The following is a 112,943-nucleotide window of genomic DNA, read 5'->3' as shown; positions in this document are numbered from 1 at the left end:
ACTCCTCAAACGCGGCTATGACAAGAAGATGGTCACGGGGGTGATCCAGGCCGGATCCAGCCTGGGGATCCTGGTGCCGCCGTCGGTGGTGCTGGTGCTATACGCGATGATCGCCCGCCAGCCGGTGGGCCAGCTGTGGCTGGCGGGCGTGTTGCCGGGCCTGATGATGGCCGCCATGTTCATCCTCTACATCGCCATCCGCTGCAAGCTGAACCCGGCCCTTGGCCCGGCGCTGTCGGCTGAAGAGCGTGACGTGCCGATGGGTGAGAAACTGCGCCTGTTGCGCGCGGGCCTGCTGCCGCTGGGCATTTTTGCCGCGATGATGGTGCCCTTTGTGAACGGCTGGACCTCGCTGGTGGAAAGCTCGGCCATCGGGGCGCTGACGGCCTTTCTGGCCGCCGTGCTCAAGGGCCGGATGAACCGTCAGGTGTTCGAGACCTCGGTCCGCTCCACCTTGGGTATCTCGTGCATGTTCATGTGGATCATCCTGGCCGCACTGGCCTTTGGCGCGGTCTTCGATGGGCTGGGCGCGGTCAAGGCGATCGAGGATCTGTTCACCGAACGGCTGGGGCTGAACCCCTGGGTCATCCTGATCCTGATGCAGCTCAGCTTTATCATCATGGGCACCTTTCTGGACGATACCGCGATGCTGGTGATCGTGGCGCCGCTTTACGTGCCGCTGGTGGGCGCGCTGGGCTTTGACCTGATCTGGTACGGGGTGCTTTATACGATCACCACGCAAATCGCCTATATGACGCCGCCGTTTGGCTATAACCTGTTCCTTATGCGGGCCATGGCCCCGCCCGAGATCACCCTGCGCGACATCTATGGCTCGATCCTGCCTTTCGTGCTGGTGATGACCTTGGCGCTGGCGACCATCATGACCTTTCCGCAGATCGCACTGTGGCTGCCTGAATATGTCTACAACAAGTGATCCCGGAGCGAACCGGGACATCCAACCCACCCTTTTTTCAACTGGGAGAGAACCGATGACCACAAGACGCAAGTTTATCACCACCGCCGCCGTTGGCGCGGCGGCCGCGCCGCTGGCCACCCCGGCGCTGGCGCAATCGACGATCAAATGGCGCATGCAGACCTATGCCGGCCCGGCGCTGGCCGCCCATGTGATCGACCCCGCCATTGCCATGTTCAACAAGATCGCCGGCGACCGCATGCAGATCGAGCTGTTCTATGCCGACCAGCTGGTCCCGACGGGCGAGCTGTTCCGCGCCATGCAGCGCGGCACCATCGACGCGGTGCAGTCGGATGACGACTCGATGGCCTCGCCCACCGAGGTCACCGTGTTCGGCGGCTATTTCCCCTTTGCCTCGCGCTACTCGCTGGACGTGCCGGTGCTGTTCAACCAGTACGGGCTGAACGAGATCTGGGACGCGGAATATTCCAAGGTCGGCGTCAAGCATATCAGCGCGGGCGCCTGGGACCCCTGCCATTTCGCCACCAAGGACCCGATCAACAGCCTGGCCGACCTGAACGGCAAGCGCGTCTTCACCTTCCCCACCGCGGGCCGCTTCCTGTCGCAGTTCGGCGTGGTCCCGGTCACCCTGCCGTGGGAGGATATCGAGGTCGCGGTACAGACCGGCGAGCTCGATGGCATCGCCTGGTCGGGTATCACCGAGGATTACACCGTCGGATGGGCCGATGTGACCAACTACTTCCTGACCAACAACATCTCGGGCGCCTGGGCGGGCTCCTTCTTTGCCAATATGGACCGCTGGAACGAGCTGCCCGAAGACCTGCAAACCCTGTTCCGGGTCTGCTGTGACCAGTCGCATTACTATCGTCAGTGGTGGTATTGGGGCGGCGAAGCCAGCCTGCGTGTCAATGGCACCAAGATGCAGCTGACCTCGATCCCGGATGCGGAATGGGCCCAGGTCGAAGAGGCGGCGGTCAAGTTCTGGGACGAGATCGCGGCGGAATCCGAGACCAAGGCCAAGGTGGTCGAGATCTTCAAGAAGTACAACGCCGACATGGCCAAGGCCGGACGGCCCTATCGCTACGGCTAAATCACAGACCCGGCCCGCCGCCCCTTGCGGCGGGCCGGTCCCCGCGACAGAATTTTCGACGAAAATTCTTGACCCCACCCAATCCAAAGGTCGTGACATGCTCACATTCGAAACGCTGAAAGCCCAGGTTGCCGCAGGCACCGTCGACACGGTTCTGGTCTGCCTGGTCGACATGCAGGGCCGCCTGATGGGCAAGCGGTTCCATGCACAGAACTTCCTCGACAGCGCCTATGAGGAAACCCATTGCTGCAACTACCTGCTGGCCACCGATCTGGAGATGGCAACGCCGGACGGCTATCGCGCCACCTCGTGGCAGGCCGGCTATGGCGATTACGTGATGAAGCCCGACCTGAGCACGCTGCGCCCCCTGCCCTGGCTCGACGGCACGGTGATGGTGCTGTGCGATGTGCTGGATCACCACACCCATGAACCGGTGCCGCATTCACCCCGTCAGGTCCTGAAGGCGCAAATCGCCCGCGCCGAGGCGCTGGGGCTGACACCGATGATGGCGACCGAGCTGGAATTCTTTCTGTTCGAGGGCACGTTCGACGAGATCCGCAAGACCGGCTATCGCAACCTGACTCCGATCTCGGGCTATAACGAGGATTACCATATCCTGCAGACCAGCAAGGAAGAGCATGTCATGCGCCCGCTGCGCAACCATCTCTTTGCCGCAGGCATCCCGGTCGAGAACACCAAGGGCGAGGCCGAGGCGGGTCAGGAAGAACTGAACATCCGCTATGCCGACGCGCTGGCCTGTGCCGATCACCACACGATCGCCAAACATGCCACCAAGGAGATCGCCCATCAGCACGGCCACGCCGCCAGCTTTCTGCCGAAATGGCATCACGACCGGGTCGGCAGCGCCAGCCATGTGCACCTGTCGCTGTGGCGCGGGTCGGAACCCGCCTTCTACGACAAGGATGCAGCCCACGGGCTGAGCGAATTGGGCCGCCAGTTCTGCGCCGGGATGATCCGCTATGCGCCCGATTACACCTTCTTCCTGGCGCCTTACGTGAACAGCTACAAACGCTTCATGAAGGGCACCTTTGCGCCCACCAAGACCGTTTGGTCGGTCGACAACCGCACCGCCGGGTTCCGCATGTGCGGCGAAGGCACCAAGGGTGTGCGGATGGAATGCCGCATCGGCGGCTCGGACCTGAACCCCTATCTGGCGCAGGCGGCGCTGCTGGCGGCAGGCCTCCAGGGGATCGAGGAGAAGCTGGATCTGGCGCCCCCCACCAGCGGCGATGTCTATGACAACGCCGAGGCGGGCGAGATCCCGCGCAGCCTGCGCGACGCGATCGGGACCCTGGACGGCTCGGCCATGCTGCGGGCGGCGATGGGAGATTGGGTGATCGATCACTACACCCGCTGCGCCCAGTGGGAGCAGGAGGAATTCGACCGCGTGGTGACCGATTGGGAAATCGCACGCGGTTTCGAAAAGGCTTAAGGCCGGGCAAGGAGGGGGCCAGCCCCCTCTGCCGCTGGCGCGGCATTCACCCCCGGGATATTTCGGGCAAGAGGAAGGGCGCGAGGGCGCCAAGAGGATCGTGATGGCTCAGACAGTCAAATGCATCTCGCCGATCGACGGATCGGTATATCTGGAACGGCCCACGGCCACGCGCGAGGCGGCCATGGGTGCTGCCGACCGCGCCCGTGCCGCGCAAGCCGCCTGGGCCGCGCGCCCCCTGGCCGAGCGCGTGGCGCTGGTGCTGGCGGCGGTGGCCGAGGTGGGCAAGACCACCGACCGCATGGCGGTGGAACTGGCCCATCAGATGGGCCGCCCGGTCCGCTATGGCGGCGAGTTCGGCGGTTTCAACGAGCGCGCCACCTATATGGCCGGGATCGCCGAAAGCGCGCTGGCACCGCTGGTGATCGAGGACAGCGACGCCTTTCTGCGCAAGATCGAGCGCGAGCCCTTTGGCGTGGTGCTGGTGGTGGCGCCCTGGAACTATCCCTATATGACCGCGATCAACACGGTGGCGCCCGCGCTGATGGCGGGCAATACGGTGATCCTGAAACATGCCGCCCAGACCTTGCAGGTGGGCGAGCGGCTGGCCGAGGCGTTCCATGCCGCGGGCGTCCCCGAGGACGTGTTCCAGAACATCGTGCTGGACCACGACACCACCGCCGAGCTGATCTCGCGGCGCAAGGTGAACTTCGTCAACTTCACCGGCTCGGTCCGGGGCGGTCAGGCGATGGAACGCGCCGCCGCCGGCACCTTCATCCCCGTCTCGACCGAGTTGGGCGGCAAGGATCCAGGCTATGTCCGCGCCGATGCCGATCTGGACGCCGCCGTCGAGACGCTGATCGACGGGGCCATGTTCAACTCGGGCCAGTGCTGTTGCGGGATCGAGCGTATCTATGTGCATGCCAGCCTGTTCAACGCCTTTGTCGACAAGGCGGTGGCGCTGGTGAAGGGTTACAAGCTGGGCAATCCGCTGGACCCCGAGACCACCATCGGGCCGATGGCCAATGTGCGCTTTGCCCAGGTCGCCCGCGACCAGATCGAGGATGCCATTGCCAAGGGTGCGACCGCCCATATCGAGCGGTTCCCGCAGGATGACGGCGGCGCCTATCTGACACCGCAGATCCTGACCAATGTCACCCATGACATGGAGATCATGCGCGAAGAGACCTTCGGGCCCGTCGTCGGCATCATGCCGGTCGCCGATGACGAAGAGGCGATTGCGCTGATGAACGATTGCCAGTTCGGGCTGACCGCCTCGATCTGGACCCGCGACACCGCCCGTGCCGACGAGATCGGCAGGCGGCTGGAAACCGGCACCGTGTTCATGAACCGCTGCGATTACCTTGACCCCGCGCTCTGCTGGACCGGCTGCAAGGATACCGGCCGCGGCGCGGGCCTTTCCGTGCTGGGCTTTCACGCCCTGACCCGTCCCAAATCCTATCATCTGAAAAAGGCTTGAGGCCCATGAAACTTGTTGGAAACTGGTCCTATCCCACCGCCATCCGCTTTGGCGCGGGGCGGATCGCCGAGATCGCCGAGGCCTGCAAGGCCGCCGGCATCACCAAGCCGCTGCTGGTCACCGACAAAGGGCTGGCGGCGATGGAGATCACCACCCGCACGCTGGACCTGATGGAGGCCGCGGGCCTGGGCCGGGCGATGTTTTCCGAGGTGGACCCCAACCCGACCGAGCGCAATGTCGAGGCCGGGCTGAAAGTCTATCGCGAGGGCGGTTATGACGGGGTGATCGCCTTTGGCGGCGGTTCGGGGCTGGACCTTGGCAAGACGCTGGCCTTCATGGCAGGCCAGAGCCGCCCGCTCTGGGATTTCGAGGATATCGGCGACTGGTGGACGCGCGCCGATCCGGCGGGCATTCACCCCATTGTGGCGGTGCCGACGACTGCCGGCACCGGCTCCGAGGTCGGTCGTGCGGGCGTGATCACCAATTCGGAAACCCACGAGAAGAAGATCATCTTCCACCCGCTGATGCTGCCCAAGGTGGTGATCTGCGACCCGGAACTGACCGTGGGCATGCCGAAATTCATCACCGCAGGCACCGGCCTCGATGCCTTTGCCCATTGTGTCGAGGCCTATTGCTCGCCCCATTACCACCCGATGAGCCAGGGCATCGCACTGGAAGGCATGCGGCTGGTCAAGGAATACCTGCCCCGCGCCTATGCCGACGGGTCGGACCTTGAGGCGCGCGCGCATATGATGTCGGCCGCCGCCATGGGCGCCACCGCCTTCCAAAAGGGGCTGGGCGCCATCCATGCGCTGTCGCACCCTATCGGCGCGCATCACCACACCCATCACGGCACCACCAACGCGGTCTGCATGCCTGCCGTGCTGCAATTCAACCGCCCCGCGGCCGAGGGCGTGCTGGCGCAAGCCGCTGCCTATCTGGGCATCGCGGGCGGGTTCGACGGGTTCGCGGCCTATGTCGATGATCTGAACACGTCGCTCGGCATCCCCAAGACGCTTACCGATCTGGGCGTCACCAATCCCGATATCGACGTGCTGGTGCGTGACGCACTGAACGACCCCTCGACCGGTGGCAACCCCGTCGTGATGACGGCAGAGAACACGCGCCCGCTTTTGGAATCGTTGTTCTGATAGTTTCGCCGGGCGGGGGTGCGAGGCCCCTGCCCGGCGGCACCGGCAGCGGCGCCAACTGGATTCCGCTCGCAGAATCAAAGACCTTTACCTGATTCGGCGCGATGTATATGATCGCACCAGAGAGCGCGTAAAGCGCCCGCGCATCCCAGCGCATCAGGCTAAGGAGCAGCAGCATGAAACTCCGCGTGGCAGCGGCGGTATTGGCGGTCGGCATGACCCCCGCCAGCCTTTCGGCACAGAGTATCGGTCTTGTCGGCGCCAATGTCGACATCAACCACTATCAGTTCACCAACAAATCCAAGGGCGCGCGCCAGGCGCTGCAAGGCTCTTTCGAGCTTGGCCTTGGCAGTTCTGTCGCAACCCAGCTTGACGTTGGGTATTACAAGTTCGATCAGGTTGGCGGCAGCGGCCGCAGCGCCACGCTGCATGGTATCTACAAGTTCGGCTATGGCGGCGCGGTCGGCGGGTTCTGGGGGACCGAGGATGGTGGCGGCATCGACCGCAACTTCTACGGCCTCGAAGCCGCCTACGACTTCTCGGCCATTCGGCTGGAGGGTTATTTCTCTCGTGGCCGCGTGCAGGGGAGCAACGCGACCCTGCTGGGCGGCAAGATCAGCAGCGATGTGGGCAACGGCCCGCTGAGCCTGAACGCCAGCGTCGATTTCATGGACAACAAGACCGGCGCCAACATGACCCGCATGGCCATCGGCGCCGATTACGGGTTGGGCAGCGGCGTCAATCTCTATGGCGAAATCGGAACCGGCAATGCCCGGGTGGCCAATTTCAGCAACAACGACGCCTTTGTCGGGGTCGGCCTGCGGTTTGACCTTGGCGACCGTCCCGGCACGACATTCGGTCGCCGTGCCCTGCTGGATCGCCTTCCTGGGCTTTGACCTCGTCAGCATCAGCTATGGATCATAAATACCTGATCTAAAACAAGAAACCGCCGAACCTGAGGTTCGGCGGTTTTGAAATCTGGTGGGTGATAAGAGATTTGAACTCCTGACATCTTCGATGTGAACGAAGCGCTCTACCACTGAGCTAATCACCCGTGAGGCAGGCTTTTAGCGTTACTCGGCGACCTCTGCAAGAGGGTCCGCATCAAGTTTTTCCACTTCTTCCTCTGCCTGGGTGCTGCGGCGCAATTTGCAGATGATCACCTGCCCGTTGCCCTTGTCGGTCGAGCGGTTCACCTTGAGCTTGCCAAGCGGCTGGAGGTTCAGATCGCGTTCTTCCGAAATCGCCTCGCCCATGATCGCCAGCATCGCCTCGACGGCTGGCTTGACATATTTCTTCTTAACGTCGGACCGGGCGACGACCAGATCGATCAGCTCGCGCTTGCGCAACTCGTTTCCGCTATCCTGGTCGTCGTCGTCTTGACTACGCACGACCTCAGGCAAGGGCGTGTCCAGCACTTCGGCGATGTCGGCGGGCGCCGCTTTTGCCTCTGCCGGCTTGGCCTCTGCCAGGGCGGCGGCTTTGGATGCGCTGGTGGCGCGTGTGCTGCGGCGAGTCGTGGTCTTGGCCGTGGCCGTGTTGGTTGCCGTCCGTGTACTGCGTCTCGCCATTTAAAGTGCCCCGTTATCTTGTTTTCGGAAGCTTAGCGATTTGTTTCCGATCTGGCTACATTCGCACAAAAAATAGTTGAAAACAGGTGTCCGCCTACAACAAAGGCGGGCCTTGGGCCCGCCTTTGCCGTTGATTTCTGCACCGTTCAGTGCGCGGTGGCCGAAGCCCCATCCTCGCCGCCCGGCAGCGCCGATTTGGCGGCGGCGGCCTCTTCCTCGGCGGCCTCGTCCCATTCAATCGCTTCGGGTTGGCGAACAAGCGCGTGTTTCAGCACCTCGGACACATGAGCGACGGGGATGATCGTCAGCCCCTCCTTCACGTTGTCGGGTATCTCGCGCAGGTCCTTTTCGTTCTCGGCAGGGATCAGCACGGTCTTGACGCCGCCGCGCAGGGCGGCGAGCAGCTTCTCCTTCAGCCCGCCGATGGCCAGCACATTGCCGCGCAGGGTGACCTCGCCGGTCATGGCGATGTCCTTGCGGACAGGCGTCTGGGTCAGCACCGACACGATCGAGGTGACCATGGCGATACCGGCGCTGGGGCCGTCCTTGGGCGTGGCGCCTTCGGGGACGTGCACGTGGATATCCCAGCGATCCAGCCGCGGCGGTTTTACACCGATGGAAGGCGCGATCGAGCGTACATAGGACGCCGCCGCGTCGATCGACTCCTTCATCACCTCGCCCAGCTTGCCGGTGGTCTTCATCCGGCCCTTGCCCGGCAGGCGCAGCGCCTCGATCGACAACAGGTCGCCGCCAACGCTGGTCCAGGCCAGGCCGGTGACGACACCGACCTGATCGTCCTTCTCGGCCAGACCGAACCTGAACCGGCGCACACCCAGGAAATCTTCCAGATTCTCGGGTGTTACCGAGACCTTTTCAGTGTCTTTCTTAAGGATCTTCGTCAGCGCCTTACGGCAGATCTTGGCCACTTCGCGTTCCAGATTCCGCACGCCCGCCTCGCGGGTATAATAGCGGATGATGTCGGTCAGCGCCGCGTCGGACAGATCGAACTCCTTGGCCCGCAGACCGTGGTTCTTGGTCTGCTTGGGCAGCAGATGGCGCTTGGCGATCTCGCGCTTTTCATCCTCGGTATAGCCCGCCAGCGGAATGATCTCCATCCGGTCCAGCAGCGGCCCGGGCATGTTGTAGCTGTTCGACGTGGTCAGGAACATCACGTTCGAGAGGTCGTATTCCACCTCGAGATAGTGATCCATGAAGGTGTTGTTCTGTTCCGGATCCAGCACCTCGAGCATCGCGCTTGCCGGGTCGCCCCGGAAATCCTGGCCCATCTTGTCGATCTCGTCGAGCAGGATGAGCGGATTGGTGGTTTTCGCCTTTTTCAGCGCCTGGATGATCTTGCCCGGCATCGAACCGATATAGGTCCGGCGGTGGCCGCGGATCTCGCTCTCGTCACGTACGCCACCCAGCGAGATGCGGATGAACTCGCGCCCCGTTGCCCGGGCGACCGATTTGCCCAGCGAGGTCTTGCCCACACCCGGAGGGCCGACAAGGCACAGGATCGGCCCCTTCAACTTGGCCGAGCGCTGCTGCACTGCCAGGTATTCGACGATGCGCTCCTTGACCTTTTCCAGCCCATAGTGATCGGCATCCAGCACGCCCTCGGCGCGGCCCAGATCCTTCTTCACGCGGGATTTGACGCCCCACGGGATCGACAGCAGCCAGTCGAGATAGTTGCGCACGACCGTGGCCTCGGCCGACATGGGCGACATGTTCTTGAGCTTCTTCAGCTCGGCCTCGGCCTTTTCGCGCGCCTCTTTCGACAGTTTCGTGGCGGCGATCTTCTCTTCCAGCTCGGCAATCTCGCCGGCACCTTCTTCGCCGTCGCCCAACTCGCGCTGGATCGCCTTCATCTGTTCGTTGAGGTAATACTCGCGCTGGGTCTTCTCCATCTGGGATTTGACCCGGGTCTTGATCTTCTTCTCGACCTGCAGAACGCTCAGCTCGCCCTGCATCAGGCCATAGACCTTTTCCAGCCGCTCGCTGACGCTGAGCGTTTCCAGCAGATCCTGTTTCTGGCCCACTTCGATGCCCAAATGCCCGGCAACCAGATCGGCCAGCTTGGCCGGTTCGGTGGTCTCGCCGACAGCGGCCAACGCCTCTTCGGGAATGTTCTTGCGCACCTTGGCATAGCGTTCGAATTCGTCGCCCACGGTGCGGATCAGCGCTTGGGTGGTGGTCACGTCGCCGGGGATCTCGGTCAGATATTCGGCGCGCGCTTCAAAAAAGACGTCGTTCTCCAAAAATCCGGTGATCTTGACCCGTGCCTGCCCCTCGACCAGCACCTTGACAGTGCCATCGGGCAGCTTCAGCAGCTGCAGCACATTGGCCAACACGCCGGTGCGGTAGATGCCGTCGCTGTCGGGATCGTCGATACCGGGGTCGACCTGGCTGGACAGCAGGATCTGCTTGTCTTCCTGCATCACCTCTTCCAGCGCCCGCACCGATTTCTCGCGGCCGACGAAAAGCGGCACGATCATGTGCGGGAACACCACGATGTCGCGCAGTGGCAGGACGGGGTAAGAGGCGTTCAGAGGCTCTTGCATGCTCTATCCTTATCATTGGCAAGATGGCACTGGCCCCTGTTCTAGGCGACCCCCGGCCATCTCCTGTCTCTGGTTGATAAGGTGGGATGAGTCCCCGTCCGTTTCAACCAGACCTGTCAATTGGTTTCGCGCACAATGACGCGACTGACTTTGGACCGCAAGGGCGCAAAACCGCCACCGTGGCGGAATTCTGCGGGACGGCGGGCGTGGCGATCTACGCCAGCGCGCAGAGGCCCCGTATCGCCGCCCCGGGGGCTATCAGGCCGTCTGCAACACCGGATAGTCGGTATATCCTTCGTCGCCGCCGCCGTAATAGGTGGCGGTATCGCCTGCATTCAGCGGCGCGTCGGCGGTCAGCCGCGCGACCAGGTCGGGATTGGCGATGTAGGGCCGGCCAAAGGCGACCAGATCCACCGCGCCCATTTCGACGCGCTCCAGCGCGCTGGTCCGGTCATAGCCATTGTTGCCCATATAGGTGCCGGTCCAGTGCTGGCGCAGGTCGTCGAACGCGCCCTCACGCGCGCCGCCGGTCTGGCCCTCGACCATGTGCAGATAGGCCAGACCATAGGTATCCAGCCGTTCGATCACCGGCGTATAGGTGGCGATCGGGTCGCTGTCAGAAATACCGTTCACATCCGAGAAGGGCGACAGGCGGATGCCGACATGGCCCGCATCCCAGGCGCCCACGACGGCATCGACGACTTCGAACAGGAACCGGGCGCGGTTCTCGACCGACCCGCCATAGGCATCCTGCCGCCGGTTGCTGCCATCCTTGAGGAACTGCTCGACGAGATAGCCGTTGGCGGCATGGATCTCGACACCGTCGAACCCGGCCTCGCGCGCGCACCGGGTGGCGTGAGCATAGTCGGCCACGACACGGGCAATCTCATCCGCCTCCAGCGCGCGCGGCTCCGACGTGTTTTCGAACCCGGCATGGGTAAAGGTCTTGGCCTTGGCCGCAATCGCCGAGGCCGAAACCGGCGCCTGACCACCCGGCAACAGCGATGTGTGAGAGATCCGCCCAACATGCCAGAGCTGGATCACGATCTTGCCGCCCCTTGCATGGACCGCATCGGTCACCTTGCGCCAGGCGGCCACCTGTTCGGGCGTATGGATGCCCGGCGTCTGGATATAGCCCTTGCCCTCGGCGCTGATCTGCGCGCCCTCGGTGATCAGCAGCCCGGCACTGGCGCGCTGGGCGTAGTATTCCGCGTGCCGGTCGAACACGACACCAGTTGTGTCATCGGCCCGGTTCCGCGTCAGCGGTGCCATCACGATGCGGTTCTTCAACGCGATATTGCCGGCCTTGTGGGGGGTAAAGAGTGTCTCGGTCATCGTGGGTTCTCCTGTGCTCGTCCGGTGGCGGCGATGGCCAGCGCAGCCGGTGCAGCCCCAACTATGCCCTCGGCGCCGATCCGCAAGGGCAGACAGTTCAGGCAGTTCCGGACGAAAGAGAAGAACATCTGCCCATTGCGGTCAGCGTCGCGCCTTTGTTCCAAGCCGCAAAGGGCAGGAACATCTTCCCGCCCTATCGGCAGAATGCGGGATAACTTTTTCTTCACAACTCTGCCATGCCATCAGGGCATGGCATCGGACCCACCCGCCCGCGGTCACAGCGGTTCGATATCCCCCTGAGCCCGGCCCGCGTGGAAATCCGCCTCCCAGGCGGCAAAGGTGCCCGCCGCGATGGCGTCGCGCATCCCTGCCATGATTTCCTGATAATAGTGCAGGTTGTGCCAGGTCAGCAGCATCGAGCTGATGATTTCCTGACTGCGGAACACGTGATGCAGATAGGCGCGGCTATAGTTGCGGCAGGCCGGACAGGTGCAGGCCTCGTCCAGCGGGCGCGGGTCGTCCATGTGGCGGGCGTTCTTGATATTGAGAACACCGTGGCGGGTGAACACCTGCCCGGTACGACCCGAGCGCGAAGGCAATACGCAATCCATCATGTCGATGCCGCGCTTGACGGCGCCGACGATATCGTCGGGTTTGCCCACCCCCATCAGGTAACGCGGCTTGTCCTCGGGCAGGAAACCGGGCGCGTAGTCGAGGCAACCGAACATCGCCGCCTGCCCCTCGCCCACAGCGAGGCCGCCCACCGCATAGCCCTCGAACCCTATGGCCTTGAGCGACTCGGCGCTCTCCTCGCGCAGATCCTGCTCCAGCCCACCCTGCATGATGCCAAAGAGCGCATGCCCCGGCCGGTCACCAAACGCCGTGCGCGAACGTTCGGCCCACCGCATCGAAAGCCGCATCGACTCGGCGATCCTGTCGCGGTCGGCCGGCAACGCCGGGCATTCGTCGAAACACATCACGATGTCGCTGCCCAAAAGCCGCTGGATCTCCATCGACCGTTCCGGGGTCAGCTCGTGCTTGGACCCGTCGATATGGGATTTGAACGTCACGCCTTTCTCAGTCAGCTTTCTGAGCCCCGCCAGCGACATGACCTGGAACCCGCCGCTGTCGGTCAGGATCGGCCGCTCCCAGTTCATGAACCTGTGCAGCCCCCCCAGCCGGTCGATCCGCTCGGCCGTGGGCCGCAGCATCAGGTGATAGGTATTGCCCAACAGGATATCGGCCCCGGTCGCGCGCACGCTTTCGGGCATCATCGCCTTGACCGTCGCCGCCGTCCCCACCGGCATGAAGGCCGGCGTGCGCACCTCGCCCCGCGGCGTCTGGATCACGCCGGTACGGGCCTTGCCGTCGGTGGCATGCAGGTCAAAAGAGAAACGCTCGCTCATCTCATCCTCGCGGCTCGGGTCAACCGGGCAGGCTTTGCCCCAAGCGCGCCGGCAATGCAAGCGGCCCGCCCGCTTTCCCCTTTGCACGGCGGGCGATACAGCCCATACCTGTATTGAATGGCGGCAACACCCGCCCCATATGTATACCATAGTACACAATATTCAGGGATACAGCATGACTGAGGACCAGATCATCGGCCTTTTCAGCCAGAACATCGTCTTTCTCGCCGCTGCGATCTTTATCGTCGTGGTCATTCTCAAGGGCATCCGCATCGTGCCGCAATCCGAGAAATACGTGGTCGAACGCTTCGGACGGCTGCATGCGGTGCTGGGGCCGGGCATCAACTTCATCGTGCCCTTCCTCGATGTTGTCCGCCACAAGATCTCGATCCTCGAACGCCAGCTCCCCACCGCCAGCCAGGACGCGATCACCAAGGACAACGTGCTGGTTCAGGTCGACACATCGGTGTTCTACCGGATCACCGAGCCGGAAAAGACCGTCTATCGCATCCGCGATGTCGACGGCGCAATTTCCACCACCGTGGCCGGGATCGTGCGAGCCGAGATCGGCAAGATGGACCTGGACGAGGTGCAATCGAACCGGGCACAGCTGATTTCCACCATAAAGGCCTCGGTCGAGGACGCGGTGGACGACTGGGGGATCGAGGTCACACGGGCCGAGATCCTGGATGTGAACCTGGATCAGGCCACCCGCGACGCCATGCTGCAGCAGCTCAACGCCGAACGCGAACGCCGCGCCCAGGTGACCAAGGCCGAAGGCGCCAAGCGCGCGGTCGAACTTAACGCCGACGCCGAGCTTTATGCCGCCGAACAGACCGCCAAGGCCCGCCGCATCGAGGCCGAGGCCGAGGCCTATGCAACCGAAGTCGTGGCGCGCGCCATCGCGGCGCACGGACTGGAGGCCGCGCAATACCAGGTGGCGCTGAAACAGGTCGAGGCGCTGAACGCGCTTGGGAATGGTGCCGGCAAACAGACCATCGTTTTGCCCGCAAATGCGCTCGAAGCCTTTGGCGACGCCTTCAAGCTGCTGAAAGGGGGCAAGGGATGATTGACGCGCTCTGGTCCGTCTGGTGGCTCTGGCTTGCCGCTGCGCTGGTTCTGGGCGTCGTCGAGATGCTGCTGCCAGGTTTCATCTTTCTGGGCTTCGCCATCGGCGCGGCAGTGACCGGGCTGCTGCTGCTTATTGTGACGCCGTCGCTGCCACTGTTGTTGTTGATCTTCGCCGCGCTGTCGCTGGCCGCATGGCTGTTGCTCAGGCACAGGTTTTCCCTGCCCTCAGGCCAGGTGAAAACCTTCAAGGATGACATCAACGGCTGAGGCGGTTCTGTTTTCCGGCACGGAAAACAGGCCGGAAAAATTCAATTTTTCCGTCCCCCGCCCAGCAACAAGGGGTGTCCTGCCTCTGGACGCCCCCGACCCCATTCCCTATATAATCGCTCAGGAAACAAGCCGAGGACCCGATGACCCACGCGACAGAACCCATGGAAGGCGCGCCGCTGATTGCGCCCTCTTCCGTCGACCACGACCTGTACGAGCCGGTGGTCGAGGCCTGCCGCACGGTCTATGACCCCGAAATACCGGTCAATATCTTCGAGTTGGGCCTGATCTATACCGTCGAGATCTCGGGCGAGAACGAGGTCCGGGTGATCATGACCCTGACCGCGCCCGGCTGCCCGGTGGCTGGCGAAATGCCCGGCTGGGTCGCAGCGGCGGTCGAAAGCGTGCCCGGTGTCAAATCGGTCGAGGTCGAAATGACCTGGGACCCGCCCTGGGGCATGGAGATGATGTCCGACGAGGCGCGGCTGGAACTGGGTTTCATGTGAGCGGCACAGGGGCAGTTCTCGTCGAAAAACCGCCCTTGTCGCAGAACATTTACAAGATCGTCACCCAGCCTTGATCCTTTCGTTACAGATCGCGGCCAGACTTGCCGCAGTTGGTACCGGGGCTTAACCCCCACCCGGACAAGGCGTTACCACCGGCCCTGGGTCCCGCGCCTTCGCCGGGCAGGGCCCGCAAAGATGGGGCCGCTCTTGCCCGAGGGCGGCCCGCTTTCTTTCAGCCACACTTGAGCCAAGCCCCCAAGCGCCCTAGATTAAGGGCAACGCGCGACAATGGAGACTTTCATGTTCGGTATACCCGGCAAGCAGGCGGTGACCATGACCCCCCGGGCGGCGACCCAGATCGCCCGCCTGATGGACAAGGGCGGCCATACCGGGCTGCGCATCGGCGTCAAGAAAGGCGGATGTGCCGGGATGGAATACACCATGGATTATGTGGATCAGGCAGACCCGCATGACGAGGTGGTCGAACAGGACGGTGCCCGCATCCTGATCGCGCCCATGGCACAGATGTTCCTGTTCGGCACCGAGATCGACTACGAGGTCTCGCTGCTGGAATCCGGGTTCAAGTTCAAGAACCCCAACGTGGTCGATGCCTGCGGTTGCGGGGAGTCGATCAAGTTCGACGAAAGCCTTTCCAACCGCTGACCCCCGGCCCTCTCGCCCACCACCCGCGATTGTCACGCCCCTCCCCCGATGCTATCGGAACCCGATGACATTCTGGACGGCTATTTCGGGAGAGAGCGATGCGGCGCAAACTGGCGGCAGGAAACTGGAAGATGAACGGCACCGGCGAAGCGCTGACAGCGCTGGAGGCGATTGCCGGAGCGCATCCCGCTGCCACTGTCGATCTGCTGATCTGCCCGCCCGCCACGCTGCTCTACCGTGCCGCTCAGGCCGTCAGTGGCAGCCGGGTGCGGATCGGGGGCCAGGATTGCCACGCCGCCAATGCAGGCGCCCATACCGGTGACATCAGCGCGTCGATGCTGGCCGATGCCGGTGCCAGCGCCGTCATCCTCGGCCATTCCGAACGCCGCGCCGATCATGGCGAGACCGACGCTCAGGTCTGCGACAAGGCGCGCGCGGCGCTTGATGCCGGGCTGATCGCCATCATCTGCATCGGCGAGACGCTGGCCCAGCGTGAGGCGGGCCAGACGCTCGACGTGGTCTGCGCGCAACTGGCCGGGTCAGTGCCCGACGGGATCGACGGCAGCCGGGTGGTGATCGCCTATGAGCCGGTCTGGGCCATCGGCACCGGGCTGGTGCCGACGCTGGAGCAGATTGCCGAGGTGCACGACACGCTGCGCCAGCAGCTGATTGGGCGGTTCGGCTCGGAAACCGCCGAGGCGATCCGCCTGCTCTATGGCGGTTCGGTCAAGCCGGGCAACGCGGCCGAGATCTTTGCCGTTTCGAACGTGGATGGCGCGCTGGTCGGTGGCGCCAGCCTGAGTGCTGCCGATTTCTCGCCCATCGTCACCGCGCTGGAACAGGCGGCGGGCTGATATACAGCTTGCCCCCGGCGGGCTGCTTCGGGATCATGGCCGCATGACCTCACCAACGCTCGCGGTGCGGCAGGCATCGCCCGACGACCTGCCGCAATTGTTCGACCTCTACCGGCACCTCAACCCCGAGGATGCGCCGCCGCCCGCGCCAGATGCGGCGCGGGACATCCTGACGCGACTGAACTGCTACGATGGCAGCGCCATCTTCGTGGGCGAGGTCGCGGATACTCTGGTCGCCTCCTGCACCCTGATCGTCATTCCCAACCTGACGCGGGGCGGCAGCCCCTATGGGCTGATCGAGAATGTGGTGACCCATGGCGATTTCAGAAAGCGTGGATTCGGCAAGGCACTGCTGGACCATGCCACGGCGGCGGCGTGGGAGGCGGGCTGCTACAAGCTCATGCTGATGACCGGTTCACGCCAGGCCAAGGTGCTGCGCTTCTATCTTGACGCGGGTTTCGAACAGTCCAAGACCGGGTTCCAGAAGCGGCGCGTAGCGCCACGCCCCGAGGGCTGAGGCGACGAACCGCACAGGCAGAGGTCCGAAAACAAAAATGCCGGGCAAGTTTCCCTGCCCGGCATGGTTTCTCGATTGGAACCGCATCCGTTACTTGATGATGATCTCTGGCCCCATCAGCGCGTTGGGCAGCACCGTCGACAGCCAGGGCACATAGGTGACCAGGATCAGGAAGACGAAGAGCACGGCCAGGAAGGGAAGCGCCGCGCGCACAACGCTCATCATCGGCATCCCCGCCACACCCGAGGTCACGAAGAGGTTCAGACCCACGGGCGGCGTGATCATCCCGATTTCCATGTTCACCACCATGATGATGCCCAGATGGATCGGGTCGATCCCAAGCTCGATCGCGATCGGGAACACCAGCGGCGCCACGATGACCAGCAGGCCCGAGGGCTCCATGAACTGGCCGCCGATCAGCAGGATCACGTTGACCACGATCAGGAAGGTGATCGGGCCCAGACCCGCCGACAGCATCGCGTTGGCCACATGTTGGGGCACCTGCTCGTCGGTCAGAACATGCTTCAGGATCAGCGCGTTCGCGATCACGAACATCAGCGTCACGGTCAGCTTGCCCGCCTCGAACAGGGTGTTGCGGGTGTCCTTGTGAAAGAACGCCCCCACCAGTGCCAGCGGCCGGGTCAGCAGGCTCTTGCGCACGCCGCCATTATGCTCGGCCGCCAGCGGTCCCATGTCGCGATAGACGAAGGAGGCCACCAGGAAGGCATAGACCGAAGCCACTGCCGCCGCCTCGGTCGGCGTGAAGATGGCGCTGGTGATGCCGGGGATACCGTAGATACCGACCATGATCACCACGATCAGCATCAACCCCCACAAAGCGTCTCGAAAACTGTCGCCGATCTCGCCCCAGCCGGCCCAGTCGCCCTTGGGCATGCCCTTGACCGTCGCCATGACATAGATCGCCACCATCAGCATGACACCGGCCAGAATGCCCGGAATGACGCCAGCCAGGAACATCCGGCCCACCGAGACCTCGACCGAGGCGGCATAGACCACCATCACGATCGAAGGCGGGATCAGGATACCCAGCGTGCCCGCGTTACAGATCACACCGGCGGCGAATTCCTTCGTATAGCCCGCTTGTTTCATCGCCGCGATGACGATGGACCCGATCGCCACCACCGTCGCCGGGGACGACCCGGACAGAGCCGCGAACATCATGCAGGCAAACACGCCCGAGATCGCCAGACCGCCGCGCAGGTGGCCGACACAGGCGATGGCAAACCGGATGATCCGCTGTGCCACCCCGCCCGTGGTCATGAAGGACGAAGCGAGGATGAAGAAGGGGATCGCAAGCAGGGTGAAATGTCCCTCGAAAGCCTGGAACAGCGTCTGCGCCACCGAGGCGAGCGAACTGTCCGAGAAGATCAGCAGGAACAGGACCGAGCTGAAACCGAGCGCAACGGCGATGGGCACCCCGATCAGCAGGAACCCCACCACCATCACAAAGAGAAGCACCACGTCCATCAGTCATCCTTCCCCAGTTGCTCGCGAACTTCTTCCAGTTCGTCCTCGGCCTCGTGGCTGGCGATCATGCGGTCCTGGCCACCGGTCCAGATGCTGCGGGCCACTTGCAGGAACCGCCACAGCAGCAGGCCCATGCTGAGCGGCAGCACCAGATAGGGCACCAGCCGCGGCAGTTTCTCGTATTCGTCGCCCTCGTTGAACACGGTCTCCATCCAGCCCAGGATCGCCGGATGCGGGATATCGTTGGTCTCGTACCAGCCCTTGGGGCGGAACTTGTCCTCGAAGCCGGTCGGAAACACGCGCCCGGTGGTCTGCGGCAGATTGGCGAAGTTCGACCAGTAGTCCCACGCGCCCTTGAGCAGCAGCAACGTGAACAGGATGCAGATAGTGACCGATATCATCGCCAATACATGGCGGCCCTTGGGCGACAGCATGTTGATGACCGCGTCGACCCCCAGATGGGCGTTCTTCTTGACGGCATAGCTCGCGCCCAGCAGCACCAGCCAGCCGAACATGAACACCGTCAGTTCGAGCGCCCAGAGAATATTGTGATTGAACACGTAGCGTGCGACCACATTGGCAAAGGTGATCACTGTCATGAAGCCCAGCAGCACGGCAATGATCGTCTCTTCAATGCGATCCACCCAGCTTTCGCTCTTGTGCGGATGCATGTCCCTCGTCCCTTGTTTTTATGAAAAAGGGCGCGGACAGTCCTGCCCGCGCCCCGTCAGGCTGTGCCTGGATTACATCGAGGCGTTGATGGATTGGGCCGCGTCGATCGCATCCTGGCCCACGTCGTCCACGAACTTGTCCCAGACGGGCTTCATGGTATCGACCCATTCCTGGCGCTGCTCGGCGCTCAGCTCGCGCACCACGCCACCGGCGGCGAGGATCGCGTTGCGGGCTTCGTTGTTGACCTTGGTCGATTCCGCGTTGCGGGCATCGGTCACTTCCTTGAGGATGGTCAGGAACTGGTCGCGCACGCCCGCATCCAGGCTGTCCAGCCAGTCGACCGAGGTCACCACCAGATAGTCGATGATGCCGTGGTTGGTCTCGGTGGTGCCGTCCTGTACCTCAAAGAACTTCTGGCCGTAGATGTTCGACCAGGTGTTCTCCTGCCCGTCGACAACGCCCTGCTGCAACGCGCCATAGACTTCGGAGAAGGCCATTTTCTGCGGGCTTGCGCCCATCGCTTCCATCTGTGCGACCAGCACGTCCGAGGACTGAACGCGGAATTTCAGCCCATTGGCATCCGACGGCACCAGAAGCGGCTTGCTCGCCGACATCTGCTTCATGCCGTTATGCCAATAGGCAAGGCCCTGAAGGCCACGCTTCTGCATGCTGTCGAGCAGGGCCTGACCGGCATCCGAGGTCTGGAACGCGTCCACCGCATCCACGTTCTTGAACATGAAGGGCAGATCGAAGAGGCGGAACTTCTTGGTGAACTTCTCGAATTTCGACAGCGAGGGCGCAGCCAGCTGCACATCGCCCTGCAACATCGCCTCGAGCACCTTGTCATCATTGTAGAGGGTCGAGTTCGGATAGACCTCCATGCACATGGTGCCGTTCATCTCGGCATTGACGCGCTCGGCCAGAAGCGAGGCGGCGATCCCCTTGGGGTGCTTGTCGGTATTGGTCACGTGGGCAAATTTGACCACGATCTCGCCGTCGTCGCAGGCGGCCATGGCGGCACCGGCGGTCACAGTCAGGGCCAGCGCGGTTGCGGCGGTTGTCAGGAATTTCATGTCTTTTGTCCTCCCAAAAGTCTGTCACATGTTCCTCGGACGCCAGAGGCGCCACATGCAGGCAGTGAAGCGAATCGCCTGACGCCACTCAACGGTTCTGACGGCGCCCTGAGAGGATAGAGTTTTAGTCTATATTTTCAGCACTTTAAGAGAAGCACCGATTCGCCAATCACCGGCAGGCCGCCTCTGCTGTGCGAGTTTCCGCACAGCCGATTTCGCCCATGTGCGGATTCCCGCACAACTCTGCGAATCGCGCGCTGCCGCTCGCCTGAAGCGCCGGCCAAGAAAATTCGTCGAATTTTCTTGGCGCCCGCCGCGGCCGTAACGCTAGCGACGATAGGCCTCGGGCTTGATGCCGTAGCGGGCCAGCTTGTCGTAGAAGGTCTTGCGCGGCAGTTTCAGCGCCTGCGCCGCCTCGGCGGCGCGGCCGTTGTGCCGCCCAAGCGCCGCGATCAAGAGGGTGCGTTCCACCCTTGCCATCTGTTCGGCCAAACCCAGTTCCGTGGCCTCGCTCACCTCTTCGGGCATGCCCAGCACAAATCGCATCGCTGCCGACATCAACGAGCGCGCATTGCCCGGCCAGTCCTGCGCCATAAGAGCCGCGAGGTGGTCCGGCGAGACGGCGGGTGGCGCGATACCCGCCTGCTCCGCCGCCTGCATGACGTAATGGCGAAAGATCACCGGGATATCCTCGGGCCGCTCGGCCAATGCCGGGATCCGCACCTGCATCCCCTCCAGCCGGTAGAAGAGTTCGGCGCTGAAGCTGCCCTTTTCCACCAGCGCGGCCAGATCCGCGGTACTGCCCGCCAGCAACCGCGCACCACCTGGCTGCTCCATCTCCTCCACGAGGGCATATTGCGCCGCCTGCGACAGGGCCGAAACCTCATCCAGGAACAGCGAGCCTTGCCCGGTCTCGGTGCAGAGCCGGGACAGCTCGGCCACATCCAGCCCAGCGGCGGCGCGTTTGACGAAACTGCCCTGCGCGCGCGGCGACATCAGGTGGATCACCTCGGCCACCTTGGAAATGCCGCTGCCCGCGGGACCGGTCACCAGCACCTCGGCACCGGTTGGGGCGACGCCGCGCACCCGCTCGCGCAGCGCCTCGGCCCGGGCCGAGCTGCCAAAGAGCATCCGCGCCGCCGGATCGCCCCGGTCAAGCTGACGTTTCAGCGCCCGGGTCTCCAGCACCTGCGCCCGTGCCGCCATGGCGCGGGCAATCACTGCCAGCAGATCGGCCGCAGCACAGGGTTTTTCGAGAAAATCAAAGGCGCCATCCCCCATGGCACGCACCGCCATCGGTATGTCCCCCTCGCCGGTCAGCAGGATCACCGGCAAGTCCGGGTCGACGTCCTGCGCAAAGGACAGAAGGTGGAACCCGTCGCGCCCCGGCATGCGGATATCGGACACGATCACCCCCCGGAATCCGGCGGTGATGTGATCCTTGGCCGCCACGAAGGACCCCGCCGTCTGCACCGCGTAATCAGCCAGTTCCAGCGTCTGCCCCAGCGCCTCGCGCACCGCCGCGTCGTCATCGACCAGCAGGACCTTGTCGATCATGCCGCCGCCTCCTCTTGCCAGGGGTCAAGCTCGACCGTGAATTCGGCGCCGCCGCGGGTGTTGCTGCCCCGGATATTGCCGCCAAAGCTCTGCACCAGCCCGTAGGAGATCGACAGGCCCAGCCCCATACCCTCGGAACTGCCGACCGCCTTGGTGGAATAGAAGGGTTCGAACACCTTTTCAGGTTCCTTCAGCCCCGGACCGCAATCCTGCACCCGCACCAGCAAGCGGGGACCGGTTTCGATCGCGATGCGGATATGACGCGTCTCCTGATCCATCATCGCGTCGACCGCATTGTTGATCAGGTTGACAAAGACCTGGGTCAACCGCACCTCGCCGCCGCGCGCCAGCACCGGGCCGACGGTGCCCGGGTTCCAGTCAAGTGTCACGGCGTGTTCGCGCAGCCGCGCTTCGGTCAGTTCCACCGCAGCCTCGATCACCTGCACCAGATCCACACGGCTCACCGGCTCGCTCTCGTTACGGGCAAAGGCGCGCAGATTCTTGATGATCCGCGCCATCCGCGCCGCCATGTCCGAGATACGACCAAGATTCTCGGTCGCCTTGCCAGTATTGCCCCGCGCCAGAAAGGCGGTGCCGTTATCGGCGAATTGCCGGATCGCCATCAGCGGCTGGTTCAATTCGTGGCTGATGCCCGCCGACATCTGGCCCAGCGCGCTCAACTTGCCCGCCTGCACCAGTTCGGCCTGGGCACGCTTCAGCGCTGCCTCGGCCTCTTGCCGTTCGGCCACCTCGCGGCGCAGCGCGCTGTTGGCGGCGGTCAGGGCCCGTGTGCGCTGGGCCACCCGGCTTTCCAGCACCTTGTTGGCGTCAGCCAGGGTACGACGGCGTTCTGTCGCCAGATAGAGCATGGCACCGAAGGCCAGGCAGATCGCGGCCACCGCCGCAGCCTGTAACCCCGCGATACGACGGGCGGGCGCCACGTCGACCAGCACCTCGCCGGTCATGCCGATCACCGGCAGCGGCCGCGTCATGTGAAGTGCCCGCGCGGGCAGGTATGGCCCCCAGTCGAGCTGCCAGATCTCGTATCCCCCCACCCGATGTGCCGAAAAAGGCAAGGACGGCCCCTTTGCCGGTACCAGGCCGGGCTGACCGGCAGGCCGCCGCCACCAAAGCAACTCGCTGCGGTTCGAGATGAAGACCTGGCCCGAGACATCGGTGAAGAAGACCGCCGGAGTGTTGCCGCGCCAATCCCATTCCAGATGCGCGATATCCACGGCAACGACCAGGGCGCCGCGCACCTTTCCATCAGTGCCGAACGCGGGAGCAGCATAATATATCGCGCGCAGATCCAGCGGGTGCTGAACGCCATGCGCGCTACCAAGCGCGCCATGCAGCGCGCGCCGGAAATACCCGGTCTCGGATATGTCGCTGAACAGCGTTCCGCGCGCAGATGCCAGTACGCGACCTCGGGTATCGGCATAGAGGATTTCCAGCGCCGAGGTCTTGTCTGCCACATCAAGAAACAGCGACTGTGCCTGCTGGCGCCCCGTCTCGGCGCCCAGATTACCCAGAGCCGGATGATCCGCCAGCAGAACGGCGGTTTCCTGGTAACGCTGCAATTGCGCGGTCAACCGGTCGCTCGCCAGTTCAAGATCTGCCTCGGCCCGCTGCGCAAGCTGTCCCAATGCCTGACGATAGCCATAGCTCCAGACGCCGGTGGCCAGAACAGCCACCGCCGCCAGAAAGCCCGAGATGACCCACCAACGCCGCATATCATAGGGTCTTGCACCCAAGCCCGGCCAAGGCAAGAGGGCAACGCGCCCTGTCACAGCGGCAGGACGGTGGTCGATTTGATCTCTTCCATCGACAACAGCGCGGTCACATTATGCACCCGCACCTCGGAGATCAGCGCCTGATAGAAGGCATCATAGGCGCGGGCATTCTTGACCCGGACCTTGAGGATATAGTCGATATCGCCCGCCAGCCGGTGCGCCTCCTGCACCTCGGGGCGATCCTGAAGCGCCTTGAGGAACTGTTTCTGCCAGTCCGCCTCGTGTTCAGAGGTGCGGATGAGGACAAAGAAGCAGGCCTCGAACCCCAGCGCCTCGGGGTCGAGGATCACCGTCTGCTGACCGATCACGCCCGCCCCCTTGAGCTTGCGTATCCGATTCCAGACCGGGGTCTTGGAACTGCCCACTCGGCTGGCGATCTCGTCCAGCGACTGGCTGGCATCGCGTTGCAGCTCGACCAGAATTTTCCGGTCCGTTTCGTCAATGCGCACTGACATTCTGCTTTTTCCTCAAAATCCGAACCCGCGTCCTTTGCCGCCACCAAGATGGAACGAATGTCCTTATTTGGCGCAGCATATGGAGCTTGAGCGGGAATATTTCCTATATTGAGAGGCAAGTCAAACAGGAGACAAGCCGCATGACAGCCCCGCGCATATACCCGGGACCCGGACATGTCGATTTCGTCGGCGCAGGCCCCGGCGATCCCGATCTGCTAACGGTTGCCGCACTCAAGGCGTTTGCGGCGGCGGATGTGGTGCTGCATGACCGGCTGATCAGCGACGCGGTGCTGGCGCTGGCGGGTGAACGCGCCGAATTGGTCGACGTGGGCAAGGCCGGGTTTGGCCCCTCTTGGAAACAGGGCGATATCGACGCGCTGCTGGTGGACCATGCCCGCCGCGGCGCCCGGGTGGTGCGGCTGAAATCGGGCGATCCGACCGTGTTCGGGCGCTTGGATGAAGAGATCGACGCGGTCTCGGCCGCAGGGATCAACTGGCGCATCGTGCCGGGCATCACCGCCGCCTCGGCGGCGGTGGCGGGCATCGGCCAGAGCCTGACCCGGCGCGGGCGCAACAGCGCGGTGCGCTTTCTGACCGGACATGACATGCAGGGCTTTGCCGATCACGACTGGACGGCGCTGGCCCGTCCCGGTGCGGTGGCCGCGATCTACATGGGCAAGAAATCGGCCCGCTTTGTTCAGGGGCGGCTGATCATGCATGGCGCCGACCGCGCCACCCCGGTGACGCTGGTGGAAAACGCCTCGCGCCCGGAGCAGCGGGTGCTGGCCACCACGCTCGACCGACTGCCCGCCGATCTGGCCGCCGCCGAGATGGACGGCCCCGCCCTCACCTTTCTGGGCCTGGCCCCGCGAGATGCGGCGGCCGCCCTCAGCACGATCAACAAGGAGCTTGCCTGATGGCCCGCGCATTCACCCCCAAGATTGTCACCGCCAATGACCTGCTCGACGGCGACGTGATCTATCAGACCGCCGACGACCGCTGGTCGCGCGAGCTGTCCGAGGCCGAGCTGATCACCGATGAGGCGCATGCGCAGCTGCGGTTGCTGGACGCCTCACGCCAGGCCGCCCGCGTCGTGGGCGCCTATCTGGCCGATGCCCGCCCCGGCCCGAACGGCCCCGAGCCGGTCCATTTTCGAGAGGATTTCCGCCGGACCGGCCCGTCCAACTATGCCCATGGCAAGCAGGAAACCTCTCCGCAGCCCCGGGCCTGAGCCACAGGCCCTTCCCCCCTCAAAAGGCCCCGGCTCCGGGGCTGCACCCAAGGACAGCCAGACATGTATCGCTATTCCGAATTCGACACCGCCTTTCTTGCCGAGCGCAACGCCCAGTTCCGCGCCCAGGTGGAACGCCGCATCGACGGCTCGCTGACCGAAGACGAGTTCAAGCCTCTGCGCCTGATGAACGGGCTCTATCTGCAACTGCACGCCTATATGCTGCGGGTGGCGATCCCCTATGGCACGCTGAATTCGGCGCAGATGCGGCAGCTGGCCCTTCTGGCCGAGAAATGGGACAAGGGTTACGGCCATTTCACCACCCGCCAGAACATCCAGTACAACTGGCCCAAGCTGCGTGACGTTCCCGACATGCTGGACGCGCTGGCCGAGGTCGGGCTGCATGCGATCCAGACCAGCGGCAACACCATCCGCAACGTGACCGCCGACCATTTCGCCGGTGCCGCGGCGGATGAGGTCGCCGACCCCCGCCCCTATGCCGAACTGCTGCGGCAATGGTCGACCGACCACCCCGAGTTCCAGTTCATGCCGCGCAAGTTCAAGATCGCCATCACCGGGTCCGCCAATGACCGCGCGGTGATCAAGGCGCATGACATCGGCTTGCAACTGGTGACACGCGACGGCGTGCTGGGCGCGCGGGTGATCGTCGGCGGCGGCCTGGGCCGCACGCCGATGATCGGACAGGAGCTGAGCCCCTTTGTCGCCTTTGACGACCTGCTCGCCTATCTCGAGGCCACCGTTTCGGTCTGGAACCAGATCGGGCGGCGCGACAACAAGTACAAGGCGCGCATCAAGATCACCGTGTTCGAACACGGGATCGAGGCGATCCGGGCCAAGGTGAACGAGAGGTTCATCCAGGTGCGCGGCCAGTTCAAGGGCGCCGACATGGCGCTGCTGGACGAGATCAAGGGGCATTTCGCTCCTCCGTCCTGGCGGACGTCCTCGCTGGCGCCGTTCGATGAGGCCTATGCCAAGGATCCGGTGTTCCGGTCCTGGGTCGATACCAATATCGCCGCGCACAAGCGGGACGATCATGCCATTGTCACCATCTCGCTCAAGGCGCATGGCGCCACGCCGGGCGATGCCAGCGCCGAACAGATGCGGGTGATGGCCGACCTGGCCGAACGCTTTGGCTATGACGAGCTGCGCATCAGCCACGAACAGAACGTGATCCTGCCGCATGTGCACAAATCCGACCTGCCCGCGATCCATGCAGAACTGGCCGCCAACGGGCTGGGCACCGCCAATATCGGCCTGATCAGCGATATCATCGCCTGCCCCGGCATGGATTATTGCGCACTGGCCACCGCCCGCTCGATCCCCGTGGCGCAGGAGATTGCCACCCGCTTCGAAGAGCTGAAGCTGGAACATGAGATCGGCGCGCTCAAGATCAAGATTTCGGGCTGCATCAATGCCTGCGGCCACCACCATGTAGGCCATATCGGCATCCTTGGCCTCGACCGGGCGGGCGTCGAAAACTACCAGATCACCCTTGGCGGCGACGCCACCGAGACCGCCGCCATCGGCGAGCGCACCGGCCCCGGCTTTGCCTATGACCAGATCGTGCCCGCCATTGAGCGGATCGTGGAAACCTATCTGGACCAGCGGCGTGACCGCGAGGAGAGCTTTATCGACACCTATCGCCGGGTTGGCATGGCGCCGTTCAAGGCGGCGCTCTATCCCGAGGCCCGCGCCGATGCCGCTTGACGAGATCCAGACCGAACTGGGCCGCGACCGAAGCGTTCTGACGCAGAAGGTCGCGGCGCTCAACGCCCGCTACAAGCATCACAGCGCCACCGATGTCATGCACGGGGCGCTGCGCGAGGCGGGCAATATCGCGCTGGTGTCCAGCTTTGGCGCGGAATCGGTGGTGCTGTTGCACATGGCGGCGGTGATCGACCGGCAGGTGCCGGTGCTGTTCATCGACACCCAGATGCTGTTCGCCGAAACGCTGGTCTATCAGCAGGAGGTGAGCGAGCGCCTGGGCCTGAGGAACGTCCACGTGATCCGCGCCGATGACGACGACGTCGCACGCGACGACCCTTATGGCGCGCTGCGCCTGCGCGACACCGATGCCTGCTGCACCCTGCGCAAGACGATCCCGCTGCAACGGGCATTGTCGGGCTATGACGGCTGGATCACCGGGCGCAAGCGGTTCCAGGCCGGCACCCGCGCCGCGCTCGACTTCTTCGAGGTCGAGGACGGCACCGGCCGGATCAAGGTTAACCCGCTGGCCCATTGGGCCCCCGAGGACGTGCGCGCCTATATGGAGGAAAACCGCCTGCCCCGGCATCCGCTGGTGGCGCAGGGATACCCTTCGATCGGCTGCGCGCCCTGCACCTCGCCGGTGGCTCCCGGAGAAGACCCGCGCGCCGGGCGCTGGCGCAACCAGACCAAGGAAGAATGCGGCATCCATTTCGTCGATGGCAAGATGGTGCGCAACGGAGACAAGACATGACTGTGATCGTGACCGACCAGGGCTTTCAGCCCGACGACTGGACCGACGGTTTCACCGCCCTGGGCGATGTGGCCAATGACGTGGTGGCGCTGGACGTTCCCGCCGATGCCGACCCCGACGCGCTGGCGGCACGGTTGCAGCGGGTGCGCATGGTGCGGGTGGATTTCCCCTCTTTCGCCGATGGGCGCGGTTTTACCATCGCGCGCACCCTGCGCCTGCATGGCTATACCGGGCGGCTGCGGGCCAAGGGTCATGTGCTGGCCGATCAATATGCCATGGCCCGCCGGGCCGGGTTCGACGAGGTCGAGATCGACGCAGCCCTGGCCGACCGCCAGCCCGAGGCGCAGTGGCTGGCCCGCGCCGACTGGCAGGCGCATGACTATCAGGCCCGTCTGCGCGGCTGACCTGACGTCCAAATTCATTAGTACACTAATGAAAAGGGGAGACATTCCCCTTTTCATGATGTATGTCAAAGACTAGAGAGAGGCGCCGGCTTACCGCACCGGTGACATGAACAATGACCGAGATGAGACCCGTGACCGAAGCCGCCGCCATCAAGGCCCCCACCCTGCCCGACGCCCAGACCGTGACGCAAGTGAAACACTGGACTGACCGGCTGTTCTCGTTCCGCGTGACCCGGCCCGCCAGCCTGCGGTTCCGCTCGGGCGAGTTCGTGATGATCGGCCTCTTGGGCGACAATGGCAAACCGCTTCTGCGCGCCTATTCCATCGCCTCGCCCGCCTGGGACGAAGAGTTGGAGTTCTACTCGATCAAAGTGCAGGACGGCCCGCTGACCTCGAAACTGCAGCATATCCAGCCCGGCGACGAGATCATTCTGCGGCCCAAGCCGGTTGGCACGCTGGTGCATGACGCGCTGTTGCCCGGCAAGCGCATCTGGTTCTTTGCCACCGGCACAGGATTTGCCCCCTTTGCCTCGCTGCTGCGCGAGCCGCAGACCTATGAGGATTACGACGAGGTCATCATCACCCATACCTGCCGCCAGGTGGCCGAGCTGGAATATGGCCGCCAGCTGATCGAGGAGGTCCGGCAGGACGAGCTGTTGGCCGAACTGATGGGCGAGGGCTTTGCCGACAAGATCCGCTATTACCCCACCACCACCCGCGAAGAGAGCCCGCGCATGGGCCGGATCACCGAGTTGCTGAAAGACGGCACCGTATTCTCCGATCTGGGTATCGAGGGCGGCATCAAGCCGGAAACCGACCGCGCCATGGTCTGCGGCAGCCTTGCCTTCAACCACGACATCAAGGCCATTCTGGAAGAGTTCGGCCTGACCGAGGGCGCCAATTCCGACCCGCGCGAATTCGTGATCGAAAAGGCCTTTGTGGGCTAAGTTTCGGCCCAGGCCGCGGCCCGGGTGAACCTGAACGGCACATATCCCTTTTTTTAAGGGCCTGCCCGCCGATGCCGCTTGAAACGCGGGGCGGGCCGGTTTACCTTCCGGCCTCGAATTTCTGGCAACAACAAAGGAATATTCCCATAGCCCGCAGACCCCACAACGCGCCGCCGCAACGCGACACCGGCCCGCGCGTCAATGACAAGATCCGTGCACCCGAGATCCGCCTGATCGGCGCAGATGGTGAAAATGTCGGTGTCGTGCATCCTGCCAAGGCCATGGCCATGGCCGAGGAAGCCGGTCTGGATCTGGTCGAAATTTCCCCCAATGCCACGCCCCCGGTCTGCAAGATCATGGACTTTGGCAAATACAAGTACGAGCAGCAGAAACGCGAAAGCGAAGCGCGCAAGAAACAAAAGATCATTGAGGTCAAAGAAGTCAAGTTCCGCCCCAACACGGACACTCATGACTATGACGTCAAAATGCGCAGCGTTTTCAAGTTCCTGGAGAATGGCGACAAGGTGAAGGTCACGCTGCGGTTCCGCGGGCGCGAGATGGCGCACCAGAACCTGGGCCGCGAGCTGCTGGAACGGGTGGCAGAAGACGTCAAGGAAGTGGGCAAGATCGAGAACATGCCCAAGATGGAAGGCCGTCAGATGATCATGATGATCGGCCCGCTGCCGCAGAAGTAATCTTACTCGCAGCGCAAAGACCTAGCCCCGCCGAATCCCGGCGGGGTTTTCTTTGTTGGGGCGCTAGCAAAATCTCGTCAGAGATTTTGGTTGCAGAGTTTGCATTGGCAAACTCTGTCACCGACATGCCAGTTCATGCGGTGGAAGAGCTGGCGCGCCCGAACCGATCCGCCAAAGCTCGGTCAGCCCACGAAGCAGATTGCGAGCCCTGCTTGGCCCCGTTTATGACGTGGCACCGCGTCCGGCGCGCGGTTGCGGACGGGTTGGGATCTCCTTGAGTAGCCCTCCGACCCCCATTGCGGCGATGTCGCGGCCGCTTACCGGCACCCCGCAGGCCACCCGGGACAGCACCCAGTCGGCCCCGTTCAACGCCGGTGAGCGGGCGCAGCCCGGCAGGCCGATCACCGGGCGCGCGCCCAGAGCACCCAGAAACAGCAGGTTGCCCGGATCGACCGGCATGCCGAACCGCTCGACCACGCCGCCCGCGCGGCGCAGGGCGGCGGGGGCCACGTCCTCGGGGTCCGAAGTGGCCGAGCCGGTGAGGATCAAGACCATGTCGCCCCGAACCTCGGAGATCGCCGCCGCAAGCTCGGCACCGCGATGGGGCACCAGCCGCAGGTCGTCAAGCGTCAGGCCCAGCGCCTCGATCCGACCCCGGATCGCGGCGATGCCCTTGTCATTGGGCGGACCGCCGGGAATGTCGGTGACCACCAGCCCGGCGCTGCGCAACACCGGCGCCGCAAGGCGGATCGCGCCACGTGCCGCATCTGCCGCGCGGTCGACATCGGCCTGCGGCACCGCGTAGGAGATCACCTTGATCGTGGCGACCATGCCGCCCGGCCCCATCTGCTGATGCTGCGGCACCGTGGCCACGGTGATCATGGGGTGCACCAGGTTGAAACGCTCGATCGCGTCGACGTCGAGGCAGACCACCCCCGGCCCGTCCGCCAGCAGGTTGACGCGGCCGGTAAAGGGCGCGGTCACCCGCAGCCCGGCGGCGCCCGGGTCGGGCGCCAGCGCATCGGCCAGTTGCCGGGCGGCGGCATCCTCGTGACAATCGCCGGGGTCGAGCCGCGCCACGATCACCTCGGCGATGCCCGCCTGAGTCAGCTGTTCCAGATGCTCGGGCTCCAACCGCAGCCCCTTGCGCAGTTTCTTCGACCCCGCCTGCACCGAATGGGCCAGAATCGCGCCGTCGGCCCCGGCCACCGGGACAGGGCCGAACCTCATGCCCGACCCCGCAGCACCGCAGTCATCTGCGCCAGGATCGCCACCGCGATCTCGGCCGGGCCCGCCGCCCCGATATCGAGGCCGACAGGCCCGTGAATGCGCCCGATCTGGGCATCGGTAAACCCGGCCTCGTGCATGCGCGCAACCCGTTTCGCATGGGTCCGGGTCGAACCCAGCGCGCCGATATAGAACACATCCGCCGCCAAGGCAGCCTCGAGCGCGGGGTCGTCCAGCTTGGGGTCATGGGTCAGCAGCACCAGCGCGGTGCGCGCATCAAGACCCAGTTTCGAAACCGCCTCGTCGGGCCAGTCATGCAGGATCGTCTCGCCGGGAAAGCGCGCGTCGCTGGCAAAGGCCTCGCGCGGGTCGATCACCACCGGATCATAGCCCGCGATGCGCGCCATCGGCACCAGCGCCTGGGCGATATGAACGGCCCCCACCACGATCAGCCGCAGGGGCGGGTTGTGCACGGCGACAAAGGTGCGCCCGTCCTCTTCGAAGCCGGACCGGTCCATCCGCATCCGTTCGCGATAGCCATCCCGTACCAGCGCCCTTGTGCCGCGCGCAGTGTCGACCACATAGGCCAGCGCCTGACGCGAGGCGCGGGCATCGACCAGCTCGGCCAGCATCGGTTCGGGCAGCACGCTGCCCACCGGCTCGACCAGCACGCGGATGGTACCGCCACAGGCCAGACCCACGGCAAAGGCGTCCTCGTCGCTGACCCCGAATTCCAGCAGCCGCGCCTCACCGTCCTCCAGCGCTTCCAGCGCCTCGACGATCACCGCGCCCTCGACACAGCCGCCCGAGACCGATCCCTCGATCCGGCCATCGCCGCCGATCGCCAGTTGCGCGCCCACCCGGCGCGGGGCGCTGCCCCAGGTTTCGACCACCGTGGCCAGCGCCGCGCCCAGCCCCTGCCGGTGCCAGGCCAGCGCGATCTCGGGTGCGTTGTCAAATCGTTCCATGCATGCCTCCACCCGATCAGTATGGCGTGCGGCGCGGCCAATTCAATGGTGCGAAAGTAGGGGCGAAGCAATTGTGACGACAAACGAAATGCGGCCCGGCGCGAACACGAACGCCGGGCCGCGGATGCATGGCCAGGGAATTTGCGCGAGAGCCATGCACCGGGATATGAAACCGCGCCTATTCGGCCGGAGCCGTGCGCGGCACGCCCGCCCCCATCAGCCGATCCGGCAGGGCAAAGGCCAGCGCCACAAAGCCCAGCCCCAGCACCAGACCCAGAATGTCGCCCGGCAGCGCCGTCATGCCCTCGTATTTCGACCCGGGTACGGTGCCCAGCGTCACCGCGCCCCCGGCGATCTTGTCAAGCAGGCCGCTGGCCTTCCACGCCGGATAGGTCACCATATAGGCCGCCGCCCCCAGCAGACCGCCGGCGATGAAGAACCACGCGTCCTTGCGCCCTGAGGCCGCCGCGACAACGCCGGTGCCGGGGCAATAGCCCGCCGCAGCCCAGCCCGCGCCAAGCATCAGGCCACCCAGAAAGACACCGACATAGGCCGTCTTGACCGACATATTGCCCACATCGACCAGGCCCAGCATCTGGCCACCGAACATCAGAGCCGATCCGGTGCCGATCGCCAGCAGGATCGCCTTGGCCAGACGCAGGTCGGTCAGGTTCAGCATGCGGTTGATCACGTTCGGATTGGCGGCGCCGACCCGGTCCAGCACGGCGCCAAAGGCCGCCCCGATCACGATTGCGAGAATGATCGACGTCATGGCTCAGACCTCCTTGCGAAACATCAGGATGGAAACGGGAATGGCGGCGGCGAAGGCCCCGGCGGCAAAGATGTAACCGCTGAGCGCCGTCTGCATCATGCCAGACATCATGTGGCCCGAGGTGCACCCCCCGGCCAGACGCGCGCCATAGAGCACGATGAAACCACCCATAAAGGCCACTGCATAGCGCTTGACCGCGCTGTCACCGAAATTGGCCCGCCAGAGCGCGGGGATTGCCCGCTCGGCCCGATCAAGACCGCCGCGCGCCATCACCGACAGGAACCCGCCCAGCATCATCGCCAGTACGAAGACAAAGGAATAGTTGAGCGGATTGGCCACCGACTTGGCATATTTGCCGCCTGATTTGGCCAGATAGGCATTGGTCGAGGTATAGCCCTCTTCGGTCTTGGTCACGAGGTCCGGCATCACCGCGTCGGCAACGATCCCGTCAAGAATGACAAACTGGGTCGAGACCCCGATCGGCTTGACCAGCAGCACGGCGGCAAAGAAGACCAGCCCCAGAAGCAGCCCGCCGATTTTCCAGTTGAGTGTCATGGCACTCCCCCTTGCAGATTCATATTCTGCATCACGAATACATCACATATTCGAGTTCCGGCATGACATAGATCAAATTGGCCGCATCGGCGGCCCGGGGTTCAGGCCGGGCCGCGTGCGGCGGGCTTTTGTCCCAGTTCGGCGTCGATCTCGCGGCTGAGCGCGTTGGCGCGGTCGGCGATGTCGTCCAGCAGGCCGATGCGGGCGATCTGATCCTGCCGTCCGGTCCACAGGCCAGGCGGATACCCCAGCCGCCCGGCCAGGCTCACCACCTCGGACCAGGCGTGATCGAGAAACGGATCGACCTGTGCGCGGCTCAGCCCCGTTGCCGCCTGCACCGTATCGGCCAGCCCCACCGACAGCCGGATCGCCCGATGCAGCGCCGGGGGATGCCCGCCATCATACTGCGCGGGAGCATTGGGGGCGGCCCGGTCAAGCAGCATGAACAGGGTGACCATGCCGGTCAGGTGCAGAAACAGCTCGCTGGTCATGTAGTCGGGATCGGCAAAGCGCGGCGTCTCTCCCTCGGCCCAGGTGGCAAAGCCGGTGGCGTTCAGGCACATGTCGACCGCGTTCAGATCGGCATCGAATTCAAGCAGCCGCAACAGGTCTGCCACCGTCCCGGCCCCTGCGGCCATGGCCAGCCCCTCGTCGACAAAGCCCTGTCCGCCAACCACGCGCAGCCGGGCGATATGGTCGCGCCCGTGATGTGCGATCTCGTGGAAATAGACGAATTCCACCGCGCGGCCATAAACCTCCTTGAGATAGGACAGCGGGTCGGTCCCATCGCCGCCGGTCACCTGCGGAAACAGCCGCACGCCGCCCGGCGCGGGCGGTGGCGGGCTCAGATCGGCGGCCTGCCAGCCGAAGCGGTCGGCCAGAAAGCACGACCCCGCCAGCAGCATATGAAGCGCGTTCCACAGGCTCCGCAGCAGCCCGCCATGCAGAAAGACCGCGCGCCGGGCGCCATGCTGGATGGCGCGGGCATTGATCCGGGGCGAGGCCGGCAGCAGCCAGGTCTGACAGCGGGCGATCCGCGGCTGAAACCGGTGCTGATCCAGATAGAGCCGGTTGACAGCGACGACATGCCCGGCCAGCGCCAGCGCCGGGTCGTGGCCTTGCATCGCCGTGTCCGGCTCTATCGCGCCGCCCGAGTCGGAGGCGTACTGATGCGCCACCCAGAAGGCGCGGTCACTGTCCCGCGTCGCGCTCATCCGGCGCGCGCCGCCATCAGCCGCGCCCCGCGATGACACCTGCCGGATCCTCGATCCAGATCCGATAGACCTCTGCCTCCTCCGACCAGCGCATCAGACCGGGGGGCGTGGTCCGCCGGTCGATATTTGCCAGAAAACTGCCGAAATCGTCGTTGAACATGGGCCCGCTCAGAATGGGGAGGCTCCAATACGCGTCCGGGATGCCGGACAGGTCGACGACTTTGCCCAGGCTTTGGGCCGTCTTTTGGATAAGCGGCCCCAGCGGCGTGTCCGGCTGAATGTTCAGGTTGAAACACCCCTCGTTTTTGAGGCCGCGCGGCACCCGTCCGAGGTACCGGTCATACAGCCAGAGCGTCATCAGAATGACGCCCACGCCACAAGCAATGAGCGCAAGTTGGGCGATAGCCAGACGATCATCGGCCGGTGGCTGCGTCATCAGCCCAAGCCCGACAGCGCCCGAGATGACAAGATCGAGCACACCGGGAAGGCCCAGCCCGATCATGACCAACCCGATCCGCGCAAAGGCCACATATCCCCTGCCCGGAAACTTCCGGCGCAGCATCAGCAACAACAGGACAAATCGTTTCAGGTTCTCGTAACTGAACACGCTACATCCCCCGAACGTGATCCTCGGCGCTGCCACCGCCGCGACCGCTCTCCGGGTTCAGGGCCGTCATCTTTACCCGGCCATTCGCACTGACAAAGGTCGCGCGCCCATCGGCAAGGTGAAAGTTCTGTTCGATATCGTCAAAATAGGCGGGCCCCGCCAGCGCGCGCAACGTCGCTTTCAACGCCGCGGCGAACCGTTCCACGTCCCCGGTAATATCGCTGGACAGCGACATGCAAACGGATTGGGCCTTGCCATCCTTAATGAAACACATCGGGGTCTGGCCGGGTTCGCAACAGGCCCTGCCGCCGGGCGGATCCTCGCAATCGACGCAATTCAAAACCATGGCCGCTCCATTCAAATCCGAGGAACTATACACCCGGAACGCGAACGATCAATTCAACCCGAGGTCATTCCTCCAGCCGGGCCAGCAACCGCGCCTTTTCGCCCACATCGTCGGGGCGCGAGATCACCTCGGCCAGTTCTTCGAGCGAGGCGATGGAATGGCCCGCGCGGAAACTGTCGACATGGGGCAGCATGGCGCGGATACCGCGCGCCTTGGGGGCAAACTCGGACCAGCGCAACAGCGGGTTCAGCCAGATCAGGCGGCGCGAGGACAAATGCAGACGCTCCATCTCGGCGGCAAGCGCGTCGGGGTTGTCACGGTCGAGCCCGTCGGTGATCAACAGCACCACCGCGCCCTGCCCCGTCACCCGCCGCGACCAGTCGCGGTTGAATGCATGAAGGCAGGCGCCGATGCGGGTACCGCCCTCCCAGTCCTGCGCCTCGGCCCCGGCGGATTTCAGCGCGGCGTCGACATCGCGCTGACGCAAGTGCCGTGTGACATTGGTCAGCCGCGTGCCAAAGGTAAAGGCATGCACCTTGGCCCAGCCTTGCCCCTTGGCATTGGATACGGCATGGAGAAAATGCAGGACCATACGACTGTATTGACTCATCGAACCGGAAATATCGCAAAGCACCACGAGATTCGGCCAACGTGGGCGCGGTTCGGCACGGGCAATATCGCGCAGCTCGCCACCCTGGCGCATGGCAGCGCGCAGGGTGCGGGCGCGGTCGATGCGGGGCCCCAGCACCGCCGCCTGCCTGCGCCGTGACGGGATCGGCTTTACCGGCAACGTCAGCCGGGCCAGCATGCGCTTGGCGCGGGCGATCTCCTCGGTGCTCATCTGTTCGAAATCAAGCGTCTTGAGCTTTTCCTCGGCCGACATGGTGAGCGAGGCGTCGACCTCGATCAGGGTTTCCTCGCCCTCCTTCTCGGGTTCAGGTTCCGGCAGCTCCGGCTGGTTCCCGTCGAGCAGAGCCTCGGCGGCGCGTTTCTCGGCGGCCTGGGCGCTGCGTTCCTCCTGCACGCCACGGATGGCGGGCAGCATCATCGACATCATGTGTTCCAGATAGCGCGGGTCACGCCAGTAGAGGCGGAAGACCTGGGCAAAGACGGCGCGGTGTTCGGGGCGGTTCACGAAACAGGCGTGAAGCGTCCAGTAGAAATCGCGTTTCTCGGTAAATCCGGCCGCCTCGACCGCGCGCACCGCGTCGATGACGCGGCCCGGCCCGATCGGCAATCCCGCCTTGCGCAGGGCGCGGGCGAAATGGGTGATGTTCTGGGCCAGACGCGGATTTTCCGGCAGGGCAAGCGGGGCGTATTCAGGCATGCGGCCTTCGCGGGGGCTCTGCCCCCGCACCCCCGGAGTATTTCGGACCAGAAAGAAGCATCAGGCGGGTTCCAGGGAGGCCTTGGCCTGATCCAGAATGCGTTTGGCCTCGGACCCTTGCAGTTTCTGGATGTCGTCCTGGTATTTCAGGATCGCGCCCAGCGTGTCGGCGATCACCTCGGGGCTCAGGTCGATCACGTCGAGCGCCAGCAGGCATTTGGCCCAGTCGATGGTTTCCGCCACGCCCGGTTTCTTGAACAGATCCTCGGTGCGCAGGGTCTGGACGAAGGCCACCACCTGGCGGCTGAGGGTCTCGGCGGCCTCGGGCGCGCGGGCATGCAGGATTTCCATCTCGCGATCGAAATCAGGATAATCGACCCAGTGATAGAGGCAGCGGCGTTTCAGCGCGTCATGCACCTCGCGCGTGCGGTTCGAGGTGAGGATGACGATGGGCGGCTCGGGCGCCTTGATGGTGCCAAGCTCGGGGATGGTGACCTGGAAATCCGAGAGGGCCTCCAAAAGGAAGGCCTCGAACGGTTCGTCGGTGCGGTCGAGCTCGTCGATGAGCAATACCGGAGCGCCCGCCGGATCCGGCCGCATGGCTTGCAGAAGTGGGCGTTCGATGAGGAAGTCATCCGAAAAAAGCTCCGTCTGGAGCGCACCGCGGTCGGCGCCGCCAGCGGCCTCGGCGGTGCGGATGGCGACCATCTGGGCGGGGAAATTCCAGTCGTAGACGGCCGAGGCGGCGTCGAGCCCCTCGTAGCATTGCAGGCGGATCAGGCGGCGGCCCAGGGCGGCGGCGATGGCCTTGGCGATCTCGGTCTTGCCCACCCCGGCCTCGCCCTCGAGAAAGAGCGGCCGCCCGAGGCGCAGCGAGAGGAACACGACCGTGGCCAGCGCCCGACCGCAGACGTAGCCCTGTTCGCCCAGCATCTTTTGCACCGCGTCTATGGATGGCGCCTGTGTCATGTCTGTCCCCGTTCCCTGTGTCGCGCCCAATGGGGCATCACCGGCGCGCCCGCGTCAAGCGGCAGAGGGGCGGTTTTGCGACACAAGGACTGCGACGATAGTCTAACTCTTAGGGGTCTGTTGACGCTTGTGCGCGCAAATGTCATGACATTGGAAACAATCGGAGGGCGGGAAAACCGCCCGCAAACAGGCGATGACAGCAATCTATTCCAGGGCAACCGGGGCAAGTGCATGCGGATAACGGCGGTGACCTGCGTCAAGAACGAGGGGCCGTTCCTGCTGGAATGGATCGCGTTCAACCGGTTGATCGGGGTCACCGATTTCCTGTTCTATTCCAATGACTGTTCCGATGGCACCGACCGGCTGCTGGACGCGCTGGCCGCTGGTGGCACCGAGTTGGCCGATCTGTGTGGCAACGTGGTGCATCTGCCCAACCCGGCAGAGGGGCGCAATTACCAGATGGAGGCGCTGAAGGATGCCGCCCATCGCACCGTGGTACAGGCCGCCGACTGGGTCTGGATCGCCGATGTCGACGAGTTCCTGAACATCCATGTGGGCGACAACACAATCCCCGCGCTGATCGCCGCCTGTGGCGCCCCCGCGGCGATCTCGGTGCATTTCCAGTTCTTCGCCAATGACGGCATCGACGGGTTCGAGGACCGGCCTGTGATCGCGCAGTTCACCCGCTCTCACAATCCCGACATCTGGTGCGGTGAGACCGCGATCGAGGTCAAATCGCTGACCCGGCGCGACTTTCCCTTGCAGTATTTCGGCGCGCACCGGCCCTTTTTCAGCAAGAAGCAGGGCAAGAAAAAGGGGCTGGCCTGGGCCGATGGGTCGGGCCGGCAGGTGCCGCACAAGTTCCTGGTCGCGGCCAATCCGCGCCGCATCCGCAAGTTTCCGGCCAAGGGCGCGCGCGACTTCGCGACGCTCAACCACTATGCGCTGCGCTCGCTGGACAGCTACCTGGTCAAGAACGACCGGGGCGATGTGAACCGCGAAAACAGGGCCTTTGACGACACCTATTGGCGCGAGCGGAACGACCCGGCCTGGCAGGATACCAGTATCGCACGCTACCTGCCCGCGCTGGAGGATGCCTTGGAGCGGATCAAGGCTCATCGCGAGATCGGCGCGCTGCATGACGAGGCGGTGCGCCTGCACCGCGAGAAATGTGCCGCCCTGCTGAACCAGCCCGCCTATCGCGAGATGCAGGCGCAGCTGCGCGCCGCCTCGACCCTACCACCGGGCGAAGAAGCATTGCTGCAAGAGATGGGGATACTCTGATGGCCAGGCTCAGGGTGATCAATCTGGGCCTGCCCAAATCGGGCACCACCACGCTGGGAGTGGCATTGCGCGCCTCGGGGCTGAAAGTGGCGGACTGGAAGGTGCGCAAGTTCCAGTCGACAAACCCAGAGGTGGCGCGCCATTTCCTGGGCGATCTGATGTATCGCGGCTATTTCGAAACCGGCGACCCGCTGCATCTGCTTGATGAGTTCGACGCGCTAAGCGAGATCAACGTGGTGGGCGGCGAGCTGAACCGCTGGCCGCAAACCGATTGGGGCCTGCTCGAGGCGATCATCGAACGGCATCCGGGGGCGAGATTCATCCTGTCCTATCGCGACCCCGAGGCGCAGGCCAACAGCATGATCCGCTGGACCAATCTGGGCCGCAAGCGGCTGCGCATCTTCGACGTGCCGGGTCTGCCGGGCAAATACGGTCGGACACCGGCGGATATCGTGCGCTGGATCGACGGGCACAACCGTTTCTGCCGCCGGGTCTTCGCGGGCGATCCGCGCTTTCTGGAATATGACATTCTCGACCCCGAAGCCCCGGCCCGGATCGGTGCCTTTCTCGGCCTGCCGATCCGTTGGTGGGGCACCGTGAACGAGAACCCCGAAACCGGCGCAGAGACCGTCACAGAAACGGTGTCCGAGCCAGACGCGACCCCGAGTGAGGATCAGACCAGCTGATGCGTATCGTCCTTCATATCGGTCCCGAAACAACGGGTGCGGACCGCATCCAGTCGATCCTGTCGGACAAACGCGAAGGGCTGAAATCGCAGGGCGTGCTGTTTGCCCGCAGCCCAGGCAACCGCAACCACATGCGGCTGTATATGGCGGTGACAGACCCCGACCATGTGGACCCGTTCCGCTATAACCGTGGCTATGCCGCGCCCGAAGCACAGGCGGTGCTGCGCGATGCGATGATCGAAGGGCTGCGCGCCGAGATCGCCGCCACCCGCCCAGACACGCTGATCCTGTCGGCGGCACAGATGGCAAGTTCGATACACCGCCCATCCGAAGTGGCGCGGCTGCGCGACCTGCTTGCACCTCTCTCCGATGACATCCAAGTGGTCGCCACGGTGAGCGACCCTGCGCGCATGTTGCTGGATCACTATGCCGCCCAGGTTACGGAAGGCCGCGCCGCGCCGTTGGAGCAAGAGCTGGAGTTGATCGGCGCGCCCGGCTGGTGGCGGGCGGCCATCGCCGCGATGCCCGACATCGACCCGATCCGGGGCATGTTCGAGGAGACGCAGGGGCCAGCCTTCTGGCTCGACCTCGTCGGGCTGGTGGCTCTGTGGGAAGAGGGGTTTGGCACCGGAGCGGTGCGGCTGTTTTCTCACGATCCTGCCGATCTGGCCAGCCCCGGCGCGACCGAGCTGGTGCGCGAGATGTTCGGCATCACGCGCGGCATCGGGCGGGCCGAGCCGACCTTGGCCACCCCCCTGCCCTCGGCCGCCGCCCTCTCGCGCCAGCGCCGGTTCAATGAATTGCTGCTGCGCTATATGGCCAATGGCGACAAGGTTGTGACACGGCAACTGTGGCGCAGCCTGCTGGACGAGTTGGCCATAGACGGCCCGCCTCCGGCGCCGGATGGGCTGGCCGCGATATCGGCCCGGTTCGAGGCCGCCAACAGCGCCCTGATGCTAGACCATCCCGGCCTGAACGAGGAGCAGTTCACCCCGCCGCCCGCCGCCGACTGGGTCGAGGCCGATCCCGAGCGCGGCTTTCGCGCCTCGCAATACCTGCTGGCGGCGCGCTGGCGGATTGAAAAGTTGAGCGCCGAGCAGCTGGCGCTCAGGGCCGAGCAACTGGCGGCCGCACCCGCCGAAACCGGGCCTTCCCCGGCCCCGCAGCCCGAGCCCGAAAGCGATGACAGCCTGAGCGAGACCGCCCGCCGGCTGATGCCGCCGCTGGCGGTACAGAATTTCGAGAAGCTGCGCAAATCCTCCTACGAGCCGCATAACCGCATCGGCGCGGTCGACGAGGAACAGCTGGCCGCCGCCTTTTCTCCCGCCAAGCCGCGCAAGCTGGCCAAGGGCAAGACCGGCAATATCATCGTCGGCTGCATGAAGAACGAGGCCCCCTACATCGTCGAATGGGTGGCCTATCACCGCGCCATCGGGGTCGACAATTTCCTGATCTACACCAACGATTGCTCTGACGGCACCAGCGAAATTCTCGACCGGTTGCAGGAGCTTGGCGTGCTTCAGCACCGCAACAACGACAAGTGGAAAGGCAACTCTCCCCAGCAGCACGCACTGAACCAGGCCTTGAAGGAACCGGTGCTGAAAAACAGCGACTGGATCATCCATATCGACGTCGACGAGTTCATCAATATCCGTTGCGGCAACGGCACGCTGGACGATTTCTTTGCCGCCGCCCCCGAGGCCACCAATGTGGCGATGACCTGGCGGCTGTTCGGCCATAACGGCGTGACCGAACTGAAGGACGAATTCGTCATCGACCAGTTCGATGCCTGTGCGCCCAAATACTGCCCCAAGCCGCATACGGTCTGGGGCTTCAAGACCATGTTCCGCAATATCGGCGCCTATGAGAAGATCAGCTGCCACCGCCCCAACAAGCTGGACGAAGCCTTTGAAGCACAGGTGAAATGGGTCAATGGCTCGGGCCAGGACATGACCGGCGAGGCGCTGAAATCGGGCTGGCGCAACTCCAAGAAATCCATCGGCTACGACCTGCTCCAGCTCAACCATTACGCGCTGCGCAGCGCCGAGAGTTTCCTGGTCAAGCGCCAGCGCGGCCGGGCGCTGCATGTGGATCGCTCGATCGGGCTGAACTATTGGATCCGGATGGACTGGAACGACCACCGCGATGTCACGATCAAGCGCAACCTGCCCCGGATGCGCGCCGAATATGACCGGCTGATGCAGGATGACACCCTGTGCGACCTGCATGCGGCGGGGCTTGACTGGCACCGGGCCAAGGCCGCCGAACTGCATGGCATGCCCGAGTTCGAGGCCCTATACAAACAGGCGCTGGAAGTACAGCTGACCGGCACCGAACGGGTCGCCTATGCGCTGGCGCTGGATGTGGAGAGCTGAGCCATGGCAGACGGATCACAGACCCATGACGGCAAGTTCCTGACCTCGCGCGGGATGCGTTTTCCACTCGATACCGACATCCTGCCGAAACGGGTGCGCCTGTTGCTGCGCACCGACGGGTACGAGGCCAAGGAGGCGCGTGCCGCCTATCGGATGATGAAAGAGGGCGACGTGGTGATGGAGTTGGGCGCCGGTATCGGCTTCATGTCGACCCTGATCGCCACCAAGACCCGCGCCGCCGAGGTGCACTGTTTCGAGGCCAATCCGCGCCTGATCCCCTATATCGAAGCGGTGCATGCCGCCAATGGCGTCACCAACGCCCATATCCACCACGCGCTGCTGGGGGACAAACCCGGGCGGCGCACATTTTATCAGCGCTCCTCGATCCTGGACAGCTCGCTTGCGCCGCTGCCCGAGGATGACGACACGGTGGAAAAGGTGCAGGTGCCCGTGCGCGGCGCTGCCAAGGCGTTGGCCGATATCCGGCCCAGCGTGCTGGTCTGCGATATCGAGGGGGCCGAGGTGGACCTGCTGCCGCAGCTTGACCTGTCCGGTCTACGCGCAGTGCTGATCGAACTGCATCCGCAATGGGTGGGCAAAGAGGGCGTCGCCCGCGTATTCGAGGCAATGCGCCGCGCCGGTCTGGTCTTCTTCCCGCGCTGGTCCCAAGGTAAGGTCGCGGTGTTTCGCAGCGATTGGTGAGGGCGCATGCGCAGTCTGGCGGTTCTGACGGTTCGCAACGAAGCAGCGTTTCTGCTGGAATGGCTGGCCCATCACCAGGCGGTGGGGTTCACGGATTTCCTTGTCTTTTCAAACGACTGCCAGGACGGCACCGACCAGATGCTGGATCGGCTGGCCGAGATGGGCGTGCTGGTTCATCTGCGCAATGATGGCCCCTATGACAAGGGGGGCATCCAGTTCACGGCACTCAAGGCGGCCTCGAAACACCGGCTGGTGAAACAGGCCGACTGGATCCTGCCGCTGGACGTGGATGAATTCGTCAACATCCATGTGGGCGACGGCAGCCTGTCGGCCCTGTTCGAGGCGCTGCCGCGCGCCACTGCGATCACGCTGACCTGGCGGCTGTTCGGCAATTCCGACACACCGCGTTACGTGGATGCACCGGTGACCGGCCAGTTCACCCGCTGCGCCCCCGAGATCATGTTCTGGCCGTGGCGCGCCTCGATGTTCAAGACGCTCTACCGCAACGACGGCACCTATCGCAAACTGGGGGTGCACCGCCCGCGCAACCCGGTGCCCGAGCGGCTGGAAAGCTCGCACTGGTATGACGGGCACGGCCGCGCGCTGGACGAAATGTTCCGCGAGAACCGGATATTCTCCAGCTATGGCCGCCCTAATTACGGGTTGGCGCAACTGAACCACTATCCGCTGGGCGCGATGGAAAGCTACGTGCTCAAGGCCGATCGCGGCCGCGCGGTGCATTCCGAGCACATGCTGGATGTCGATTACTGGGTCGAGCGCAATTTCAACACCGATAGCGACGACTCGATCCTGCGATATGACGAACGCAGCACTGCGTTGCGCCAGGCCCTGCTGGCCGATGCGAAACTGGCGCGGCTGCACAAGCGCGCGGTGGAATGGCGGCAGAAACGCTTTACCGACCTGATGAAGCAGGAACCCTATCGGGCGCTGTTCGCGCGGCTCCTCATGACGCCGCCTTCGCGCCTGATCAGCGCCGCCTCGGCCCGCACGCTGGTGGGGTTCGCCAATCTGGGCCGCCTGGAATCCGCCGGAGAAGGTCCGGAAAACGACCCGAAACCGGCCTGAGATTTGCCCAATTTAGCCTCAATTCCCGTCTAGATCCTGACTTCGAAACCAGCCCGCCACGAGGCCGGAGTATCGAGGACCAGTTATGCAGGACGCAAAGACGAGCATCGACGAATCCATCGCCGGATTCCGTCGTGAGGTGTGGAAGCAAAAGCTTCTGGAACAGGCCGAGGCCGACGGCATGGCCCAGGAACTGGGCCCGCGCCACTTTGCAACCTTCATCGACCGTGAACCGACGCTGCTCGTGACCTTTGAAACCGCCGAGGGCATTCGCTCGATCTCGGAAACCCATCAGCCCTTTGGCTTCGAACTGGTCAAGTCCAAGGGCTGGTCGCATCTGTGCATCATCTCCGACGGCGATACCTGGTTTCGCGACCCCAAGGTCTATGGCTTCTTCGACCGTCTGATTGATGACGGCTTCTTCGAGGATTTCGAACGCGTGGTCTTTTACGGTGCCGGGCCTTGCGGCTATGCGGCGGCGGCGTTTTCCGTGGCCGCCCCCGGCGCCACCGTGGTGGCAGTGCAGCCGCAGGCAACGCTGGATGCGCGCATGACCGAATGGGACGACCGGTTTACCGAGATGCGCCGGGTCTCGTTCACCGACCGCTATGGCTATGCACCCGACATGCTGGATGCGGCGGAACATGCCTTCATCCTTTACGATCCGGTCGAATCGCTCGACGCGATGCACGCGACACTGTTTGCCCGCGACAATGTCACCCGCCTACGCATGCGCTACATGGGGGCCGAGTTGCAGGCGCGCTTGTTGGATATGAACCTGCTCTATCGAATCCTGCTGATGGCCGGCACCGGCAAGCTGAATGCCAAAAGCTTCTTTAAGGTCTATCGCGCCCGCCGCTCCTATCCGCGCTATCTCAAGGGGCTGGTGGCCGTTCTTGACCGGCAGAACCGGCCCTATCTGAACATGGTACTTTGCCGAAACGTGATCGCCCGGATGCCCGCGCGCCGGTTTCGGCGGCGGCTGGAAGAGCTGGAAGAGGACGCGCGCGCAGGGAAGTTCGCGCCGCCCCCCGGTCAGGCCTGAGTCCGCAACAGCCGCTTGCGCACATGATGACGCCAGGCATGGGTGACCCGAAGCCAGAACAAGAGCAGCGGTGTCAGCCAACCCGCCTCGACCTCGATCCGGTCGACCAGTCGCGCGCCCGCGCCGGCTGGCAGAACCTGTAAAGCGTGCACCAGACACCGCAGACCATGGCCCGTTTCCTCGGATATCATACGTCGGGTGGTGGCGTCGAACAGGGTGACCTCCATCCGATAGGGCTGTGACGGAAAAAGACCCAGCAGCGACAGGTCAACATCGATTACCTGCCCCTGATGCACTGGCCCCGAGGGCAGATGATCCAGCCGCATCCAGGGATGAATCACCGCATCCAGCGTGTCCAGATCAGTGACGAGGCGAAACAGCCGATCGGGATCGGCGTCGTAAATATGATCGAGTGTCAGAGTCCGGCGCATATTGTCCCCCAGAGCCTCAAGACTGCCGCGCGACCGCGCACCTGAGAACCGCGCAAATTGCCTCGCCCCCTTTCCCGAATGCCGCACCTGTGCTAGCGGGTCGCCATGACCCAGAGCCTCACGATCCGCCGCCCCGACGACTGGCACCTGCATCTGCGCGACGGCGCCATGCTGGCCGCCGTCCTGCCCGAAACCGCGCGCCATTTCGCCCGCGCCATCGTCATGCCGAACCTGGTGCCGCCGGTGGTGACCGGGGCGCAGGCGGCCGCCTATCGCGAACGGATCCTGGCGGCGCTGCCCGAGGGCATGACGTTCGAACCGCTGATGACGCTCTATCTGACCGAAGACACGGATCCCGACGATCTGGCGACGGCCCATGCAAGCGGGCTGATCACCTCGGTCAAGCTCTACCCGGCGGGCGCCACCACCAATTCCGCGAGCGGCGTGAAGGACTTTGACAAGGTGCGCCCGGTACTCGAACGCATGGCCGAAATCGGCTGTCCGCTCTGCGTACATGGCGAGGTCACCGATCGCGAGATCGACATTTTCGACCGCGAGGCGGTGTTCATCGACCGGGTGCTGGACCCGATCCGCCGCACGATGCCGGGGCTGCGCGTGATCATGGAGCACATCACCACAAAGGACGGTGCCGATTACGTGGCGGCCAACCCCGAGGGCCTGGGGGCGACGATCACTGTCCAGCATCTGATGTTCGACCGCAATGACATGCTGGTGGGCGGTATGCGCCCGCATTACTACTGCCTGCCGATTCTCAAGCGCCGCCAGCACCGCGAGGCGCTGGTCGCTGCCGCCACCTCGGGCGATGCGCGCTATTTCCTCGGCACCGACAGCGCACCTCATCCCACCCATGCCAAGGAGGCAGAATGCTGTGCCGCAGGCTGCTTCACTGCGCCCATAGCACTCTCCTGCCTTGCCCATGTATTCGAACAGGCGGGCGCATTGGACAAGCTGGAAGGCTTTACCTCGCTGAACGGTCCCGCCTTTTTTGGCCTGCCTATCAATGCCGACACGATCACACTCAGCAAGCTTGACCCGCTCACCATCCCCAAGACCCTGCCCGTCGCGGACCACACCGTCACCGTGTTCGATCCCGGCTTCCCGCTGCATTGGAGGGTGACCGGGTAACAAATTCTTCAACGAAGAATTTGCCCCAGAATTTTCCACAAAATTCTGGTCCCGCCCATGAAAAACGGAACCTGACCATGATCCCTGCTGCCTACCCGACCCGCGAAGAAATCGCCCGTCTGACTGCCCGCATGTTGCTGGAAATCGGCGCGGTGAATTTCAACACCGAAGAACCTTATATCCTGGCCTCGGGACTGCCCTCGCCCAGCTATATCGACTGCCGCAAGTTGATTTCGTTTCCGCGCATCCGCGCGACTCTGATGGATTTCCTGACCGTCACCGTGATGCGCGACGCAGGTTTCGAGGCCTTTGACAACATCGCCGGAGGAGAGACGGCGGGCATCCCCTTTGCCGCGCTGGTGGCCGAGCGGATGGCGCTTCCGATGACCTATGTGAGGAAGAAACCGAAAGGTTATGGCCGCAACGCCCGCATCGAGGGCGCGATGAGCGAGGGCCAGCGGGTTCTGCTGGTCGAGGATCTGACCACCGATGGCGGCTCCAAGCTCTCTTTTGTCGATGCGATCCGCAAGACGGGCGCAAGCTGCGGCCATACGGCGGTGATCTTTTACTACGACATCTTCCCCGAGACGGAAAAGACGCTGGGCGATCACGGGGTTGCGCTGCATTACCTGTGCACCTGGTGGGATGTGCTGGCCGAGGCGCGCGCGCAAGGGGCCTTTGACGAGGTCACGCTGAGCGGGGTCGAGGCCTTTCTCAAGGATCCACGCGCCTGGCAGGCCGCCAACAAACGCTGACACCCGACGCGACGGCACCCGGGCGTCTCTTGGCTGAAAGGCGCCGCCGCTCCACCAGATATTGACGTACCCCCCGCCGCTCCTTCAAGATACGGGGGGTGCGGAGATATGCACAGCATATCCCCAGAAAACATACAACTTGGCCGACTCGCGACGCTCGGCTATGACCTCTGACCCAAGAGGCGGTAGAGCAGACATGAACGAGATCACCACAATCGGACAGGCAACTGCCGAAGTCCAAAACCCGGACACCATGCCGCATTCGGTCGAGGCCGAACAGCAGCTCTTGGGCGCCATACTGACCAATAACGACCTTTATGACCGGGTCGCCCAAATCATCGGACCCGAACATTTCTATGACCCGGTGCATGCCCGTATCTGGGAGGTGGCCGCCGCCCGCATCGCCAAGAACGCGCTGGCCTCGCCGGTGACGCTGAAATCCTTCATGGCCGAGGATGCGGGGCTGGCGGAACTGGGCGGGGCCGCCTATCTGGTCAATCTCGCCGGTGCCTCGATCAGCGCCTTTGCCGTGCGCGACTATGCGCAGATGATCTATGATCTGGCGATCCGGCGCGAGTTGATCCGGCTGGGCCGCGACATCTCGGACAAGGCGGCGCGCGTCGATGTGGCCAGCGAGCCCAAGGAGCAGATCGTCGAGGCCGAACAGAAGCTCTACAAGCTGTCCGAACAGGGCCAGACCGACAGCGGATTCAAGAGTTTCCTCAAGGCGGTAACCGAGGCAGTCAATGTCACCAACCAGGCCTATCAGCGCGGCGGCGGCATGGCTGGCATCTCGACCGGGCTGGTCGATCTGGACAAGCAGCTGGGCGGGTTGCACCCATCCGACCTGATCATCCTGGCCGGGCGTCCGTCGATGGGGAAAACCTCGCTGGCGACCAACATCGCGTTCAACGTGGCCAAGGCCTATAAGCGTGGCCAGCGCCATGACGGCACCGAGGGCGCGGTGGATGGCGGCGTGGTGGGCTTCTTCAGCCTGGAAATGAGCGCCGAGCAGCTGGCGGGCCGGGTTCTGGCCGAGGCTTCGGAAATCTCCAGCCACAAGATCCGCCAGGGCGACATGACCGAGGACGAGTTCCGACGCTTCGTCAACGCCGCCAAGGATCTGGAGGCCTGTCCGCTGTTCATCGACGACACGCCCGCCCTGCCGATCAGCCAGCTGGCCGCCCGCGCGCGGCGGCTGAAGCGGACCCATGGGCTGGACCTGTTGGTGATCGACTATCTCCAGCTGTGCCGGGGGATGGCTGACAACCGGGTGAACGAGATCGCCGAGATCTCGATGGGGATGAAGGCCATCGCCAAGGAGCTGAACATTCCGGTCATCGCGCTGTCCCAGCTGTCCCGCCAGGTAGAGAACCGCGACGACAAGCGGCCGCAACTGAGCGACCTGCGGGAATCGGGCTCGATCGAGCAGGATGCCGACGTGGTGATGTTCGTGTTCCGCGAGGAATATTACAAGGAACGCGAAAAGCCGGGCGATCACGAGCTGGACCGGATGGAAGAGTGGAAAACCGCGATGGAACGGTTGCACGGCAAGGCCGAGGTGATCGTGGGCAAACAGCGTCACGGCCCCATCGGCACGGTCGAACTGAGCTTCGAGGCGCAGTTCACCCGCTTTGGAAATCTCGTGAAGCCCTGGCAGCAGGGCGGCGAAATCGCGGAATACTGAGGGCGCGTCTACGGGTATCGGGACCCCGTGCCGCGCCACCAGCAAATGCCTGAAGAATAGACGCAAAACCAAGGGCTTGTGGCGCACCAGCCAAACATCTTTCCCGGCCCGATCCATGGTGTGCGCCGCGAGAGAGACGGCAAGTCGACAAATCGAAACGGACAGAACCTGCGACCCAGCTGTTTCCCGGTCCCGCAACGCGAGAAGGACATGACCGAATTCACCGAGATTCCCGTCATCCATCTGGGTGATCGTCCCGACACAGAGAGCGCCGCGGATTTCCTTGCGGCTTATGGCACCACAGGTTTCGGGTATATCACCGGTCACGGCATCGACCCCGCCCTGACCGAAGCGCTGTTCGAGGCCGCGCGCCGGTTTCATGCCTTGCCGCTTGAGCAGAAGATGGCCATTGCGGTCGACCGCAGCCATCGCGGCTATATCCCGATCAACAGTTCGACCGACGTGAACTCGACCCTTGCCACCGTGACCAAGCCGAACCAGTCGGCCAGTTTCATGATGATGCGAGAGGACCCGGTGGCGATCCCGGAGGAGTATCTGTCGGGGCCGAACCGCTGGCCGGACCTGGACGGGTTCCGCGATGTCCTGGAACGCTACAGCGCCGCAATGTGCGCGCTTGGTCACCGTTTGACGACCATCGCGCTCGCGGCTGCTGGTGTCACTGACCTGTCCATTCTGTCGGCCTTTGACCGCCCGACCGTCTGGCTGCGCCTGCTGCATTACCCACCGCAGCCCCCGGCCAGCCCGGACGACCTCTACGGCTCTGCTCCTCATACCGATTTCGGCTGCCTCACCCTGCTGGCGCAGGACAGTGTCGGCGGGCTTCAGGTGCGCACCCCGGCGGGCCAGTGGGTCGACGTGCCTCATCGCCCCGGCGCGCTGGTGGTCAATGTGGGTGACATGCTGCACCGGATGTCGAACGGACGGCTCAAATCGACCCCGCACCGGGTGATCAACCGTTCGGGACACGAACGGTTCAGTTGCCCGTTCTTCTACGATCCGCATGTGAATACGGTGATTGAACCGCTTCCGGGAACCGGCGCGCCGAAATTTCCACCGCTGGTTTTTGGCGATTTCCTCAGAACCGAGCTTGAAGCCGCCTATGACGCCCACAAACCCACGTGCGCAACCGCCAATTCCCCTTGACCCCCGCGTCCCCCATGGCATGAACGGGGCATGAGTACCGCACATCTGACCATCGACCTCGACGCGCTTGCCGACAACTGGCGGGCGCTGGATGCCCGCACCGCCACCGAGACCGCTGCCGTGGTCAAGGCCGATGGCTATGGCCTTGGGTCTGGCCGTGTCACCGCCCGCCTGGCCCGTGCCGGGGCCCGCAAGTTCTTTGTCGCCGCCGCCGAGGAAGGCGCCGCGGTGCGCAAGTCGGTCGGTCCCGAACCGATGATCGGTGTCTTCTCGGGCCATATGGAGGGCGACGCGGGCATCCTGCGCGCCAACCGGCTGACCCCGATGATCAACTCGGTCGATCAGATGCTCCGCCATGTGGAGCAGTTGCCGGGCCACCGCTTTGGCATCCAGCTTGACACCGGAATGAACCGGCTGGGGCTGGAACCCGAAGACTGGGCTCAGCTGCGCGAGATCGCGCTGCGCCAGAACCCGGTTCTGATCATGTCGCACCTGGCCTGCGCCGATGAACCAGACCATGATATGAACCGCAAGCAATTGCGCGTTTTCAAAGAGATGACGGACGGAATTAAAGTTCCGCGCTCACTGGCGGCCACGGGTGGTATCCTGCTGGGGCCGGATTATCACTTTGACCTCTGCCGCCCCGGCGTCGGCCTCTATGGGGGCGAACCGTTCGACGAGGCCAAGGCGGTCGTCACCCTCGACCTGCCGGTGATTCAGGTGCGCGACGTGGCCCAGGGCGAAACGGTGGGCTATGGCAACAGCTGGACCGCCCCGCGCGCCAGCCGTATCGCCACGGTGGCGGCGGGCTATGCGGACGGGCTGCACCGCGCGATGGGACGTGGCATCTCGCTCTATGCTGGCAAGGTCGCCTGCCCGGTGGTGGGCCGGATCTCGATGGATCTGATCACTGTCGATGTCAGCGCACTGGACCACGAACCCGCCAGCCTGCAACTGCTCAACCGGCTTCAGACCGTTGATGATCTGGCCGAGGCCGCAGGCACCATCGGCTATGAGATCCTGACTTCGATGGGCCGACGCTATCGCCGCAGCTATGTCAGCCGCTCGGCCAGCGCCGACCGTGCCGTCGAATCGATCCGTGACAAGTTGCAGCGCCGCCCCGACCTGTTGCCGCAGAGCATCGCGGAATGAGCCCGCTTGCACTCCTGGCTCGGCTGGGCCGGCTGGTCCTGTCTGTTCTGGCCAGCTTTGGCCGGGTGACGCTGTTTGCGCTCGACGCGGTCAGCCATATCCTGCGCCCGCCCTATTACCCGCGTGAACTGGCGGTTGCGCTGCTGAATATCGGCTGGCTGTCGCTGCCGGTTGTGGGCCTGACCGCCATCTTTACCGGCGGCGCACTGGCCTTGCAGATCTATGCCGGTGGCGCCCGGTTCAACGCCGAGGCCGTGGTGCCGCAGATCGTCGCCATCGGCATGGTGCGCGAATTGGGTCCGGTGCTGGTGGGGCTGATGATCGCGGCGCGCGTCACCTCCTCGATCGCGGCCGAGATCGCCACGATGAAGGTGACCGAGCAGATCGACGCGCTGGTGACACTGTCGACCCATCCGATGAAATACCTGACCGCGCCCCGGGTGCTGGCGGCGCTGATCACTGTGCCGCTGCTGGTGGGTATCGGCGATATCATCGGCATCATGGGCGGCTATACTGTGGCGGTGCAGAACCTCGGCTTCAACGCCGCCGCCTATCTGCAAAACACCGTCGATTTCCTGGAAACCCGCGACGTGGTCTCGTCGCTGGTCAAGGGGGCGGTGTTCGGCGTCATCGCGGCGGTCATGGGCTGCTATTACGGCATGAATTCCGGCCGCGGCGCCCAAGGCGTGGGTCGCGCCACCAAGGGCTCGGTCGAGGCGGCCGCCGTGCTGATCCTGGCGGCCAACTTTGTTCTGACGGGGGTGTTCTTCTCGATATGATCCGGATGGAGAATGTCCACAAGGCCTTTGGCCCCAATCGCGTGTTGCAGGGGATGAACCTGCATGTACCGCGCGGCACCTCGATGGTGATCATCGGTGGCTCGGGCACCGGCAAGTCGGTGGCGCTGAAATGCGTGCTGGGGCTGATCAAGCCCGACAGCGGCAAGATCTATGTCGATGGCAAGGATGCCGCCGATACCAGCGACCGCGATGCGTTCCTGGCCCGGTTTGGGATGCTGTTCCAGGGCGGCGCGCTGTTCGACTCGCTGCCGGTCTGGCAGAACGTCGCTTTTCGCCTGCTGCGCGGCTCGCTGAAGCGTCCCCAGGCCGAAGCCCGCGAAATCGCCATCGAGAAACTGCGCCGTGTCGGGCTGAAACCCGACGTGGCCGACCGCTTTCCGGCGGAACTCTCCGGCGGCATGCAGAAACGTGTGGGCCTTGCGCGCGCCATCGCCGCCGAACCCGAGATCATCTTCTTTGACGAGCCCACCACGGGCCTCGACCCGATCATGGCCGGCGTGATCAACGAGCTGATCCGAGAGATCGTGACCGAGATGGGCGCCACCGCGATGACCATCACCCATGACATGACCAGCGTGCGCGCGATTGCCGACAACGTGGCGATGCTGCATGGTGGCGTAATCCAGTGGACAGGCCCGGTGGCGCAAATGGACGACAGCGGCGACCCTTACCTGGACCAGTTCATTCATGGCAGAGCGGAAGGGCCGATCGAGGCGGTGCGCTGAGCCGAGCGCCCCGCGGCGAGCGTTTCGGTGCGCGCTGCTAGGCTCCGGGCATCCCGGTACATCCCTCCTCGACCCATTCCTGCGCCTTGATCCGTATCTCATCGGGCAGCATCTCTGCCCGCCGGGTGTCGAGGTTGAGCAGCACGCATTTGAAAACGCTCTGAAAGGCCTCCTTGCCATCCCCCGCCCGAAACAAACGGTGGCGAAAGGTCACCGACCTGCCACCGCATTCGACCACGCTGGTCCGCATGTAGATCGCGTCACCAGCCGCCAGTTCAGACAAAAAGCTGCTGTCCGCATGCACCACCGCAAAGGACAGACGCCGCCCGCTTCGCATGTCCTCGGCGGTCATGCCCATTTCTGATTGCACCGCGAACACGGCATCGGAACAGGCCGCGAAATAGCGCGACACATTCATGTGACCCAGAAAATCGCAATCCGACGGGTCGACAACAGACCGGAACGAAACAAAATCTGACATGACCACCTCCTCTTTTCCCCGTTCATGATAGCAGGTTTCACACCGCTCAAGGCTTGTGGCCATGTGGATGGCTGATTAGGTCGGTCGTCGCAAACAACGAGACATTCCGATGACCCTCCGCCTCGCCACCCTCTCGCTGCTGATCCTCTATCCCATCGCCTGGTTCGCGCCGCTGATGCGGGCGGGGCTGCTGCCGATCTTCGGCCTGAGCGAGATCAGCGTGATCACCGGGCTGCAAAGCCTCTGGGCCTCGGATGTGGCGCTGGCGCTGATCGTCACCGCATTCGCGCTCTTCGCCCCGTATCTCAAGACCATCGGCACCGCCCTGATCCAGTGGGATCTGCTCGATCCCCGGGCACAGCCCGCGCTGCACGTGCTGGGCAAGCTCGCCATGGCCGATATCTTCCTGATCGCGCTCTACATCACCCTGGCCAAGGGCATCTCCTATGCCACCATCGAGGTCGCCTGGGGCCTCTATCTCTTCACCGGCTGCATCCTCGCGTCCATCACGCTGGGCCTGCTGACCGAACGCCAGCAAAAACAAACACCATAACCCCTTCCTCTTGCCCAAAATATCCCGGAGCGCGAGGCAGAGCCTCGCAAGAAACCGCCGCGACAGCGGCGCCCGGCCCAACGCCCGCAGGCGTCCCGCCAGGGGCGCCCGAGGGGGGCGGGAGCGCTCCGCTCTTGAGGTGTCGCCAAAGACAGGGCACTAAGCGCGTATGGCAAAACCCTCTTTCTCCTGCTCCGCCTGCGGAGCGTCCTTCACCAAATGGTCGGGTCGCTGCGAAGGCTGCGGCGAATGGAACACCATCTCCCAGGATGCGGGCCTGTCGGTGGGTCCGGCCAAGACATCGCTCGGCGCCAGGCGGGGCCGGGCCGTCGCCCTCACCGATCTCGCCTCGGAAGAGACCCCGCCGCCCCGCGCGCTGTCGGGGATAGACGAGCTGGACCGGGTGCTGGGCGGCGGGCTGGTGCCCGCCTCGGCGATTCTGGTGGGCGGCGATCCGGGTATCGGCAAATCCACGCTTTTATTGCAGGCGGTAGCCGCTTTTGCCCGCAAGGGTCTGAAAACCCTCTATGTCTCGGGCGAAGAGGCCAGCGCGCAGGTGCGCATGCGCGCCCGTCGGCTGGGGTTGGCGGATGCGCCGGTGCAACTGGCCGCCGAGACCAACCTGCGCGACATCCTCACCACGCTGGAGGCCGAGAAACCCGGACTGGTGATCATCGATTCGATCCAGACCATGTGGGCCGACAATGTGGACAGCGCGCCGGGCAGCGTGTCCCAGGTGCGCGCCTCGGCGCATGAGCTGACAACCTTTGCCAAGCGCACAGGCATTTCGGTGATCATGGTGGGCCATGTCACCAAGGAGGGCCAGATCGCCGGCCCCCGCGTGGTCGAACACATGGTCGACACCGTGCTCTATTTCGAGGGCGAGCGCGGCCATCAGTTCCGCATCCTGCGCAGCGTCAAGAACCGGTTCGGCGCGGCGGACGAGATCGGCGTCTTCGAGATGACCGGCGCCGGGCTCTCTGAGGTCACCAACCCCTCGGCCCTGTTCCTCAGCGAGCGCGGCGCCCCCAGCCCCGGTTCGGTGGTCTTTGCCGGGATCGAGGGCACCCGCCCCGTGCTGGTCGAGTTGCAGGCCCTTGTCGCCCCCTCGCCCCACAGCCAGCCGCGCCGCACCGTGGTGGGCTGGGATGGCGGGCGGCTGGCGATGATCCTCGCCGTGCTCGAGGCGCGCTGCGGCATCCCCTTTGCCGGGCTCGATGTCTATCTGAACGTGGCGGGCGGGCTCAAGATCTCGGAACCCGCCGCCGATCTGGCGGTGGCCGCCGCGCTGCTCAGCGCGCGCGAAGACCGGGCGCTGCCAGCCGATACGGTGATTTTCGGCGAAATTTCCCTCTCGGGCGCGCTTCGGCCCGCAAGCCAGACGGAAAACAGGTTGAAAGAAGCGCAAAAACTTGGTTTCACCTCAGCCATCGCTCCGGCGGGCGGCAAGACCGGTACCCTTGAGGGGCTGGCGATGACCCGCCCCACCGATCTGGTCGGCTTTGTCGGCGAGTTCTTCGGAGCCGGATAACACCGCCCCCAAAGGGCAGCAAGGAACGGACAGGCGAGGGCCATGGAAGGTTTCACCATCATCGACGGGGTCGTTGCCCTGATCATCGTGCTTTCGGCGCTGTTGGCCTATGCGCGCGGCTTCGTACGCGAGGCCATGGCCATCGCCGGCTGGATCGCGGCTGCGGTACTTGCCTTTCTGTTTGCGCCCAAGGCGATGCCGCTTATCCGCGAATTGCCGGTGGTGGGCGAGTTCCTGACCGACAGTTGCGAATTGTCGGTGATCGCCGCCTTTGCCGCCGTCTTCGCGCTGGCGCTGGTGGTGGTCAGCTTCTTCACGCCGCTGTTCTCTTCGCTGGTACAGCGTTCCGCTCTGGGCGGGCTGGATCAGGGGTTGGGCTTCATCTTTGGCGTGGCGCGCGGTGTGCTGCTGGTGGCGATTGCTTTCTTTGTCTACGACACGGTGATGACCGGGCAGAATTTCACCATCGTCGATGAAAGCCGCTCGGCCCAGGTCTTTGCCCGCATGACCGGCAAGATCGAGCAACAGAACCCCGAGGCCGCGCTGGGCTGGGTCACCCAGCAATACGAGGGGCTGGTCGGCACCTGCGCCCAGTAACCGCGCGGCCGCCACGAATCGCATTCGAAAGCCCGCCCGGCCCCGCCGCGCGGGCTTTCTCTTGGTTAACAGGACCTTACCCCACGTTCTCGGGCTTGGGGGAATCCCGCAGCTGAGGCATGACTGTTCCGGTGCTGGCAACGGTTCTCGGATTTGGCCTTAATCGTGTCGAAAATTCGGCGGAATTCGGACCCCATTCTGGCGGCAGTCCAGAACAGACGTCAGCGACAGGAGGACCCCCGATGCTGCTCTCTCATGATACTGCCTTTGCCCGCTTTGCCGCCGTAACCCCTGCCCTGACGCCCGCGGTTCCCGGCCTGCCTGCCGGAACCCTGCTGGAAACCGAAACCGGCTGGTCCGCAATCGAGGATATTCGCGCCGGTGACCTTGTGGCCACCATCGACGGCGGGTTCTGCAAGGTCACCGCTGCCCATGCGGTGACTGCCGCGCCCGCGCCGCTCTGGCGTATTCCCGGCGGCACGCTGGGCACCTGCTCGGACCTGCTGTTGCCCGAGGGGCATTTCCTGGCCCTGAACGGTCCCGACTGCCGCCGCCTGTTCGGCCTGCCCACCGTGCTGGCCCCGGTGGCGGCGCTGGCCGGGTTCGCGGGCATTCACAAGCGACCCACCGCGCCGCTGCCCGCCCATGCCCTGCGCTTTGCCGAGGAAGAGGTTGTCTGGGCCCAGACCGGGGCCCGCATCCTGATGCCCGGCGAGACCCCCGCCCGCCATTTCCATCGCCTCGACTATGGTCAGACCCGCGCCCTGCTGATGCTGCGCAGCGGTGGCAATCTGGCCCCCGACCTGGCGGCGTGATCAGAAAGGGCAAGCACCCGTTTTGCCGCGGCCTGTCACGAAAGAATTTATGATCCTTTCGTGACAGCCGGGGCCAGAGGCAGTATGTGGGGCCTGACCTGAAACGGAATCGGAGCTGCCCCCGTGCAAAGCCCGCAGATGCCCGCCCCGCGCTTTCCCATTGCCCACCCCTTTGACGACGACAAGCTGCGCGAGGAATGCGGAATATTCGGGGTGATCGGCGTTCAGGACGCCGCCAGTTTCGTCGCGCTCGGCCTGCATGCGCTGCAACACCGGGGGCAAGAGGCGGGCGGTATCGTCACCCATGATCCGGAACAGGGGTTCAACTCGGCCCGCCGCTTTGGCTATGTCCGCGACAACTTCACCTCGCAATCGGTGATGGAGACCCTGCCCGGCCCGCTGGGCATCGGCCATGTGCGCTACTCCACCGCCGGCTCCAAGGGACAGACCCAGATCCGCGACGTGCAGCCCTTTTTCGGCGAGTTTGCCATGGGCGGCGCGGCGATTGCCCATAACGGCAACATCACCAATGCCAATGCGCTGCGGCGGGAACTGATCGAGCGTGGCTCGATCTTTCAGTCCTCGTCGGACAGCGAATGCATCATCCACCTGATGGCCCGCTCGTTGCAGCGCAACATCCCCGAGCGGATGGAGGATGCGCTGCGCCGGGTCGAGGGCGCGTTTTCGGTGGTGGCGATGACCCGGACCAAGCTCATCGGCGTCCGTGACCCGCTGGGCGTGCGGCCGCTCGTGCTGGGCCGGATCGGCGAAGGCTGGTGTCTCAGTTCCGAGACCTGTGCGCTGGATATCATCGGTGCCGAGTTCATCCGCGAGATCGAACCGGGCGAGATGGTGGTGATCACCGACGGCGGCGTCGAAAGCCATTTCCCCTTCCGCCCGCAGCCGTCCAAGTTCTGCATCTTCGAACATGTCTATTTCTCGCGCCCCGATTCGATCCTGGGCGGGCGCAGTGTCTATGAGACGCGCGAGGCGATCGGCCGCGAACTGGCCAAGGAAAGCCCGGTCGAGGCCGATCTGGTCTGCCCGGTGCCCGACAGCGGCACCCCGGCGGCGATCGGCTTCTCGCTGGAAAGCGGCATTCCCTATGCGATGGGGATCATCCGCAACCAGTATATGGGCCGCACCTTCATCGAACCGACCGAGCAGATCCGCAACATGGGCGTGCGGCTGAAGCTGAACGTGAACCGCGCTCTGATCCGCGGCAAGCGGGTGATCCTGGTCGACGATTCGGTGGTGCGCGGCACCACCAGCCGCAAGATCAAGGACATGATCCTGGATGCCGGCGCCAAGGAGGTGCATTTCCGCATCGCCAGCCCGCCCACCGCCTGGCCCTGTTTCTATGGCGTCGACACGCCCGAGCGCGAGAAACTGCTGGCCGCCACCATGACCGAGGACGAGATGCGCACCCATCTGGGGGTGGACAGCCTGAAATTCATTTCGCTCAACGGGCTTTATCGCGCCGTGGGCGAGACAAATGGCCGTGACAGCGCCTGTCCGCAATATTGCGACGCCTGTTTCTCGGGCGAATACCCGGTGCGGCCCTCGGACATGATCGAAAAGGGCTTTTCGCTGAAAGCCGCCGAATAGGCCGGGCGCAACGCCCCAAGAAAATTCGCCGAATTTTCTTGGCCACCGCACCGGCGGGATACTGCCGGGACATGGATTGGCGGCTTTCGCCCAAGGCGCTCTCCTGATAGAGCGCGCTGTCGAACAAACGGGCAGAACAGATCATGGCAAATGGAATCGTCGAAGAGGCCGCCACCCAGGCGGCGAAAATCCGTGCGAACACCCTGACCGTGCTGGGCGTGTTCGGCCCCTCGGGTGATCTGCGCGCTCTGGTGCGGCTGCCGGGTGGCAAGGTCGAGGAAGTCTCTCCCGGTGACCGCACACGCGCGGGTGAGGTGCTTGGCATCGACGCCGAGGGTGTGGTGTTGCGGCATGGCGGCCGGACCCGGCGGGTCGATATCGCCGGAGGCTGATCCCCCCTTGACGCGACCGCCTGCCACCGTCAAACCGCAGCCATGACACAAGAGACCAAACTGGCCCTGATCACCGGTGCCTCGCGCGGCCTGGGCGCGGCCTTGGCCGAAGCGCTGGCGCCCACCCATCACATCATCGCCGTCGCCCGTACGTCGGGCGCGCTGGAGGAACTCGATGACCGGATCAAGGCGCGCGGTGGCAGCGCCACGCTGGCGCCGATGGACATCACCGATCCGGCCGCCATGGCAACGCTCTGCCGTGGCATCCACGACCGTTGGGGGCGGCTCGACCTGTGGCTGCACACCGCGATTCACGCAGCGCCCCTGAGCCCGGCAGTCTTCGTTGACCCCAAGGACTGGACCAAATCCATTGCGGTGAACGCCACCGCGACCTCGGTCCTGATCCCCTATGTGGCACCGCTGCTGGGCGAGGCCGGACAGGTGGTGTTCTTTGACGACCCCAAGGCCGGTGCCAAGTTCTATGGCGCTTATGGGGCCAGCAAGGCGGCGCAGATGTCGCTGGCCCGAAGCTGGGCGGCAGAGACCGAACGCACTGGTCCGCGCGTCACCATCGTGGAACCGGCGCCGATGGCGACCGCGCTGCGCGCCCGGTTCCATCCGGGCGAGGACCGCGCGGCGCTGACCCCGTGTGCGGACGAGGCAACGCGGATCGTGGCGTTGCTCTGAGCCGCGCGGACGGGTCCGCCTCCGGCGGGAGTATTTGCGGCGGAATGAAAGGGATCAGCGCAGCGCGATGCCCTGACGGCCCGCCAGATCGGTGAAGAACTGCCACGCCACCCGGCCCGAGCGGGCGCCGCGGGTCGCCTGCCATTCGATCGCCTCGGCGCGCAGGGTATCGGGGGCGACCTTTACCCCATAGGCGGCGCAGTATCGGTCGATCATCGCCAGGTATTCATCCTGATCGCAGGGATGGAACCCCAGCCAGAGACCGAAGCGATCGCTGAGCGAGACCTTTTCCTCGACCGCCTCGGAGGGATTGATGGCGTTGGAACGCTCGTTCTCGATCATGTCGCGCGGCATCAGGTGGCGCCGGTTCGAGGTGGCATAGAAGACCACGTTTTCGGGTCGACCCTCGATGCCGCCATCCAGCACCGCCTTGAGCGATTTGTAATGCTGGTCATCATGGCTGAAGCTGAGATCGTCGCAGAACAGGATGAAGCGCTGCGGCGCTACACGCAGGTGGTTGAGCAGGCGCGCAACCGAGGGCAGGTCCTCGCGCTGCAGTTCCACCAGTTTCAGTTCCTGAAACTCAGCCTGAAGTGCGCCATGCACTGCCTTGACCAGACTGGATTTTCCCATGCCACGGGCACCCCAGAGCAGGGCGTTGTTGGCGCCGTGGCCAGAGGCAAACCGACGGGTGTTGTCGAGCAGCGTATCACGCGAGCGGTTGATACCCACCAACAGGTCGAGATCGACCCGATTGACTTGGGCCACCGGTTCCAGCCGGTCGGGGGAAACGTGCCAAACAAAGGCTGGCGCGCTGCTGAAATCGGGCGCGCGCAAAGGCGCGGGCGCCATGCGCTCCAAAGCGTCGGCGATACGGTTCAGCGCGTCTTCTGTCATCGTCGCCTCCATTTGCGTCCGGGACAGAAACCATGTTCCTGCACGGGCGGCAAGATGGCACGTCGAAAACGCCCGGGCAGATGCCCGGGCGCCAGTTGAAACCTGAACTGCGGAGTTATTCCTTGCGCTCTTGCGCGGCTTCCTCTTCGTCGAATTCGGCCATCAGTGGATCGTCGAACTCCTCTTCGTCATCATAATAGCCATCGGCGCGCAGCTGGGCCTCGCGTTTTTTCTCCACCCGCGCCACCAGGAAGATCGAGATCTCGTAGAGACCGTAGACCACGGTGAACAGAATGATCTGCGTCACCACATCGGGCGGGGTCACCAGCGCGGCCAGGGTCAGGATCGCAACCATGGCGTATTTGCGCACGCTGCCCAGCCCCTCGGCGCTGACCAGTCCGGCCTTGCCCATCAGCGTCAACAGAACGGGCAGCTGAAAGCAGAGACCGAAGGCCATGATGAATTTCAGCGTGATATCAAGAGATTCGTTGACCTTGCCGAAGAAGGTGATCTTGACCCCTTCCGAGGTTTCGGGAACCACCGCCACATCCGAGGGCACCGTGCCGCCGCCCCCCGTCAGCAGGTTGGCAAAGATCGAACTGACATCGGCAAAGCCCAGAAAGAACTGCATCGCCAGCGGCGTGACCACGAATTGCGCAAACGACGCCCCCAGCAGGAACATGAAGGGCGAGGCGATCAGAAACGGCAGGAACGCGCCCTTTTCGGACCGGTACAGCCCCGGCGCCACAAAGCGCCACAGCTGATAGCCGATCACGGGAAAGGACAGTGCAAAGCCGAACACCATCGAAATGCGGAACAGCGTGAACAGATATTCCTGCGGCGAGGTATATTGCAGCGTGGGCGACGGATCGCCCAGGTCGCGCAGCGTTGCCTCGATCGGCGCCAAGAGGAACTGCAATATCGGCTCGGCCACCGTAAAGGCCAGCACGATCCCCACGATAAAGGCCAGAACCGCCCGGATCAGCCGGGTGCGCAACTCGGCCAGATGCTCGATCAGCGGCGCCGAGGTATCGTCGATCTCGTCTGTCTTGCTCATGTCTCGGTTCCGGGTTTCAACGCCGCCTCGGCCTCTTGCGCCTTTTCAAGCTCGGCCGTGGCCTCGCGCAGGCGCCGCTCGGCAGCGACGCGCGCGGTGGCGGCCTGTATCTTCTTTGCCTGCTCGGCCCGCTCGGTCGCCAGCTTGCCGGTTTCGCTGTCAGGGTCGTATTTGGTGGGGTCCAGATCGGTCTTGAAATCAGTGGCCGCCTTGCGCACCCCGTCCATCGCGGTGCTGACCGGGTTGGTCGCCGCTTTCAGCCCCTTGGAGATATCCTTGACCCCCGCCTCGTCGGCGGCGTCGTTCATGGCCCGGCTGAATTCACGTGCCAGCCCGCGGGCCTTGCCGACCCAGCGCCCGATATTGCGGAACAATACCGGCAGGTCCTTTGGCCCCACGACGATCAGCGCCACGACGCCGATCACCAGAAGCTCGCTCCAGCCCAGATCGAACATGCGCGGTTATGCCTTGTCCTTGTCGGCCTCGGGGGTGACGTCCTTGGCCACCTGGGCCGCGTCGTCCTCCAGCTCCTTGGTGCCATCGTTCACACCCTTCTTGAAGGCGGTAATGCCCTTGCCGACCTCGCCCATGAGCGAGCTGATTTTGCCGCGTCCGAACAGGACCAGCACCACAACGGCGATAAGCAGAAGGCCGGGAAGACCGATATTGTTGAGCATGTGATCTCTCCTTGATCTCGTTGGGGCCTGCCGGCCCGCGCAAATGTCTCTGCCCCGGTCTACTCTTCTGATCTGTCGCGGCAAAGCGGGACAGGGTCCGGCAAGCCACGCAAAACCCGAAAAAACGACAAAACGCCGGGGCGGCCACAATCAACTGACAGGTTTATGTCAGTTGCAGGGGACTAGATCCAGCCCATCGCAACATGGACACAAGGAAAGCAGACCATGAAACAAACCGCGGAAATCGTCACCTTCGCACTGGCGCCCGGCGTGACCGAGGCCGAATTCGTCACCCTGAGCCAGGAGACCGAACGCTTCGTGCGCGGGCTGCCCGGCTTTCAGCATCGCAGGCTCAGCCTGGGCGCCGATGGCCGCTGGACCGACTATGTCGTCTGGTCCGACGCAGCGGCTGCCACAGCCGCGGCCAAGGCGTTTGAAAGCGCCGATTGCGCCGCAGCGCTGATGGGTGCAATCGCGCCCGAGAGCGTTTCCATGCGGCATGAAACCGTGCTCTGGCAGATGTAGACGCCTGGGTCAGGGCGCTCGTTTGCGCCTTGACCACCGCCCCCGGCCCGCGCGAAGGGTAGGCCATGCGCCGCACCGACCGCCTGTTCGACATCATCCAGATCCTGCGCGACGGGAAGCTGCACCGCGCGCGCGACATCGCCGCACGGCTCGAGGTTTCTGTCCGCACCATCTATCGCGACATGGACACGCTGGTCGCCTCGGGCATTCCGGTCGAGGGCGAGCGCGGCGTGGGTTACATGGTGCGCGAGCAGATCACCTTGCCGCCGCTGAACCTGACGCCCGAGGAACTCGAGGCGCTGAACCTCGGCATGGCCATCGTGGCCGAGGCCGCCGATCCCGAGCTAAAGGCTGCCGCCCAGCGCCTGGCGGAAAAGATCGACGCGGTGCTGCCCACCCAGACCGTGGCCGAGGCCGATGCCTGGAAATTCGCGGTCTACCCTTTTGCCGATGCCGCCCGCGGGCTGGCGCATATGGCGCCGATCCGCGCCGCGATCAAGGCGCGCCAGAAGCTGCGGCTCGTCTATCGCCGGATCGACGGGGAACTGACCGAACGCACCATTCGCCCGCTGCACATGGAGTATTGGGGCCGGGTCTGGACGCTCACCGCCTGGTGTGAACTGCGCGCGGGCTTCCGCGTGTTCCGCATCGACCTGATCGAAACGCTCAGCCCCCTGCCCGAACTCTTCCGCGACGAACCGGGCAAGACCCTGGCCGACTACCAGCCCTGAGCGCGGCAGGGGACGCTGCCCCCGTCCTGCGGACTCCCCCGGAGTATTTTCAGCGAAATGAAGGGGCGGGACTCCCTGCCGCTTCTTTCTGGTCGAAAATACTCCCGCCGGAGGCACGGGCCGCAGGGCCCGTAACCGTCATTTCAGATAGGGTTCCGGATCGAAACTGTCGAAGCCCTTGCGCACCTCGAAATGCACATAGGCGTTCTCGCCGTCGCGCAAGCGGGCGATCTTTTGCCCGCGTTTGACGGTATCGCCCTTGTTGATTTCGATCCCGTCCACATTGGCATAGACCGTCAGCAGGTTGTCGGCATGGCGGATCACCACGATCGGCACCTGGTCGGCATCGGCGGTGATCGCCGCCACTGTACCCGCCTCGGCGGCGCTGACCGGACTGCCCGCAGCGCCAGCAATGTCGATCCCGTCATTCTTACCCTTTGAATACGGGCGCACAATCTTGCCTTTTACCGGGAAGGCGAGGCGCGCAGAGCTACTCGCGGTGGGCTGACCAACCGATACATCAGGTTCTTGCGGTTTGGCGGCGGGCACCTTCTCCTCGGGCAGCGGCTTGGTCGCACTGGGCGGGGTTGGCGTCGGCGAACCGACTCCGGGGGCACTGACTGCGGCGGTGGTGGTTGCAGCGGTCGCAGCTGGTTTGGCCGCAGTACTCGGAGCCGGCTGATCCTTGATCGGGATCAGCAAGTATTGACCCTCGCGGATCGCAAAATCGGGGCCGAGTCCGTTCCATTCACCTAGCGCCTTGACCGGCACCTGATAGAGCCGCGAGATGGTATATGCTGTTTCGCCGCGCGCCACCTTGTGCCGCACCGGCTCGGGCGCTTTCGGTTTCGGCGCGGGTTGGGCCACCGGTTTGGCCGGCTCCAGCGCCGTGGTTTCGACGGGGGTGGTCTCTGGCGCCTGGTCGATGGCACTGCCGGCGAGGCTGGCGATATCCACATTGCTACCCTGCCCGGTCGGCTCTGCGACACGGCGTGGAAGCGCCAGCACCTCGCCCTCGCGCAACCCGTCGGCCGGTTGCAGCCCGTTGAACCGAGCCACCTCTCCGACCGGCAAACCGACCCGGTCTGAAAGCGTCGTCACCGTATCGCCGCGCTTAGCCACAGCCACCTGATAATTGGGATAGGAAATCACCCCGCGCGGGTCCGGTTGCGGCCGCGCGGTGGTTCGGGCGGTTTGCGCTGCCTCGGTTGTGTTGAAAGCCCCGATTTGTCCCCGTAGATCATAGTCCAAAGGCGCCTCGCAGGCGGCCAGCATGGCCAGCGCGGACAGGCCCATCATAGGGCGTGGCAGAGTTCGGAACAATCGGCTCATTTTGCAATCCTCAAAGTCGCCCCCCCATGTGGTCCAGGGGTTTGCGTCGTTCAATCCTGTCAGGCACGGGACATCCCCGTCAGCCATCCTTGCCCAGCCCCTCGAGCAGTGGTACGAACCGAACCGGACGAAGTTCATCATAGTCGAAACCCTGTTCGGTACGGCGCACCCGGATCAAGGTCTGAACCGTGTCCGACTGCCCCACGGGCAAAACCATGATACCCCCGATCTTGAGCTGCGCCAAGAGCGGGCCGGGCGCATCTTCTGCCGCAGCAGTAACGATGATCCGGTCGAAGGGCGCCTGATCTGGCAGACCGAAAGAACCGTCGGCGGTCATGGTGGTGATATTGACCAACTGTAATTGCTGAAACACCAATTGCGCGGCACGCACCAGCCGGGCGTGGCGGTCGACCGTATAGACCCGACGCGCCAGTTTCGCCAAGATCGCCGCCTGGTAGCCCGATCCGGTACCGACCTCGAGCACCTTGTCGCGCGGCGTAACCTCAAGCGCCTGTGTCATCAGCCCCACCACCGAGGGCTGGCTGATGGTCTGGCCGCAGGCGATGGGCAGGGGCATATCCTCATAGGCGCGTCCCGAGAACAGGCCCCGCACGAACAGGCCGCGATCCACCTCTTCCATCGCCGCCAGCACCCGTTTGTCGGTCACCCCCTTGGAGCGGAGCGCGAAAAGGAACTGCATCTTGGTTTCGGGATCGGGGCCGCTCATAAGGTCGCCTGCAAGGCCTCCAGCGCATCGTCGGCGGTCAGGTCCGCGCGCATCGGCGTGACCGAGACATAACCGTCAAGATTGGCCGCCGCATCGGTGCCCGGCGCGGTACGCTGCTGCTGGTCGCCGCCCTTGATCCAAAGGAACCGTTTGCCCGCGGGCGACAGATGCGGCTCGGCGGAAAACCGCGTACCCTCGCGAAAGCCCTGGCGCACGGCTTGGATTCCCTTGACCTCGGCCGCGGGGACGGGCGGGAAATTGACGTTGTAGAATAGCCGGTAATCCGGCCGTTCGTCAGGCCAGGTGTCGAGGATACGCCGTATCACCTGCGCCCCATGGCTTCGGGCAATCTCGAAGGGGTCGGTGCGGCCATAGTTGCGCGGGCCAAAGAATTGCGAGAGCGCGATGGCGGGCAAGCCCTGCAGCGCCGCCTCCATCGCGCCCCCCAGGGTACCGGAATAGAGCGCGTTCTCGGCGGCATTGTTGCCCCGGTTCACACCGGACAGCACGAGATCGGGCAGCGCCTCTTTCATCACGTCATGCAGGCCCGCCAGAACGCAGTCGGCGGGAGAGCCTTCGGCGGCAAAGCGGCGCTCGCCCAGGCGCGCGATGAGCATCGGATGGGTATAGCTGATGCAATGGCCGACACCGGATTGCTCGAACGCAGGCGCAACGATCCAGACCTCGCCCTCCGGCCCCGCCAGTTCCTCGGCCACCTGCTCCAGCGCCGCCAGCCCCGGCGCGTTGATCCCGTCGTCATTGGTGATGAGTATGCGCATGTCGCCCCGCCCTGTTTGGCCCTTGATAGACGCCCCTCCACCGCGCGGCAAGCGCGCGCCGACGGACTGTTGCACGCCTGCGGCACCTGTGCCCTGCCTGCTATAAAAACCCCTTACGAGGAAACCCGTTCAGCTCGCGGCGAACGCCCAGAATTTCGCCGAAATTCTGGCACAAAAAATGGGACATTTTTTGCCACCGCCCGGGGCACGCGCTCAGCGCCTGCGATCCGCCGGAAACACGAAACAGCGGTCGCGCCGGATGGTCAGCCACATCACCCGCCCTGTTTCAGGGATGAACACATTGGGCACCGTGGCCTTCAGCAGCGACCCGTCGAAATCCATGCGAAACTCCACAAGGCTCTCGCTGCCCAGAAACCGTGCCCGTTCGACCACCCCGCGCGCGGCGACGCCGTCGCTGGGCGTCGGCAGCGGTCCTTTGCCACCCCGGTCGAAATCCAGCTTCACATGCTGCGGCCGGAACACGATATCGACCTCGGTGCGGTCCGGGATACCCGGAGCGAGGAACTGGCCAAAGGGCGTCTGCGCTAGTGCGCCGGTGACAGTTGCCCGCAGAACGTTGATATCGCTGAAGAAGGCAACCGCCGCCCGGTCCGCGGGCCGGGTATAGACGTTATATGGCGCGCCCTGCTGCACGATCCGACCACCACGCATCAGCGCGATCTCGTCAGCCATGCGCATCGCCTCTTCCGGCTCATGCGTGACCAGCAGCACCGCCGCATCCTCTTCCTTGAGCAGCGCCAGCGTGTCGTCGCGGATGCCGTCGCGCAACCGGTTGTCGAGCCCCGAGAACGGCTCGTCCATCAACATGATGCGCGGCCGCGGCGCCAGCGCGCGCGCCAGCGCCACCCGCTGCTGTTCACCGCCCGAAAGCTGATGCGGATAGCTGTCGATATGACCGCCCAGCGATACCCGCGCCAGCAGTTCCTCGACACGGGCGCGCTTCTCTTCGCGGCTGCCTTTCAGGCCAAAAGCGACGTTCCCCGCCACGCTCAGATGGGGAAACAGCGCGAAATCCTGGAACATCAGCCCGATCGCGCGCCGCTCTGGCGGCACACGGAACACGGTGTCGCAGATCAGCTTGCCGTCCACGTAGATCTCGCCGCTGTCCTGCATCTCGACCCCGGCGATCATCCGCAGGGTGGTGGACTTGCCGCAACCCGACGGGCCCAGCAGACAGGTCACCTGCCCCGCGCGAATGTGCAGCGACACGTCATCGACGACCCGGCGCCCGTCAAAGACGCGCACCAGATTGCGGATCTCCAATCGTGGAGGTGTCTGTCCTGCGTTCACCTGCCGGGCCTCGCTGCCTATCCCAAGCCTTTTGGTCGGGAGTTGGTCCGGGGATAACAACCCCGCCCCCGCTGCGCAAGGCGGGACGCGTCAGCAGCAGCCACCGGATACCGCGGGCGCCGCGGCCTCAAGCCCGTTGAACGGCGACGCGCCACCGCATCCGGCAAAGATGCCGTAATGGGTCGAGAAATCGCCGATGAACTGGAAATGCGGCGCAAACCGTGTCTCGGCCAGCATCCGCCATGTGTTGCCGCAAACCGGAAACACCTTGCCGGTCTCGATGACGTGATGATCATCCAGCACGAACTCATGCGGCGCATGCGGCACCGTGCCCTTGTAGATCACCGCCTGTCCGTAATCCTCGCAATCAGGCTCAAGCCCGGCAAGGTTGAACAGCCGGTAGGTCGCCGACAGAAAGCGGATCGGGCCGACGCGGCGTTCCAGCTCAGGGTTCTCGATGGTCAGCAACCGGCTTTCGACCATGCGCGGATCGCCGAAACCGGCACCGCGCGCCAGGGTCAGGAAATCGTTCCAGTAAAGCGCCCCCGACAGGCATTCGCCATATAGCACCTCGTCGCGCGCCAGCGCCTCGGGGATGCGCCGGTCGGCATAGACATCCGAGAAATACATCTCGCCTCCCGGCTTCAACAGCCGCTGCGCACCACGCAGCACCGCCGCCTTGTCGGTAGCAAGATTGAGCACGCAGTTCGACACGATGATGTCGAACGAGCCAGGCTCCAGCGGCAACTCGTCCAGCTTTTCGATATAACCCTGGTGAAACGCGGTATTGGGCGCGCCGTGACCGAATACCTCGGCATGATAAGCCTGATGGGACCGCGCCACCGCCAGCTGCGCGGGCGTCATATCGACGCCGATCACCGCGCCGCTTTCGCCCACCAGCGCCGACAGCGCATAGACATCGCGCCCGGCACCACAGCCCAGATCGAGGATGCGCGCGCCCTCCAGCGCCAGCGGCGCGATCAGCCCGCAACCGTAATAGCGCGCCATCACCTCGTCATGCAGCTTGCCCAACACCGGCTTCAGATGCGCAGGCACCGCGTCGGGGGTACAACATGCATTGGTCTGCAAATCGGCGCTGCTTTGCAGCACCTCTCCATAATAGCTCTGCACTGCTTCGTGAGTCATGTCACACCCTCCTGGCCATCCGTCCCTGACCTAACCCGCGCCGCAAACATAGACAACGGCGCCGCACCCTCTCTGAACCAAGCGTGATCGCCCTTCATTTCGCCCAAAATACTCCGGGGGAGTCCGCAGGACGGGGGCAGCGCCCCCTGCCCGCTCACTCAAGCAGGGCAAAGCTTCCGGCGGCGCGTACCCGCCCATTGACCTGCACCTCGACCCGGTGGGGTCCGGGCACCAGGGTAAAGGTGCTGGCGTCTCCCTTCAGCTTGTGAAGCTTGGACAGATGCAGACGCCCGCCGCTCAGCCGCCCCTGTTTCAACTTGTGAACCTTGGCCGAGATCTTGCCGCCTGGGCGCTGGAAATGCACGATATAGTCGACCAGCACCGGCACGTCCAACGCGCCGCTCAGGGTCACGCCGATCTCGACCGCGTCGCCGATCCGGGCCTCTCCGGGCAGGTTCAGCGCCACGTCAAGTGCCGCGTCGGGATCATAGCCCAGTGCCGCCATGGCGCCCGGGTGCCCTGCCTTGACCAGACCGCGCAGCGCGTGACCGGTCATCCAGCTGAGCTCCTCGGGCCGTTGCCGCCCCGCCTCGCGCCAGTCCGCCAGCCGGGTCAGCACCAGATCGGGGGCCTTCTTGGAGATATCGTTGAGGTGATTGGCAACCGAGCGGGTGACATAGCGGGTGGGATCGCCGTGCAACCGATCAAGCAACGGCAGCGCCGCCTCCAGATCCAGTGACACGCCCAACCCCCAGGGCAGCCGCGGGCGGGTGCCTTCGCTGGTGAGCCGGCGCACGTGATAGCTGTCGTGATCGCACCACAGCTCCATCCGTGCCAGCACCTGATCCGGCCAGCGGTTCAGAAAGGGGCGGATCGCCCATTCCATCGAAAACCGCTGCGTCAGCTCTGCCAGCACATCAAGCGCAAGGTCGGGATGCTCTATCCCCACCGCCGCGACCCATTCCCCCAGCGGGGCAAAGATGAAATCGCCGAAATCATCATCTGACAGCGTCGGATCCAGTGGCGGCGGCAGCGCCCGCAGGATCACCGGCGCCACCTCGGGCAATTCGCCCGGCACAGCCTCGGCCAGGCAGGCCGCTATCCAGTCGATCCGCGCCTTCAGTTCCAGCTCGGGCAACCGCGCCATCACCCGCGCCTGAAACCCGGGCGCGTCAAAGCCGGGACCGTCGAACAACCCGGCCAGATAGGCCACCTTGTCCGCGTTGAAGAGCTGATCCTTGAGCGAAAACCCCTGCGTCATGCCTTACATCGTCAGATTGGTGCCGCCGCCATCCAGCAGCAGGTTCTGGCCGACGATGAACCCCGCATGCTGCGAGCAGAGAAAGGCGCAGGCGGCGCCAAATTCCTCGGGCGTGCCATAGCGCCGGGCGGGAATGGTGGCGGCGCGCTCGGCCCGCGCGGCGTCAAGCGAGATGCCCTTTTGCTCTGCCACCGGGCCGTCCAGCGCATTGGCGCGGTCGGTGGCATGGATGCCGGGCAGCAGGTTGTTGATCGTCACGCCATGTGGCGCCACCTGACGCGAGGTGCCCGCGACATAGCCCGTCAGACCGGTGCGGGCGGCGTTGGACAGGCCCAGCGCCGGGATCGGCGCGCGCACCGATTGCGAGGTGATGTTGACCACCCGGCCCCAGCCCTTGTCGATCATGCCGGGCAACAGCGCCTTCATAAAGGCGATGGGCGTCAACATGTTGGCGTCCAGCGCGCGGATGAAATCGTCGCGGTCCCAGTCCGACCACAGGCCCGGCGGCGGGCCGCCCGCATTGGTGACCAGGATATCGACACCCTGGGCCGCCTCGATCACCTGCGCCTGACCCGCCTCGGAGGTGACGTCGCAGGCGACGGTGGTCACGGTCACCCCATGCGCGCCGCGAATCGCCTCGGCTGCCGCCTCCAGCGCGTCGGCGCCGCGCGCGTTCATCACCAGATCGACACCTGCCGCCGCCAGCGCCTTGGCACAGCCCAGGCCCAAACCCTTGGACGAGGCGCAGACCAGCGCCCGCTTGCCGGAAATCCCCAGATCCATATCGCGTTCTCCCCTCATGCTCTGTTGTCCGGAGCTAACATCATTTGCCCGCACTTCACCACCCGAGCGGCGGATCCACGCCACATTTTCGGTGCATGCTCTGTTGAAGCGTCCAACCGGGTGCTAGACTTTCTTTCAACCGGTACCCTGTTAACCAACATCCGGACCATCTCCGTGACCCGATACGCCCCGATCCAATCCGTTCCCGTTTACCTTGCCGAGGATTTCTCGGTGACCAATGGCGCCAATCTGGGCGATGCGGTTGCCCCGATGGACGAGCTGATGCTGGACGATGTCTATGGCATGGCGACAGACGCGCGGACCTGGCGGCTGGGTATCGAGGCCATGGAGGACGGCGGGTTCCGGATCGCCGGGGACACCGAGACCGGGCAGCCGGGCGCCGCGCTGCATCTGGATTGCGCGCTGAGCCTGATGAGTCCCGACGGCCATACCACCGACGCCATCGTGCTGGTCGAACTCGACACGACCGGCCATATCGCCGAGCTCTACCTGTTGCCGCTGGCACCTCTGCTGCCCAAGACCGACTATACGCTGGTGGGCGTTGACCGCGACCGCGCAGGCCAGAAATTCGCCCAGGTCGCCTGTGTCTCGTTCACCCGTGGCACCCATATCACGCTGGGGTCAGGCGCGCAGGTCCGCATCGAGGACCTGAAGGTCGGCGACCGGGTGCTGACCCGTGACGACGGTGTGCGCGAGGTGCGCTGGATCGGTCAGACCACGGTGCGGGCAATGGGCGAATTTGCCCCCATCGTGATCCGCGCCGGCACGCTGAACAATGAAAATGACTTGGTGGTCAGCCCCGATCACCGGCTCTTTGTCTATCAGCGCCGTGACGAGATCGGCGTCGGCCGGCCGGAACTGCTGGTCAAGGCCCGGCATCTGGTCAATGGCGATACCGTGTTCGTGCAAGAGGGCGGTTTTGTCGACTATTTCCAGCTGCTGTTCGACCGCCATCACATCATCTATGCCGAGGGGATCGCGGCCGAAACCATGCTGCTCGACCCGCGCACCCGGCCCACCCTGCCGCAAGAGATGCTGGAACAGGTCAGCCCGCTGCTGGATCAGCATGCAAGTGGCGAGGGACACGGGATGGATGTGGCCAAGGCGCTGCTCGACCGGCCCGATGCAATCGACCTCTTGAAACGCGCCTCGACCAAACGCTGAGCGTCACGCCAGCGTTGATCTGTCTGGCCGGGTCGCTCACGGCATCGCGACCGCCACGACGCCCCCTGCGTCTTGACCTGTTGCCCTCTCTGCTTATCCTGCCGCGACCCGTGAACAGGAGAAGCCTCATGCCGTTGCGCCCCTTCCCCCTTTTTGTCGCCCTGTTTACCGCAAGCGCGGCGCTGGCCCATAGCGGCGTCAGCAACCCGGCGGTCAAGGCGCGGATGCACGCGATGATGCAGATCGCCGACAATACCAAGATCCTGGGCGCCATGGCCAAGGGCGAGGCTGCGTTCGATGCTGACGAGGCCCGGGCCGCCGCCGCCGCCATTGCCGCCCACGCCGCCAGCGTGCCGACCCTTTTCATGGCCGAAGAGCACGATCCGAAATCCGAGGCCCTGCCCGCGATCTGGCAGGATTTCGACACCTTCGGCCAGAGGTCCGAGGCACTGACACTGGCCGCCGCCGAGGCGGCCGGAACCATCGAGACCGAGGCCGATCTGAAACCGGCGCTCGCCCGGATCGGCGGCACCTGCAAATCCTGTCACCAGGATTTCCGCAAACCCTCATAAACGCGCATTCTTGCAAGGGCGGCGCAACCTGATATACGCGCCTGCATGTTGGATATCGCCTCGAACCGCCCTGCTTTGCCGCCCGAGATCGCGCGGCGCCGCACCTTTGCCATCATCTCGCATCCCGATGCGGGCAAGACCACGCTGACCGAAAAGTTCCTGCTGTTCGGCGGCGCGATCCAGATGGCCGGACAGGTGCGCGCCAAGGGCGAGGCACGGCGCACGCGCTCGGACTTCATGCAGATGGAAAAGGACCGGGGCATCTCGGTCTCGGCCTCGGCAATGTCGTTCGATTACAAGACGTTCCGGTTCAATCTTGTCGACACGCCCGGCCACTCGGACTTTTCCGAGGACACCTATCGCACGCTGACGGCGGTGGATGCGGCGGTGATGGTGATCGACGGCGCCAAGGGGGTCGAGAGCCAGACGCAGAAACTGTTCGAGGTCTGCCGCCTGCGCGACCTGCCGATCCTGACCTTCTGCAACAAGATGGACCGCGAAAGCCGCGACACGTTCGAGATCATCGACGAGATCCAGGAGATGCTGGCGATCGACGTGACGCCCGCAAGCTGGCCCATCGGCCAGGGCCGCGATTTCATCGGCTGTTACGACATCCTGCGCGACCGGCTGGAACTGATGGACCGCGCCGACCGTAACAAGGTTGCAGAAAGCATTGAAATTAATGGGCTTGACGACCCCAAGCTGGCGCAGCACGTGCCCGCGCATCTTCTGGAGAAGCTGCACGAGGAACTGGAAATGGCCCGCGAGCTTTTGCCCGCGCTCGATCCGCAGGCAGTGCTCGAAGGCCATATGACACCGATCTGGTTCGGCTCGGCGATCAACTCGTTCGGGGTCAAGGAACTGATGGACGGGATCGGCAATTACGGTCCGGAACCCCAGGTGCAAAGCGCCGAGCCAAGGAAGATTTCGCCCGAGGAACCAAAGGTTTCCGGGTTCGTCTTCAAGGTTCAGGCGAACATGGACCCCAAGCATCGTGACCGGGTTGCCTTTGTCCGCATGGCCTCGGGACATTTCAAGCGCGGCATGAAGCTGACCCATGTGCGCACCAAGAAACCGATGGCGGTATCGAACCCGGTGCTGTTCCTCGCCTCGGACCGGGAACTGGCGGACGAGGCCTGGGCCGGCGATATCATCGGCATCCCCAACCACGGGCAATTGCGCATCGGCGACACCCTGACCGAGGGCGAGGCGCTGCGGGTGACCGGCATCCCCTCGTTCGCGCCGGAACTGTTGCAGGGCGTACGCGCGGGCGACCCGATGAAGGCCAAGCACCTGGAAAAGGCGCTGATGCAATTTGCCGAGGAAGGCGCCGCCAAGGTGTTCAAGCCGATGATCGGCTCGGGCTTTATCGTGGGCGTCGTTGGCGCGCTGCAATTCGAGGTGCTGGCCAGCCGGATCGAGCTGGAATATGGCCTGCCGGTGCGGTTCGACGGCTCGCAATTCACCAGCGCCCGCTGGGTCGCGGGCGACAAGGCGGCGATGGACAAGTTCATCAACGCCAACAAGCAGCATATCGCCCATGACCATGACGGCGACGTTGTCTATCTGACGCGGCTGCAATGGGATATCGACCGGGTGATCCGCGATTACCCCGAGCTGAAGCTGACCGCGACCAAGGAGATGATGGTCTGACCGGCGGCGGGCCTAGCCCTCGTCGCCCTTGTAATAGCCGATGACATCGCCGTCGGTCGTGCAACCCAGACCGTTCAGCAAGCGGTTCGAATAGTTGAAATAGGCGCAGACCTGGTTGACCTCCAGGATCTCGCCATCGTCGCAGCCTGCCAGTTTCAGCGCCTCGAAATCCGATCTGACCATCCTGCCGACCCCGGTGGTCAGCTTGGCGGCATAGCGCAACAGGGCCAGTTCCTTGCCCTCGAACACGTCCTCGGGGCGCTGCGCCTTGAGCGCGATGAAAATGCGGTCGGATCGCGGCTGATCCCGGAGCAGGTTGCGCACGTTCATGAAATGATGGGTCAGCGAATAGGTACAGTCGTTCAGGATCGAGGTATAGCTGGCCACGACTTCGAGAAACCAGAACGGCAAGGTATTGTCGTCGGAGTGCAGGACCGAGCGATACAAGGTGACATGACCGTTCATCGTTTCGGGGCGCAGCGAATGCACCCGCATCACGGTGTCGACCGTGCCATGGGGCGTGCGCGCCCGGTCGAGCAGCTCTTTCAGGCGCCCATCCGCCGCGTCATCCCCGATCATCTCGATCCAAGCGCTCATCTCGTATCTCCCTTGCCGCTGTTCAACGCCAGCAGCCCTTGCTAGCATCTTCGCATGCAAGAGGCCAATATGCTTGACCATAAGGAAAACCTGCACGCCGGAGCGGTCAACCTGCTGACCCGGTGCGGCGGCTTGTCGGCCGGGGACTCGGTCTTGATCGTGCGCGAACCGCCGGGTCTCGGATACTACCGCGAATGCATCGTGGATGGGCTGACGCAAGCGGCGGCAAGTCTCGGGATCCGTGCCACGGTCGTTCAGGCCCCGTTCACGGAAACCGCGACCGCGCCGGACGAGGCGCTGGTCACCGCGATGCGGGCGGCGGATCTGACCGTGTTTCTGGCGCGGCTGGGCGATCAGCTCAGGTTTCAGGACCTGCCGGGCGCCATACGCGCCATCGTGTGCTATGCGCTGGACGGGATCATGCTGGGATCGGGTTTTGGTCGGCTGGACCACGCGGCGATGGTGCAACTGCGCGACCGTATCGACAACGCGATGGGACAGGCCCGGAGCATAACGGTCACCTGCCCTGCCGGAACCGATTTCACCGGCCATGTCGCGCCGATTGACGCAAAGCCCAAGGACACCAACACGATCCGGTTTCCGCTGTCGGTGCATTCCCCGGTGCCTGCCATGAACTTCAGCGGCCGGATCGCGCAACGTGGGTTCCTGGTCGGAACGGGATCACGCTTCTATCAGCCCTATGCCTGTGCGCTTGAGGACGTGCTGTTCGTCGAAATCGAAGGCAACCGGATCACCGGGTTTTCCGGCACCACATCGGATGTGGCCCGCGCCAGGGCGCATTATCGCGGGATCGGTGAAAGATACGGTATCGACCCCTATTTCGTCCATTCCTGGCATTGCGGCATCCATCCCGGTTGTGCGTTCCGGGACCCGGCGCGGGACAGTTTCGAACGCTGGAGCGGCAGCGCCTTTGGCAACCCGCGGCTGTTGCACGTGCATACCTGCGGCGCCTATGCGCCGGGTGAGATCTCGCTCAACATCCTCGACCCGACAATCACCGCCGACGGTATCGCCCTGTGGCAGGCCGGTCGGCTGGTGCCCGAGGCCATTCCGGGGGCAACCGAGATCCTCGACCGTCACCCGGAGCTGCGCGCCGCTTATGACGCGCCCGCGCAAGACTGCGGGCTTGGGCCGGAGGGGGCCTTAAGCTTCGTCTGAGGTCTCGGCGGCAATCACCTTGTCCACCTTGGACCGGAACCGCATCGCACCGGCATCCAGACCGAGGTTCATATAAGGCGTCTTGCGGTTTTTCATGCCCTCATGCACCGCCTCCAGCACCGCCTTGTCCTCGTTGAATGCCATCGTCGCGCCTTCGAACATCCGCTTGTTGATGGCCTCGTCGCCCGGATCGGTGTTGCGGTGCTGAAACCAGAAATACAGCGAATTGTCGGCATCGACCGGCGTGATGAAGTTATAGGAGATGTTCAGATAGGCGTCGTCGGGCAGGATGGCGTCGGGCCCGCCGGTGCCCGCGCGGGTGTAAACGCTCATGTTGATCGCGGTGGATGGCAGGCGGCATTCGTAATGCTGCTTGCGGTCGGTATTGTCGCCAAAGGCCAGCATCGCCCGGTAATAGGGCGGCGCCGGTTCCGCCATGATCCAGCGCGACACGATGACCCCGTCGTCCAGCTCTTCGATATCCAGCGGGCGGCTGTCGGTCCCTGCCCCGGCAAAGCTGGTGACATGGACCCAGGCGACGTGGCTGGGATCAAGCAGGTTGTCAATCACGTAGAGATAGTTGCAGGCAATATCGAGCGCGCCACGCTCGGTCCGGCCCCAGGCGGGATTGTCGAAATTGGGGATCTCCATGATCGGTCCCGGTTCCCGGTCGCCCATCCAGATCCAGAGAAACCCATAGCGATCCGCAACCGGATAGCTGCGCACGCGGGCGCGTTTGGGGATCGGGTCGCCCTGGGTCGGGGCCGAGACACAGGCCCCCGAGCAATCGAAGGTCAGCCCGTGATAGCCGCATTCCACCGTATCGCCCTTGAGATTGCCCATCGACAGCGGCAGTTTCCGGTGCGGGCAGGCATCCTCCAGCGCGGCCGGGGTTCCATCGGTTTTCCGGTAGAATACGATCGCCTCATCCAGCAGCCTGAGCGGTTTGAGCCGGTCGGTGAAATCTTCGCTGCGCCCGGCGACATACCAGGTGTTGCGGATGAAACGGTCCGATTGCATCAGCTGCCTCCCTTGAACGTGTCATAGGCCTTGAGCGCCTTGGCGGAATAGGCATAGGACGGCCCGCCGCCCATATAGGTCGCCATGGCCAGCGCCTCGCACAGTTCAGGCCGGGTCAGGCCAAGGCGGATCAGGGATTTGACATGAAACCCGATGCAACTGTCGCAGCGGGTTGCGATGGCGATGCCCAGCGCCATGATCTCCTTGGTCTTTTCGTCGAGCGCGCCGGATTTCTTGGCGGCGGCGCCCATGATTCCGAACCCCTTGACCGTCTCGGGTATCTCGGGGTTCAGCACCGCGATATCCGCAACGATTCCGTCCATGAAGGCTTCCCAGTCCATTCCTATCCCCTTTCGTCCGACCCCATGCGGCGTTCCAGCCACCGCACGCCTGCGCTGATCACCAGCACCAGAACCAGATATTCGAGGATCAGCAACGTATAGATTTCCAGCGGTCGATACTCGGTCACCACCAGTTCGTTGGCCCGCCGGGTCAGTTCCTGCATGCCGATCACCGAGGCAAAGGCCGACATCTTGACGATATAGATGAACTGGTTCGCAAGCGGCGGCAGGATGCGCCGGATCGCCTGCGGCAGGATCACATAGCGCATGGTCTGAAGGTAGTTCAGCCCGATGGTCTGGGCCGCCTCGGTCTGCCCCCGCGCGATGGACTGGATCCCGGCCCGATAGATCTCGGCGGTAAACGCGCTGTCCGAAATCGCCAGCGTGATGATCGCGCCCCAGAACGGGTCGATCGGGATATCCAGCCCCATCGAGCGGAAGATGATCGGCAGGCCGTAGAACACCCAGAACAGCATGGGCAAGAGCGGGATCGCCCGGACGAACTCGACATAAACGCGGTTGATCAGCCGGACATACCAGCGCGACGACAGGCCGGGCAGCGCGACGAGCAGACCCAGGACGATGGAGAGCACCGCCGCGATGACCGAGATCAGGATCGTCGCCCCCATGCCGCCGATCAGGAACTTGATGTTGACCCAGCCCGACGGTGTCCAGGGGTTGATCACATACCAGCCCCAGGTCGTGGACGATGAACAGCCCGACAGCAGGGCCAGCGCGGCAAGGGGAAGAAGAAGGCGCATCAGTGGCTCAGTATCTGGCTAAGGAAGGTCTGGCAGCGGCGCGATTTCGGGTTGCCAAAGAACTCGGCAGGCGCCCCGGTTTCAACGATCTCGCCCGCATCCATGAACACCATCTTGTCGGCGACCTTGCGGGCAAAGCCCATCTCGTGCGTCACCACGATCATGGTCATGCCCTCCTCGGCAAGTTCGACCATCACGTCCAGCACCTCCGAGATCATTTCCGGATCCAGCGCCGAAGTCGGCTCGTCGAACAGCATCACCTTGGGCTCCATGCACAGGCTGCGGGCAATGGCGACACGCTGTTGCTGACCACCGGACAGCTGACCGGGGCGCTTGTCAGCCTGTTCGGGGATTTTCACCCGCTCCAGATAACGGCGCGCCCGGTCCTCGGCCTCGGCGCGGCTCAAACCGCGCGACTTCATAGGGCCAAGCGTCAGGTTCTCCAGCACGCTCAGATGCGGGAACAGGTTGAACTGCTGGAACACCATGCCGACATCGCCGCGCAGATCCTCGGGGCGCTCGGTCACCTCAGATCCATAGATGCGGATGCTGCCTTTTTGATGGGTTTCTAGCCGGTTGATGCACCGGACCACCGTGGATTTGCCCGATCCGCTTGGGCCGCAGATCACCACCCGCTCGCCACTTTTCACCGTCAGGTCGATATCTTTCAGCACGTGAAAATCGCTGAACCATTTGTTTACACTGACCATTTCGATGGCGATATCGGTCATTTCCCCTCCCCGGCCCTCCCCTGCGGGAAGATTTTTCTTGAGGCTGAAGGGGAATGGCCACAAGTTCAAGTGTCAAAGCGTTCAAAAAAACTAGCGCGAGAAACAGGGAGACGACCATGAAACACTGGATGACAATCGCCGCGGCGGGCGTTCTGAGCCTTGGCCTGGCTGCTGCGGCACAGGCGCAATCCGCGCTGAACGATATCCTCGACAGCGGCGTTCTGAAATTCGGCACCACCGGGGACTGGAACCCGATGTCGGTCCGCGACCCGGCCACGAACAGTTACAAGGGCTTCGATATCGATGTTGCCAACGAACTGGCCAACGATCTGGGCGTCACGGTCGAGTTCGTGCCGACCGACTGGAAAACGCTGGTCAATGGGGTGGTTGCCGGCAAGTACCACATGACCGGATCCGCCTCGATCAGCCCGCCCCGGATGAAGGTCGCCGGGTTCTCGGAGAGCTATATCGCGGTCGAGATCATGCCCTTTACCATCCCGTCGAAGGCCGGTGATTTCGATGGCTATGACAGCATCAACCAGCCCAATGTGAAGGTAGCCACCACGCTGGGCACCACATTCGAGGCACTGGCCCGCGAATGGTTCCCCAATGCCGACATCAAGGTTGTCGAGGCCCCGGCCCGTGGTTTCCAGGAGGTTCTGGCCGGACGCGCGGATGTGTTCATCACCTCCAACATCGAAGGCTCGACGCTCAAGGCCAAGCATGGCGTGGTGCAGGTTCCCAATACCGAGCCGCGCTCGCCCTCGCCGATCGCGATGCTGTTGCCGCAGGACGATCAGGTGTGGATCAACTACGTCAACAACTGGGTCAAGGTGAAACAGGCCAAGGGGTTTTTCGAAGCGACCAAGGCCAAGTGGGGCCTCTGAGCGCCGCGTAAGCGGTCGCGAGGTCAATGTGACGGGGGCATGATCCATGCCCCCTTTTCAATCGGACAGGTGGAAACATGCGACTGGATCACGCGACCTGGCCCGAGGTGGAGGCCTATCTGGCCGATCATGACGGAATCATTCTGCCGGTCGGCTCGACCGAGCAGCATGGCCCGATGGGCCTGATCGGGACGGACGCCACCTGTGCGCGGACGATTGCCGAGGCGGCGGCAGAGATCGTCGCGACCTTTGTGGCGCCGACGCTGGCCTATACCCCCGCGCCGTTCAACACCGGGTTTCCCGGCACCGTATCGATTTCCGAACAGCTCTTTGCCGACCTTTTCGCCGAGATCGTGAGCGGGCTTCAGGCGCAGGGGTTCCGCCGGGTCTATGTCCTGAACGCGCATGGGGCGAACCTGGCACCGATGCGCCACGTTGCCCGATCTCTCGACACGGTGCACATCCGCAGTTGGTGGGAGTTCGACGAGGTCAACGCCCTGCGCCAGTCGTTCTTTGGACAGTGGGAGGGCATGCACGCCACGCCTGCGGAAATCTCGATCACGCAATTCCTGGGCCGGCGCGTGGCGCCGGGTGCCGCGGCCACCCCACCCCGCCTGCTGACGGCCGAGGACATCGCCAGCCGGGCCGGCGACCGGCATGGCCCCCCCGACCTGCACCGGCGCGAGTTTCCCGATGGCCGGGTCGGCTCTCATTCGGCGCTTGCCACCCCGGAATACGGCGCACAGCTGTTGCAGGCAGCGGCCAGAGGGGTTGCCGCCGACTATCAGGCCCTGGTCTCGGCCCCCCGGACCTAGCTCTGGGTGCCGTCCAAACCGATATTGTTCTGCCGAAAGGCCGCCGAAGAGTTGGTATGCGGATAGTCTTGCTCCGGGACCGGGACCCCGAGGAACGCACACAGCGGTTCCCAACCCGTTCCAAGCTCATAGACCAGCAGGCGATCCGCGGGGATTGCGGATTTCACCTCGGCGACATGCCGATGGAATTCGGCAATGGCCCGCTCGCGACTATCGAAGCGGTCTGCGAGAAACACTTCGATGAATTCCTGCATGCGTCGCTGATGTACGGCCTCCGGTGGCATCTCCGTCTCGCGAAAGGCCTTGATGGTCTTTGAGTAGGAATTGTACCAGCCTTCGGCGTCACGAACCGACAGGATCACCTTGGCATCGGGGTATCTTTCGGCCGACTCGCGCCACAAATGTGCACCGGGCCAGTCGACCTGCGACCGGTACCCGTCGAAAAGCACGTCCAGATCCAGCGGAGCGCCGCCGCAGAAATGATCGTGCCATGGTTCTATCTTTTCCGGATTGTCGCGGATCTCGTACATATGGTGGCAGGGACCGAAGCCGAGGATCGTCAATGCTGCTCTCAGGGAGTCGGTGCCTGTCCGCCCAAAACCGGCGCCGATGATTTCCAGTGCCATCGGTATCTCTCCTTCAACCGAAGCCATGTCAGCCAAGCATGGGGCGCGAAAACGCGGCTGGCAATCTATTCTTGAAATGGCAGATGAGCATCACTTCTCTGGATGTCATGCGACGAGGGATCCCCTAAGTTGCCCGAAGCACCCGATTCAGGAGCCTGACCCCTCAGATGACCCAGATATCCGATCCCCTTTTGGCGCAAATCCGTGACCGTTTTGCCCAGGTCGAAAGCTGCCCGGTGCAGGGGCGCCGCATCTTCTTTGAAAACGCCGGTGGTGCGTTGACGCTGAAATCCGTCCTGGAAAGCTCTGCCATCCATGCCGCCATCCCCGACAACCAGGGACGCGACAATCCCGGCAGTCATGCACTGGTGGCGACGATCAACAAGGCCAGGCAGGACATGGCCGATTTCATGAACGCCCCCGGAGGCCAGTTCTTTGTAGGGGAAAGCGGCACCGAATTGCTGTTCCGCCTGATCATGAACGCCTGTCTGGGTACCGGTACGGGCAAGGTTCTGGGATCGACGCTGGAACACCCCGCCTCGCGCTCGGCCTGTGACCGCTGGGCGCGCATCGCCGGTCAGCAGCATGTTCTGATCCCACATGACAACGCCACCGGCACGATCGGGGCCGATGCCTATGCCGCCGCCATCACCCCGGACACCAGGGTAGCCACGATCATACATACCTCGCCCGTGACGGGCATGGGCGTGGATGTGACCGCCATCAGCCGCGCGATCCGCGCGGTGGCCCCCGATTGCATCATCATCGTCGACGGCATTCAGCACGCGGCCCATGGCGGCATCGACCTGACCGACCATGACGTGGATGGATACGTGATCTCGCCTTACAAAGTGTTCTCGCGCCATGGCTACGGGGTTGCCTGGATCTCGGACCGGTTGACCCGCCTGCCCCATAACGCGCTGCTCGACGGGCCGGAAGACAACTGGGAAATGGGCACCCGCGACACCGGTGCCTATGCGACCATGTCGGACGTCGTTTCCTATTTCGAATGGCTGGGCGGCGAGGTCAGCGATGCCACCGACCGGCGGGGCAAGTTCAAGGCGGCGTCCGATGCGATCCATGACCAGGAAAAGGCGCTGACCGATGCCATGATCCATGGCACCGGCAACCTGTCCGGCCTGGCGGAGATGGAGAAAGTGACCATCCTGGGGGGCGCCGACAACCCCGCGCGCGAAGGTCTCGTGTCGCTGCGGGTCGAGGGCGTGCCCTCGGTGGATGTGGTCAGGGCGCTGAACGAACAGGGCATTCGCACCCACCTGAGAAAGGCAGACCACTACTCGGGCAACATCCTGACCCCGCTGGGCATGGACAGCTGCGTGCGCGTGTCGATGTGCCATTACAACAGCATCCAGGAAGTCGCCCAATTCCTTGCCGTTGTGAAAAGCATCGCGGCCTGACGCACATGGACCGGGGGCTGCACGCCCCCGGACACGAACCGTGCATTATGGCCGGGTCGGCGGCGCAATCGCTGTAGCGCGACCGTGAAACGGGCGCAGCTGGAAAAGCTATCACCGCAAAGCCCGCGGCATTCAGCGGTTGCCACGGCGGTGTGCTTGGGGAATGCTTTGGCACCTGATGAAGAAAGCCAAGAATGATGAAGAAACCTGGCCTTGATGCAACCGATATTCGCATCCTCAGTGCGGTGCAGAAACACGGCCAGCTTAGCAAGACCAGACTGGCCGAGATCGTCAACCTGTCACCCACGCCTTGCTGGGCGCGTTTGACAAGGTTGCGAGAGGCAGGCTTCATACTTGGCTATCATGCGGATATTGCGCTGGACCGGGTTGTCGATTTTACCCAGGTGATCGTCACGGTTTCGCTCAGCCATCACCGCAAGGCCGATTTCGATCGCTTCGAGGCCCTGATCAAGGGTATCGACGAAATCACCCATTGTGTCGCAACCGGAGGCGGGATGGACTACGTGATGCACGTGTTCACCGCCAATCTCGCCGCGTTTCAGGATTTGATGGAGCAGTTGCTGGCGGCGGATCTCGGGATCGACCGCTACATGACCTATATCGCCACCCGCAGAATCAAGTCGCAGCCGCCCGGTGTCGCAATGCTGTTAGCGCGTGCCGCGAACTGACATCGCGCGTCTGAACGGTCCGGAACCGGTGGCGAAAACAGTCCGTTCAGACTGAGTGAAACGCGTTTTTCAGACCACATCCCTGCCAAGTCTCGGACTAGACACTCGTCAGTTTTCCACACCGGCCAATCACACCGGTCCCGTGCAAAAAGGCGACAGACATGACCCAGGCAGACGATTTCGGCTTCGGCACCCAAATCCGGAAATCTCCTTATTTCGACGCCACAGTGCGTTGGGGTGCAAAAGGTTTCTCGGTCTACAACCACATGTACATTCCGCGCGATTTCGGGAACCCGGAACAGAATTTCTGGAACCTGGTGAATGACGCGATCCTGTGCGATGTCGCGGTCGAGCGGCAGGTCGAGATCACCGGACCCGACGCGGCGCGCTTTGTCCAGATGCTTACCCCGCGCGACCTGACCAAGATGGCCGTGGGTCAGTGCAAGTACATCCTGATCACCAATGCCGATGGTGGCATCCTGAACGATCCGATCCTGCTTCGGTTGGCCGAGAACCATTTCTGGATTTCGCTCGCCGACAGCGACATCCTGCTTTGGGCGCAGGGTGTTGCCGTGCATTCGGGTATGGACGTCACCATCGGCGAACCCGATGTGTCGCCGCTCCAGCTGCAAGGCCCGAAATCAGGCGAGATCATGCGCGCGCTCTTTGGCGACGACATCATGGATCTCAAGTATTACTGGCTGCGCGAGGTGAATCTCGACGGCATGCCGCTGATCGTGTCGCGCACCGGATGGTCGAGTGAACTTGGCTACGAGCTCTACCTGCGCGACGGGTCGATGGGTGACGCACTGTGGGAACGGATCATGGCCGCCGGCCTGCCCTTTGGCCTGAAGCCCGGCCACACCTCGTCGATCCGCCGGATCGAGGGCGGCATGCTGTCCTATCACGCCGACGCGGACATTCACACCAACCCGTTCGAACTGGGCTTTGATCGTCTGGTGAACCTGGACATGGAAGCCGAGTTCATCGGCAAGGCTGCGCTGCGTCGCATCAAGACAGAGGGCGTTGCCCGCCAGCAGGTTGGCCTGATTATCGACTGTGACCCGTTCAGCGGGCCCAACACCACCTTCTGGGCGATCAACAAGGGTGGCGAAACGATCGGCAAGGTCACTTCGGCGGTTTACTCTCCGCGTCTGGAACGGAACATCGCGCTGGCGATGGTAGCGGTCGAACACGCCACGCTGGGAACCGAAGTCGAGGTCGTGACCAAATCCGGCCCGGCCCGCGCCACCGTGGTCGAACGCCCGTTCTACGACCCGAAAAAGCAAATCGCCGCTGCCTGAGCGCCGGATCCGGAAGGGAGTGACCAGACATGTCCGATCTCGCGATTCAGCTGCACTGGCACCGGGCGACCCCGGTCTTGCAGACCGGCGCCTATTCGAACGCGCATGTGGTTCAATACAACAGCCAGTATGACGTCACCGTGGACTCCGCCCCTGACTGGGGCGGAGATCCCGCCAACACCAACCCCGAACAGGCCTTGGCCTCGGCCCTGTCGAGCTGTCACATGATGACCTTCCTGGCGCTTTGTGCCAAGGCAGGCTGGCCGGTGGCCAGCTATCACGACTATGCCGTGGCGCATCTGGGCAAGAACCCCAAGGGGCAAATGTCGGTAACGCGCATCGACCTGCACCCGGTGGTGCGTTTCGACACCGGTTTCTCGGTCAGCGACACCGAACTGGGCCAGATGCAGGAGCGTGCCCATCGCTATTGCTTCATCGCCAACACGCTCGCCGATAGCGTGGAAATCAATATCCTGTGACCCCTGAAAGAACCCGTACACATGCAAACCGGCAATATCCTTCTGCGCGACTTGGATCCCGACGGCATTCTGCGTCTGACCTTGAATGACGCGGCCCGCCGCAACCCGCTCTCCGAAGCGATGCTCGACGCGCTTGCCACCGCCTTTGACACGGCAGGGTCCGATACCAGCGTGCGGGTTATCGTGCTGGCAGCCAATGGACCGGTGTTTTCCGCCGGCCATGACCTGAAGGAAATGACCGCAGGCCGCGCCGGACCGGATCGTGGCCGGGCCTATTTTTCCAAGGTCATGGCGATGTGCTCGGGCGTGATGCAGGCTATCGTTGCCTGCCCCAAACCGGTGATCGCCGAGGTGGACGGAATCGCAACGGCGGCAGGATGCCAACTGGTCGCCAGCTGTGATCTTGCCATCGCGTCGGACACCGCGCGGTTCAGCACACCGGGCGTGCATATCGGGCTGTTCTGTTCGACACCCATGGTGGCCCTGTCGCGTAATGTCTCGAACAAGCACGCGATGGAGATGCTGCTGACCGGTGACATGGTCCCGGCCGCCCGCGCCGAGGCATTCGGGCTGGTGAACCGCGTGGTGGCGCCCGAGGCCTTGCGCGACACCACGATGGAGATTGCCGCCAAGATCGCCTCGAAATCGCAGCTGACGCTCGCCACCGGCAAGCGTGCCTTTTACGCCCAGCGCGAGATGCCGCTGGCGCAGGCCTATGACTATGCCTCGCAGGTCATGGTCGACAACATGATGGCCCGCGACGCCGAAGAGGGCATCGGCGCCTTCATCGAGAAACGCAGCCCCAAATGGCAGGACGCCTGATCCCATGGTGCAGAACCCTTATAACATCGACCTGGACCGGACACCGGCGAACTATCAGCCGCTGACTCCGCTGAGCTTTCTGGAGCGCGCGGCAAGCGTGTTTCCGCAGCACATCGCAATCGTGCATGGTGCGCTACGGCGCAACTATGCCGAGTTCTACGCCCGGTCGCGCAGGCTTGCGTCGGCACTGGCCCAACACGGGATCGGGCGCGGCGATACCGTGTCGGCGCTGTTGCCGAACACGCCGGCGATGCTGGAATGCCATTACGGCATACCGATGAGCGGCGCGGTGCTGCATTCGATCAACACCAGACTGGACGCGGCAATCATCGCTTTCCAGCTCGACCACGCGATGTCGAAACTGGTGATCGTCGATGGCGAGTTCATGCCGCTTTTGCAGGCGGCTCTGACGCTCGCCAAGGTCACGCCACGGGTCATTCAAAGCGACGACCCGGAATTCGATGACCCCCGAAACCCTGTCGTTGCCAATGATTACGAGGCCTTTCTAGCAAGCGGCGATCCCGAGTTCGACTGGCTGATGCCCGAAGACGAGTGGGACGCGATCTCGATCAACTATACCTCGGGAACCACCGGCGACCCCAAGGGCGTCGTCTCGCATCACCGGGGCGCGTATCTGCTGGCCCAAGGCAACGCGCTGACCACTTCGATGTCCAAGCACGCCGTCTATCTGTGGACACTGCCGATGTTTCATTGCAACGGCTGGTGCTTTCCCTGGACGATGTCTGTCATCGTCGGAACCCATGTCTGCCTACGTCAGGTCAGGGCCGAACCCATCTGGAACGCACTGGCCGATGAGGGCGTCACGCATCTGTGCGGTGCACCGATCGTCATGTCGCTGCTGATCTCGGCCCCCGATGACGTGCAGCGCGCGCTTGACCGGACGGTACAGTTCTTTACCGCCGCCGCCCCGCCCCCCGAAAAGCTGCTGGCTGACATGCAGCAGGCCGGTTTCAACGTGACACATCTATACGGGCTGACGGAAACCTATGGGCCCGCCGTGGTCAACGATTGGCACAAGAGCTGGTCCGACCTGCCGCCCGCGCGCCAGGCGACGCTGAAGGCGCGCCAGGGCGTACGCTACCTGCCGCTGGAGGGGCTTGACGTGCTGGACCCGGACACGATGAGGTCGGTGCCACGCGATGGCGTGACCCTGGGCGAGGTCATGTTCCGCGGCAACGTGGTGATGAAGGGCTATTTCCGTAACCCCGAAGCCACGAAAAAGGCCTTTGCGGGCGGTTGGTTCCACTCCGGCGATCTGGGCGTTGTGCATCCCGACGGTTACATACAACTCAAGGACCGCTCCAAGGACATCATCATCTCGGGCGGCGAGAACATCTCGTCGATCGAAGTAGAGGAGGCGCTCTACCGCCACCCCGCCGTCGCTGTCGCCGCAGTCGTCGCTATGCCGCACGAGAAATGGGGTGAAACCCCATGTGCCTTTGTCGAGCTTGCCCCCCGACAGGCTGCCGACGCCGAGACGCTGCGCAACTGGTGCCGCCAGCACCTAGCCCCTTACAAGGTACCGGGCAGGTTCGTCTTTGCCGCGATTCCCAGAACATCGACCGGCAAGATCCAGAAATTCGTCCTGCGCGAGCAGGCGCAGGATCTGGCCGGCTGAAAGCGACATAGAACAGACCCAGAAGCGCCCTGGGCCGGTGCAGATCGCCTGCGTCGGCCCGACCACCAAACACCCTTGCCGAGCGATACCATCAGCTCCCGACGTTGGCCATGTCACTCCATTCCAAACTGGCCCGCTTGAGCAGGCCATTGACGGTCAGATCTCCAACTGTCGGGCAGGCTTTCATGATCGTAAGAGCGGCCTGTGCCAGCCGCTTGCCCGCCTCGCTGTCGGACGGAAAGTGCACCCCTAGAACCTCGCGGTTTCGGGCGATGCGTGAGGCCATGTCGTGCAGGGCGTTGCGTGTCTGACCACCCTGATGCGTGACCTCCAGTATCTTGTTACCTGCTGCATCCCGCATCACCTCATCAAGGCAATGGGCGACAAGCCAGGCCTCGGTCGCATGGGCGCTGGGATAGGCGGGATGTTGTGGAACGTCGATCGGCGGCAGCAACCCTGGATGCAATTGCGATGGGCGTGGACGTTCAAACCTTTTCTTGAAATGAAAGGCGAGGAACTGCGCTGACGCCAATGCCAGATGACACAGGCGGAAAGTGTACGGATGGGACAGATAAGTGAACGGCAAAACTCCCTGGAAATAGCCGATCAGCGTGTCGCGTTGCTGCAAGGCTTCGTCAAGCACTCCGCTTCGGTATTCGATGAGTCCCACAAGCTCTTTCAGCTCATCGTCAATCCGCCAACTCACGCCACCACCAAAATTCGTCACGTCCGTTGAATTGTTGGCCGTGCGCGCAGGATCAGGCAGGGAGAGGCTCGTCCAGTCCGGGCGGCCCGACCCGTCCGAATCCAAAGCGGCGAATTCGGACAGGAACGCCACCGCCTCATTGCCGGGTGACCAGTGTCTGAAAGTTGCAGATTTGTAGAATTTGTAGATCGCGTGCAGCCGAACGGGGTCGCCCCCGCCGTCGGTCGCGACCGGGTGGGTCGGAGGCCATTGGTTTCCCGGCCACCAGCGGTCTTCGACTGGCGGGGTGCCACCGCCATCATGCGCCGTGTGGGGAGAGATACCGAGGCCAAGGTAATTCGGACTGCCACCATAGCCCGCATCGCCACGGGCATCCCTTGCATCGCGTGCATCTCTGGCGTCGCGCGCATCCCGCGCGTCAAACGTGCCCAGCCTTCCTGTCGGTGTCGGCATCCTGAAGTCCCCCTTCACTACATGGTCACTCTGGCACGCCTGCTTGCCCAAGGCGCGTACAAAACAAATCAACCAGCCTTGGATCGCTGTAGTGTCGATGCGTCCTGCGGTAGTTGGAAACCGAAAAGCCGGGTTCCAGTTCCAGAAGCCGCGCGACCGATTTCTGCGCGTTCTGCAACTGGCCAGCCGCGACCTGCGCAACGGCCAGTGTCCGCAGCCCGCTGGTATAGCGCTGATTTTCCGCCAGCCCACGCGACAACCACTTGATCGCGGTCGGGTAATTGCCGGCGTCGTAATGTACTGTTCCAAGAAAGGTATAATAGACGAAAAGGCGCTGATCGAAGGGTGAGAGCCGCAGCGCCCGCTCTGCTGCGGCTATGGCCTCGTCTCTACGCCCGACACTCGACAACGTAACGCTGGACAGCAACCAGGCGATTGAACTGCTGGGATTGGCCTCACGCGCGCGGTCGAGATAGGCAATCGCGGTCTCGAAATCACCGAAGAGATAGGATTGAACATGCCCGTAGGTGGCCAGCGCCAGCGCATCTTGAGCATCCAGACCGATCGCTTTCTTAGCAAGCGTGTTCGCTTTACCCGCGTCCGCCTGAGGGTCCCGTGACCACCCTTGTCCGACATTCAGGCTGTACCACCGAGCCAACCAGGCCAACGGAGAGGAAAAGCTCGGATCGGCAGAAATAGCATCTTCAAGATGGTTTCGTGCTTGCTCAAATGCGTTCCGTTCCAGGTCTCCGATCAGGTCAAGCGCCTTTAGGTAACTGTCATAGGCGTTAAAGGAGGTGGGTTTCTTGCGTAGCGTTCTGCGCCGTTCTTCTGCCAGCAGGCTTGGCAGCAGGTGTACAAGAGAAGATTCGACAATCTCGTCCTGAATGGCAAACAGATTGCTCTGCTCGAAATCGCGTTGCAGACTGGTCAGGTTCCGGCCGATTTCCGTATCCACCAGCTGGGCCGAGATGCGGATATTTTTCCCCAACCGCCATAGGGTCCCACTGATAAGATACCGCGCACCCAGTGCCTTTCCGATTGACATCGGCTCAATCGCCTGCCGACCGAAAGCCAAAGTGGACGACCTCGAAATAACGATCAAATCCCGATGTCGCGACAGTTGTGAAACGATGCCTTCCGAAATCCCCGCAGCAAGGTATTCATCCGCCTGATCGCCGCCTGAATTGGCGAAGGGCATCACCGCGACAGATGGCAGGTTCATGCATTGGCCGGTATCTTCCAACGCGTATCGTGCATCCGGCACCAGTTCATATGCGGGAACCGTCACCCCCAACTTGCGCATTGGCAGACGCCCCAGCGTCCGGGTTTCGAACTCGCTGTTGCCGGATATCGTATCCTGCACAGCTTGCGTCAGGATGATGCCACCGGCGCTGGCGAACTCCTGCAACCGGGCAGCAATGTTCACCCCGTCCCCCAATAGGTCGTCTCTGTCGCGCAGTACCTTGCAGTAGTTCAACGAAATTCGTAGCGACAATCCCTGCCGGCGCTGCCTGGCCCTGATCTGCAAATCCCGTCCCCATCGCACGGCCGCGACCGGATCGCCGAATGTCGTAAGGATACCGTCACCCGTCAGTTTCACGAGGGTACCGCCATGTTGCTGCATCAGCGGCAAAACGACCTCGTCACGGAGATCCGTCCAGCGATAGAACGTTCCCTCCTCGTCGCTGTGCATGAGCGCGGAGAAGCCGACCACATCGACGAAACCAACACAGACTTCGAGTTGCTTGGCGGCTTTCTCGCCATTGGACCTCAACGTGGATGCCGGGGTTAACTCCGGTTCTTCAGCTCCAAGTGTTGGCGTTTTGGTCTCGGACTCAGGCTGAGCCGCACCACCGGATTTGACCGGCGCCTCAGGCTCCGGTGAAATCGACTTTTCGGTCATTTGGAAGTGACCGTTGCTCAAATCAATCTCTCCTATGGGTGCATTATGTTACGATTCGCGATAAAAGTTAACTGTGAGCCGGAGATGGCGCGGACCAAACCAGACGCCACAGATGACCGGACAGCCATCAGTTCGCGGGCCGGAGCTTGGCGGTCGTGAAACCGTTTCCCTGTATCGGCTGCCGTCATCCCGGACGATGGAGGTATGGCTGTGGCACTCAAGTTGTTTCTGTTCGACCGGAACCAGGAAAGCCTGAAATCCAACCTTTCGACGCTTGGATATGATCTGGCAGACTTGGTGAATACATATGGCTTGCCCGGGTTCGTCTTGCCTTCCGATCAGACCAACAACCCCTGGAGGCCCTTTGATCGGAACGGGGCCGTGATGCCGGATTCTCCCGGAACCGGCATCGGTTTTGGCATTCCCTTGTTGCTGCCCGATGAAGGCACGGCGCGCGGTCTTTTAAAGGATTTCAGGGACAAGGCGGTGGCCGCAGGCGATCCAGAGGCGGCGCGGGTATTGGGGATCGAGTTGGAACCGACCACAATGAACCTTGCACCGCCCAGTCAGCATTGGTGTGCCGGTCACGGCATTGGCATGACGTTCGGCACCCGAAGGGCGGTGCGACGCTTGATCCAGGCCAATGCTCTGGTTGGGCACGGATTGAACGGCAAGGGAACCAAAGTCTTTGTTGTCGACCGAGGGTTCAGCAGGGATTATGTCCACTCGCTCGGCGGTACTTTTGGCGGTGGTCTCGGTGTCGACAAAGACGGCATCACCGCCTTGCCGGGCAGTGGCACCGAACCTTATCTGCCATTGCCATTGCGGCACGGGTCGATGTTGCTTCGAACAATGACCGACCTGGCTCCGAACGCCGAGTTCTTTGACCTGCCGCTATTGCCGACACGGATCACCGATGTCGACTATTTCGCAATGCGGGCCTTGTTTGCGTATCTGGCGATGGAATGGTTCTTCCTGTCCGAGAATGAAAACTGGGTGATCCTGAACGCCTGGGGGATCGTGGACCGCTTTGCCGAGCGCATCAGGGGGGAATATACCAACAATCCCGACCACTGGCTGAATGTCCTTGTCGCCTCGCTCGGGCGCCGGCATGATATCGTGTTCGCGGCCGGAAACAGCGGACAGTTCTGCGCGGACCCGCGCGCACCCGGCTATGACCGGGGCCCGGGGCATAGCATCTTTGGCGCAAATGGCCTGAACGACGTAACCAGCGTTGCGGCGGTGCGCTGCGACGGGGGGTGGATCGGCGCCTCATCCCAGGGGCCGGGACCATCGAATTTCAACCCCGATGGCGGCCTGGTCGACAAGCCCGATCTCAGCGCGCCGAGCTGGTTCGTGGAAGACGGCGATGCAACGTTGCGTAGCGGCGGCACATCCGGGGCATCCGCTGTCGTTGCCGGAGCCATCGCGGCGCTGCGCAGCGGTTGGAGCAACACGGCACTATCGCCGACACAGATGCGTTCGGCCCTGCGTGCCGGGGCGCGGAAGGTTTCAGGCCCAGGTTGGAACCGAAGAACCGGAGCGGGCCTTTTGAGGCTCGGGGACACCATCGCAGAGCTGCCGGGCTGATTTGCTCCCGTGCCCGAAAGGAAGCGTCCCGGTTGACGAAGGTTCCCGCACCGTCGCCCGTGCAGGCGTCCCACTTCCTTGCGCCGCCGCAAGCCGCAATACCCTGATACGCCCGCGGCCAGAGGCAGGTCATTGGGACGCAAGACCGTAAATGCGAGGCGTTGAACGTGGCCGTGCAGGAGCCGTATGTGCGGATCATGAAGGCATTGGACCTGCCCCCGTACCGCACCTATCACGCGGGGCTGGAACTATTGTCTGCAGCAGGCCGGCTTGTTGCTCCCGATGGCAAGCCTATGCGGGTGTCCGCCAGCCAACTGCGGCCGAAGCCTGTTTGCATGAAGCGCTGGACGTCGCCCGAAAATGCAAGAAGGCTCCGCTTGTCGCGGAAATCTCACGGAAAAAAGACACAAGCTGATCGTCCGATCGGTAGAAGGGACCAGGGGAAAGCTCTTTGCCTGATCAAACGGGTAACACCGAAGCGTATCGCCCGGGCACTAGCTGCGCTGGTTCGCGAGTAACATCAGTCTGGCCCGCGCGGCTTCGGCCGCCGCCAGCGCCCCTTCGAGAAACCCGCCATCCTTGGGCGCGACCTCGGTACCGGCAAAGATCAGCCGGCGCGTGGGCGTCAGCGCACGATAGGCCGGGTGACCCGCTGGCGGGGTCAGGTCGGCATCGGTGGCGGTTGCCGGATCGCAGCTCCAGTCCTTGATCAAAACCTCATCCGGCGCCGCAGCCTCGTCGCCGAACAGCCGCGCCAGCTGGGCGATAGCCGCCGCGCGAAACCCCGGCTGACGCGCGGCGCCGACATGGGCGAAGCCGAAAAGCGCACCTGCCTCTGCACCAGCAGGCGAGGCATCGTGGATCTCGGCCAAAGGCCCCCGATGCGAGATCGCATCACCATTCAATCCCACGTGCCTCCAAAAGGGTGTAGGATAGATCGCGACCAACTTTGCATGCGCGGCCATCCAGGTGGGGACATCTCGCACCGCTGGTCCCAGCCCCGCAACCAGTCTCGGCGGCAGCGCAAAAACGACGTGCCCGAAGCGGGTGCTGCCATCGGCGGTCGTGACGTTCACACCATCGGACTCTTCTCTCACGCTGTGCACACGACAATCAAGGCGCAGGTGATCGCCCAATGCCTCGGCCAAAGCCTGCGAAACCTGCGCCAGCCCCCCGACGACACGCAGCGCACCGCCCATCGTCGCGAAATCGAGATCGCGACGGACGGCGCCATTTGCGTCCTCAAAGACAAGGCTGCCCGATATGTGCTGGGCGAAAACGCGAAGGCCCAGCCGGTCAAGCAGCGCAAGCATGCGAGCGTTGTGCGGCCAGATCCAGGATGGCCCAAGGTCATAACCATTCTGCGACAGGATGCGCCCCCCGGCCCGGGCTCGCGCCTCCAGCAGCGTAACATCGTGGCCGTCGGCCCTCAACGCCGTCGACAGCGCGAGACCGGAAAGACCCGCACCGATGATGCAGACATTAGACATCATGGTCGTTCTTGTGCTCTGACCGCACCGATCTGCTCAAATTCGTACCCAAAGGAATACCCTCTCTGCCAGTCTTGGCTATCAGTGCTCTTGGCCCATAGACCGGGGCGCAAACAAGATACGGCAACGATAGCCCGGCCTGGCAAGGCTTCCACCCCTGACTGCCCGTATCTGCCTTTACGTTCTGGCATGTGGCATCCGTCCGGCCGCTTTGACATGGATCATTGCTCGCCGGGCGCGCCCTCCAGCACAGTCAATACGGGAGGGCGCCTTGATGCAGGACATCATCAGAAAGCGGCCACGGTCTGGACAGGCCCCGGCTTCGACGCCAGTTGCCGGGTTCGCGACGCTGGATGCCCGCGCGCTGGGACGCTCGCTGGTCACGGGTCTGCCGGATGGCGGGCTCAACATCGGGTACGAAGCCGTCGACCGGCATGTAGCGCGGGGTCATGGCAATGAAACGGCAATTGTCTGGCTGTCGAAAGAGGGCGCGCGCGAGATCACCAGCTATCAGGAGCTTGCTGAACTCTCCTCTCGATTTGCAAATGTGCTGAAGTCGCATGGTCTGGAGAAAGGAGCCCGCGTCTTTTCCGCCATGGGCCGCGAGAAAGAGCTTTATGCTGCGGCCCTGGGCACCTGGAAGGCGGGCATGGTGTTCACGCCGCTCTTCGCCGCCTTCGGACCCGAGCCGTTCAGAACCCGGATGGAGATCGGAGAGGCCAACGTTCTGGTCACCAGCCGCGCACTCTATGAACGCAAGATCGCCGCCTGGCGGGAGGACATCCCAACGCTGCGCCTTGTGTTGATCGTTGGCGAGGAGGCACCCGAGGGATGCGTCGCGCTGGGTCCGGCGCTGCGCGCAGCCTCGCCGGAATACGAGACGCTCCACACCCGGCCCGAAGACCCGGCTTTGATCCATTTCACCTCGGGCACCACCGGCAAGCCCAAGGGTGCGTTGCATGTTCACGAGGCGGTTCTCTACCACGCGCTGTCCGGGCGCCATGCGCTGGGGTTGCGACCCGGCATTCGCTACTGGTGCACCGCCGATCCCGGCTGGGTCACGGGAACGACCTATGGCATCATCTCGCCGCTGGTGAACCGGGCCACGATGATCGTTGACGAGGCGGAATTCGACCTCGACCGCTGGTACGGGACGCTTCAGCGGGAAAAGGTCCAGATCTGGTATTCCGCCCCGACCGCGATACGGATGATGATGCGGGCCGGCAAGGACGCCGCGGAACCCTTTGATTTTTCCTCCCTCGAGTTTCTGGCCAGTGTTGGCGAGCCGCTGAACCCTGAGGCGGTGATCTGGTCGAACGAGGTGTTCGGGCTGCCGTTCCACGACAACTGGTGGCAGACCGAAACCGGCGGGATCATGATCGCCAACACGCAGGACGCGGACATCAAGCCCGGTTCGATGGGCAAGCCGCTGCCGGGGATCATCGCCGGGATCGTCGAAAACACGGGCGATGGCCTGCGCGAACTGCCGGATGGCGAGATCGGCGAACTGGCCCTGCGGCCGGGCTGGCCGTCGATGATGCGGGCCTATCTGAATGAGCAGGCGCGCTATGACAAATGCTTTGCCGATGGCTGGTACCTGTCCGGCGACCTGGCCTTGCGCGATGCCGACGGCTATTATTGGTTCGTCGGGCGGGCCGACGACCTGATCAAGTCCTCGGGCCACCTGATCGGCCCGTTCGAGGTGGAAAGCGCGCTGATCGAACATGACGCGGTGGCCGAGGCGGCGGTAATCGGCGTGCCCGATGAAACCGCCGGCGAGGTGGTCAAGGCTTTCGTCACGCTCAATCGCGGTGCGGAACCCGGCCCCGAACTTGAACGCGACATTCGCGGTTTTGCCCGCAAACGCCTGGGGGCCGCCGTGGCCCCGCGCGAGATCGTGTTCCGCAACACGCTGCCGAAAACGAGATCGGGCAAGATCATGCGCCGCCTGCTCAAGGCGCGCGAACTGGGTCTGCCCGAAGGCGATACCTCGACACTGGAGACGGAGGAGACATGAGCACGGAGGAGAAACCGAAGCTTGATCACGACACCGTCCGTCGGCGTCTCGGGGACATGATCCGGATTCGACGCTTCGAAGAACGATGCGCAGAGCTGTATACACAGGAAAAGATCCGGGGGTTCCTGCATCTCTACGATGGTGAAGAGGCGATTGCCGCCGGGATCATCCCGCTGCTGGTCGAGAAGGACCGGGTTGTCGCCACCTATCGCGAACATGGCCACGCCCTGATGCGCGGCGTACCGATGACAACTGTCATGGCCGAGATGTATGGCAAGGCCGAGGGCTGCTCGGGCGGTCGCGGCGGCTCCATGCACCTGTTCGATGCCGCGCGCATCTTCTACGGGGGAAACGCCATCGTGGGCGGCGGCCTGCCGCTGGCCGCCGGACTTGCGCTGGCTGACAGCATGCGGGGCGACGACACGGTCACTGCCTGTTTCTTTGGCGAGGGCGCGGTGGCCGAAGGCGAGTTTCACGAGGCGATGAACCTTGCCGCGCTCTGGACCCTGCCGGTTCTGTTCGTCTGCGAGAACAATGGCTATGCCATGGGAACCGCGTTGGACCGGTCCGAGTCGGAGACAGATATCGGCCGCAAGGCTGCCGTCTTTGGCATCGAAACACAGGTTGTCGACGGCATGGATGTCGTCGCTGTCCAGGTGGCGGCTGCGAAGGCGCTGCGCCGGATACGCGCGGGCGAAGGCCCGGTATTTCTGGAGTGCCGGACCTATCGGTTCCGGGCGCATTCGATGTTCGACGCCCAGCTCTATCGCGACAAGGCCGAGGTTGAAGCGTGGAGGCAAAAAGGGCCGATCCTGCGGTTCCAGTCCTGGCTCTTGGATAACGGTCTGATCCATGAAGAGGAGATCACGGCGATCGAGGCCCGTGCCGAGGCCGAGATCGCCGAAGCGGTACAGTTCGCCGAGGCAGGCACCTGGGAGCCGGTCGAAAGCCTGACCCGCGACGTGGTGGCCGCCGAGACGCCACCGGTCGCAGCATCCCCGCCCACCGGGGAGAAGATCGAGACCACCTATCGCGAAGCCATTCGCGCGGCGATTTCCGAAGCGATGCGACGCGATGAACGGGTGTTCCTGATGGGAGAGGACGTGGGCGCCTATGGGGGCTGCTATGCGGTGTCCAAGGGGTTGATGGACGAATTCGGCGAGGCCCGCGTGCGCGATACCCCGCTGTCGGAATCCGGCTTTACCGGCGCCGGGATCGGGGCAGCCTGCGCCGGCATGCGCCCCATCGTAGAGCTGATGACGGTGAATTTCAGCCTGCTCGCTCTGGACCAGATCCTGAACACTGCAGCGACGCTCAGGCATATGTCCGGCGGCCAGTTCAACGTGCCCGTGGTGATCCGTATGGCGACCGGCGCGGGCAAGCAATTGGCCGCGCAGCATTCCCACAGCCTCGAAGGCTGGTACGCGCATATTCCGGGGCTCAGGGTGCTCGCCCCCGCCACGCTGGAGGATGCGCGCGGCATGCTGTGGACGGCGCTGGAAGATCCCGACCCGGTGCTGATCTTCGAAAATGTGATGCTCTACAATCGCAGCGGCGAGATCGACGCGGGCGCAGGTGCCGTCGACATCACGCGCGCGGCGATCCGGCGCGAGGGCGGAGATATCACCCTGATCACCTATGGCGGCTCGCTCTACAAGACGCTGGAGGCCGCCGAAGTGCTGTCCGGCGACGGGATCGCGGCCGAGGTGATCGATCTGCGCGTGTTGCGACCGCTTGACGATGAAACCATCATGGCCTCGGTCGCGCGGACACGGAGGGCGGTCATCGTCGACGAGGGCTGGCGCAGCGGCTCGCTGGCGGCAGAACTATCGGCGCGCATCATGGAACAGGTGTTCTGGACACTCGACGCTCCGGTCGGGCGGGTCTGTTCGGCAGAGGTGCCGATCCCCTATCCGAAACATCTGGAAGATGCCGCGATCCCGCAGGTTCCGGCCATTGTCGCCGCCGCCAAAACGGCATTGGGGCGCGGCTGAGATGGGTGTTTTCCGAATGCCATCGCTGGGGGCCGACATGGAGGCCGGGACTCTGGTCGAATGGCTGGTGAACCCCGGTGACACGGTCGCGCGCGGTGATGTGGTCGCCGTGGTCGAGACCCAGAAGGGCGCGATCGAGATCGAGGTTTTCGAGGCAGGTACGGTCACGGAACTCTTGGCGGAGATCGGGCAGACCCTGCCGGTTGGTGCCCCCATGGCCTGGATCGGCGACGGCGAAGAAACGGGTGCGGAGCCAAAGCCGCCGGAAGAGGAAACACGACCGGCGCCGAAGGAGCGGAGCGCCCCTGCCCTGCCAGCAGAAGCCGAAGCACCCTCGGAAAAGCCCGCGCAGCCCCGGCAAGAGCCACCAGCGTCCGCCGCCGGTGCAAGCCCGGCGGCCCGCCGCGCCGCGCAAGAGGCCGGGATCGACCTCGTCCAACTCAAGGGCTCGGGCCCCCAAGGCGCAATTGTTCTGGCTGATGTCGAGGCGCAAATGGGACAGGCCACGCGCACCAGCCGGCCAGCCGGAGAAGGCCTGTCGGACATGCGCCAGGCCGTCGCCGCCGCGATGAGCCGGTCCAAGCGCGAGATACCGCATTTCTACGTCTCGCACACGGTCGAAACCCAACCGGTTTCTGACTGGCTCGCGCAGCAGAACGCCGAGCGGCCGCCAGCCGACCGGATTTTGCTGGGAGCCGTCTTTGTCAAGGCGGCGGCGATGGCGGCCCGGCAGGTCGCGGCTCTCAACGGTCATTTTACAGGGGGTGGTTTTGTCCCCTCGGAAACGGTGAACATCGGCATGGTCATTTCCCTGCGCGGTGGCGGGTTGGTGGCCCCTGCGTTGGCCGATGTCGACAAGATGAGCTTGTCGGATGTCATGGCCGGGTTGCGCGACATGGTCACGCGGGCGCGTTCCGGACGCTTGCGCGGTTCCGAGTTCACACGCGGCACCCTGACCGTGTCGAGCCTGGGCGAGGATGGCGCAGAGGGCATGACCGGAGTGATCTTTCCCCCGCAGGTCGGGCTTCTTGCCGTGGGCGCGCCACAGATACGACCATGGGTAACCGGGTCCGGGGTGGAACCGCGCCAGGTCACGACCCTTGTTCTGTCCGCCGACCACCGTGTTTGCGACGGGCGGCAGGCATCCCGGTTTCTCGTCGCCATCCAAGACTGTCTTGCCAGACCGGAGGAGCTATGACCGAAACCGAAACGAGGGCGATCTTTCTGGAGGAACTCAACCGGGTCGCGCCCGACATAGACCCGGCAACGGTAAGGGACACAGACCATCTTCAGGATGATCTGGACCTAGATTCCATGGATATCCTCAATCTCGTGACGGCGCTGCATGCGCGTCTCGGCGTTTCGATCCCCGAGTCCGACTACAAGGAGATTGAAACGCCACGGAAAGCCAGCGGATATCTTGCCAGACGGCTGCGCGAGCCGGAGTAACGGGCGCTGCTGCCAGCGCGTCGTCAATCCGTTGGCGTGGTGCTTCGGCCTGCGCGCAACCACACGCCCCCGACCACAACGGGAAACAGGCTTGCACCGACCGCCAGCGCCATTGGCCGCCAGCCCAGCGGCGTGAGTTGCAACGCCTCTGAAACGGCCGGGATCTGGAACGCGGCCACCAGCAAACCCATGCAGAACGCCAGCGCGGCATAGACCCAAGGGTTTCTGGTGATGCTGTTGACCAAGCCACGTTCGCCCCGGTCACGCATGTTGAACACGTGCCACAGCTGCGCAAGAGCAAGGGTCAGGAACGCGACGGACACGGCATCACGAGCATCCATGTCGAGCCGATCCAGCGCAATCCAGAACGCCCCCAGCGTGGCAATGGTGATGGCAAGGCCGAAGACGACGATATCAACCCATTGCGGCATTCCGACGATCGGCTCTTTCGGGTTGCGCGGCGGGCGTTTCATGACGCTGCGATCCCCCTCGCCCAGACCCAGTGCAAAGGCGGGAAAGACATCCGTCACGATGTTCAGGAACAGGATCTGAAGTGGCAGAAGTGGCGCGGGCAGCCCCGCGGCAATGGCCAGCCCGACGATCAGTATCTCACTGAAATTGCAGGACATGAGGTAGATGACAAAGCGCCGGATATTGCCAAAGATGACACGCCCCTGCCACATCGCCGCAACGATCGATGAGAAAGCATCATCCTTGAGAATGACATCCGCCGCATCGCGCGCGACCTGCGTGCCGCGCTGACCCATGGCGATACCGATATCGGATTTCTTCAGAGCGGGCGCATCGTTCACACCGTCACCGGTCATCGCAACGATATGACCGGCGTCCTGGTAGTGGGCGACCAGCTTCAGCTTGGTTTCCGGAGCAACGCGGGCGAAAACATCAACCTGTTCCAGTTGATCCCGCATCTCGGCATCGTTGCCCCTCGTTTTCAACCCTTCAAGCGATGTTTCGGACAACGCAACGATGCGGCCATCCTCTCCGAGGCCGGCCTGGAACGCGATCTCCCTGGCCGTCGCAATATGGTCACCGGTCATCATGACAACGCGCACTCCGGCGCCCCGGCACTCGGCAATGGCGGCGGGCACATCCTGTCGGAGCGGATCAAGAAGCGTGACGAAGCCGACAAGAACCAGCGACTGATAGAGGGCGGCATCCTCTGGACCGCCTTGTTTGTAGGCCAACCCGATCAGGCGATAGCCGTCACCTGCCGCATCCTCGACACGTTGCAGCCAGTCCTGCCGCGCGACCTCGGAGAGGTCACGGATGCCCGCTGTCGTCAAAACACGATCAGAGGCGTCGATCACCGCTTCGGGCGCCCCCTTGACCGCGGTAAACACATCGCCGCCTGCGGAATGCAGCGTCGCCATCATCTTGAACTCGGGATCATAGGGATGTTTGGCGATCTCGGGCCTGTCCTCCGCGTCGAGATCGGGACGCACGCCAAGCAGTTCGGCAAAATGCAGCAGGGCGACTTCCATCGGGTCACCGACCCCGTGTTGCGCGCCCGCCTGACCGATCTCGGCAGTATTGCACAACACGCCGATTTCCAACGCGAGACGCAGATCGGGCTCGGTCACGGCAGCCTGCGCATTCAACAGATCAGCGGCCGCCACATCGCGCCCGTCCAGCAGGAACCCGGCGACGGTCATGCGGTTCTCGGTCAGTGTTCCGGTCTTGTCCGTCAGGATCAGCGTCGTGGCGCCCAGGGTTTCCACCGCCGAAAGCCGTTCGATCAACGTGTTCCGCCGCGCCATCCGCAACATGCCTCGGGCAAGCGCGAGCGTGGCGACGACCGGCAACCCCTCGGGCACTGCCGCAACGGCCAGTGCTATCGCGGTTTCGATCATGTCTACCAGCGCCAGACCTCGTACAAACCCGATTGTGCCAATCAGTGTGGAGAGCGCGATGGTGATCAGGACCAGGGTGCGACCCAACCTGTCGAGGCGCTTTTCCAGCGGATGCGCTGCAGCCTCGGCGGTTTGAACCAGTGTCGATATCCGACCCAGTTCCGTTTCGGAACCGATCGTCGCGACCACGCCGATCCCATCGCCCCGCGTCACCGCCGTGCCCTTGAAGGCCATGTTGGTTCGATCCGCCACGAGGGCGTCCAGAGCAAGCGGCGCGACGGTTTTCGAAACGGGGGCCGATTCACCAGTGAGCGCGGATTCGTTGCATTGCAGCGTGTCGACCTGGATCAACCGCAGGTCGGCAGGCACCACATCCCCCGCCTCGACGACAACGATGTCGCCCGGCGTGATCTCATGCACCGGCAGCATGACCGAATGACCGTCACGCCGGACCCGTGCCGTTGCCGCGGTGAGACTGAACAGCGCCTCCATCGAGCGCAGGGCTTTCCAACTGGTGAAGAAGCCGATGGCGGTGTTGATCGCCAGCACGAGGATGATCGCAACCGCTTCGGGATGGTCCCCCACCGCCACCGACAACAGCGCGGCAGCACTCAGCAACCAGACGATCACGCTGCGGAACTGATCGAGCAAGAGTGCCAACGCAGAGCGACGCTTCACCCTGTCCAGACGGTTGTCACCATAGGTTTGCCGGCGCAAGGCGGCCTCGTCCGACGACAGGCCGATTTCCGGGTCGACGCCAAGAAGAGCGAGCGCCGCCGCGCTCCCGTCTGCGTGGACCTGTGATCGTATCTCGCTTTCTACATGGGTGCGTGACATGGGCTTTCGCGATCCGAAGGCAGTTGAACACCCGCCTCCAACAAAACATTTTTCGACCGGGTTCCAGACGCCTGTCGGCACCATGATCTATAGATGCTAGAATTGAGATACAATCTGGTGAAAGGTCACGCCATGCCAACGGCGACGCACGCGCAAACACATCATATCGTAGGGGCCGGCATCGCGGGGCTGGCGACGGCGGTGTATCTGTGCCGCGACGCGGGCGTTGCCGGTCACGACATCCATATCTACGAAGCGCTGGAGACAGCGGGTGGGGCGCTTGACGGATCGGGGAGTGCCGAAACCGGTTACCTGGTTCGAGGCGGTCGCATGTTCGAAGACCAGTTCGTCTGCACGCTGGATCTTCTCGACAGCATTCCTCTTGCCGACGATCCGGCAACCTCGCTCAAGGAGGATCTGCTTGCGTTCAACCGCATGGTTCCGGGATCGTCCAATTGCAGGCTGGTGCGCGATGGCAGGCCGGCCGAGGACCGGTACGAACTGACGCTGACCGCACGTGACATTGTAGACATCAACAGGCTGTTCTTGCACAGCGAACGCGGTCTGGGCGGCAAAACCATCCAGGACTGGTTTCAACCCGGTTTCTTCGACAGCAATTTCTGGCTGATGTGGTCGACGATGTTCTCGTTCCAGCCGTGGCATTCGCTGACCGAAATGCAGAGGTATCTGCGACGTTTCATCCATCTGTTTCCCGGCTTTACCCGGATCGCCGGGATCTTGCGGACACGCCACAACCAGTATGATTCAATCATCGCTCCGATCCTGACGTGGCTGAAGGCCCGCGGGGTGCAGGTCAATACCCGAGCACATGTCGCAGATGTCGTGATAAAGGGCACCAAACTGGATCGCCGGGTCACCAATCTTGTTCTGCTCGACGGAAAGACGGTACCGGTTGGGTCCGGTGGTTATGTTTACCTGACCCTCGGGTCGATGACAGAGGGCTCCACTCTGGGCTCCAACGACCACGCGCCGAGCTCCGGGAAAGATCCCGGACCGAGCTGGAGCCTGTGGCAGAAGTTGGCGAGAGAACACGACGGGATTGGAAACCCAGACAGGTTCCTGGGCCAATCGAACCAGACCGCATGGACCTCCTTTACCGTGACTATGGATGGTCCGGCTTTCTTCGAGTTCATGGAGGATTTCACTAACAACCGCACGGGAACCGGTGGCCTTGTGACCTTTGCCGGTTCGGGCTGGACGCTTTCACTTGTGATGCTCCATCAGCCGCATTTCCGCGCGCAGGAACACGGAACCTATGTCTTCTGGGGCTACGGGCTGCGGGGAGACCGGAACGGCGACTTTGTCAAAAAACCCATGTCGGAGGCCACCGGAGCCGAAATCATCGAGGAGCTTTCCGGTCAGCTGCACCTGTCCGAGGAACAGAAAGGCTGGTTCGCCACGGCCCGTATCCTGCCCTGCAGGATGCCCTTGATCACCAGCCAGTTCATGCCGCGCAACTCCGGCGACCGGCCCGACGTGCGCCCGCCCGGAGCGCGGAATTTCGCGATCATCGGGCAGTATTGTGAATTGCCCCGCGACTGCGTCTTTACGGTGGAATACTCTGTTCGATCGGCCCGGACCGCGGTTGCGCAGCTGACCGGCCTCGTGGACACCCCTCCGCCGGTGGCACGCACCGATCTTGATCCGATGGTGTTGGGCCGGGCGGCCAGGATGCTTTTGGGAATGTAGCCCAGGCGACCGTTCTGCCCGTCTCAAGCTTGTCAGCTTTGTCGCTGCCCTTTTGACACCTTCTTGTTGCTGCCCCCAAAGGTTGCTTTGATCAAGCGAGAATCTCGCAAATATGTTTCGCACAAACTGCTACCTGCGACATGTAATTCACATCATAGCCAGCATCGTTTTCCAAAACGCTGAGCAGCGCGCAGGAGGTTCCTGTTTCGGTATCGACGAGCAGGAACTGCCCGCCATAACCGGCATGACCTAACAAGCGCCCGTTTGTCATCAGATGGCCGGAGTACCGCAGCCAATCGCGTGGCGGTTCCAGGCTTGGCGCTGCACGCTCCAAGCAATAGCGCAGGAAACCGGTGTTCGGATACGCCACGTCGTCCGAAATCCCCGCAAACAGCAGCCCGAACCGTGCCAGGTCGCGGGCGCTCAGACAGCCGCCCCCGGAAAAGGCGGGCAGGTGTTCGGGGCTGAGACTGATGTGGAACGCGCCTTCATATCCCGCCGCATCGGCGATTTCCTCGACCATCCGGGCCAGCGGCACCGGTGACACCGCCGCCGCGATCAGGGTCAGCACATCGGTATTGGCCGACTTGTATTCGGCGAGCCTAGGTGGCGGGCCGGGCCGGAACCCGGTGATCCCGGCGGCGAATTGGGCCAGGCTGGGCTCGGGCGCGCCCTCGGGCGGCAGCCGCCAGCCAAGCGCGATTTCCTCGGTGTAGCAATCCGATAGCGGGTCAGAATAATCCTCGGAGAAATCGTTGCGCACCGCCATGTCCAGCAGGGCCCCCAGCGGCGCATCCGCATAGCCGCTTCCGATCTCCGGCAGGTATTCAGAAACCGGCGCATCAAGCGAGACCAGTCCCTGCGCCAACAGGCGACCAAAGATCAGGTGGATATGCAGCTTGGTCACCGACTGGATCGAATGCGGCGCGGTGGGGCTGAAATCCTCCGCTGCGGACTCGAAGATCAGAGCGTCGCCACGCAAGCAGCAAAAGGCGGAAAAGGCCGGATGCGCCAACAGCGCGCGCAGCTCCGGCAAGGCCGCCGGCAGGTCGATCGGGGACGGCACCAACGGCAGCACATTGCGCGACCGCACCATCAGCGTGCGCCGGAACAGGTGATGCGCGTTGCGAAACCCGTGGCGCCGGTGGGCGGGCCTGTTCCAGCGCTGCTTGTTGCTGTCATCGACGGCCAGATCCGGGTTTGGAATGCGCATGGCTAGTCCCCGGCCACGCGATGCAACAGCACGTCGATGGCCACCACCCGGTCAGGATAGACAAAAAGCGGGTTGATCTCGACCTCGGCGATCTTGGCGCAGTCTTGCAGATAGGCGCGCGACAGGGCGTGAATGGCATCAGCGACCTGCGCCAGATCGGCGGCGGGCCTGCCGCGGTATCCGCTGAGCAGCGGGGCAAGACGCAACCCCTCTAGCCCGCGCTTCACCTCTGCGACGCTGCAAGGCAGAAGCAGCGTCACCGCATCGCCCAGAAGCTCGACCAGAACACCGCCGCTTCCAAGTACAAGCGCATGCCCGAATTGCGGGTCGCGCCGCAGGGTCAGGATCAGTTCGGCCAGCGGCGGCGGTGACATCGCCTCGACCAGGAACCGGTCGGTGACAGCATCGGCATCATAAGCGGCGACCGCATTCGACATTTGCGTAAGCGCCGTTTGCAACTGGGCCGGGTCAGCAAGGTTCAGCGCAACGGCCCCGGCCTCGGTCTTGTGGGCAAGATGTTGGCTCATCATCTTGAGCGCGACCGGAAAGCCGATCTCTGCCGCCGCGCTCTCCGCCCCTTGGGCAGTGACGGTGCGGCCCGCAGGAACGGGCATACCTGCCGTTCGAAGCCACTCCTTGCCGGTATCCTCGGTCAAACCCGTCAGAGCAGCCTCGGCGAGGGGCCGCAACAGTGGCGCGGGCATCTCCGACAGGATGCGCGCGCGCGCAGCGCTCCAACCTGCCGCGTCCCGGATCGCGTTCAGAGCCTCGTGAATGCCCTGCATCGGCGCGACGCCCTGCTCGATCAGCATCCGGCGGGTGTCGGAATCCATATTCTCGGGGATGGTGGCCAGAATCGCGGCGGGCACCTGTTGTTCCGAGGCAGCGCAGGCAAAGGCGCCGGCGTCGTTGAGATAGAATACCTTGGAATCGTCCAACCCCGTGGCGGGGTAATCCTGTACCAGCACGGTGAAATCAGGCGCTACTGCCGTCAACGTCCGGGAAAACACCGGATAAGTGTGTTCGGCCTGACCCCAGATCGGCGTCGTATAGTCCAGCGGGTTCGAGACGGTGGCGATCTCGGGCAGCAAGGCCTTCAGTTCGCCGCGATCCGCGCCCTCAATAGTCGGAAAGCTGAGCCCGATCTTTTCGGCGTGATCGGCCAGCATCGTGGCCCCGCCGCCTGAACAAGTGAACCCCGCCACCCGCGCACCGCCCGGCGCGCCGGTCACGCACAAGAGCTTGAGCGTTTCCAGAAACTGCGACGGGTTGCTGACCGAGATCACACCGCAGCGGGCAAACAGCGCCTCGTAAAGCTCGTTCGCCCCGGATAGCGAGCCGGTATGGCTGATCGTCAGCGCCGCCCCGATATGGGAGCTCCCGGATTTCAGCGCCACCACCGGCACACCGCGTTCCAGCGCCCGCAGCGCGGCGCGTTCGAACCGGGCCACATCCTGCAAGCCCTCGATATGCAGGCCGATGGCGCGCACCGCCGGGTCACTTGCGAAAGCGTCGAGAAAATCCTCAAGCCCCAGAACCGCCTGATTGCCCGCCGACACCATATAGGCCATCGGCAGCGAGCGCTGACTCATCGTGATATCGGACGAGAACATACCCGATTGGGTGATGATCGCCGCACCATATCCCGGCGACCAGCCGCCATGTTCAAAGGACCACAGCGCCGAATTGCCCACATAGTTGATCAGCCCGTAACAATTGGGCCCGATCAGCGCCATGTCGCCCGCCGCCGCGATCAGAGCTCGTTCGGCGGCCGCATCGCCGGTTTCCTTGAACCCGGCGGAAAAGCAGACAACACCGCCCGCCCCCATCGCCGACAATTGCCCCAGCGCGCCCGTAACCGCGGCGGCGGGAATGGCCAGATAGACCGCATCGGGGGCCTCGGGCAGATCGGCGATGGTCGGCACACAAGCCACCCCTTCCAACGTGTCGCGCCTGGGGTTCACCGCCCACATCCGCCCGGCAAAGCCGCGCCTGCGCGCCTCGCGGATGGCAATCGCCGCATCGCGCCCGCCGACAAAGGCGATATGGCGCGGGGTCAGCAGGCGTTGGAAATTCTCACGCTGCGCCGGTCTCATGCACCAAGCGGCCTCAACATCGAACGGGTGATGATATGGCGCTGGATCTCGCTGGTGCCGTCCCAGATCCGTTCCAGCCGGCTGTCGCGCCACAGACGTTGAACCGGCAATTCCTCCATCAGCCCCATGCCGCCGAATATCTGCACCGCGTCATCTGCGATCCGGCCCAGCATTTCCGAGCAGAAGACCTTGACCATCGCCGCGTCCTGATCGGCCATGCGGCCCGATTGGTGTCGCGCAACCGCATCCGTCACCATCAGGTTGGCCGCGCGCAGGTTCATCGCCCCGTCCGCCAGCCGGAACCCGGTGGCCTGAAAGGAACCGATCGGCTGGCCGAACTGGCGACGATTGGCGGCCCATTCCGTCGCCATCTCCAGAATGCGCTCGGCCTTGCCGCAACACGACGCCCCGACCCAGATGCGCCCCATGCCCAGCCATTGACCGGCGATCTCGAATCCCCTGCCCTCTTCGCCCAGGATCTGGCCCGGGCCAAGGCGGACATTGTCGAAATGCAGCTCGAAGGTCTTGTAGCCGCGATAGCTGACCGATCTGGTGCCTTCGCGGCAGACAAAACCGGGGGTGCCCACATCGACCAGAAAGGCGGTGACGCGCTTGCGTGGACCGCGCGGGGTGTCATCGGCACCGGTGGAAGCAAAGACAATGGCGAAATCGGGCATGCAGGGGCCCGAGATGAAATGCTTGGACCCGTTCAGGATCCAGTCGTCGCCGTCCCGGCGGGCGTTGGATTTCATCCCCATCGCATCCGACCCGGCGTCGGGCTCGGTCAGGCCGAACAATTCGCGTTTCTCGCCGCGCACGCAGGGCAGCAGGTATTTCTCGCGCTGTTCTCCCTCGCAGGCCAGCAGGATCTCGGTCGGGCGCGCGGCCCAGCTGTGCAGGGCGTGGGTGGTCTTGCCGAATTCCTGCTCGATGATGCGCTGCGCCGACAGGTCAAGACCGCCGCCCCCGACCTCTTCGGGCAGGTTGCAGGCAAACAGGCCAAGCTCGTGCGCGCGTGCCTCGATCTGGCGGCCGATCTCTTCGGGGACATGGCCCAGGCGGTCGACCTCGTCCTCGTGCGGCATCATCTCGGTTTCCACGAACTTGCGGACCGTGGCGGTCAGCAATTCATGTTCGTGGCTGGTTTCCATGTTCATGTCGGAACCTTTCTCAGCTTCGGCTCTCGCCTGCATTGCGCCGCGACAGGATGGCCGAGACGACAAAGGCGATGATCGTGATGGCGATCAGAACCACGGCCGCGGCGGCCACGGTCGGGTCGGTGTTCTCGCGGATGCCGTTCCACATGCGGCGCGGCAGGGTGTAGACGCTGAACTTGGAGATGAAGAGCGTCACGACGATCTCGTCCCAGCTCAGGATGAAGGCAAACAGCGCGCCTGCAAAGACACCGGGCCGGATCGAGGGCAGGATGACCCGCCGCATGGTTGTCCAGTTCGACGCACCGAGGTTCTTTGACGCCTGTTCCAACCTTGGGTCAAAGGTGGCGAGCGAGGCGCTGACCGTGATCAAGACCATGGGTGCAGCCAGGATCGTATGGGCCAGGATCAGGCCGGGATAGCTATCCAGCAGGCCCAGCGGGATCCAGAGCCGGTAAAAGGCCATGGCCGAGATGATCTGGGGAATGATCAGCGGCAACAGCAGAAAGGCGCGCACAAGCTCGCTGTATTTGGACGAAACCCGCCACAAGCCGATGGCGCAGAGCGTGCCCAGAAAGGTAGCCAGAACCGAGGTCGACAAGGCAATGACCCCGCTCTGGAAGAAACTCGACAGCCATTCCTCGCTGGTGAAGAGGTGTTGGAAATGCCGCAATGACAGCTCGTCCTTGGGCATCGACAGGAACCGCTTGGGCGTCAGCGAGACCGGGATCGCGATCAGGGCCGGTGTCACAAGGAACAACAGCAGCACCCAGGCGCCGGCGCGGTTGAAGAGCGAAAACAGGCCAGGTCTCATCGCGTGCTGCCCCCGAAGACGGCGCTGAGCTTCATGAAGCGCGACATGATCCAGAGCATGGCCAGAACCCCGGCCAGCATCAGCGCCGCCAGCATCGCTGCCGTGCCCCATTTCAGGGTGACGAGAAGCTGGACCGAGATGTATTCTGCCACCATCAGCACCTTGCCCCCGCCCAGCACCGCCGGGGTGACGTAAAACCCAAGGCTGAGGATGAAGACCAGCAAGGTCGAGGCCACGATACCCGGCAGGGTCAAGGGCAGGTAGATGCGCCAGAAGGTCTGACTGCCGCTGGCACCGAGGTTGCGCGAGGCATCCATGACCCGGCTATCGAGCGATTGCATGCTGACCAGCAGCGGCAGCACCGCATAGGGGATCATGTAATGCACCATGCCGATCAGCACCCCCAGCTCGTTGCGCATGAAGGCGATGGGGGTCGAGATCAGGCCAAGTGTTTCAAGCGTGTTGTTGACCAACCCGTTGCGACCCAGCAGCATCAGCCAGGAAAAGGTCCGTACCAGGATCGAGATCCAGAACGAGACCAACAGCAGGGTCAACATGTAATTCTTCTGCCGCTGGTGGCAGTGCACCATCGCATAGGCAATGGAATAGCCCAGCGTCACGCTGAACACGGTCGTGATCACGCAGATGCGCAGCGTGGTCCAGACGATCCGCAACAGCGTGTCGCCTTCGAAAAGCTTGCGATAGTTGCCCAGCCCCGGTTCGGGATCGGTCACGCTCAGCCACATGATGTTCAGGATCGGGCCAAGATACAGCGCGACCACAAGCACCAGAAGCGGCGCGATGATGGCCCAGCCGGGATGGATATGTCTTGCCACTGCGTTCATGTCCGTGTTCCGAAGGGCCGCGCCCGCCCGTCACTGGGGACGGGCGCGGCCTCAGGGTCCTAGCTGATCGCCTCAAGGAAGGCGTTCACCGCGTCACCGCCATTCTCGCCCCACCAGGTCGGGTCGTTATAGACGATCTTGTCGATGTTCATCGCCGAGGTGATGGCATAGGGCTGCTGATCCTCGGGGATTTCACCAAAGGCCGCCGGGTTCGACGGGGTCATGCCAAGGCAGTCGAGCAGCTTGAGCTGGGCGGGAACCTCTTGCGCGGTGGCGATGAACTGCATCACCGCCTCGCGGCCCGCCGGGTTGCCCTTGGGCACGATATAGGCGCCGGGCATGGCCATGGCCTGGTTGTTGACCAGCTTGAAACGGCCATCGGTATCATTCTCCATGTTGCGCCCGCGGTTCTGCCAGACGATGGCCATGGTGACCTCGCTGTTGACCACCATCGAATGCACTTCGGAGCCCGAGCCCCAATAGATGCTGTCATCCTTGATCGACTTGATCTTGTTCAGCGCCCGCTCCATGTCGAGCGGATAAAGCGCGTCGCCCGCCACGCCATCGGCCATCAGCGCCGCTTCGAGCGATCCGTTGGCCCATTTGTACAGCGCCCGCGTGCCCGGGAAATTGGCGGTGTCAAAGAAGTCCTTCCAATCCTTGGGCGGATTGTCGCCATAGGCCTCGGTGTCATAGACGAAGGCATAGCCATACAGGATCACCGACACCCCGAATTCCAGCGCATAGCCCGGCAGGGTCTTGTCCTTGCTGACGATGGAATAGTCGATCGGCTCCAGATGCCCGGTCGGCCCAAGAGATACCGCGTTGAACAGGTCGGCATCGGCCACATCGGCGGTCACGTTGCCGCTGTCCACCATCTCCTTGATCTTGCCCTCGAGCGGGCCGGATGTGTCGAATTTCACCCCCTTGCCGGTGGCCGCGGTAAAGGCCTCGCCAATGGCCGAGCCGTGGCATTCGACCGACTGACCGCCCCAGTTCCACATCACCACATGGTCGGCCGCCGCCTGCGCGTCACCCGCCAGCACGGCGTTCATGGCGATACCCGAGGCACCGCAAAGCGCCAGAAAGGTGCGGCGATCCATGCGCCCTTCCTTATAGGCATGGGCGCTTTCGGTGAGCATTTCCTTCATGAATTGCTTGTCTTGCATTTCGTCCTCCGTGTCAGATGCCCATGGCCTTGCCGGGCGATTGTTGTGACGCCTTGAACGGCGTTCTTAGGATTCTCTTTCAGCTTTCGTTCAGTTCCACCGCCGCCGCGTCCTGCCAGCTCAGTTCGACTGTCTCGCCCTCGTGCAGGGGCTGCCGGTTGCGCCACACATCGATATCCACCTCGATCTGTTCGGCCTCGGTGGTTTCGACGATGATCCGCTGCATCGACCCGAAATAGGTGATGCTGGTGATGGTTCCGCTGCGCCGGGCCTGCGGGTGACCGCTGCCCAGGTGAATGTCGATCTTCTCGGGGCGCAGCGCATAGGCCCGGCCGTTCTGGTGAATGAAATTCGACTTGCCCAGGAAACTGGCGGCAAAACGGGTTGCGGGCCGCTCGTACAGCTCTTGCGGAGAGCCCACCTGTTCGATGGCGCCGTCGCGCATGATGACGATGCGGTCGGACATCGACAGCGCCTCTTCCTGGTCATGGGTGACATAGATGAAGGTCGTGCCGACCCGGCGGTGAATGTCCTTGAGCTGTTCCTGCACCTCGACCCGCAATTTCTTGTCCAGCGCGCCCAGCGGCTCGTCCAGCAGCAGGACCGGCGGCGCGAAACACAGCGCCCGCGCCAGCGCCACCCGCTGTTGCTGACCGCCCGAGAGCTGGCCGGGCTTGCGGTTGGCGAAATCCTGCAACTGGACCAGCTCCAGCATCTCGTCGACGCGGGCCCGGATCTCGGCCTCGGGCCGTTTGCGCACGCTCAGCGCATAGCCGATATTGTCGCGCACCGTCATATGCGGGAACAGGGCATAACCCTGGAACACCATGCCAAAGTTGCGCTTCTCGGCAGGCACTTCGGCGATCGAGCTTCCGTCCAGCGCGATATCGCCGCTGGTGATGTCCAGAAACCCCGCGATCATCATCAACAGCGTCGTCTTGCCCGAGCCAGAGGGGCCAAGCAGGGTCAGGAACTCTCCCTTGCGGATTTCCAGATCAACCTCGTTGACCGCCCGGAACGCGCCGAAATATTTCGACACGCCTTCGATCCGCAGGCTGCCGCCAGAGAACGCGTCGGCCATCTACCCCTCCGCCCCGCGCAGGTTCAGCTTGGCGCGGGCCTCATTCGGTGTCAGCAGACGCGCGCCCATGCGTTCGACGATCTCGCGCGCACGGGTCACCAGCTGGCCGTTGGTCGCCAGAACGCCGCGTTCGAGATAGATGTTGTCCTCCAACCCGACGCGGATATTGCCGCCCAGCGCCACGGCGGCGGCGGCCATTGGCATCTGGCCGCGACCAATTCCGAAACTGGCCCAGCTGGCCCCCGCGGGCAGCTGCGATTTCATCGCCACCATGGTTTCAACATCCTGATCCGCGCCCCAGGGGATACCCAGACACAGCTGGAACATCGGCGGCGCGTCGATCAGCCCCTCGGCGATCATCGCCTTGGCAAAGCGGATATGGCCCAGATCAAACACTTCCAGCTCGGGCTTCACCCCCCATTCCTGCACCAGCGCGGCCATCCGGCGCAGCGTCGGCGGGGTCGAGATATAGATCATGTCGGTATCCGAGAAATTCAGCGTCCCGCAATCCAGCGAACAGATATCGGGGCGGCATTCCTCGATATGGGCCAGCCGTGCCTCGGGTCCGATCATGTCGGTGCCCGGTCCGGGCATGGCCGGATTGGCGGGGTCCGAGATCCAGTCTCCGCCCATGCCCGCGGTCAGGTTGATCACCACGTCGGTGCCGCTGTCGCGTACACGGTCGACGATCTCCTTGAACAGTTTCGGATCGCGCGAACCCTGGCCGGTTTCCGGATCTCGGGCATGGATATGGGCAATGGCCGCGCCCGCTTTGGCGGCCTCGATTGCCGCCTCGGCAATCGCCTTGGGCGTGACCGGGACATGCTGGCTTTTACCGGTTGTGTCCCCGGCGCCGGTAACGGCGCAGGTCAGCACGACATCGTGGTTCATGCGATTTTTTCCCTGTTGTTTTTTCCAGTTTGCTGGCCGGATCAACCCAAAAACTGTCGATTATTCGCCGCATTTCAGGTGTTCATGTCGAAAAATGCTCAGGCAAGAAAATGTAGCCGTAGGAAAGATCCAGCAGTTCCAACTGCTAGCCTCTCAAGCTTCTGTCAGAAAGATTCCAGTCAGCCGGGACCCAGTGACCTGGAAGGCTCGGAGCGGCTGGCAGAACTGGCGGCGATTGGCGGCCCAATCGGTCGCCATGTCCAGAATGCGCGCGGCCTTGCCGCAACAGGACGCGCAGAGACGGTTCCGGAAAACTGAACAGCCGGGATAAGTGGATTTTCCGCGCAACAGCAGCATGATGCTGCGAGCGAGG

At 63.7% G+C, this 112,943-nt stretch carries 110 protein-coding genes and 1 tRNA gene (1 of these 111 running past the window's edge); 59 read left to right on the top strand and 52 right to left on the bottom strand.

Going from position 1 to position 112,943, the window contains the following annotated elements; translation table 11 throughout:
- The 6 genes from MB818_RS14085 to MB818_RS14060 all read left to right on the top strand — a co-directional run.
- Positions 1–934 carry the 3' portion of a TRAP transporter large permease gene (locus MB818_RS14085; protein ID WP_238905489.1) on the top strand. 392 nt of this gene lie to the left of the window's left edge, so 934 of the gene's 1,326 nt are visible here — the last part of the coding sequence; the start codon falls outside the window, past its left edge; the stop codon is at positions 932–934.
- Between the two features lie 55 nt (positions 935–989).
- Positions 990–2,024, top strand: a complete 1,035-nt coding sequence (locus MB818_RS14080; RefSeq protein WP_234136248.1) for a TRAP transporter substrate-binding protein — start codon at positions 990–992, stop codon at positions 2,022–2,024.
- 97 nt (positions 2,025–2,121) lie between these two features.
- A complete protein-coding gene (locus tag MB818_RS14075; protein ID WP_238905487.1) occupies positions 2,122–3,477 on the top strand; it encodes a glutamine synthetase family protein in 1,356 nt (451 codons plus the stop codon).
- A gap of 103 nt (positions 3,478–3,580) precedes the next feature.
- On the top strand, positions 3,581–4,957 hold the full coding sequence (locus tag MB818_RS14070; protein ID WP_238905484.1) for an aldehyde dehydrogenase family protein: 1,377 nt from the start codon (positions 3,581–3,583) through the stop codon (positions 4,955–4,957).
- Between the two features lie 5 nt (positions 4,958–4,962).
- Positions 4,963–6,108 carry an iron-containing alcohol dehydrogenase gene (locus MB818_RS14065; protein ID WP_238905482.1) on the top strand — a complete coding sequence of 382 codons (1,146 nt, stop codon included), beginning with the start codon at positions 4,963–4,965 and terminating at the stop codon, positions 6,106–6,108.
- Between the two features lie 176 nt (positions 6,109–6,284).
- On the top strand, positions 6,285–7,004 hold the full coding sequence (locus MB818_RS14060; RefSeq protein WP_238905479.1) for a porin: 720 nt from the start codon (positions 6,285–6,287) through the stop codon (positions 7,002–7,004).
- Between the two features lie 83 nt (positions 7,005–7,087).
- Here the strand turns inward: MB818_RS14060 and MB818_RS14055 are convergent.
- The 5 genes from MB818_RS14055 to tgt all read right to left on the bottom strand — a co-directional run bounded on the left by MB818_RS14055 (position 7,088) and on the right by tgt (position 12,981).
- Positions 7,088–7,162, bottom strand: a tRNA-Val gene (locus MB818_RS14055).
- Positions 7,163–7,181: 19 nt separating this feature from the next.
- Positions 7,182–7,679, bottom strand: coding sequence for an HU family DNA-binding protein (locus tag MB818_RS14050; protein ID WP_238905477.1), 498 nt, complete (start codon positions 7,677–7,679; stop codon positions 7,182–7,184).
- A 146-nt stretch (positions 7,680–7,825) separates the two neighbouring features.
- On the bottom strand, positions 7,826–10,240 hold the full coding sequence (gene lon / locus MB818_RS14045; RefSeq protein ID WP_238905475.1) for an endopeptidase La: 2,415 nt from the start codon (positions 10,238–10,240) through the stop codon (positions 7,826–7,828).
- 258 nt (positions 10,241–10,498) lie between these two features.
- Positions 10,499–11,575 carry an alkene reductase gene (locus MB818_RS14040; RefSeq protein ID WP_238905473.1) on the bottom strand — a complete coding sequence of 359 codons (1,077 nt, stop codon included), beginning with the start codon at positions 11,573–11,575 and terminating at the stop codon, positions 10,499–10,501.
- A gap of 275 nt (positions 11,576–11,850) precedes the next feature.
- A complete protein-coding gene (gene tgt, locus MB818_RS14035; RefSeq protein WP_234215938.1) occupies positions 11,851–12,981 on the bottom strand; it encodes a tRNA guanosine(34) transglycosylase Tgt in 1,131 nt (376 codons plus the stop codon).
- 175 nt (positions 12,982–13,156) lie between these two features.
- On the opposite strand from tgt, the gene MB818_RS14030 reads away from it, so the two are divergent.
- From MB818_RS14030 to MB818_RS14005, 6 genes are all read left to right on the top strand, one after another.
- A complete protein-coding gene (locus MB818_RS14030; protein WP_234136239.1) occupies positions 13,157–14,050 on the top strand; it encodes an SPFH domain-containing protein in 894 nt (297 codons plus the stop codon).
- On the top strand, positions 14,047–14,319 hold the full coding sequence (locus MB818_RS14025) for an NfeD family protein (RefSeq protein ID WP_234136238.1): 273 nt from the start codon (positions 14,047–14,049) through the stop codon (positions 14,317–14,319). Before MB818_RS14030 ends, MB818_RS14025 begins: the two co-directional genes overlap by 4 nt.
- A 143-nt stretch (positions 14,320–14,462) precedes the next feature.
- Positions 14,463–14,825: an SUF system Fe-S cluster assembly protein gene (locus tag MB818_RS14020; protein ID WP_234136237.1), complete on the top strand. Its 363-nt coding sequence runs from the start codon at positions 14,463–14,465 to the stop codon at positions 14,823–14,825.
- Between the two features lie 300 nt (positions 14,826–15,125).
- Positions 15,126–15,488, top strand: coding sequence for a HesB/IscA family protein (locus MB818_RS14015; protein WP_234136236.1), 363 nt, complete (start codon positions 15,126–15,128; stop codon positions 15,486–15,488).
- Between the two features lie 98 nt (positions 15,489–15,586).
- Positions 15,587–16,342 carry a triose-phosphate isomerase gene (tpiA, locus tag MB818_RS14010; protein WP_238905471.1) on the top strand — a complete coding sequence of 252 codons (756 nt, stop codon included), beginning with the start codon at positions 15,587–15,589 and terminating at the stop codon, positions 16,340–16,342.
- Between the two features lie 43 nt (positions 16,343–16,385).
- Positions 16,386–16,859: a GNAT family N-acetyltransferase gene (locus MB818_RS14005; RefSeq protein WP_238905469.1), complete on the top strand. Its 474-nt coding sequence runs from the start codon at positions 16,386–16,388 to the stop codon at positions 16,857–16,859.
- A 90-nt stretch (positions 16,860–16,949) separates the two neighbouring features.
- Here MB818_RS14005 and MB818_RS14000 read toward each other — a convergent pair whose 3' ends face one another.
- The 6 genes from MB818_RS14000 to MB818_RS13975 all read right to left on the bottom strand — a co-directional run bounded on the left by MB818_RS14000 (position 16,950) and on the right by MB818_RS13975 (position 23,897).
- Positions 16,950–18,347, bottom strand: coding sequence for a TRAP transporter large permease (locus tag MB818_RS14000; RefSeq protein ID WP_234136233.1), 1,398 nt, complete (start codon positions 18,345–18,347; stop codon positions 16,950–16,952).
- Positions 18,347–19,018, bottom strand: coding sequence for a TRAP transporter small permease (locus MB818_RS13995; protein WP_234145395.1), 672 nt, complete (start codon positions 19,016–19,018; stop codon positions 18,347–18,349). Before MB818_RS13995 ends, MB818_RS14000 begins: the two co-directional genes overlap by 1 nt.
- Positions 19,019–19,090: 72 nt before the next feature.
- Positions 19,091–20,092: a DctP family TRAP transporter solute-binding subunit gene (locus MB818_RS13990; protein WP_234136231.1), complete on the bottom strand. Its 1,002-nt coding sequence runs from the start codon at positions 20,090–20,092 to the stop codon at positions 19,091–19,093.
- A gap of 327 nt (positions 20,093–20,419) precedes the next feature.
- Positions 20,420–21,649 carry a sigma-54-dependent transcriptional regulator gene (locus MB818_RS13985; RefSeq protein ID WP_238905468.1) on the bottom strand — a complete coding sequence of 410 codons (1,230 nt, stop codon included), beginning with the start codon at positions 21,647–21,649 and terminating at the stop codon, positions 20,420–20,422.
- Positions 21,646–23,382 carry a sensor histidine kinase gene (locus tag MB818_RS13980; RefSeq protein WP_234145393.1) on the bottom strand — a complete coding sequence of 579 codons (1,737 nt, stop codon included), beginning with the start codon at positions 23,380–23,382 and terminating at the stop codon, positions 21,646–21,648. The genes MB818_RS13985 and MB818_RS13980 overlap by 4 nt, the downstream gene beginning before the upstream one ends.
- A 53-nt stretch (positions 23,383–23,435) precedes the next feature.
- A complete protein-coding gene (locus tag MB818_RS13975; protein ID WP_234136228.1) occupies positions 23,436–23,897 on the bottom strand; it encodes an Lrp/AsnC family transcriptional regulator in 462 nt (153 codons plus the stop codon).
- Between the two features lie 140 nt (positions 23,898–24,037).
- Between MB818_RS13975 and cobA the strand changes: the two genes are divergently transcribed.
- The 7 genes from cobA to infC all read left to right on the top strand — a co-directional run bounded on the left by cobA (position 24,038) and on the right by infC (position 29,653).
- Positions 24,038–24,814 carry a uroporphyrinogen-III C-methyltransferase gene (cobA, locus tag MB818_RS13970; protein ID WP_234136227.1) on the top strand — a complete coding sequence of 259 codons (777 nt, stop codon included), beginning with the start codon at positions 24,038–24,040 and terminating at the stop codon, positions 24,812–24,814.
- A complete protein-coding gene (locus MB818_RS13965; RefSeq protein WP_234166194.1) occupies positions 24,814–25,128 on the top strand; it encodes a DUF2849 domain-containing protein in 315 nt (104 codons plus the stop codon). The genes cobA and MB818_RS13965 overlap by 1 nt, the downstream gene beginning before the upstream one ends.
- A gap of 63 nt (positions 25,129–25,191) precedes the next feature.
- Positions 25,192–26,856 (top strand): nitrite/sulfite reductase, encoded by a 1,665-nt coding sequence (locus tag MB818_RS13960; protein ID WP_238905466.1) that lies wholly within the window; start codon positions 25,192–25,194, stop codon positions 26,854–26,856.
- Entirely contained in the window at positions 26,846–27,607 is a 762-nt protein-coding gene (locus MB818_RS13955; protein ID WP_234166192.1) for a phosphoadenylyl-sulfate reductase, read from the top strand. Before MB818_RS13960 ends, MB818_RS13955 begins: the two co-directional genes overlap by 11 nt.
- A complete protein-coding gene (locus MB818_RS13950) occupies positions 27,604–28,011 on the top strand; it encodes a DUF934 domain-containing protein (protein ID WP_234136223.1) in 408 nt (135 codons plus the stop codon). Before MB818_RS13955 ends, MB818_RS13950 begins: the two co-directional genes overlap by 4 nt.
- 113 nt (positions 28,012–28,124) lie before the next feature.
- The gene (locus MB818_RS13945) at positions 28,125–28,958 is read left to right on the top strand and encodes a ferredoxin--NADP reductase (protein WP_234136222.1); all 834 of its coding nucleotides are present in this window, start codon (positions 28,125–28,127) and stop codon (positions 28,956–28,958) included.
- Positions 28,959–29,029: 71 nt separating this feature from the next.
- Positions 29,030–29,653, top strand: a complete 624-nt coding sequence (infC, locus tag MB818_RS13940; protein WP_234136221.1) for a translation initiation factor IF-3 — start codon at positions 29,030–29,032, stop codon at positions 29,651–29,653.
- A 222-nt stretch (positions 29,654–29,875) separates the two neighbouring features.
- Here infC and MB818_RS13935 read toward each other — a convergent pair whose 3' ends face one another.
- The 9 genes from MB818_RS13935 to MB818_RS13895 all read right to left on the bottom strand — a co-directional run bounded on the left by MB818_RS13935 (position 29,876) and on the right by MB818_RS13895 (position 37,638).
- Positions 29,876–30,883 (bottom strand): molybdopterin-binding protein, encoded by a 1,008-nt coding sequence (locus MB818_RS13935; RefSeq protein WP_234166189.1) that lies wholly within the window; start codon positions 30,881–30,883, stop codon positions 29,876–29,878.
- Positions 30,880–31,848: an XdhC family protein gene (locus tag MB818_RS13930; RefSeq protein WP_234215944.1), complete on the bottom strand. Its 969-nt coding sequence runs from the start codon at positions 31,846–31,848 to the stop codon at positions 30,880–30,882. The genes MB818_RS13935 and MB818_RS13930 overlap by 4 nt, the downstream gene beginning before the upstream one ends.
- 178 nt (positions 31,849–32,026) lie before the next feature.
- A complete protein-coding gene (locus MB818_RS13925) occupies positions 32,027–32,620 on the bottom strand; it encodes a YeeE/YedE thiosulfate transporter family protein (RefSeq protein WP_238905465.1) in 594 nt (197 codons plus the stop codon).
- A 3-nt stretch (positions 32,621–32,623) separates the two neighbouring features.
- The gene (locus MB818_RS13920; RefSeq protein ID WP_234143594.1) at positions 32,624–33,175 is read right to left on the bottom strand and encodes a YeeE/YedE thiosulfate transporter family protein; all 552 of its coding nucleotides are present in this window, start codon (positions 33,173–33,175) and stop codon (positions 32,624–32,626) included.
- A 101-nt stretch (positions 33,176–33,276) separates the two neighbouring features.
- The gene (locus MB818_RS13915) at positions 33,277–34,428 is read right to left on the bottom strand and encodes a hypothetical protein (protein WP_238905463.1); all 1,152 of its coding nucleotides are present in this window, start codon (positions 34,426–34,428) and stop codon (positions 33,277–33,279) included.
- Positions 34,406–34,996, bottom strand: coding sequence for a hypothetical protein (locus MB818_RS13910; RefSeq protein ID WP_238905462.1), 591 nt, complete (start codon positions 34,994–34,996; stop codon positions 34,406–34,408). The genes MB818_RS13915 and MB818_RS13910 overlap by 23 nt, the downstream gene beginning before the upstream one ends.
- A gap of 1 nt (position 34,997) precedes the next feature.
- On the bottom strand, positions 34,998–35,231 hold the full coding sequence (locus tag MB818_RS13905) for a hypothetical protein (RefSeq protein ID WP_238905461.1): 234 nt from the start codon (positions 35,229–35,231) through the stop codon (positions 34,998–35,000).
- Between the two features lie 175 nt (positions 35,232–35,406).
- On the bottom strand, positions 35,407–36,669 hold the full coding sequence (locus MB818_RS13900) for a vWA domain-containing protein (RefSeq protein WP_238905459.1): 1,263 nt from the start codon (positions 36,667–36,669) through the stop codon (positions 35,407–35,409).
- A gap of 60 nt (positions 36,670–36,729) precedes the next feature.
- Positions 36,730–37,638: an AAA family ATPase gene (locus MB818_RS13895; protein ID WP_234143590.1), complete on the bottom strand. Its 909-nt coding sequence runs from the start codon at positions 37,636–37,638 to the stop codon at positions 36,730–36,732.
- Between the two features lie 231 nt (positions 37,639–37,869).
- Here MB818_RS13895 and MB818_RS13890 point away from each other — a divergent pair, with 231 nt between their 5' ends.
- From MB818_RS13890 to MB818_RS13865, 6 genes are all read left to right on the top strand, one after another.
- Positions 37,870–38,922 (top strand): glycosyltransferase family 2 protein, encoded by a 1,053-nt coding sequence (locus MB818_RS13890; RefSeq protein WP_238905458.1) that lies wholly within the window; start codon positions 37,870–37,872, stop codon positions 38,920–38,922.
- Positions 38,922–39,608, top strand: a complete 687-nt coding sequence (locus tag MB818_RS13885; protein ID WP_234136211.1) for a sulfotransferase — start codon at positions 38,922–38,924, stop codon at positions 39,606–39,608. Before MB818_RS13890 ends, MB818_RS13885 begins: the two co-directional genes overlap by 1 nt.
- Entirely contained in the window at positions 39,608–41,983 is a 2,376-nt protein-coding gene (locus MB818_RS13880) for a glycosyltransferase family 2 protein (protein ID WP_238905455.1), read from the top strand. Before MB818_RS13885 ends, MB818_RS13880 begins: the two co-directional genes overlap by 1 nt.
- A 3-nt stretch (positions 41,984–41,986) precedes the next feature.
- Positions 41,987–42,685 (top strand): FkbM family methyltransferase, encoded by a 699-nt coding sequence (locus tag MB818_RS13875; protein WP_234166180.1) that lies wholly within the window; start codon positions 41,987–41,989, stop codon positions 42,683–42,685.
- A 6-nt stretch (positions 42,686–42,691) separates the two neighbouring features.
- Positions 42,692–43,771, top strand: a complete 1,080-nt coding sequence (locus MB818_RS13870; RefSeq protein ID WP_234136208.1) for a glycosyltransferase family 2 protein — start codon at positions 42,692–42,694, stop codon at positions 43,769–43,771.
- Between the two features lie 85 nt (positions 43,772–43,856).
- Positions 43,857–44,816, top strand: coding sequence for a phosphoadenosine phosphosulfate reductase (locus MB818_RS13865; RefSeq protein WP_234176083.1), 960 nt, complete (start codon positions 43,857–43,859; stop codon positions 44,814–44,816).
- Here the strand turns inward: MB818_RS13865 and MB818_RS13860 are convergent.
- Positions 44,807–45,247 carry a hypothetical protein gene (locus MB818_RS13860; RefSeq protein ID WP_234136206.1) on the bottom strand — a complete coding sequence of 147 codons (441 nt, stop codon included), beginning with the start codon at positions 45,245–45,247 and terminating at the stop codon, positions 44,807–44,809. The two genes, MB818_RS13865 and MB818_RS13860, sit on opposite strands and share 10 nt — an antisense overlap.
- Before the next feature lie 105 nt (positions 45,248–45,352).
- On the opposite strand from MB818_RS13860, the gene pyrC reads away from it, so the two are divergent.
- The 7 genes from pyrC (at position 45,353) to MB818_RS13825 (ending at position 52,676) form a co-directional block, all read left to right on the top strand.
- Positions 45,353–46,393 (top strand): dihydroorotase, encoded by a 1,041-nt coding sequence (pyrC, locus tag MB818_RS13855; RefSeq protein WP_238905453.1) that lies wholly within the window; start codon positions 45,353–45,355, stop codon positions 46,391–46,393.
- A gap of 77 nt (positions 46,394–46,470) precedes the next feature.
- A complete protein-coding gene (locus tag MB818_RS13850) occupies positions 46,471–47,148 on the top strand; it encodes an orotate phosphoribosyltransferase (RefSeq protein ID WP_234162347.1) in 678 nt (225 codons plus the stop codon).
- A gap of 196 nt (positions 47,149–47,344) precedes the next feature.
- A complete protein-coding gene (locus tag MB818_RS13845) occupies positions 47,345–48,835 on the top strand; it encodes a replicative DNA helicase (RefSeq protein WP_234136203.1) in 1,491 nt (496 codons plus the stop codon).
- A 210-nt stretch (positions 48,836–49,045) separates the two neighbouring features.
- Entirely contained in the window at positions 49,046–49,999 is a 954-nt protein-coding gene (locus MB818_RS13840) for an isopenicillin N synthase family dioxygenase (protein WP_238905451.1), read from the top strand.
- 30 nt (positions 50,000–50,029) lie between these two features.
- Positions 50,030–51,151 carry an alanine racemase gene (gene alr / locus MB818_RS13835; RefSeq protein WP_238905449.1) on the top strand — a complete coding sequence of 374 codons (1,122 nt, stop codon included), beginning with the start codon at positions 50,030–50,032 and terminating at the stop codon, positions 51,149–51,151.
- The gene (locus MB818_RS13830; protein WP_234136200.1) at positions 51,148–51,930 is read left to right on the top strand and encodes an MlaE family ABC transporter permease; all 783 of its coding nucleotides are present in this window, start codon (positions 51,148–51,150) and stop codon (positions 51,928–51,930) included. The genes alr and MB818_RS13830 overlap by 4 nt, the downstream gene beginning before the upstream one ends.
- Complete coding sequence (locus MB818_RS13825; RefSeq protein WP_234143577.1) at positions 51,927–52,676, top strand: ABC transporter ATP-binding protein; 750 nt, start codon at positions 51,927–51,929, stop codon at positions 52,674–52,676. Before MB818_RS13830 ends, MB818_RS13825 begins: the two co-directional genes overlap by 4 nt.
- 37 nt (positions 52,677–52,713) lie before the next feature.
- Here MB818_RS13825 and MB818_RS13820 read toward each other — a convergent pair whose 3' ends face one another.
- Positions 52,714–53,157, bottom strand: coding sequence for an acyl-CoA thioesterase (locus MB818_RS13820; protein ID WP_238905448.1), 444 nt, complete (start codon positions 53,155–53,157; stop codon positions 52,714–52,716).
- A gap of 109 nt (positions 53,158–53,266) precedes the next feature.
- On the opposite strand from MB818_RS13820, the gene MB818_RS13815 reads away from it, so the two are divergent.
- From MB818_RS13815 to MB818_RS13785, 7 genes are all read left to right on the top strand, one after another.
- Positions 53,267–53,710 (top strand): paraquat-inducible protein A, encoded by a 444-nt coding sequence (locus tag MB818_RS13815; protein ID WP_238905446.1) that lies wholly within the window; start codon positions 53,267–53,269, stop codon positions 53,708–53,710.
- Positions 53,711–53,879: 169 nt separating this feature from the next.
- Entirely contained in the window at positions 53,880–55,241 is a 1,362-nt protein-coding gene (gene radA / locus MB818_RS13810; protein WP_234136196.1) for a DNA repair protein RadA, read from the top strand.
- A 42-nt stretch (positions 55,242–55,283) separates the two neighbouring features.
- Positions 55,284–55,838 carry a CvpA family protein gene (locus MB818_RS13805; RefSeq protein ID WP_234136195.1) on the top strand — a complete coding sequence of 185 codons (555 nt, stop codon included), beginning with the start codon at positions 55,284–55,286 and terminating at the stop codon, positions 55,836–55,838.
- Between the two features lie 242 nt (positions 55,839–56,080).
- Positions 56,081–56,653, top strand: a complete 573-nt coding sequence (locus MB818_RS13800; RefSeq protein WP_238905445.1) for a Hint domain-containing protein — start codon at positions 56,081–56,083, stop codon at positions 56,651–56,653.
- A 138-nt stretch (positions 56,654–56,791) separates the two neighbouring features.
- The gene (purF, locus tag MB818_RS13795) at positions 56,792–58,261 is read left to right on the top strand and encodes an amidophosphoribosyltransferase (protein WP_234176136.1); all 1,470 of its coding nucleotides are present in this window, start codon (positions 56,792–56,794) and stop codon (positions 58,259–58,261) included.
- Between the two features lie 143 nt (positions 58,262–58,404).
- On the top strand, positions 58,405–58,653 hold the full coding sequence (locus MB818_RS13790; protein ID WP_234136193.1) for a hypothetical protein: 249 nt from the start codon (positions 58,405–58,407) through the stop codon (positions 58,651–58,653).
- A gap of 42 nt (positions 58,654–58,695) precedes the next feature.
- A complete protein-coding gene (locus tag MB818_RS13785) occupies positions 58,696–59,340 on the top strand; it encodes an SDR family NAD(P)-dependent oxidoreductase (protein ID WP_234136192.1) in 645 nt (214 codons plus the stop codon).
- A gap of 54 nt (positions 59,341–59,394) precedes the next feature.
- Here MB818_RS13785 and MB818_RS13780 read toward each other — a convergent pair whose 3' ends face one another.
- From MB818_RS13780 to MB818_RS13765, 4 genes are all read right to left on the bottom strand, one after another.
- Positions 59,395–60,237, bottom strand: coding sequence for an ATP-binding protein (locus tag MB818_RS13780; RefSeq protein WP_234136191.1), 843 nt, complete (start codon positions 60,235–60,237; stop codon positions 59,395–59,397).
- 115 nt (positions 60,238–60,352) lie between these two features.
- Positions 60,353–61,294, bottom strand: coding sequence for a twin-arginine translocase subunit TatC (gene tatC / locus MB818_RS13775; protein WP_238905444.1), 942 nt, complete (start codon positions 61,292–61,294; stop codon positions 60,353–60,355).
- Positions 61,291–61,749: a Sec-independent protein translocase protein TatB gene (tatB, locus tag MB818_RS13770; RefSeq protein ID WP_234136189.1), complete on the bottom strand. Its 459-nt coding sequence runs from the start codon at positions 61,747–61,749 to the stop codon at positions 61,291–61,293. Before tatB ends, tatC begins: the two co-directional genes overlap by 4 nt.
- Positions 61,750–61,755: 6 nt before the next feature.
- Entirely contained in the window at positions 61,756–61,971 is a 216-nt protein-coding gene (locus MB818_RS13765; protein ID WP_234143568.1) for a twin-arginine translocase TatA/TatE family subunit, read from the bottom strand.
- Between the two features lie 225 nt (positions 61,972–62,196).
- Here MB818_RS13765 and MB818_RS13760 point away from each other — a divergent pair, with 225 nt between their 5' ends.
- Positions 62,197–62,496, top strand: a complete 300-nt coding sequence (locus tag MB818_RS13760) for a hypothetical protein (RefSeq protein ID WP_234136187.1) — start codon at positions 62,197–62,199, stop codon at positions 62,494–62,496.
- A gap of 65 nt (positions 62,497–62,561) precedes the next feature.
- The gene (locus tag MB818_RS13755; RefSeq protein ID WP_238905443.1) at positions 62,562–63,227 is read left to right on the top strand and encodes a helix-turn-helix transcriptional regulator; all 666 of its coding nucleotides are present in this window, start codon (positions 62,562–62,564) and stop codon (positions 63,225–63,227) included.
- A gap of 138 nt (positions 63,228–63,365) precedes the next feature.
- Here MB818_RS13755 and MB818_RS13750 read toward each other — a convergent pair whose 3' ends face one another.
- The 7 genes from MB818_RS13750 to MB818_RS13720 all read right to left on the bottom strand — a co-directional run bounded on the left by MB818_RS13750 (position 63,366) and on the right by MB818_RS13720 (position 70,566).
- Positions 63,366–64,559, bottom strand: coding sequence for a peptidoglycan DD-metalloendopeptidase family protein (locus MB818_RS13750; protein ID WP_234136185.1), 1,194 nt, complete (start codon positions 64,557–64,559; stop codon positions 63,366–63,368).
- Between the two features lie 79 nt (positions 64,560–64,638).
- Positions 64,639–65,286 carry a protein-L-isoaspartate(D-aspartate) O-methyltransferase gene (locus MB818_RS13745; protein WP_234166170.1) on the bottom strand — a complete coding sequence of 216 codons (648 nt, stop codon included), beginning with the start codon at positions 65,284–65,286 and terminating at the stop codon, positions 64,639–64,641.
- Complete coding sequence (gene surE, locus MB818_RS13740; protein WP_234136183.1) at positions 65,283–66,065, bottom strand: 5'/3'-nucleotidase SurE; 783 nt, start codon at positions 66,063–66,065, stop codon at positions 65,283–65,285. The genes MB818_RS13745 and surE overlap by 4 nt, the downstream gene beginning before the upstream one ends.
- 213 nt (positions 66,066–66,278) lie before the next feature.
- Positions 66,279–67,376, bottom strand: coding sequence for an ABC transporter ATP-binding protein (locus MB818_RS13735; protein ID WP_234136182.1), 1,098 nt, complete (start codon positions 67,374–67,376; stop codon positions 66,279–66,281).
- Positions 67,377–67,466: 90 nt separating this feature from the next.
- A complete protein-coding gene (locus tag MB818_RS13730) occupies positions 67,467–68,522 on the bottom strand; it encodes a methyltransferase domain-containing protein (protein WP_234136181.1) in 1,056 nt (351 codons plus the stop codon).
- Between the two features lie 154 nt (positions 68,523–68,676).
- Positions 68,677–69,783: a YhaZ family DNA alkylation repair protein gene (locus tag MB818_RS13725; RefSeq protein WP_238905438.1), complete on the bottom strand. Its 1,107-nt coding sequence runs from the start codon at positions 69,781–69,783 to the stop codon at positions 68,677–68,679.
- A gap of 3 nt (positions 69,784–69,786) precedes the next feature.
- On the bottom strand, positions 69,787–70,566 hold the full coding sequence (locus tag MB818_RS13720; RefSeq protein ID WP_234166166.1) for an SDR family oxidoreductase: 780 nt from the start codon (positions 70,564–70,566) through the stop codon (positions 69,787–69,789).
- Between the two features lie 168 nt (positions 70,567–70,734).
- Here MB818_RS13720 and MB818_RS13715 point away from each other — a divergent pair, with 168 nt between their 5' ends.
- The 3 genes from MB818_RS13715 (at position 70,735) to MB818_RS13705 (ending at position 73,976) form a co-directional block, all read left to right on the top strand.
- Positions 70,735–71,751: a Hint domain-containing protein gene (locus MB818_RS13715; protein ID WP_238905496.1), complete on the top strand. Its 1,017-nt coding sequence runs from the start codon at positions 70,735–70,737 to the stop codon at positions 71,749–71,751.
- 128 nt (positions 71,752–71,879) lie between these two features.
- Positions 71,880–72,323 (top strand): c-type cytochrome, encoded by a 444-nt coding sequence (locus MB818_RS13710; RefSeq protein WP_238905436.1) that lies wholly within the window; start codon positions 71,880–71,882, stop codon positions 72,321–72,323.
- Between the two features lie 45 nt (positions 72,324–72,368).
- A complete protein-coding gene (locus MB818_RS13705) occupies positions 72,369–73,976 on the top strand; it encodes a peptide chain release factor 3 (protein WP_234136178.1) in 1,608 nt (535 codons plus the stop codon).
- 12 nt (positions 73,977–73,988) lie between these two features.
- Here MB818_RS13705 and MB818_RS13700 read toward each other — a convergent pair whose 3' ends face one another.
- Entirely contained in the window at positions 73,989–74,573 is a 585-nt protein-coding gene (locus MB818_RS13700; RefSeq protein ID WP_234136177.1) for a carboxymuconolactone decarboxylase family protein, read from the bottom strand.
- Positions 74,574–74,642: 69 nt separating this feature from the next.
- Between MB818_RS13700 and MB818_RS13695 the strand changes: the two genes are divergently transcribed.
- Entirely contained in the window at positions 74,643–75,752 is a 1,110-nt protein-coding gene (locus MB818_RS13695; RefSeq protein WP_234215956.1) for a hypothetical protein, read from the top strand.
- On the opposite strand, the gene MB818_RS13690 is transcribed toward MB818_RS13695, so the two are convergent.
- The 4 genes from MB818_RS13690 to MB818_RS13675 are packed head-to-tail and all read right to left on the bottom strand — an operon-like array spanning position 75,738 to position 78,605.
- Positions 75,738–76,772: an aromatic ring-hydroxylating dioxygenase subunit alpha gene (locus tag MB818_RS13690; protein ID WP_234136175.1), complete on the bottom strand. Its 1,035-nt coding sequence runs from the start codon at positions 76,770–76,772 to the stop codon at positions 75,738–75,740. The two genes, MB818_RS13695 and MB818_RS13690, sit on opposite strands and share 15 nt — an antisense overlap.
- Complete coding sequence (locus MB818_RS13685) at positions 76,772–77,113, bottom strand: carboxymuconolactone decarboxylase family protein (RefSeq protein WP_234143556.1); 342 nt, start codon at positions 77,111–77,113, stop codon at positions 76,772–76,774. Before MB818_RS13685 ends, MB818_RS13690 begins: the two co-directional genes overlap by 1 nt.
- Positions 77,114–77,115: 2 nt before the next feature.
- Positions 77,116–77,874 carry an amino acid ABC transporter permease gene (locus MB818_RS13680; protein WP_238905434.1) on the bottom strand — a complete coding sequence of 253 codons (759 nt, stop codon included), beginning with the start codon at positions 77,872–77,874 and terminating at the stop codon, positions 77,116–77,118.
- Positions 77,874–78,605 (bottom strand): amino acid ABC transporter ATP-binding protein, encoded by a 732-nt coding sequence (locus MB818_RS13675; protein WP_238905433.1) that lies wholly within the window; start codon positions 78,603–78,605, stop codon positions 77,874–77,876. Before MB818_RS13675 ends, MB818_RS13680 begins: the two co-directional genes overlap by 1 nt.
- Positions 78,606–78,721: 116 nt before the next feature.
- Between MB818_RS13675 and MB818_RS13670 the strand changes: the two genes are divergently transcribed.
- On the top strand, positions 78,722–79,492 hold the full coding sequence (locus MB818_RS13670) for a transporter substrate-binding domain-containing protein (protein ID WP_234143553.1): 771 nt from the start codon (positions 78,722–78,724) through the stop codon (positions 79,490–79,492).
- A 77-nt stretch (positions 79,493–79,569) separates the two neighbouring features.
- A complete protein-coding gene (locus tag MB818_RS13665; RefSeq protein WP_238905431.1) occupies positions 79,570–80,307 on the top strand; it encodes a creatininase family protein in 738 nt (245 codons plus the stop codon).
- On the opposite strand, the gene MB818_RS13660 is transcribed toward MB818_RS13665, so the two are convergent.
- Complete coding sequence (locus MB818_RS13660) at positions 80,304–80,933, bottom strand: sulfotransferase family protein (protein ID WP_234176108.1); 630 nt, start codon at positions 80,931–80,933, stop codon at positions 80,304–80,306. The two genes, MB818_RS13665 and MB818_RS13660, sit on opposite strands and share 4 nt — an antisense overlap.
- 167 nt (positions 80,934–81,100) lie before the next feature.
- Between MB818_RS13660 and MB818_RS13655 the strand changes: the two genes are divergently transcribed.
- The 6 genes from MB818_RS13655 to MB818_RS13630 all read left to right on the top strand — a co-directional run bounded on the left by MB818_RS13655 (position 81,101) and on the right by MB818_RS13630 (position 87,284).
- On the top strand, positions 81,101–82,351 hold the full coding sequence (locus MB818_RS13655) for an aminotransferase class V-fold PLP-dependent enzyme (protein WP_234136168.1): 1,251 nt from the start codon (positions 81,101–81,103) through the stop codon (positions 82,349–82,351).
- 197 nt (positions 82,352–82,548) lie between these two features.
- Positions 82,549–83,040, top strand: coding sequence for an Lrp/AsnC family transcriptional regulator (locus MB818_RS13650; protein ID WP_238905494.1), 492 nt, complete (start codon positions 82,549–82,551; stop codon positions 83,038–83,040).
- Between the two features lie 161 nt (positions 83,041–83,201).
- A complete protein-coding gene (locus MB818_RS13645) occupies positions 83,202–84,344 on the top strand; it encodes a glycine cleavage T C-terminal barrel domain-containing protein (RefSeq protein ID WP_238905429.1) in 1,143 nt (380 codons plus the stop codon).
- A 29-nt stretch (positions 84,345–84,373) separates the two neighbouring features.
- Complete coding sequence (locus tag MB818_RS13640; RefSeq protein ID WP_234136166.1) at positions 84,374–84,823, top strand: OsmC family protein; 450 nt, start codon at positions 84,374–84,376, stop codon at positions 84,821–84,823.
- 21 nt (positions 84,824–84,844) lie between these two features.
- Positions 84,845–85,645, top strand: a complete 801-nt coding sequence (locus tag MB818_RS13635) for an enoyl-CoA hydratase (RefSeq protein ID WP_234176112.1) — start codon at positions 84,845–84,847, stop codon at positions 85,643–85,645.
- A 4-nt stretch (positions 85,646–85,649) separates the two neighbouring features.
- Positions 85,650–87,284: an acyl-CoA synthetase gene (locus MB818_RS13630; protein WP_238905427.1), complete on the top strand. Its 1,635-nt coding sequence runs from the start codon at positions 85,650–85,652 to the stop codon at positions 87,282–87,284.
- Positions 87,285–87,375: 91 nt separating this feature from the next.
- On the opposite strand, the gene MB818_RS13625 is transcribed toward MB818_RS13630, so the two are convergent.
- Together MB818_RS13625 and MB818_RS13620 are read right to left on the bottom strand one after the other, a co-directional pair.
- Positions 87,376–88,443, bottom strand: a complete 1,068-nt coding sequence (locus MB818_RS13625) for a phosphatase PAP2 family protein (RefSeq protein ID WP_234215963.1) — start codon at positions 88,441–88,443, stop codon at positions 87,376–87,378.
- A gap of 25 nt (positions 88,444–88,468) precedes the next feature.
- Positions 88,469–90,349 (bottom strand): adenylate/guanylate cyclase domain-containing protein, encoded by a 1,881-nt coding sequence (locus tag MB818_RS13620; protein WP_234162334.1) that lies wholly within the window; start codon positions 90,347–90,349, stop codon positions 88,469–88,471.
- A 210-nt stretch (positions 90,350–90,559) separates the two neighbouring features.
- Here MB818_RS13620 and MB818_RS22070 point away from each other — a divergent pair, with 210 nt between their 5' ends.
- Complete coding sequence (locus MB818_RS22070; protein ID WP_234162333.1) at positions 90,560–91,939, top strand: S8/S53 family peptidase; 1,380 nt, start codon at positions 90,560–90,562, stop codon at positions 91,937–91,939.
- Positions 91,940–92,433: 494 nt separating this feature from the next.
- Here MB818_RS22070 and MB818_RS13610 read toward each other — a convergent pair whose 3' ends face one another.
- Positions 92,434–93,432 (bottom strand): flavin monoamine oxidase family protein, encoded by a 999-nt coding sequence (locus MB818_RS13610; protein ID WP_234136161.1) that lies wholly within the window; start codon positions 93,430–93,432, stop codon positions 92,434–92,436.
- Between the two features lie 271 nt (positions 93,433–93,703).
- Between MB818_RS13610 and acsA the strand changes: the two genes are divergently transcribed.
- Genes acsA through MB818_RS13590 form a run of 4 tightly spaced genes read left to right on the top strand, consistent with a single transcriptional unit; the run spans position 93,704 to position 98,889 of the window.
- Complete coding sequence (gene acsA, locus MB818_RS13605) at positions 93,704–95,446, top strand: acetate--CoA ligase (protein ID WP_238905425.1); 1,743 nt, start codon at positions 93,704–93,706, stop codon at positions 95,444–95,446.
- Positions 95,443–97,440, top strand: coding sequence for a pyruvate dehydrogenase (acetyl-transferring) E1 component subunit alpha (gene pdhA, locus MB818_RS13600; RefSeq protein WP_255700151.1), 1,998 nt, complete (start codon positions 95,443–95,445; stop codon positions 97,438–97,440). Before acsA ends, pdhA begins: the two co-directional genes overlap by 4 nt.
- 1 nt (position 97,441) lies before the next feature.
- Positions 97,442–98,638 (top strand): dihydrolipoamide acetyltransferase family protein, encoded by a 1,197-nt coding sequence (locus MB818_RS13595; protein WP_238905423.1) that lies wholly within the window; start codon positions 97,442–97,444, stop codon positions 98,636–98,638.
- Positions 98,635–98,889 carry a phosphopantetheine-binding protein gene (locus MB818_RS13590; protein ID WP_234143546.1) on the top strand — a complete coding sequence of 85 codons (255 nt, stop codon included), beginning with the start codon at positions 98,635–98,637 and terminating at the stop codon, positions 98,887–98,889. The genes MB818_RS13595 and MB818_RS13590 overlap by 4 nt, the downstream gene beginning before the upstream one ends.
- A 23-nt stretch (positions 98,890–98,912) precedes the next feature.
- Here the strand turns inward: MB818_RS13590 and MB818_RS13585 are convergent, their stop codons facing one another.
- The gene (locus MB818_RS13585) at positions 98,913–101,597 is read right to left on the bottom strand and encodes a cation-translocating P-type ATPase (RefSeq protein WP_234183211.1); all 2,685 of its coding nucleotides are present in this window, start codon (positions 101,595–101,597) and stop codon (positions 98,913–98,915) included.
- Between the two features lie 93 nt (positions 101,598–101,690).
- Between MB818_RS13585 and MB818_RS13580 the strand changes: the two genes are divergently transcribed.
- Positions 101,691–103,307, top strand: a complete 1,617-nt coding sequence (locus MB818_RS13580) for an oleate hydratase (protein WP_255700150.1) — start codon at positions 101,691–101,693, stop codon at positions 103,305–103,307.
- 91 nt (positions 103,308–103,398) lie between these two features.
- On the opposite strand, the gene MB818_RS13575 is transcribed toward MB818_RS13580, so the two are convergent.
- The 9 genes from MB818_RS13575 to MB818_RS13535 all read right to left on the bottom strand — a co-directional run.
- The gene (locus tag MB818_RS13575; RefSeq protein WP_238905419.1) at positions 103,399–104,520 is read right to left on the bottom strand and encodes a serine hydrolase; all 1,122 of its coding nucleotides are present in this window, start codon (positions 104,518–104,520) and stop codon (positions 103,399–103,401) included.
- 2 nt (positions 104,521–104,522) lie between these two features.
- The gene (locus MB818_RS13570; RefSeq protein ID WP_234215971.1) at positions 104,523–106,616 is read right to left on the bottom strand and encodes an acetate--CoA ligase family protein; all 2,094 of its coding nucleotides are present in this window, start codon (positions 106,614–106,616) and stop codon (positions 104,523–104,525) included.
- The gene (locus MB818_RS13565) at positions 106,613–107,773 is read right to left on the bottom strand and encodes an acyl-CoA dehydrogenase family protein (RefSeq protein WP_234166143.1); all 1,161 of its coding nucleotides are present in this window, start codon (positions 107,771–107,773) and stop codon (positions 106,613–106,615) included. Before MB818_RS13565 ends, MB818_RS13570 begins: the two co-directional genes overlap by 4 nt.
- A gap of 13 nt (positions 107,774–107,786) precedes the next feature.
- Positions 107,787–108,584, bottom strand: coding sequence for an ABC transporter permease (locus MB818_RS13560; protein ID WP_234143303.1), 798 nt, complete (start codon positions 108,582–108,584; stop codon positions 107,787–107,789).
- On the bottom strand, positions 108,581–109,429 hold the full coding sequence (locus MB818_RS13555; protein ID WP_234176124.1) for an ABC transporter permease: 849 nt from the start codon (positions 109,427–109,429) through the stop codon (positions 108,581–108,583). The genes MB818_RS13560 and MB818_RS13555 overlap by 4 nt, the downstream gene beginning before the upstream one ends.
- A gap of 59 nt (positions 109,430–109,488) precedes the next feature.
- The gene (locus MB818_RS13550) at positions 109,489–110,580 is read right to left on the bottom strand and encodes an extracellular solute-binding protein (RefSeq protein ID WP_234219185.1); all 1,092 of its coding nucleotides are present in this window, start codon (positions 110,578–110,580) and stop codon (positions 109,489–109,491) included.
- Between the two features lie 97 nt (positions 110,581–110,677).
- On the bottom strand, positions 110,678–111,679 hold the full coding sequence (locus MB818_RS13545; RefSeq protein ID WP_234162327.1) for an ABC transporter ATP-binding protein: 1,002 nt from the start codon (positions 111,677–111,679) through the stop codon (positions 110,678–110,680).
- Positions 111,680–112,570 (bottom strand): beta-keto acid cleavage family enzyme, encoded by an 891-nt coding sequence (locus MB818_RS13540; protein WP_234136146.1) that lies wholly within the window; start codon positions 112,568–112,570, stop codon positions 111,680–111,682.
- 153 nt (positions 112,571–112,723) lie between these two features.
- Positions 112,724–112,943 (bottom strand): acyl-CoA dehydrogenase family protein (locus tag MB818_RS13535; RefSeq protein WP_369426331.1); only part of this gene is annotated, 220 nt, incomplete at its 5' end.

This window comes from Ruegeria alba (assembly GCF_022321465.1).
Classification (GTDB): Bacteria; Pseudomonadota; Alphaproteobacteria; order Rhodobacterales; family Rhodobacteraceae; genus Ruegeria_B; species Ruegeria_B alba.
This window is presented reverse-complemented; position numbering and strand designations above follow the sequence as displayed.

What these genes read in the sequence shown, in the direction of transcription:
- MB818_RS13550 (WP_234219185.1), bottom strand. Translation starts at nt 110,580, where the DNA reads ATGAAGGAAATGCTCACCGAAAGCGCCCATGCCTATAAGGAAGGGCGC.
- MB818_RS14060 (WP_238905479.1), top strand. Translation starts at nt 6,285, where the DNA reads ATGAAACTCCGCGTGGCAGCGGCGGTATTGGCGGTCGGCATGACCCCC.
- MB818_RS13885 (WP_234136211.1), top strand. Translation starts at nt 38,922, where the DNA reads ATGGCCAGGCTCAGGGTGATCAATCTGGGCCTGCCCAAATCGGGCACC.
- MB818_RS13655 (WP_234136168.1), top strand. Translation starts at nt 81,101, where the DNA reads ATGACCCAGATATCCGATCCCCTTTTGGCGCAAATCCGTGACCGTTTT.
- MB818_RS13950 (WP_234136223.1), top strand. Translation starts at nt 27,604, where the DNA reads ATGACTGTGATCGTGACCGACCAGGGCTTTCAGCCCGACGACTGGACC.
- MB818_RS13965 (WP_234166194.1), top strand. Translation starts at nt 24,814, where the DNA reads ATGGCCCGCGCATTCACCCCCAAGATTGTCACCGCCAATGACCTGCTC.
- MB818_RS14015 (WP_234136236.1), top strand. Translation starts at nt 15,126, where the DNA reads ATGTTCGGTATACCCGGCAAGCAGGCGGTGACCATGACCCCCCGGGCG.
- MB818_RS13995 (WP_234145395.1), bottom strand. Translation starts at nt 19,018, where the DNA reads ATGCATCCGCACAAGAGCGAAAGCTGGGTGGATCGCATTGAAGAGACG.
- MB818_RS13985 (WP_238905468.1), bottom strand. Translation starts at nt 21,649, where the DNA reads ATGATCGACAAGGTCCTGCTGGTCGATGACGACGCGGCGGTGCGCGAG.
- MB818_RS13845 (WP_234136203.1), top strand. Translation starts at nt 47,345, where the DNA reads ATGAACGAGATCACCACAATCGGACAGGCAACTGCCGAAGTCCAAAAC.
- MB818_RS13645 (WP_238905429.1), top strand. Translation starts at nt 83,202, where the DNA reads ATGACCCAGGCAGACGATTTCGGCTTCGGCACCCAAATCCGGAAATCT.
- MB818_RS13785 (WP_234136192.1), top strand. Translation starts at nt 58,696, where the DNA reads ATGACACAAGAGACCAAACTGGCCCTGATCACCGGTGCCTCGCGCGGC.
- cobA (WP_234136227.1), top strand. Translation starts at nt 24,038, where the DNA reads ATGACAGCCCCGCGCATATACCCGGGACCCGGACATGTCGATTTCGTC.
- MB818_RS13675 (WP_238905433.1), bottom strand. Translation starts at nt 78,605, where the DNA reads ATGACCGATATCGCCATCGAAATGGTCAGTGTAAACAAATGGTTCAGC.
- MB818_RS13705 (WP_234136178.1), top strand. Translation starts at nt 72,369, where the DNA reads ATGTTGGATATCGCCTCGAACCGCCCTGCTTTGCCGCCCGAGATCGCG.
- MB818_RS13820 (WP_238905448.1), bottom strand. Translation starts at nt 53,157, where the DNA reads ATGTCAGATTTTGTTTCGTTCCGGTCTGTTGTCGACCCGTCGGATTGC.
- MB818_RS13545 (WP_234162327.1), bottom strand. Translation starts at nt 111,679, where the DNA reads ATGGCCGACGCGTTCTCTGGCGGCAGCCTGCGGATCGAAGGCGTGTCG.
- MB818_RS13610 (WP_234136161.1), bottom strand. Translation starts at nt 93,432, where the DNA reads ATGATGTCTAATGTCTGCATCATCGGTGCGGGTCTTTCCGGTCTCGCG.
- MB818_RS13555 (WP_234176124.1), bottom strand. Translation starts at nt 109,429, where the DNA reads ATGAACGCAGTGGCAAGACATATCCATCCCGGCTGGGCCATCATCGCG.
- MB818_RS14070 (WP_238905484.1), top strand. Translation starts at nt 3,581, where the DNA reads ATGGCTCAGACAGTCAAATGCATCTCGCCGATCGACGGATCGGTATAT.
- MB818_RS13850 (WP_234162347.1), top strand. Translation starts at nt 46,471, where the DNA reads ATGATCCCTGCTGCCTACCCGACCCGCGAAGAAATCGCCCGTCTGACT.
- MB818_RS13865 (WP_234176083.1), top strand. Translation starts at nt 43,857, where the DNA reads ATGCAGGACGCAAAGACGAGCATCGACGAATCCATCGCCGGATTCCGT.
- MB818_RS13620 (WP_234162334.1), bottom strand. Translation starts at nt 90,349, where the DNA reads ATGACCGAAAAGTCGATTTCACCGGAGCCTGAGGCGCCGGTCAAATCC.
- MB818_RS13625 (WP_234215963.1), bottom strand. Translation starts at nt 88,443, where the DNA reads ATGCCGACACCGACAGGAAGGCTGGGCACGTTTGACGCGCGGGATGCG.
- tgt (WP_234215938.1), bottom strand. Translation starts at nt 12,981, where the DNA reads ATGAGCGAGCGTTTCTCTTTTGACCTGCATGCCACCGACGGCAAGGCC.
- acsA (WP_238905425.1), top strand. Translation starts at nt 93,704, where the DNA reads ATGCAGGACATCATCAGAAAGCGGCCACGGTCTGGACAGGCCCCGGCT.
- MB818_RS13760 (WP_234136187.1), top strand. Translation starts at nt 62,197, where the DNA reads ATGAAACAAACCGCGGAAATCGTCACCTTCGCACTGGCGCCCGGCGTG.
- MB818_RS13565 (WP_234166143.1), bottom strand. Translation starts at nt 107,773, where the DNA reads ATGAACATGGAAACCAGCCACGAACATGAATTGCTGACCGCCACGGTC.
- MB818_RS14080 (WP_234136248.1), top strand. Translation starts at nt 990, where the DNA reads ATGACCACAAGACGCAAGTTTATCACCACCGCCGCCGTTGGCGCGGCG.
- infC (WP_234136221.1), top strand. Translation starts at nt 29,030, where the DNA reads ATGCCGCTTGAAACGCGGGGCGGGCCGGTTTACCTTCCGGCCTCGAAT.
- MB818_RS14030 (WP_234136239.1), top strand. Translation starts at nt 13,157, where the DNA reads ATGACTGAGGACCAGATCATCGGCCTTTTCAGCCAGAACATCGTCTTT.
- MB818_RS13945 (WP_234136222.1), top strand. Translation starts at nt 28,125, where the DNA reads ATGACCGAGATGAGACCCGTGACCGAAGCCGCCGCCATCAAGGCCCCC.
- MB818_RS13630 (WP_238905427.1), top strand. Translation starts at nt 85,650, where the DNA reads ATGGTGCAGAACCCTTATAACATCGACCTGGACCGGACACCGGCGAAC.
- MB818_RS13720 (WP_234166166.1), bottom strand. Translation starts at nt 70,566, where the DNA reads ATGGATCTGGGGATTTCCGGCAAGCGGGCGCTGGTCTGCGCCTCGTCC.
- MB818_RS13560 (WP_234143303.1), bottom strand. Translation starts at nt 108,584, where the DNA reads ATGAGACCTGGCCTGTTTTCGCTCTTCAACCGCGCCGGCGCCTGGGTG.
- tatB (WP_234136189.1), bottom strand. Translation starts at nt 61,749, where the DNA reads ATGTTCGATCTGGGCTGGAGCGAGCTTCTGGTGATCGGCGTCGTGGCG.
- MB818_RS13570 (WP_234215971.1), bottom strand. Translation starts at nt 106,616, where the DNA reads ATGAGACCGGCGCAGCGTGAGAATTTCCAACGCCTGCTGACCCCGCGC.
- MB818_RS13755 (WP_238905443.1), top strand. Translation starts at nt 62,562, where the DNA reads ATGCGCCGCACCGACCGCCTGTTCGACATCATCCAGATCCTGCGCGAC.
- MB818_RS13815 (WP_238905446.1), top strand. Translation starts at nt 53,267, where the DNA reads ATGACCCTCCGCCTCGCCACCCTCTCGCTGCTGATCCTCTATCCCATC.
- MB818_RS13890 (WP_238905458.1), top strand. Translation starts at nt 37,870, where the DNA reads ATGCGGATAACGGCGGTGACCTGCGTCAAGAACGAGGGGCCGTTCCTG.
- MB818_RS13590 (WP_234143546.1), top strand. Translation starts at nt 98,635, where the DNA reads ATGACCGAAACCGAAACGAGGGCGATCTTTCTGGAGGAACTCAACCGG.
- MB818_RS13880 (WP_238905455.1), top strand. Translation starts at nt 39,608, where the DNA reads ATGCGTATCGTCCTTCATATCGGTCCCGAAACAACGGGTGCGGACCGC.
- MB818_RS13580 (WP_255700150.1), top strand. Translation starts at nt 101,691, where the DNA reads ATGCTAGAATTGAGATACAATCTGGTGAAAGGTCACGCCATGCCAACG.
- MB818_RS13575 (WP_238905419.1), bottom strand. Translation starts at nt 104,520, where the DNA reads ATGCGCATTCCAAACCCGGATCTGGCCGTCGATGACAGCAACAAGCAG.
- MB818_RS13790 (WP_234136193.1), top strand. Translation starts at nt 58,405, where the DNA reads ATGGCAAATGGAATCGTCGAAGAGGCCGCCACCCAGGCGGCGAAAATC.
- MB818_RS13825 (WP_234143577.1), top strand. Translation starts at nt 51,927, where the DNA reads ATGATCCGGATGGAGAATGTCCACAAGGCCTTTGGCCCCAATCGCGTG.
- MB818_RS13585 (WP_234183211.1), bottom strand. Translation starts at nt 101,597, where the DNA reads ATGTCACGCACCCATGTAGAAAGCGAGATACGATCACAGGTCCACGCA.
- alr (WP_238905449.1), top strand. Translation starts at nt 50,030, where the DNA reads ATGAGTACCGCACATCTGACCATCGACCTCGACGCGCTTGCCGACAAC.
- MB818_RS13635 (WP_234176112.1), top strand. Translation starts at nt 84,845, where the DNA reads ATGCAAACCGGCAATATCCTTCTGCGCGACTTGGATCCCGACGGCATT.
- MB818_RS14040 (WP_238905473.1), bottom strand. Translation starts at nt 11,575, where the DNA reads ATGACCGAGACACTCTTTACCCCCCACAAGGCCGGCAATATCGCGTTG.
- MB818_RS13955 (WP_234166192.1), top strand. Translation starts at nt 26,846, where the DNA reads ATGCCGCTTGACGAGATCCAGACCGAACTGGGCCGCGACCGAAGCGTT.
- pdhA (WP_255700151.1), top strand. Translation starts at nt 95,443, where the DNA reads ATGAGCACGGAGGAGAAACCGAAGCTTGATCACGACACCGTCCGTCGG.
- MB818_RS13925 (WP_238905465.1), bottom strand. Translation starts at nt 32,620, where the DNA reads ATGACGTCGATCATTCTCGCAATCGTGATCGGGGCGGCCTTTGGCGCC.
- MB818_RS13765 (WP_234143568.1), bottom strand. Translation starts at nt 61,971, where the DNA reads ATGCTCAACAATATCGGTCTTCCCGGCCTTCTGCTTATCGCCGTTGTG.
- MB818_RS13595 (WP_238905423.1), top strand. Translation starts at nt 97,442, where the DNA reads ATGGGTGTTTTCCGAATGCCATCGCTGGGGGCCGACATGGAGGCCGGG.
- MB818_RS14020 (WP_234136237.1), top strand. Translation starts at nt 14,463, where the DNA reads ATGACCCACGCGACAGAACCCATGGAAGGCGCGCCGCTGATTGCGCCC.
- MB818_RS13750 (WP_234136185.1), bottom strand. Translation starts at nt 64,559, where the DNA reads ATGAGCCGATTGTTCCGAACTCTGCCACGCCCTATGATGGGCCTGTCC.
- MB818_RS13930 (WP_234215944.1), bottom strand. Translation starts at nt 31,848, where the DNA reads ATGGAACGATTTGACAACGCACCCGAGATCGCGCTGGCCTGGCACCGG.
- pyrC (WP_238905453.1), top strand. Translation starts at nt 45,353, where the DNA reads ATGACCCAGAGCCTCACGATCCGCCGCCCCGACGACTGGCACCTGCAT.
- surE (WP_234136183.1), bottom strand. Translation starts at nt 66,065, where the DNA reads ATGCGCATACTCATCACCAATGACGACGGGATCAACGCGCCGGGGCTG.
- MB818_RS13920 (WP_234143594.1), bottom strand. Translation starts at nt 33,175, where the DNA reads ATGACACTCAACTGGAAAATCGGCGGGCTGCTTCTGGGGCTGGTCTTC.
- MB818_RS13900 (WP_238905459.1), bottom strand. Translation starts at nt 36,669, where the DNA reads ATGCCTGAATACGCCCCGCTTGCCCTGCCGGAAAATCCGCGTCTGGCC.
- MB818_RS13710 (WP_238905436.1), top strand. Translation starts at nt 71,880, where the DNA reads ATGCCGTTGCGCCCCTTCCCCCTTTTTGTCGCCCTGTTTACCGCAAGC.
- MB818_RS13745 (WP_234166170.1), bottom strand. Translation starts at nt 65,286, where the DNA reads ATGAGCGGCCCCGATCCCGAAACCAAGATGCAGTTCCTTTTCGCGCTC.
- MB818_RS13665 (WP_238905431.1), top strand. Translation starts at nt 79,570, where the DNA reads ATGCGACTGGATCACGCGACCTGGCCCGAGGTGGAGGCCTATCTGGCC.
- MB818_RS14050 (WP_238905477.1), bottom strand. Translation starts at nt 7,679, where the DNA reads ATGGCGAGACGCAGTACACGGACGGCAACCAACACGGCCACGGCCAAG.
- MB818_RS13800 (WP_238905445.1), top strand. Translation starts at nt 56,081, where the DNA reads ATGCTGCTCTCTCATGATACTGCCTTTGCCCGCTTTGCCGCCGTAACC.
- MB818_RS13960 (WP_238905466.1), top strand. Translation starts at nt 25,192, where the DNA reads ATGTATCGCTATTCCGAATTCGACACCGCCTTTCTTGCCGAGCGCAAC.
- MB818_RS14065 (WP_238905482.1), top strand. Translation starts at nt 4,963, where the DNA reads ATGAAACTTGTTGGAAACTGGTCCTATCCCACCGCCATCCGCTTTGGC.
- MB818_RS13680 (WP_238905434.1), bottom strand. Translation starts at nt 77,874, where the DNA reads ATGCGCCTTCTTCTTCCCCTTGCCGCGCTGGCCCTGCTGTCGGGCTGT.
- MB818_RS14025 (WP_234136238.1), top strand. Translation starts at nt 14,047, where the DNA reads ATGATTGACGCGCTCTGGTCCGTCTGGTGGCTCTGGCTTGCCGCTGCG.
- tatC (WP_238905444.1), bottom strand. Translation starts at nt 61,294, where the DNA reads ATGAGCAAGACAGACGAGATCGACGATACCTCGGCGCCGCTGATCGAG.
- MB818_RS13725 (WP_238905438.1), bottom strand. Translation starts at nt 69,783, where the DNA reads ATGACGCAGGGGTTTTCGCTCAAGGATCAGCTCTTCAACGCGGACAAG.
- MB818_RS13935 (WP_234166189.1), bottom strand. Translation starts at nt 30,883, where the DNA reads ATGAGGTTCGGCCCTGTCCCGGTGGCCGGGGCCGACGGCGCGATTCTG.
- MB818_RS13730 (WP_234136181.1), bottom strand. Translation starts at nt 68,522, where the DNA reads ATGACTCACGAAGCAGTGCAGAGCTATTATGGAGAGGTGCTGCAAAGC.
- MB818_RS14075 (WP_238905487.1), top strand. Translation starts at nt 2,122, where the DNA reads ATGCTCACATTCGAAACGCTGAAAGCCCAGGTTGCCGCAGGCACCGTC.
- MB818_RS13660 (WP_234176108.1), bottom strand. Translation starts at nt 80,933, where the DNA reads ATGGCACTGGAAATCATCGGCGCCGGTTTTGGGCGGACAGGCACCGAC.
- MB818_RS13980 (WP_234145393.1), bottom strand. Translation starts at nt 23,382, where the DNA reads ATGCGGCGTTGGTGGGTCATCTCGGGCTTTCTGGCGGCGGTGGCTGTT.
- MB818_RS13780 (WP_234136191.1), bottom strand. Translation starts at nt 60,237, where the DNA reads ATGACAGAAGACGCGCTGAACCGTATCGCCGACGCTTTGGAGCGCATG.
- MB818_RS13990 (WP_234136231.1), bottom strand. Translation starts at nt 20,092, where the DNA reads ATGAAATTCCTGACAACCGCCGCAACCGCGCTGGCCCTGACTGTGACC.
- purF (WP_234176136.1), top strand. Translation starts at nt 56,792, where the DNA reads ATGCCCGCCCCGCGCTTTCCCATTGCCCACCCCTTTGACGACGACAAG.
- MB818_RS13540 (WP_234136146.1), bottom strand. Translation starts at nt 112,570, where the DNA reads ATGAACCACGATGTCGTGCTGACCTGCGCCGTTACCGGCGCCGGGGAC.
- MB818_RS13650 (WP_238905494.1), top strand. Translation starts at nt 82,549, where the DNA reads ATGAAGAAACCTGGCCTTGATGCAACCGATATTCGCATCCTCAGTGCG.
- MB818_RS14000 (WP_234136233.1), bottom strand. Translation starts at nt 18,347, where the DNA reads ATGGACGTGGTGCTTCTCTTTGTGATGGTGGTGGGGTTCCTGCTGATC.
- MB818_RS13700 (WP_234136177.1), bottom strand. Translation starts at nt 74,573, where the DNA reads ATGAGCGCTTGGATCGAGATGATCGGGGATGACGCGGCGGATGGGCGC.
- MB818_RS14005 (WP_238905469.1), top strand. Translation starts at nt 16,386, where the DNA reads ATGACCTCACCAACGCTCGCGGTGCGGCAGGCATCGCCCGACGACCTG.
- MB818_RS13975 (WP_234136228.1), bottom strand. Translation starts at nt 23,897, where the DNA reads ATGTCAGTGCGCATTGACGAAACGGACCGGAAAATTCTGGTCGAGCTG.
- MB818_RS13670 (WP_234143553.1), top strand. Translation starts at nt 78,722, where the DNA reads ATGAAACACTGGATGACAATCGCCGCGGCGGGCGTTCTGAGCCTTGGC.
- MB818_RS13690 (WP_234136175.1), bottom strand. Translation starts at nt 76,772, where the DNA reads ATGCAATCGGACCGTTTCATCCGCAACACCTGGTATGTCGCCGGGCGC.
- MB818_RS13905 (WP_238905461.1), bottom strand. Translation starts at nt 35,231, where the DNA reads ATGTCGCTGTCCAGCGATATTACCGGGGACGTGGAACGGTTCGCCGCG.
- MB818_RS13830 (WP_234136200.1), top strand. Translation starts at nt 51,148, where the DNA reads ATGAGCCCGCTTGCACTCCTGGCTCGGCTGGGCCGGCTGGTCCTGTCT.
- MB818_RS13860 (WP_234136206.1), bottom strand. Translation starts at nt 45,247, where the DNA reads ATGCGCCGGACTCTGACACTCGATCATATTTACGACGCCGATCCCGAT.
- MB818_RS13640 (WP_234136166.1), top strand. Translation starts at nt 84,374, where the DNA reads ATGTCCGATCTCGCGATTCAGCTGCACTGGCACCGGGCGACCCCGGTC.
- tpiA (WP_238905471.1), top strand. Translation starts at nt 15,587, where the DNA reads ATGCGGCGCAAACTGGCGGCAGGAAACTGGAAGATGAACGGCACCGGC.
- MB818_RS13695 (WP_234215956.1), top strand. Translation starts at nt 74,643, where the DNA reads ATGCTTGACCATAAGGAAAACCTGCACGCCGGAGCGGTCAACCTGCTG.
- MB818_RS13875 (WP_234166180.1), top strand. Translation starts at nt 41,987, where the DNA reads ATGGCAGACGGATCACAGACCCATGACGGCAAGTTCCTGACCTCGCGC.
- MB818_RS13870 (WP_234136208.1), top strand. Translation starts at nt 42,692, where the DNA reads ATGCGCAGTCTGGCGGTTCTGACGGTTCGCAACGAAGCAGCGTTTCTG.
- MB818_RS13895 (WP_234143590.1), bottom strand. Translation starts at nt 37,638, where the DNA reads ATGACACAGGCGCCATCCATAGACGCGGTGCAAAAGATGCTGGGCGAA.
- lon (WP_238905475.1), bottom strand. Translation starts at nt 10,240, where the DNA reads ATGCAAGAGCCTCTGAACGCCTCTTACCCCGTCCTGCCACTGCGCGAC.
- radA (WP_234136196.1), top strand. Translation starts at nt 53,880, where the DNA reads ATGGCAAAACCCTCTTTCTCCTGCTCCGCCTGCGGAGCGTCCTTCACC.
- MB818_RS13685 (WP_234143556.1), bottom strand. Translation starts at nt 77,113, where the DNA reads ATGGACTGGGAAGCCTTCATGGACGGAATCGTTGCGGATATCGCGGTG.
- MB818_RS13840 (WP_238905451.1), top strand. Translation starts at nt 49,046, where the DNA reads ATGACCGAATTCACCGAGATTCCCGTCATCCATCTGGGTGATCGTCCC.
- MB818_RS13805 (WP_234136195.1), top strand. Translation starts at nt 55,284, where the DNA reads ATGGAAGGTTTCACCATCATCGACGGGGTCGTTGCCCTGATCATCGTG.